Genomic DNA, 115,343 nt, shown 5'->3' with positions numbered 1-115,343 from the left:
GTCATCATGATCCAGTTCAGCATTCCCTTCGGGCCGTTCGCCAGGATGAGCTGCCATCCGTATCCGCGCACGACCACGCTGACGACGAGCGGCGCGATGACGATGAGCGTGATGATCCGCGTGACGAGAGGCCTGCTCTTCACCATCACCAGGGCGACCGGATAGGCCAGCACGGTCGCGAGCGCCGACGTGATCAGGCTGATCCGGAGCGTCGTCCAGAACACCCGCGCATAGAGGTCGACATTGACGAGCCTTGCATAGTGCGCGATCGTGAACGGACGTCCGATGATCCCCTGGCTGTTTTGGGTTTGTATGCTCGAGAACAGCAGCGCGATTGCGGGATAAAAGAAGAAATAGGCCAGGAAGAGCAGCAGCGGGAGCGCCAGGAGTCCCGCGGGCAAGTGGAGGCTCCACCGCGACCCCCGTCGGGTCTCTGGGTGGACACTCACCACCACCGCTCCGTCGCTGGTCATTACTGGCCGTCCTCGACTGCGCGATCCCAAGACCTGCCCCTCTTTAGGCGAAGGTTAATCTTCGCCTCCTGACTGGGCCATGATTGTCTTCGTTTAGGGGCATTGCAAACGGTTATGACAATGGCTGCGGCATCCTGCCCAAGGGCGGACCACCAAGCCGCCTCTTCTGGCGCCTTCCCTCAGCGCAAGCCTTCACAGAAATTGCCGATGCGCCGGCAGCCCTCCTTCAGGGTCTCCGTGTCGGTCGCGTAAGAGATCCGGAAATACGGGCTCATTCCGTAAGCTCCGCCGTGAACAGCGGCGACGTGCTGCTCCTCGAGCAGGGCCGAGATGAAGTCGGCGTCGGTCTCGAGCCGACGCCCACCCGTTGAAGTCTTGCCGATGCAGCCGGCGATGTTCGGGAACACGTAGAACGCGCCCTCCGGCTTGTGGCAGGTGATCCCGGGGATTCGATTGAGCAGCGAAACCACGAGGTCGCGCCGATCGCGATAGATGTTGGCGCGCTCCTTCAGGTAACCTTGCGGGCCGTCCAGAACCGCCACGGCGGCTGCCTGGCTCAGCGTGCAGATTCCGCCGGTCGCCTGACCATGGACGTTGGTCATAGCGGCAATCAGTTCCTTCGGACCGCCGCAATAGCCGACCCGCCAGCCCGTCATGGCGTAGGCCTTGGAAGCGCCGTTGACGGTGACGACACGCTCCTTCAATCTCGGCTCGACCTCGGCGATGGTGCAGAATTCGAAGCCGTCATAGGTGAGGTGTTCATAGATATCGTCGGTCAGGATCCAGACGTCAGGGTATTTCAGCATGACGTCCGCGATCGCGCGCATCTCGGCGCGCGAGCAGGCCGCGCCGGTCGGGTTGTTCGGGAAGTTCAGGATCAGCCACTTGGTTCTCGGCGTGATCGCTGCCTCGAGGTCTGCCGGTCGCAATTTGAACTGGTTGTTTTCCGGGCAAGGCACGGACACGGGCTTCGCCTCAGCCAAGAGAACTATGTCCGCGTAGGTGATCCAGCCGGGGGCTGGAATGACCACCTCGTCGCTGGGATTGCACGTGGCGAACAGCGCGTTGAAGATGATCTGCTTACCGCCATTGGCGATCAGGATCTCATCGAGGGCATAGTCGAGATTGTTCTCGCGCTTGAACTTACGCTGCACTGCGGTTCGGAGCGCCACCGTGCCCGGCATCGCCGGATATTTCGTGTCCCCCGCCAGTGCCGCCTTGTGGGCAGCCTCGATCGCATGCTCCGGCGTCGGAAAATCGGGCTCGCCGGACGACAGGCTGACGATCTTGACACCGGCATCGCGGAGTTCTCGCGCCTTGTCTGTCATGGCCGCCGAGGCGGACACCTTTACAGTCTTCAGGCGGTTCGCAAGTTCAGGCATTGTCAGCTCCGTCGTCAATCATTGTCAGTTGCGCGGCCTCAGACCGACGCGCAAATCGCAGGTCGCCGATGACCTGGAGCGTCGGAACGACCTCGAGTGTGGCGACATTCATGCGGATCGGCGTTCCCACCGCGAACGCGATCGCGTCCGCGATATCTTCAGGTTGGAGGGTCTCGAATGCGCCAACGAAACGGGTGTCCCCTTCACCGCCCTCGTCTGGATCGCCGAAAATGGCGGTCGCAACCCGCCCCGGCGATACCTCGGTGACGCGAACGCGGGTGCCGTAAAGATCGACGCGCAATTGCTTCGTCAGCGAATGGATGCCGGCCTTGGTCGCGTGGTAGGCGACCGAGGAATTGAACGTCGTCGCGTTCTCGCCGAACGCATAGTGGCCGGCGATGGAGGAGACGTTCACGACGTGGCCACGGTCACGCTTTGCCATTTCCGGCACGATCAAGCGCGTGAGATGGACAACCGCTCGCAGATTTACGTCCACGAGTGTATCGACGTCCTCAGCGGCGGTGTTGAGAATACTCCCGCGCCGGGACTGGCCCGCATTATTGACGAGAACGTCGAATGCAGCCGCTTTTGCGAGCTCTGTCAGCGCGCGCGTATCGTTCAGGTCGACCACACAGGCGCGGCAGCCCGTCTGCGCGGACAAGCGTGTCAGCCGTTCGGAGTTACGCCCGATCGCGTAAACCTCGAGTCCCTCGTCGCTCAGACGGCGGACCGTCGCGGCCCCGATGCCCGAGGACGCACCCGTTACCAATGCCGTTCGATAGTCTGCAAATCCCATCCGCATGGCTCTCTTGCGATCAAGCGGAGCGGCGGAACACTACGTTCACATCGGCAAGTGCGGATAGAATGGATTCGGTCTGCCCTCATAAGCATGGCCGATAGCTCTGCGGTGCGCCGAGTCTCCCATAAGCGCGACCGATAGCGGCAGAGTGAATTGCTCTTACTCGCTTCTCGGCCAGCGCCGTAAATTTGTCCGAGCCGCCTTTGGCTCACGCGCGAGAGACAAACGACCATGCTGGAGGTCAACAATCGGATCGTCATGGTCTCAGGCGCCTCGCGTGGCATCGGACGCGCCGTCGTCGATCGCCTCCTGGCATCCGGGTTCCGTGTGTCGGCGGGTGTTCGCAACCCCGGCAACCTTCAAGAGAGCGACCGGTTGATGACGCACCGCTATGACGCCGGCGATGCCGCAAGCCCCGTGTCATGGGTCAAGGCCACGCTCGCGCGATGGGGTGGCGTCGACGCCATCGTCAACGCCGCTGGCATCAACCCGAGGGTCCGCGTGTCCGATGAGGGCGAGGAAGAACTAGAAGAGATGTGGCGGATCAACGTCAAAGGTCCGCTGCGCGTCGTCCGGGCGGCGCTGCCGCATCTTGCCGTCTGTGGCCATGGGCGCGTCGTCAATCTCGGTTCATTGTCCGGCAAGCGCGTGGGCAGCAACATCGGCTATGCCATGACCAAGTTCGCCGTGGTCGCGCTGACGCACGGCATCCGCCGCGAGGGTCGCGCAGCGGGAATCCGGGCCACTGTCGTATGCCCCGGCTACGTCGCCACCGACATGACACTGAACGATGACGAAATTCCTCGTCATGAGATGAGCCAACCCGGTGATATCGCGCGGCTGGTCGAGACCGTTCTCATGCTGCCGAACAACGCCTCGGTCTCCGAATTGTTGGTTCACTGCCAATTTGAACCGATGCTGTAGGGCGCGGCGACGGCTCACTTGAACGCTGGCAGTTAGACGCTTCGCAAAGACCCTCTTGGTTGTTTGTTCACCCAAAACGCCAACATCTCTTCGTAGGTCCAAATCGGGGAGGCCCTCGTCAGGATGATCTCGGCCGCCCGAGATCGAACGCACCCGCGAAATCGGCCTACGCATAGCGATCGGCGCCCGCCGCATCGACGTCGTTGAGTTCAAGTCCGTCGCGATCTTTTGCGGCCTGGACGTGCTGCTCTCCCTTATCGCCGCAATGAGCGACGGCCCGGATCTGGCAGCCTTCTTCTGAAGGGCCACCGCTCCGCAAACTAGGAAGCGTTCGCCCGCGCGCGTTCACGCGCCTCGCGCCGGCGCTCGCGACGTTCACGCCGACGTCTTGCCCGCTCGGCCGGCTGCGGCAGCGGAGGCACTGGCGCATCGACCTTTTCCGCCGGCGCCGCCTCAATCGCCTGGTCAGCGCGCGTGCGCGCCTCCATCGTTTCCAGGACGAGGCGCCCCTTGGCGGTGATCTTCCAGCCGCCGTCTTCGCGCGTGACGAGGCCTTGCGAGAAGATGTCGAGGTCCGGCACGCGGGCAGCCAACCGCTTGGTGCGGTCGGCCCAGTCCCGACCGCTGGTCGCCAGGATCGCCATGTCGCGCTTGAGCTCGGCCATGAGGGCGAAGCCGTCGGGATAAGCCACCAGGATTTTCAGCACCGTGACCTGGAAATTCACCCCCGCCTCCTCGGCCAGTCAGCGCCACATGGTCGGCGCTTGCGAGAGAGCCTGGCGCCCGACCTGCTTGAGCTGATCAGGAGATGTGTCGCCTCTGGTCGCGGCTTCCAGGATTTTCGAAGCCACGTGGGTACGGGCGCCGGTCTCGGTCCGGGAAACGTTTTCGCAGACCTCGTCCAGGACCGCGCGCAAAAGCGCGGTGGTAGCAGGATCGAACATGGGGGACCCCCAAAAGAAAGAACTATCGTACCTCAATCGCTACGGCGTCGAATTCAAGCGTATTAGAACTTCTCGAACTCTACATCCCGGCTCGGACTTGGCAATAGTTCATGAATGCGTCATGTCGAGAACGGCCTCATGGACGGTCCGCTGCGCCGCAATGACCTGCGAAGGAACCTTCTGGACCGCCGCACAGCAGAGAAGCCGCAGCGGGCTCGTCCATCCACTTCCGGGCAGTGGCAGTCGTAGTCATGCAGCGGGGCGTCGCGAATGGTGACATACTCCCGGGCGTTGCTCGGGACACGGAACTCACGGGCAATGAGCCGCAGCAACGTCCCGACCCTCCAGGCCGTGCGTCATGTCGCAATCTCGCCGCGGGCAGACCTCGGGACTGAATTTCAGATCTTCGATGCCGACACCGCGGGCGACGCTACGGGCTGAGTATCTCGGAAGCTGCGATTGTTTTCATCGGATCGCGGTTGCCAGCGCCGCACATAGAGCTGGCGGCATCACCAAGAGTCCGAGCCACAGAAAACACCAGGCGCTGATCTCGACCTTCTCCCTGCGCAGCGCGACCAGCCAGAGAATGGTCGCGAGCGAGCCCGTCACCGACAGGTTCGGGCCGAGATCGACGCCGATCAACATCGCACCGAGCACTTGCGGGGAAAGGTGATCGCCCCCCACCACCGATCCCGCGATCAGACCGACTGGCAGATTGTTGGCGATGTTGTCGGCGAGAGCCGTGATGATACCAGCCGACCAGGCGGCCGTCGGCGCTGATCGGGCTGCCGCGGCCCGAAGCAGGTCGCTCAATTGCGCAATCGCGCCAGTGCGCGTGAGAGCCTCCACCATCACGAACAGGCCAGCCACCAGCGGCAGCACGCTCCAGGAAATGCCGTTCATCACCGGCCACGGCGCTTGCCTACTGATGAGCAAGACGACACCTGTGGTGACCACGCCGCAAACGAAGGTTGGCAGTCCGAGTGGCATATCGAGCGCGGAGGCTCCGATCAGAACAATTCCGACGGCCACGATGCCGCAGGCGGTCAACTGGCCGCCGGGGCTGAGCTTTGGTTGCGGCACGCGGTGCTCGATCGTTTCGGCCTTCAACGCGCGATGCTGGATCACACGCAGCACGAGATAAGTGACGACGATGGATGCCAGCGACGGCAAGGCGAACTGGCGCAACCATTCGCTGAGGTGCGGCATGCGTGCGCCGTTGGCGGGATTGGAGATTGGAAGCACGAAGCTCGCGGCATTGGCGATGAAGGCGCAGACAAGCAGAAAAGGCAGCGGTTTTGCGCCGGCCGCGCGGGTGGCCGCGTAGACTGCAGGCGTCAGGACGATCGCGGTGGCGTCATTGGACAAGAGAACGGTGACGAGCGTTCCAACGAGTTAGACCAAAAGGAACAGCCGCCGTGGGGAGCCTCGCGCATGTTCGACGGCAAAGGCCGCAAGAAAATCGAAGAACCCCTCCTGCCGCGCGAGCTCCGCGATCAGCATCATGCCGATCAGGAACAGGTAGACATCGAGACCCTTTCGCATGCCATCGAGCGCGGCCCCGAAAGGAAGAATGCCGAACAGTACCAGCGCTGCCGCGCCAGCGAGCGCCCAGATCGCTTCCGGCAAGCGGAAGGGTCTGACGATGACGCCTGCGGTGGCCAAAACAATGATACCTGCAGTCAGCATACGACACCTCGGACTATTCCGCGGCGACGCTCGGCATTGGCGGCGCGATCGTCTCGCGATCGCGTCGGCTCCCGCCGGTTTCGCTGCGTGTTTCGGGTAGCGCCAGGAAGCAGACCGCAGCTCCTATGCCCGCAACGGCGCCGAGCGTCAGAAATGCTGCGCTGTAGCCGACCTCGAGTACGACCAATCCCGCGAGCGTCGTCGAAAGTGCGGCCCCGAGACTCTGCGCGGTGATGATCACGCCTTGGGCCACGTTGAAGCGGCCGGTATTGCGCATGAGATCGGCGACAATCACCGGAAAGATCGCGCCGAAAAGGCCGGCGCCGACGCCGTCCAGGAGCTGCACGCCGACCAGCCAGGCCGTGTTGTCGGAGAACGTGTAAAGCGTGCCGCGGATGGGTAGGACGAGGAGCGCGGCGAGGAAGAATCGCTTGTGTCCCCAATCATCGGCTTTGGCGCCGACCAGCATCGCCATCGGCGCCATCACCACCTGCGCCGCGACGATACAGGCCGACATCAGGCTTGTGCCGAGGTGCTTGTCCTGAAGCGCGAGCTTCTGGCCGAGCAACGGCAGCATCGCCGCGTTCGAGAGGTGAAAGAGCGTGACGCAGGCCGCAAAGATCAGGAGCGGACGGCACGTCAGAAGGACGCTGAGACCTGAAGGACGATCTCGATGCAGGTGATGCGCGGTTTCGTGCAGGCCCCGCGCCACATCGTGGTCGATCGCGCTCTCCGGGATCGCCAGCAGGCTGGCGATGCTGGCGATCGACATGGCCCCCAACAGAAAGAAGACGACGGTCGGGCCGAACGCGTACGCCGCAAGGCCGGCGATCGCAGCGGCTCCGGCGTTGCCGGCGTGGTTGAAAGTCTCGTTGCGCCCAATCCGTTTCGTGAAGGCGCGCGGACCGACCACGCCGAGCGATACAGCCGCAATCGCCGGCGGGAAGATGACGCCCGCCGAATGCGCGATGCCTTGCGAGATTGCAACCGGCCAAAAGGTCGGAAACAGCGGCAGCAGGAGCGAAGCCATCGTCACAAGAGATGCCGCGGCGACCATCACATGCCGCTTGGCCCTCGTCGCGTCGACCAGCGCACCGGCAGGGGTTTGGGCGAGAATGCCGACAAGAGCCGCGATCGACATCACCAGCCCGATCTGGGCCTCATTCCATCTCCGTTCGGTCAGAAGATAGATCGCAAGATAGGGTCCGAGCCCGTCCCGGACGTCCGCAAGGAAGAAATTGGCGGCATCGATCGCACGGTTGGCACGCTGCTTCTGGTCGTCTGTTTCAGACATGACAAACCTCGGGTCGATGCCGCCTCACTCGACGGCGGCTTGCGCGGCTACGCGTGCGCCTCATTCGGGTGTTTTGGCTTCGAATGATCGTGCTTGGGCTTCGGCTTGTGGACCGGCCGGAGACTGCCAGGCTCGCTGCCGATCGCCTTCACTTCGATGGCGCGGCCGTGCCTGGTCTCGATGCCGTCGCCGGTCGCAGCGACCGTTGCGTTCGGCGCGAGTAATCCGGCGACCTCCTTCGCTTCCTTGGGGCCGATGCGCAGGATCGTGCCATCGGTTAGAAGCGCTCCGCGGAGTTCACCCTTCGGACCGAACAGCGAGAGGTGCACCCTGCCCTTCGCTTCCATCTTGCGATGGTCGGCTTTGGGGTGTTTCCGGTCGTGCTCCGGGCCGCGGTCAACGATCTGGCGAGCGTTCTCCGTTGTTACCGCTACCGCCGAGATCAAGTGCGCGCCGCGCGGTCGGACGCCACGCACTCCGACCTTGGTGCCGATTTTCACCTCGCGCGTCATTTCATCCCCCAAGTGCGGTGGCGTATGAACGAGGATCGGCATCTCGGCCTGATCCCTCATCACGAAGCCGTCGACCTCGCCATGCGTGTTGATGATGAAGCGTTCCATCGTGCCCGCGATTTCCAGCAGGCTTTCGGGGTCAATCCAGTGCATCTTGTTCTCCTATTTCCTTTGCAGAACGAGATCTTGGCCTCAGCCTCGCGGCGGGGGTGGCGGAGCGAAGCCAGGCTGAGGCGGCTGTGGAGGCGGAGGGCCGAACCGGTCGGGGCCACCCTTTGGTCCGCGCGGCGGACGCGGCCCGGCGAGTTCGGTCATCTGTTCCGACGAGCTTCCGAGCGCGCGCACGTCAATCACCCTGCCGAGCGCGCTATCGAGGACGTCGCCGCGGACCGCGATTGTCTGGCCCGGACGGAGCCAGTCGGCGAGGCGCTCGGCTTCCGGCGGCGGAAGGCGGAGCACGGTGCCGTCTTCAAGCAGCGCACCGTTGATCTCCCCGCGCTTGCCGTGCAGGGTCGAGGCGATCCTCCCGTTGAACGATTGCTCATAGCCGGCGCGGTCCGGAGGACCGTTATCGACCACGCTCTTGCCGCTTGCGACATTGGTGATGGACGAGGCATCGATCAGCGGGATGGCGCGTGCGCGCAAGCCCCGGATCGAGACCGCGTCACCGGGCCGGACCGCAAATACGATCTGGCCGGTGAGATGTGGCGGAAGCTTCACCTCGGTGCCGTCGCTCAGGATCAAGCCGTCGACGTCGCCTCGCGGAGTCAGCGTGTACTGCCTGACCGCTCCTCGCGTTTCCGGAAGCTGCGGGGAATCCCACATCGCTCCAGTCTGCGCCTGGGCCGGGCTGGTGAGGATTGCCGTCGTGGTGAGAAGCGCACAAGTCAATGCGCCTATCCATGGGATCTTCATCGGAACACTCCTTCAAATTCGCGACCAAGGTCGCTGAGACCCAAGACACAGCAACGGCCGTGCCAGGCGCGATGTCTTTGATTTCGAAGGAGTTTGTTTGGGAGCCGCAGGTCTAGTTGTCGTGTTTCCCGACGCTTGGCGTCGGCTTTTCTGACGGCTCGCTATCAGCGATCCCGTATCGCTGCATCTTGGTATAGAGGAGCTGGCGATTGATGTTGAGACGGCGAGCGGCTTCCGTCCTATTGCCGCCGCATGCCGCGAGCGCTTTCCGGATCATCGCCTCTTCAAGCTTCGCCACCGCTGACGGCAGGTCATCTTCGACTGCAGGAATGTCCGAAGAAGGCTCCGGTCCACTGCCGACGGCGATATTGTCCGCATCGATGATGCCGCCTCTCGTCAGCACGCAGGCGCGCTCGATGGCGTTGCGAAGCTCCCGAACATTCCCGGGCCAACGGTAGGCAATGAGCTTCTCGATTGCCGCCGGCGATAGCTGCTTGCCCTGCTTTTCGGGCGAAGCGGCCAGTGCAAGAAAGTGCTCGGCGAGGAGCATGATGTCCGATGGACGCTCGCGCAAAGGCGGAATTGCGATTGGCACGACATTGAGGCGGAAGAAGAGATCTTCGCGGAATTGCCCGCTTGTGACGAGCTTCGTCAGGTCGCGGTGCGTGGCCGCCACCATGCGCGCCGAGACCCGTACCGGCCTGCCGCCGACCGGCGTCACGATCCGCTCCTGCAGCGCGCGCAGGATCTTGGCCTGCATGGCAAGCGGCATGTCGCCGATCTCGTCCAGAAACAGCGTGCCATTCTCGGCCTCGCGGAAGGCGCCGGCGCGATCGCTGGTCGCTCCCGTGAACGATCCCTTCACGTGACCGAATAGTTCGCTTTCGAGTAGCTCGGCAGGAATGGCGGCACAGTTCACAGCAATGAACGGACAATCCTTGCGCCGGCTGTGAACGTGCAAGGCGCGCGCGACCAGCTCCTTGCCCGTACCGGTTTCGCCGAGAATGAGGACGGTCGCGTCGTTGTCAGCGGCTAGGCCGATCGCCTTCTGGACTCGCCGCATGCCCTCGCTCGAACCGATCAACGCATCCGGACGGCTTTGAGTGACGGCAGTTCGCGCCAGTGTCCTGGGTGGCAGCCGATCCAGCAATGCCTTCAGCTCCTCCCGTCCGATCGGCTTGGTCAAATGGTCGAAGGCGCCCAGCCGCATCGCTTCGATCGTGTTCTCCGCGCTCGCAAAGGCCGTCAGCACCACGACCGGCGGGGGATGCTGCTGCGAGCGAATGCGCCGGAGCACGTCGATGCCGTCGAGACCGCCGGGCATCCGCAGGTCCAGCAGCACTGCATCGATTTCGCCCGACAGGGCTGCAAGGCCCTCCCTGCCGGACGATGCCAAGCGAGGCGCATGGCCGAGATCGGTCAGGGTTTCGGCCAGACTCTCTCGCAATGCCGAGTCGTCGTCGACGATCAGGACGGTCGCCATGGCACCTCGATCTCGAAGCTGGCGCCCGGATTGTCCGCCGCAAGGCGAGCCTCTCCGCGATGGGCACGGGCAATTTCGCGCACGATCGCAAGCCCAAGCCCCGTCCCGTCGGGCCGTGCGGTGACGAACGGCTCGAACAGGTGGCTTCGGACTTCTTCGGTGACGCCCGGACCGGTATCGCTCACGCGCAAGAGCAAGTAGTCTCCTTCATGAAGCGCCTCGACGGTAACACATCCACCGCCCGGCGTAGCCTGAATGGCATTGAGGATCAGATTGTCGAGGGCCCGCTGCATCTGATCGCGATCGAAACGCGGCGGTGGACCGGATTTGTCGTCGGTTCCGGTATTCAGCGACAGTCCCTTTGCAACGGCGAGTTCCCGGTGGTCCTCGATGATGTTTTCAAGGAAGGGCGCGAGCTCGACGTCCGCAAGCTTAGGCTCGCCGGTCTGGGTCATGGCGAGCAAATCGCGCAGCAGCGCATCCAGCCGGCCGACCTGCTGCAGGATCGCTTCGAGCGCCTTTGACCTCCTCGTCTCGTCGGGCGTCGCCAATGCGTTCTCCGCCTTCAGCCGCATCGCGGCGATCGGGTTGCGGATCTCATGGGCAAGGCCAGCCGACAGCCGTCCGACGGCAGCGAGCCGCTCGGCGGCCGTTGCTCGCTGGCGCTCCCGCGCGAGTCGTTCTCCTGTAACCTTCAGGGCGTCCACCAGCCGGTCGAGCTCCTCCTCGCCCGTTCTGGGGAGAGTCGGAAGATCGGCGGCACCGCTTGTGCCCTTACCGAGAGCTCCCTCGATCATTGCGATCCTGCGCGACCACGACACAAGCACATGGGCGAGCCAGGCTGCCGAACCGAAGATCGTCAGTGCAAGCACTGCAAGGCCCGCCAGCAACTGGTTGTAGGCGGGCCCTTCGGCCGTAAAGGTCCTGGTCATCGTCCAGGCCGTTAGGCCCGGCAGAGGTCCGCGCAGGGGACAGGCCTGCACGGTCAGAACCTGGGACCGTCCAGCCTGCCGAATGACCGCAGGGCGGCCCGAGCGCAGCGCCTCCGCGTTGACCTCACGGATCGTGTTCTCCTCGGCTGCGGGAACGTCGGTCTTCGGTCCCGTGCCCTCATAGGACGGAAACGCATAGGCAAGCGAGCCTGAGTCGGCCTGCCAGATTCCGCCCTCGACACCAGCCGCACTGGACAGCGCCGACTGCACGACCGTGGCCAGGTCGCGTTTCAGGCGCTCGTCGATGGAGGCGCCGCCCAAACCGGTCGTGAAAAATTGGTAGCGATCAGCGATGTCGCGGCAGGCGCGCGCCACCAATTCCTCGGACCGCGCCACCCGCGCGTTCGAGGTCTGCCGGAAGGATTCGAAGAGAAGATATCCCGTGGTCGCTCCCGAGACGACCAACATCAGCCACAGCGCTAGGAGTCGGGATCGTAAGGACCGCCCACGGCGCTGCATGTTCTTGGCTGACATGGGGTTCGGAGCGGCGGTCATGATATGGTCCGTGCAGCAGACCGCCTCGACTCGATGCGATTTCCACTCCGCGGTCAAGTCCGCGGACGGGAAGGCCATTGACTTTCGGAGACGGCGAGTTGGTCTGATCTGTCGCTGCGAAAGGGGCGAGCGGCACCAATCTCGCGCCTTGTCCTCCTTCTAGCAGATCCATTCGGGACGCCGCCTGCGATGGCGGCCTCTTCGGGCGCGTGCACCGAGCTTGATTGAAGGAAGTCACTTAAGCTTACGCAGCCTGTAGCGGCGAACGAATAGCGAAGCGCAAGGGCGGCGACGCGAGGCACACTCTGAAGGAAACCCGTGACACTCCTGCGGTCCGACGGACCAGAACCCGCCTCGACCCGTCGTGTGCGACACAGACCCAATGTTGTTTGCTCTATGACAAAGATAGCAACGGCACGACAGGCGATCAGTCTGCCACGATGCAAGCCGGGAGGACGGGGTGCGGAACCTACGAGGGCTACGTTGGCGCGGCCGCAAGGCGGCCAAGTTCGACCGAAGATTTTTCGAGACCATCTTTGTAGAATTGCTGAGGGAAATGAACGCCGAAAGCGAGCAAAGCCTACGCTCATCGCAGAGGATTGCCGCTCATCGTTCGCTCAGGTCGGATGGGGCTCATACTCGCATCGATTGGTCTCAGGGCGCTGCGCTTCAAACTCGGACTCGTGACATGAGATCAGGCTGCGCCGACGAGTCAGTTCGTCACAGCCTGCACCCTACGCCCGGCCCTTAATCTCATAATGACCCGGCACGCACTTGTAGCGTTCGATTCGCCAATTCGAATGATAGAGTGGATGTTCGCCCATCCAGTGCGCAAGTGGCGCCTGAGCCCCCTTCATGCATTCCCAAAACGTAAGGTCGGGCGTCATGCTGCTGTCAGTCACGATTTCCTCGACGCAGTTGCTCCCAGCGAGGCCACTAAGATGGCAAAGGACTGCAACGACGGTCACGAACATGCACTCCGTCCTTTTCGGTTTCGCCGGGCCTGCTACGTGCACGATTGCCGCGTCCTCGCCCTTCAATAGCGGGGCCGATCTTACTGAAGACTGTCGACGCGTCATCATACTTTGGTCTTGATCGTACTTTGGTCCTGATGCCAATCCGTAGTCGCCCGGACTAGAGATCGTTGCGCTGGATCAATTCAGACTGGTCCTGCCCGGACAGAGTACCGGCTCTATCTGCATTGGAGACGCGTATGGCTGGAAATGGCTTGGTACCGATGGCGGACCGACGTGCGGATCATCGCAGTGCGCCTCACAGAATCGTCTATCTGATCGTCGACAACGTACTGGGACGACCCGGCCGCGCGCGCCGGAAGCTCGAGGTCGAACGAACCGATCTCGAAACCATCATCGCCAATCTTGTCGGCGGACACTTCAATGATCCGGTCCGCATTGTTGCCTTCGACCCCAAGGCCCGTTGGTCGAAGAACATCTCGAGAGAGCTCGCGGAGGAAATCCAGATGCGTTGCGACATCGACGCCATGCCGGTGCCGGAGCACATCCAGGACTTCGTCAGAAGCCACCGGGCCGCCCCTGCATCGATTGCTCATTGATCTGGACGAGGGAGTGCCACGACGGCGCCTCGCGCGATCCGCCTCGGGACATGCGCCCGGCATTCCCGTAAACGGATCATCCCACAAGGATTGAGCGCGATGGACATCACCTGCCACGTGGCATTGCCTTTTGTCATGGCGAACGATGGAGTCCCGCCCGGCGAGGCGGTGGAGTGCCTGAGCGACAACGCCGCCGTCATGCGCGCCGAAGCGCTATCGCGGAAGCCAGGCTGCGCGGACGCCTTCGAGGACCGGAGACTCGCATAGCGGGGACTTCGGGGATGCCAGGGTCATCCGGAAGTTTGGCGAGGTGCCGGACTGTCTGAGCGCACCGTGACCGTTACGATCGCGCACCGCGTCGGCTTCGCAAGCTCGCTCTAAATCCAACGCCGTTCGCGGCGTTGACATCAGAACGGAATTGGTCGGCTGATTCGCATTTGAAGCAGCGCCACTTCGGCGCTTGCCATTATTGTAAATGAGCGCCGAACTTTGACCCCTCTATCGGCCTCCAACCTTGTCCCCCCACGCGAGATGAACTTTCCGGTGACAATTCAAACGTCTCGGCAGTACTTGCTGGGGCTGACCTTCGGCGCAGATAAAGGGGGCAAACAGCGCGCCGAATTACAGCACGATCACCTTAGAGGCAAAGCGCTGCCCGCTACGGCGCATTTGGGGGCGCATAGGCGCGCTTTGCTCGGTTTTGGAGCTCGACCGAGTGGCCGACTGATAGCAATTTTCACAAGAATTGTCTTTTTCGCATTGTTTTTCAGGAAATATGATAGAAATTCGATCGGAGTGTGATTCTACGAACAAAATTCACGGATCGCTTTGAGATCATTTTTCAGGAACTTTACGCATGAGCGTACAATTTTCAGGTCAAGTGAGCGTTTTTCACGACCGGCGGCTACCCGAAACGGCTGTTCCGGCGGGCTACGCCGCTCTAATCCACGCCTACAAGCTGCCCGTCCCGGTTCCCCGGACTCTTTCGGCGATCGGCACCAAGCACCGTCTCATCGAACAGGACGGCTGGCGCATCTATACGCCGCGCCATGCCCCTGAGGCGTCGCTTGAGGGACACCTGACGTTTGCCTTCAAATACGAGGGCCTGGATCTCGCGCTTCTGAAGCGGCTCTTCCTCGCCGTCACGGACGCAGACATTGCAGAGCTCGTACGGCAGAAGCCGACCGGCCTCTATACGCGCCGGATCTGGTTCTTGTACGAGTGGCTGCTTGGCCGCGAGCTGGCGCTGCCCGCCGCGGATAAGGTCTCGTATGTGGATGCTGTCGACACCGACATCCAGTTCGCGGGCGCGGGGCAGAACTCGGCTCGGCATCGCGTGCGCAACAACCTTCCCGGAGTGCCGGAATTTTGTCCGCTCGTTTTCAGGACTCCTGCGCTGAACGAATTCATCGCGCAGGACTGGAAGGAGCGCGCGCGTGCCATCGTCAACCAGGTGCCCAAGGACCTGCTCGCCCGCACCGCGGCCTTCCTTCTGCTGAAGGACTCGAAGTCCAGCTATGTCATCGAGGGAGAAAGCCCGCCGCAGGACCGGGTCCAGCGATGGGGCCGCGCCATCGGCGAAGCAGGCCGCGCGCCGCTTGACGAACAGGAATTTCTTCGCCTACAGGCCATCGTGATCGGGGACGAGCGCTTCGTGAGGCTCGGCTTCCGCAAGGACGGCGGCTTCGTCGGCGAGCACGACCGCGATACGCAGCGCCCTATTCCGGACCACATCAGCGCGCGGCATGAAGACATCGCTTCGCTGATGGCGGGACTGATCGCGTTCGACCATAGCGCGGAGAATGACCTCGATCCTGTTATCGCGGCGGCGGTGCTTGCGTTCGGGTTCGTGTACATCCACCCATTCGAGGATGGCAACGGGCGCATTCATCGCTATCTGATGCATCACGTTCTCGCGCGTCGCGGCTTCAACCCGGCCGGCGTGCATTTTCCCGTGTCCTCGGCCATCCTCGATCGGATCGCCGAGTACAGAACCGTGCTGGAGAGCTATTCGAGCAGGCTACTTCCCTGCATCCAGTGGGAGGCGACGCCGAGCAGCAACGTCAAGGTTCTCAACGATACGGCCGATTTTTACCGGTTTTTCGATGCGACGCCGCACGCGGAGTTTCTATATGCCTGCGTGCGTCAGACGATCGAATGGGATCTTCCGAACGAAACCAGCTTCCTGCGCAGCTTCGACACGTTCCGCGCTGGAATCGAGAACATGGTCGACATGCCTGAGCGCACGCTCAACAACCTGCTCGGCTTCCTCAGGCAAAATCAAGGCAAGCTTTCGAAGAGAGCGAGAGAGAACGAGTTCGCTCAGTTGACGCCGGAAGAAGTTGAAAGGATTGAGGAGCTCTACAACACGGCTTTCTCGGAGCAAGCTCAATGAGCCGATGTCGTTGTTGATGGACAATGAGGATGCGCCAATTGGGTCAGGCACGTTGATGGCGGCGCAAGCGCGGCGGTTCGTTTCCGCCGGTTGGACTACGTCCTCTTCAGAAAGTGCACCCCTGAGAGTACCCGCTGCTGGAACCGCAGAAGCAGAAATCGAAAGCGTCGATCAATTGCTCCATCTCCTCGCCGACATTCGACGTCACGGCATCAGCATTTCCGTAGACAGTGCCGGCGGAGATGCGAAGATTGAGATCAAGAGCGAGCGCGACGCAAGAGGTGATTATCGGGCAGCAATCCCAGCCGCGAAAATGCTTATATCTTGGTAGGGTCATATCTGCCACCACTGCATGAGCCGATGGAACACCGTTTTACCCGCCAAGAACTCTACAATCGAATCTGGTCAACGCCGATGACGCGAGTGGCTTCGGACCTAGGCATCACAACAGGCCGGTTGGCTTCCTTGCTTCGTCGCACCGACATCCCCACGCCTCCGTCCGGCTACTGGATCAAAAAAGGAGCTTGGCAAAGTCGTCACTCAGCCGGCCCTGCCTCCGGCTCCACCAGATTGACCCGACCCTCTGGTGTTGGACACGGATGTGGAGACCACGCGCACACCACGACCCGAAACTGTAGCGCGCAAAACCGTACCAGCAACCCAAGCGCTTTCCGAACTGGAGGCAACATCCGCACCGGCCGCTCCCTCGCCCGCAGCCACACCCGCGCCTCGCCCCTCTCAGCCAACGACCCTCACGCGAAAAGAACTCTACGCTGTGCGGTGAAAAGGTCTCCGAAAAAAGCATAAGCAGGTTCGCCGTCCACTAACTGCAGATGAGCCGCGCTGGCGGATAGCGAGTGACAAGGGCTGGAAACAGGAGCTCGCGCCGACGGGCCGCCTTGTCTTCGAAATCAGGACCTATCTGCCCGCCGGGCTGAAACGCCAATGGCTCGAGACGGATAAGCTGCCGCTCGAAAATATGATCAGGGACGGAGTTCATGTTGGCTTCCGTCAAGCCGTTATTGATTAGATGGCGCGCCCGGAGCGATTCGAGTGCCCGATACTTAGATTCGTAGTCTGCGGGACTGCCATGCGGGGACCCGCAATAGCCACCCCGCGACTTTAGGTACGAAGCCTCAGATCGAGCGCTGCTTTCAGCTCATCGAGAGTGACCTCGGGAATCGATTTGTGGATCCTTGCGATCGTTGGCTTTTCCCCGTCTCTCAGGATTGCGACGATGGTTTCCACATCGGGACATCCTGGCTCTCGACAGGTCAACTCGCTCACCGAGATCGTCACGTCATCCGACAAGCCCAACAGCTTCTGGGTTTGCAGCTTTAATTGCTGAACTGCCTGAGGATAACCGGCCTTCTGGACCCGCCGCCCCATAGGTAAGGCAATCTTTTGCATGCTCTTGACGTCCGAATGGATTTGGAGGGCTGGCGCGGCCTCAGCATGGCAACGGAGTGAGTCCAGTGCCATGCTCCGACTTCAAACATGATCCTTCAGTGACTTGAGCCCAGGCACTGCTCAAAGCCTGCCTTCAAGACGTCCTCGGGCAACTCGCGCCCGATGAAGACAAGACGGCTTGTTCGGAGCTCATCGGGCTTCCAGGGGCGTTGATGGTCTCCTTCGAGCAACATGTGCACGCCCTGAATAACAAAGCGGTCGGGATCGTCTTGGAATTGGATGATTCCCTTCAGCCGTAAAATATCGGTCCCGAACTGACGAACGGTCTCCTGCATCCAGGGGAAAAATTTGTCGGGAATAAGAGGTGTCTGTGACGTCAATGACAGGCTCTTGACGTGGCTGTCATGCTCATGGTCGTGAGCTTCAGTGAGAAAGCCGGGCTCGAACTCAAGAACCCTGTTGAGATCGAACGCGTTGCGATCCAGAACTTTCTCGAGGTCGAGCGCGCAGCGCTCCGTGCGATGGATTACGGTATAAGGATTGATTGAACGAATTCTCGCCTCAACGAGCTTGAGGTCCGCCTCCGAGACCAGATCGGTCTTGTTGAGCAAGACAACATCGGCGAACGCGATCTGCTCCTGCGCCTCGCGCGCCTGGTCGATCTCTCCAAGGAGGTGTTTTGCGTCGATAACGGTGACGATGGCATCCAGTTTCGTGTTGCGACGCACATCGTCATCGACAAGAAAGGTTTGCGCCACAGGCGCCGGATCGGCAAGCCCGGTGGTCTCCACGATGATCCCGTCGAACTTGCCGCGCCGCTTCATCAGCCCTTCGAGGATCCTGATGAGATCACCTCTCACTGTGCAGCAGATGCACCCGTTGTTCATCTCGAATATTTCTTCGTCGGCATTGACGATCAGATCGTTGTCGATTCCGACCTCGCCGAACTCATTCACAATCACCGCGTAGCGCTTGCCGTGGGTCTCGGTCAGAATCCGGTTCAGCAAAGTCGTCTTCCCCGCGCCCAAATACCCGGTGAGGACGGTGACCGGTGTTTGTGAAATCACATTGTTCATGCTTGGTCCTTTTCAAGGTTTGGGGTTCGGTAGATCGTGGATCACGGCGGGGGGTTCGAACTGGGCGGTGGCGCGCTCGTGAAAAATCAGCAAGAGCCCAGTGACAAGCGCCACGCCGAGAAGGCTCAAGCCAGCGGCAGTGAGCACCAATTCCGCCTTTGCGCGCGCTGGAATGCCTGTGATCGCCGTGAACAGATTCTTGACCGTCGATTCATCGATGCCGTGCGTGATGACGACCATTCGCGTGCGACGATCGTCCGAGGGCCAGGCCGGCAGCCGGTACTGTTGGGTCGCATGCTGAACGCCGTGCACGACGAGGGGACGCTCGGGATCGTCCTCGAGTCCAACAAGGCCCTTAAGGCGGAGCAGTTGTGGGCCGGTCACGGCCTTCAGAAGATCAATAAATAGGGCAAGATTTCGTGCCGATACAGGGCGGCTTTCGAGCAACGCCAGACTTTGGATGCCAGCCGCCGCGTGGCGGCTTGAGCCTGCGGCATTGTCGTGAGCTTGCCCTTGCTGGGCCAATGCCTGCTCTAAGGCCAACCACCCCTCAACATCGCCCCCCTGTTCGGAGGGAACGTAGCGACGCGGTGCAAAGACCGCGGCGAGATCGAAGTCGTCCCCGTGACGGTCCACGACGGCTGCAGCAGCATTGATCTGCCGGATCCTCGTCAGCAGGCCGGACCGATCCGGAGCCGCGGCAGCTTCTGCGCAAACATCCGTCTTGGTGAGCACGACAATGTCCGCAAACGCCACCTGCTTCATGCATTCGAAGTGCCGCTCCATCGATTTCTCGATCGTGGTCACGTCGATGGCGCAGACGACGCCGGACAATCGAAAGCATCTTGCGACGACGTGATCCCGATATCCGACCGCCGGAAGACCGCCGGGTGTGAGCTGATTGATGATGGGAGCGGGGTCGGCCAAGCCCGTCGTCTCGACGATCACGCGCTTGAACGGCGGGACGGCCTTGCTTTCCACGGCGTCGTAAAGTTCGAACAGGGAAGACCTGATGTCACTGGCAGCCGTGCAGCAGAGGCAGCCTGTCGTTGTCACCATCAGCTCGCGCTTGTTCACGCGAACGAGGTCATGATCGATGGAGATATCGCCGAACTCGTTGATGATGACAGCGGTGTCCGCAAACGCCTCGCTCGCCAGGAGCTCGTTGAGCAGTGTGGATTTCCCGGCGCCGAGAAAGCCCGTGAGGATCGTCACCGGAATCGGTTGATCTATTTTCATTGGCGGGTTGGGCACTCAATTGGCGGTAGGACCCGGCTGGCGCTCGGACGAGGTGATGCTAAACCGCTTGACTGTAATGTTATAACATTGCATTTGTCCAGGCAACGTTTGCATAGGCCTTGGTCACGATGGATTGTCTCGCCGCACATTGGCGGGGTTCTGGTCGCAGCCGCGCACGGTCAGGCCAAAATCAGCGTGCGCTTTCGATGAAGAGCCGAGCGCTCTTTGCGATCCTGCTGTCTGTTGCCGTCACGTCGGCGCAGGCCGCACTGGCACAGGATAAGGGCACGCTGGATCCCAAACCGCTGCCGCCACTGACCAATCCCAACGATCCGCATCTCGGCGCCAAGGAACTTTTTGGACGAAAGACATTGCCGGCACCATTGGCGGTTCGCTCCATGGGCTTCTATGCCAAGGGCTGCCTTGCCGGCGCGCAGGCGTTGCCGATCAACGACAAGACATGGCAGGTGATGCGATTGTCGCGCAACCGCAACTGGGCCCATCCGGACATGATCGCGCTGTTGGAGCGACTGTCCGACAAGGTGCACGAGGTCGCGGGCTGGCCGGGATTGCTGGTTGGAGATCTCTCACAGCCGCGCGGCGGTCCGATGCTCACCGGACATGCCAGTCATCAGGTTGGGCTCGACGCCGATATCTGGCTGACGCCGATGCCGGACCGGGAGCTGTCCCGTGAAGAGCGTGAGGAGATGTCGGGGGTCATGATGGTGCGCCCGGATCGTCTCGATGTCGATCCGAAAGTCTGGACCCCGAGCCACCTCCTCGTCATCCGCGCCGCAGCGCAGGAGCCCGCCGTCGAACGCATCTTCGTCAATGCTGCGATAAAAAAGGCCTTGTGCCGTGAAGCCAAAGGCGACAGGACTTGGCTCTCAAAGGTGCGCCCGATGTACGGGCACGATTATCATTTTCATGTTCGGATCAAATGCCCGTCGGGCAGCAGCGAATGTCAGCCGCAACCGCCGCCATCGGAAAATGAGGGCTGCAGCGCAAGCGACCTCGCCTACTGGTTCAGCGAGCCGGTACTGCATCCAAAGTTACCGACAACTCCAGTGACGCCAAGCCGGGGGATCACACTTGCGGAACTCCCGGCCGCTTGCCGGCAGATATTGGTCGCGCCGTAGAGCGGACAAGCGAAGCGATCTAACGCACGGCTTCGCCGGTGCAGTTCGCGCACTCTCCCTCCAATTCGACAATCGGGTGTAAAGGCTTGAAGCCGGTCGTCTTCGCCACGCCTCGCAAGCCCCGCGCGACCAGGTCCGAGGCCGCTTCCTGAACCGCGCCGCATTGGCTGCAGACCATAAAGACCACCATCTCGCCGCTCCCATGAAGATGATCGCAAGCGAAATAGGCTGACTGAGAAGCCAGCCGGTGCACACACCCAGCTTCCTGCAGGAATTCAAGCGCGCGGTAGATCTGAACCGCCTGCACTTTGCGTGCATCGCTCAACTTCTCGGCGATCTCGTAGGCGGCCATCGGTTTTCCGGACGCCGCAAGCAACGCCAGCACGCGCTGACGCATCGCGGTGAACGGAATTCGCTTCGATGTCGCGTAGGCGCGCGCACGGCTCTGCAGGGCATCGGCATCGATGGCATGATGATTGTGCGCATCTGCATCCACGTTACTCGCCCTCTGATCCGGATCACGAACCATTCAGATCGCCTTGACGACAAGGTGTGTAATATTATAACAGGCGCCATGTGATAATATTACACCCCGGAGCGTCCATGACCAAGCCCCAAGTCGCGGAAAACCCCAGCTTCCTCGTCAATCGCGCGCCAGTAGTCGGCGAGGCTTTGACCGCGGGCGTCGTCGTTCTCGGAATCGACTTCAGGTCCAGGCGGCGCGAGCGGGTTTACGACGCAGACAAGATCTGGTCGGGGGAACACAGCATTCTGGACTACACCGAAATCTAGAGCCCTCGCGGAATCGATCCTGTAGCGCGCGCAAAGCCACTCCCCGACTGTTGCGATATCCGGAGCGTCCATGACCAAGTCCCAAATCGGGGGAGACCGTCGTCTCCCCGTCACGGTTCTGTCCGGCTTTCTCGGTGCTGGGAAGACCACGCTGCTCAATCACCTCCTCAACAACCGGGATGGCATGAAGGTCGCCGTCATCGTCAACGACATGAGCGAGGTGAACATCGATGCCGAACTGGTGAGGCAGGATGGCAGCCTTTCGCGCACCGACGAGAAGCTGGTGGAAATGTCGAACGGCTGCATCTGCTGCACACTGCGCGACGACCTCCTTAAAGAGGTGCGGCGGCTCGCCGACGACGGGCGCTTTGATTACCTCGTGATCGAATCGACCGGGATTAGCGAACCGCTGCCGGTGGCGACCACCTTCGACTTTCGGGATGAGGATGGCGGATCGCTTGCGGATGTCGCGCGGCTCGACACCATGGTCACCGTTGTCGACGCGGTGAACCTGCTGAAGGATTACTCCAGTCCAGATTTCCTGCGCGATCGCGGAGAGGTCGCGGGCGAAGGCGACGACCGCGCCCTCGTCGACCTTCTGGTCGAGCAGATCGAATTCGCCGACGTCGTCGTCCTCAATAAGGCCGGATCCGCCTCGCTCGAACAACGTGAGTTGGCGCGCAAAATCATTGCCTCGCTCAACGCTGAGGCTCGAATCATCGATGCCGACTATGGACGCGTCCCGCTCGGCGCCGTCCTCAACACCGATCTGTTCGATTTCGATCGTGTGCAGACCCACCCGCTCTGGTTCAAGGAGCTGAACGGCTTCAAGGACCATGTGCCAGAGACGGCGGAATACGGTATCCGCTCGTTTGTCTATCGGGCGCGGCGCCCCTTCGCGCCGATGGCCTTCAATGCCTTCGTGAACAAATCCTGGCCCGGCGTCGTTCGGGCCAAAGGCTTCTTCTGGCTGGCGACACGACCGAACTTCGTCGGCGAGCTCGCGCAGGCCGGCGCGCTCGTGCGCACTTCCAAGCGCGGTCTGTGGTGGTCCGCGGTGCCGCGCGAGCGCTGGCCGGACAATCCGGAATGGCACGAAAGCATGAAGCCCTATCTTGATCGCGTATGGGGTGACCGGCGCCAGGAGATCGTGTTCATCGGCCTCGCCGACCAGATGGACGAAAGGGCAATCCGTGCCGAACTCGATGCCGCGCTGACCGGTATGGTCGACGCCTTCACGCCTGACGCCTGGCGTCACCTCCCTGATCCCTTTCCCCGCTGGGACAAGCAGGCGGCGTGAGGGACGACAGCTATCGCATGCGTTGGTATCGAAAACATATCGGGCATGGTGCGTGGCTTGCGCTTGTCGCGCTGGCCATCAACTTCACGCTCGCCTTCGGTCATGTCCACGTCTCGGACGGACGCGGCGCAGAGCACCCGCTGATCCTCGCTGTTGCAATGGGCGACAGCGGTCCAGGTCAGAACCATCCTGCGGATCACCACGACGAGGATCTTTGCCCGATCTGCATGGCCGTTGCCATCATGGGCAGCACGCTAGCGTCGACACCACCGGCGACGCCGCCGGTCGAGTTGACTGAGGTGAGGATCGATCGGCCGCTCGATCAATTGCTCTCCGCACCGCAGTCGCCGCGCGCCAGCTTTCAATCGCGCGCCCCTCCGATCTCCTGACGACGTCGCTCTTCAATCCGTCTCTAGCGCCGTGCGATGAGGCGCCCCGCAGGCCAACGAGCCGAAGCTCGTTCCGGGCTGCAGGTGCCCTCGCATCATGGAAAGTGCTTTGTCAGGAATCCTCATCAGATGAACAGTCCCACTTCGCTGCGTGCCATTCGCTACTTGCTCCTGTCGGCGTCGTCGCTGACGCTCGCGGCCATTTGGAGCGCACCCGCATTGGCCCAGAACGACAACACATCGCCGCCCGGTACATCGCAGCCCACCGCCTCTCCAACAGCATCGCCTTCGCCGACACCACAGGCGACGGCGACGCCTGTCCCAGCGCAAACGCCGCAATCAACGTCCGCCGCGCAGGCGCAGCCTCCAGGTACCAACGTTCTGCCGGAAACCCGTGTGATCGCGCCGACTGAGCGCCGTCGGCCGCGCACGCCCCGGCCAAGGCAGGTCATGCGCAACCCGGCGCCGCCACCGGCCGCGCCGACGCAGGCGCAGGTTGTGACCGAGCAAAACCAAAAGCTGGATGCGGCGCGACAGAACACCATTCTGCCGCCAATCGGGGCCACCTCATACCAATTGAGCCACCAGGCGATCGAAGCCTTGCCGCAGGGCAATAACGCCTCGCTCGACAAGGTGCTATTGCAGTTCCCGGGCGTAGCCCAGGACTCGGCGGCGAGCGGCGAACTGCACGTGCGCAACGAGCACGCTAACCTGGCGATCCGCATCAACGGCGTCATGCTCCCGGACGGCATGGCCGGTGGCTTCGGGCAATTCCTCGATTCCGGCATTATCGGCAGCATGGCGCTGCTTTACGGCGCCCTGCCGGCGCAATATGGCCTGCGCACCGCCGGAGTGCTGGACATCCAGACCAAGGCGGATGCCTTCAACAATTCCGGCACGGTCAGCGTCTACGGCGGCAGTCAATCGACCATCACCCCATGGGCGGAATACGGCGGCGCGGTCGGACAAACCCAATATTACGTGTCGGGCCGCTATTTCGGCAATCAGCTCGGCATCGAGAATCCGACACCCGAGAAGCAAGCCATTCACGACCGCACGCCGCAGGAAAAGGGCTTTCTCTATCTCTCCACCGTCACTGATCCGGAGAGCCGCCTGACGCTGATCAGCGGCGTGTCAAACTCGCTGTTTCAGATCCCCAACAATCCGGGACAGCCATCCAGCTTTGCGACCCCGACCGTCTCCAGTTTTGAGTCCTCAAATCTCAACGAGCGGCAGCAGGAAATCAGCCAGTTCAATGTGCTCGCCTACCAACATTCACACGAGGATATCGATTACCAGATCTCCTATTTTAACCGCTACAACCAGCTCCACTTCATGCCCGACCCGATCGGCGATCTCGTCATCAACGGAATTGCTTCGGACGTCTACCGTCAGAGCTACGTCAACGGCTTCCAGGAGGATACCGCCTGGCGCGTGGCCGATGCGCACACGCTGAGATTTGGATTTATGGTCAGTGCCGAGCAATCTTTGGTGACCGGCATCAATACCACGTTCCTGAGCGATCCCACTGGCGTCAATCCGCAGGCGCTCGATCCGATCACGGGCAACCCGCTTCCGCCCGTCACCATTTACGACTCCAGCTCGAAGCTAGGCTGGCTGTTCGGCAGCTACTTGCAGGACGAGTGGCGGATCACCAACCAGTTGACCCTGAACGCTGGATTGCGTTTCGACCAGATGTGGCAATATGTCGACGCCAACCAGTTCAGTCCGCGCGTTAGCCTGACCTGGAAGCCCTATGACGGCACCACGTTCCACGCGGGCTACGCGCGAACCTTCACGCCGCCTCCGCAGGTCGTCGCTGCGCCTGCCAACATGGCGCTCTACCAGAACACTGTGGCTGCCCCCGCCGTAACACGGAACGATCCGGTGCTGCCGGAACGGGCTCACGTCTTCGATGTCGGCGTGGTCCAGAAGATCTACCCGATCCCGGGTCTCGAGTTCGGTCTCGACGGCTATTACAAGATCGCGACCGATCTTCTGGATGACGGTCAGTTCGGCCAGGCCTATGTGCTCGATGGGTTCAACTATGCAAAGGCAAACAATCTCGGCGTTGAGCTCAAGCTGAACTATACCAACGGCAATTTGCAGATGTACGGCAACCTCGCCTGGGCACGGCAGCTCGCCACCCAGGTCGTCTCGAATCAGTATCTCTTCGATCCGGACGAATTGGCCTATGTCGCTAGCCACTACATCTACAGTGACCACACCCAAATCCTAACCGCATCGGCCGGCGCGGCCTACTTGTGGAACGGCACGCGCTTCTCCGCCAATATGATCTATGGCAGCGGACTTCGATCGGGCTTTGCCAACACAGATCACGTGCCGTCCTACACGCAGGTCAACATGGGACTATCGCGCGATTTCTTCCTTGTCGCGCCGAACAAGCCGACCACACTGCGCTTCGATGTCGTAAACGTGTTCGACAAAATTTATGAGATCAGGGACGGCAGTGGCATCGGCGTGTTTGCACCGCAATTCGGGCCGCGGCGCGGCTTCTATTTCGGCCTTTCGCAAAAGATTTGAAATCTGGGGATCGATCGGTGGGGCCAATCACTGACCAACGAGAGAACGTGATGAAGCATATCGGCAAGAAACCGTGGTGCGGCACCTGGCGCCGGCCGATCTCCGGCGTCCTCGGCCTGTTGGCGATGACTGCGGTGTCGCCGGGCGTGGCATTGGCGCAAATTCCAAATCCGCTGTTGCCACACAATCTGTCGCCATGGGGGATGTTCCTCAACGCCGACATCGTGGTGAAGGCGGTGTTGATCGGGCTGGCCTTCGCCTCGCTCGTGACCTGGACGGTCTGGCTTGCCAAGACTATCGAGCTGCGCCTCGCGAGCAACCGCGCGCGGCGCCGGATCGGGATGCTGGAGCAAGGCGGCAGTCTGCGCGATGCGGTCCGCGAGTGCGAGGACGACCGCGACGCCATCGCGCAGTTGATCCTCTCGACGGCGCGCGAGGCGGAACTGTCCGGCGGTATCGTCGATGACGGCTTCAAGGAGCGCGTCGCGCTGCGGCTGGAGCGCGTGGAAGCGGCGATGACGCGGCAGATCTCGCGCGGCGTCGGCATCCTTGCCACCATCGGCGCCACCGCGCCCTTCGTCGGCCTGTTCGGCACGGTGTGGGGCATCATGAACTCCTTTATCGGGATCTCCGAGTCGCACACGACCAATCTTGCCGTCGTGGCGCCGGGCATCGCTGAGGCCTTGCTGGCTACCGCGCTCGGACTCGTTGCGGCCATTCCGGCCGTGGTGATCTACAATCACCTCGCCCGGGTGATCGCAGGGTATCGCGCCTTGCTCGGCGACGCCTCGGCGCAACTGCTGCTCTTAATCAGCCGCGGCCAGCGCACCCGGACCGTGCCGCTGCCGCACGCGGCGGAGTGACGGTCATGGCGATGCGTCTCGGCTCGCGCGCCAGTGGCGACGATCTCGAAATCCAACACGAGATCAACGTTACCCCCTTCATCGACGTCATCCTGGTGCTGCTGATCATCTTCATGGTGGCGGCGCCGCTTGCGACCGTCGACATCGGCGTCAATCTGCCGGCAAGTACGGCGCCGGAACAGCCGCGGCCCGACACGCCGGTTTTCGTCACCATCAAATCGGACCAGAGCCTCGCCATCGGCGACACCATTGTCGCGCGTGAGGCGCTTGCCGGAGCGCTCGATACGGCGACCAACAGTCACAAGGATGAAACCATCTTCATCCGCGCCGACAAGGCGGTGAGCTATGGCGAGCTGATGGAGGTGATGAACGCCATGCGCGATGCCGGGTATCTGAAGCTCGCCTTGGTCGGGCTGGAAACCCCTGCAACCAAGCCATGAACGCGCACACGCTGCATCTGCCGGAGCGGCCAGGCCTTGCGCGCTGGAGCATCGCCGGCGTGACGATCCTGCTCGCGCATGCGGCGCTCGTGGCGGGCATTTTGTTCTGGTACGCTCACCGGCCGGCGCCTGAACCCAACATCATCCCCGCCATCAGCGTGACGCTCGCGCCGGTCGACGCCAGCTCGCCCGAAATCCAGGACCAGGACATCGCAGTCGGGCCGGCCATCCAACAGGCCGAGGAGATGCCGAAGGAGCCGCCCAAGCAGGAGCAGCCGGTCGAACAGGTGAAACAGCCGCCACCGCCGCAGCGGCAGGCCGAGGTCACCCTGCCGCAGGAAACGCCGAAGCAGGTCGAGCAGCCGAAGCCGGAGCCTCAGCCGCCCGCGCCGGAAACCCGCGCGCCGCCGAAAACCGAACATACCGGAGAGTTCACCCAGGCCAGCGCTAACGCCTACAACGCGCTGGTGTTCGGTCACCTGCAACGATTCAAGCGCTATCCCGCCGCGGCGCATGGCGCATCCGGCACGGTCACGGTACGGTTTGAGTTGAATCGAGCCGGCGAAGTGATTGACAGCGCGGTGGCAAAGTCCTCCGGCAATGCGGTGCTCGACGGTGAGGCACTCGATCTCCTCCGGCGCGCCAGCCCCTTCCCGGCGTTTCCGGCCGCCAAGCCAGGACGCGCGACACCTACCTCGCACCGGTCAGCTTCGCCCGCTGACAATGCACCAGCTTGTCTCTCGACCGAAACAATAGCGCTCTATTGCAGCTGTATGGCGGTAGCATGCGGTTTCGACGGCCAATTTTACTGCGGTGAGAGAACAGCTCAGTCACGATCCTAATTTCGAACGATCTCCACCGGACCATGGTCATCGCAGTGATCACCGTGGGGATGGTGCAGATGCCCGGCGACGAGATAGTCGACATGATCGCCATGCGGGACCGCGTCATGGCCGCAGCCGGGTCCGTGGACGTGAGCAGCATAATGTCCGGAGCAAGTGATTGGCGCGCGTGCAACGATCGGGGCTGTTGTCGCTCACCTCGATCCGCCGCGATGGTTGTAATTCCCGGTTCAGTTGGGAAGGCGTGACTCAATAGAACCAATTTGGGATTGCCTGAGTGCCGGCCATCCTGTGGACGACCCGCGCACCGTTGCCGGCCATCTTTCAGCGTTGCCCGCAGCGGGGCCTGTAGCTCAATGGTTAGAGCCGGCCGCTCATAACGGTCTGGTTCCTGGTTCGAATCCAGGCGGGCCCACCAGCAGCAGCAGCAGCGGCAGCAGCGGCCGCCGCCTTTTCCTCCTTCTTCTTCTTCCTTCTTCTTCTTCCTCCTCCTTTTCCTCCCTCCTCTCTCTCTCTCTCTCTCTCTCTCTCTCTCTCTTCTCCCCAAAGGCTTGTCCGGTCGGTGCGGGCCCGAAGATGGTGTCTGGACATCGCGGGTCTCGGCGACGGGCGCCGCGAGCCTCTCTCGCAGCCTGTAACCCGTCACGACAAAACCCGCGCGACGCTCTTACTCTCAGTCTCTAAGTGAGAGATGCGAAATCTGGGACGCGGCGCGCCTTATGGGAATTGGCCTTGAGCTGGCTAGGGCGCGGGCAAGGCCAGGCGTGCGCCAACGGCGCATCGCCTCAATGGAAAATGGCACCCGGAGAGCGTGAGCATAGCGACCCCAAGGGGCACGCGGGTCCGAGTGCAGCGACGAGACCGGCTCAATAGCGGCACCCGGGAACAGGGCAGTGATAGCGATCGCCGCAGGCGAGCCCGAGTGCCCCCGGCGAGGAGCTCCGTAGTCTTTGCGCGAGGGATCGAAAGCCGGATGGCCGAGACGCAAGGCGGCTCGGTTCATATGTGGACGGCCCCCGACTTGCAAGGATTGGCTCTGGCAGCATGCTCGGATCGCTTGCGCTCATATGTCCGGCCTGTTTTCGGGTCTTGCGACCACCGGCCAAGATGGGCTTCGCGGACAGTGAGATCCAAACACGAGAGCGGCATTTTCTGCCGGTAAACCGAGCGGAGCATTTCACTGACCGGCTCGCGCCGAACGTACCACCTCTTCCTGTCCTGCAAGTTCCGCCCTCAGCGTCAAACCTGCCGGTCTGGCGCCAAGCTGTGCATTTCGTTCAGGTCAATGTCGGCGTCGGCATGACGCTGCTTGCAGGTCGATACCGCTCACCGCTGACCATCAGTTTCCAGGCAATCCGCGCCAGCTTGTTTGCCAACGCTATGACCACCAGCTTCGGCGGCTTGCGGGCGATGATGTCTTTCAGCCAGGGCCAGGAGCGAGTTTCCCGTCGGCGCATATCTGCGATCACAGCCGTCGCGCCAGCCACCAAAACGGTTCGCAACATGCCGTCACCCGCGCGTGCAATCACGCCGAGCCTATTCTTTCCGGCCGTCGAATGATTCTTTGGGGTCAGGCCGAGCCAGGCGGCAAAGTTTCTTGCCGACTTGAACCCGCGTGCATCGACGACCTTGATTGACAGCAGCGTCGCACCGATCGGACCGACGCCCGGGATGGCCGCCAGCCGTCGGCTCATCTCGTTACTCCGGTGGAGCTGCATGAGCTTCTTGTCGAGCTTGGCGATCTGGCCATCGACGCGCTCCAGTTCTGCTGCCAAAGCGTCCACCAACTCCTTCGCCAAGTCCGGGACTGTTACGTCGGCCTGAATGTCGATGAGCAATTGTTGAAGCCGCGAAAGCCCCTTGGGCGCGGTAAAGCCGAATTCCGCGGCATAGCCACGGATCGAATTGGCGAGCTGGGTCCGCCTGCCGATGAACTGGTTGCGCACACGCGCCAACATCTGCGCGCCCTGCTGCTCGGGACTCTTGATAGGCACAAAGTTCTTGCGCAGTTTCGGCCGACTTGCCGCCTCGCAAATTGCCTCGGCGTCCGCAGCGTCGGATTTCCCGCGCTGCACGTACGGTTTGACATATTGCGGCGGAATCATCGCAACCTCGTGACCGAGCGATTGCAGTTCGCGCGCCCAATAGTGCGATGCCCCGCAAGCCTCCAGCGCGACAAGTGCAGGCGGCAAACGACTAAAGAAATCCAAAACCTGCCCACGCCTCAACTTACGCCGTAGAATCGGCTGCTCCGTCTCGTCAACGCCATGCAGCTGAAACACACTCTTCGACGTATCCAAACCGATGCGAACAATCGTTTCCACGGACGGCTCCTTCGTTTGAGGTCAGCGACGAACTCTTCTCGCCACGCAGTGTGGCGGAAGGGGGCCGTCCACCCCAACACGAGAGCCCGATGCAGCGGAAGCCGCACGCGCGCCAAGAGGAGCCGCCAAGATCTGAGCAGGAGGACCTAGATTTCCTCGCGTATCCGTTTGCGTGTCATAGATCCTGATCTGAAGCATGGGAAGGCGCTCCAGTTCCCCTCAACCAGCCCCCGAAGCGGTCTCTGGCTGCAAATTCGGCTTGAGTGGACTGTCGTGGGCGAGAGGCGCGATGAGCGAGCGAGCGCGAAGAGCTAGGGCGCTGGTACTGCAGAGCCTTTACCAACTAGAGGCCCCGCCCTCTGGAGCAAAGGGCGGGGCCTGCTCCCTGCCGCCCCAGAGGGAGCCGCGCCGTTGCAGCCGGCGCGCTACCATGCAACGCTCGATTTTCCGCCGCCTTATGTTCCGGCGAGCCGCTTAGAAACTCACGGATGTTCCGATTTTCGGTCCTGGCCTTGCTTCATTACATTGCGCAGTACAATTTCAGAGAGCTGCACGACCAGTTGCTTGAGACACGCAATCTCCTGCTTGTAGCTTTCGATCTCGCGGCCGTCGGTCACAACAGAAACTTCATGGCGATTGTCGCTTTCTGTCATCCTACATGCAGAACCTTTTCTTCGAGAGGAACAAATGGATCTTCGTACCGCCGCCACGCGCGCTTTGTCGTGTCGCTTGCCCCCTGGATTGAACACCTATCCTTCACCGACAGCACGTATTATTATTCTACCGAATCTGCCTCTATGCACTCAGGAGAGCTAGTCCCATTTGGGATAGAGCTCGTTGCTGGTGTGTGCGCTTTTTCAACGCTTCGAGCTGATCTAGCGCGTTGTCGGGATCGAGTTCTCCGCGTTGACTTCACTCGCCTGGGCAATGTCATGCAGCGGATATTACTTGGCCCGCTTGGTAACATCGAAGCTCAGATTGATTCTTGGAAGGTTCCAGCTCGATAACTCGTTCTTCGTCGGCCAGCTCACTCAATCGGAAACGAACACTGCTCGCTCGATAATGTCGAGCTATCGGACTTTTTGATCGCAAGCTGCGCGGTCGTGGTTGGACCATTGGATCCATCGAGATAAAAGCTGATACGTGAGCTGGAGAGAGCAACCATTCGGTCTTACCCAGAGACCTCAATCTCTGAACCTGAAGGCTACAGATGAACCTCTGCTGATCACTGATGATTCTGTTCGATGACGCGCCCCTCAAAGGAAGGCTTCAGAGCGACTCTTGCGCGCGCCGGTCGGCACCGACGAGGGGCAAACGCCACCTGGCGCGCCGAGGTGCGTACGCTTTCGGGCTCGTTGTCCTACTTTGGAGCAGCAGATTTGGAGCTGGTCGGACGAGCGCTGCTGGGCAGTTCTCCGACTGCAAGTTTCCTGGCGACCGGCGCCGCGCGCAGCCGCGCAACAGGGACACGGCCAATTTTCGGCTGCAGCTCGAGCAAGTCAATGAACACGTCAGCCTGGCGGCGCAGTTCATCGGCAATCATTGGCGGCTGTGTCGCCAGCGAAGAGACCACCGTAACGCGGACACCTCGCCGCTGTACGGCTGCCACGAGCGAACGGAAATTACCATCGCGTGAAAACAGCACGACCTGATCGAGCTGCCCGGCGAGCTCCATCATATCGACGGCGAGATCGATATCCATGCTGTATTTGACTCTACGCCGTCCATTCGGATCGACGTACTCCTTGGTCGGCTTTGTGATGACCTTGAACCCATTGTAGTTAAGCCAATCGATCATCGGGCGCAGCGACGAAAATTCCTGATCCTGTTCAATTGTCCTTGTGTAATAGAAAGCCCGCAATAGCTGGCCCTGACTCTCGAACTCTCGCAGCAAGCGCTTGTGATCGATATCGAAGCCGAGCGCCCTTGAGGTTGCGGACAAATTCAGGCCGTCGATATACAGAGCAACCCTATTAACCGGATTATCTGCCATCAGCGAATCTCCAATGAGCGAACTCGATATCGCCCTCAACTGCCGAATGGCGGCGACGATCGCTCGCTGTACTATCGGTCGCGAGCAGGTGTTGGGACGACCCAGGCGACGCCCTGGGAGCTTGAAATGAACTGTCTGCCGCCTCGCTCGCAAAGATTCGCGAAACAGACGCAGCTCACGCTAGTCACATGACCCGGGTCATACTGCCTGGCGAGATCTCTTGCCTCGGCAGCCGCTCAACCCAATTCTCAAGGCACCTCCCCAAACGCGGAAATTGCCGGCTCCGGGCCTGCACCCACATCTATTTCTAACTCTGAAATGACAACGCAACAGTCCCGTTTGGGATATTCCGCTTAATTCCCAGCGGTCGTATAGCAGCTGGACGAACTCTGGTCGGATTGCAACCCGCGGAACAGGTTCTTTGATCACATGGAAGAACATCGATCTTCCTACAGACGTCGAGTTCTCAAATCGGGAGCTATTGAGTTCTCAGGTGGCAGCCTGCCTTGCCTGATCCGCAACATTTCCCAAACCGGCGCGGCTTTCGAGGTCATGAGCCCTCTCTGGTTTCCGGACACTTTCGCGCTAGTTATTCAGAGTGAACATCTTCGCCGGCTTTGCCGGATTGTCTGGCGAAAAGAGAGACGGATCGGCGTCACGTTTATTAATTCCCACCCCTCATAAAAGCGCCTGTTCCGTGTGCGACGGAGTCAAGGGAGCATCCCCAGATAACCGGCAGCGACTTCTGGCCAGTAGAAAGCCAGGGCGATCGACAGAACCAGGCCTGCTGTGCTGAATAATACAATGAGCGTCAGCGCCTCAGTGTCGACGCTCGGCTTAACCGGGCTTCCGTCGGCCTGCGCACGCTTAACCATTACGTCATTCGTGTCACTCATCGTCGTTCGGGGCGAACGCTCCTTCCCGTCAAGCAGCTTGTTCATGGCGCCCCAAGACAGTCGGCCGAAACGGCCGCTCCAAGGAGAATAATCGATTGGCGGAATAGATCGGAACAGCCATCAGCTCCGCAGATATAGATCGTGGTCTGCATGTGTGTGCTTCATATTGTGGTCTGAGAATGATGCATCTTTTATCGCAGCCGCGACAACAGCGAAACCAACTCGCCCTGGCGTCTGGTCGCGGTGCGAAGAAATATGGCCTTGAGATGATTTCTTGCTGTTCCTGGAGAGATGCTCATCTCGCGGGCGATTTCCTCCAGCGATTTTCCCTTTGCCAACAACGATGCGAGTTGTGCTTGAACGGGAGTCAAGCCGAAGACTTCCATGAGAGACGCCTGTGAAATGACGGGCATTTCATCCAGGTCCGTCAGGAGAAGAACAACGCTCACGTCACAAGGCAGGCTGCTGGATCCAGAACTTCGCAGGATAGCTTCCATCACAATCGGCCGCCGACTGGCACGATTAACTGCGAGATGTGAAATTGAGGGCACTTGCTTGTCGGAGATCAACCGGGCGCGATCCAGCAGCGCTTCCAGCTTCATTCGCGATTGACAGTCTGCCACATAGATCCGCCGACCTCGCACGGAGAACTCACTGTCAAAGACCTTTGAGGCCTTACCGCTCACAGCCAACACTGAGCCGTCTCGATCAAGCAAAATGGCAGGGTGGTTGATCAAATCGAGCGCAATGAGAACGCTCGAGTACTCCTTAGGAGTCATCGCCGACTGGTAGATAGGCACACTTCCCTGGTGAGCATCGAGCATTTAAGACCCAACGAATCAGTTGGCGCGCGCCTCTGCCAAACTTCACATGGCCGAAAGCGACACCAATGTCGGCATATTGCGTCAACTTTTAGTGAAACGTAGCGCTAGGGACAGTCCCATTTGGGATGTTCGCAAAACACTCTCTCATCCAAATGGATACCAAAGGGAGGAGCGAATCGTAGATCATGACGCGGCTCAACCACCGTCGCGAAGGCAAGCGCGATTTTTACCGCGCCGCGTGTAGTCAGCGTCTCTCATTTTGATCGCCTTCACGCCGCGCGGCATCTCTCAGTTCGAACGCGGTCAGCACCCAAAGTCCCCCGGCTCATCGATGAGCACGGCTGCATTGCCTCACACGGATCAAGCGAGAACATCCAAAGACAACCAGCGTGGAAGCAAGATCGCGCCTCACATGGGGAATAGCGGTACAGTCGATCCCATACGTCCCTTGCCAGATCTCCTTAGCGAGCGACTGTCGCTTGAATCCATTCGTAGGTTGGGAGGTTAGACGTCCCCTCAGGCCTTTGCCCGCAAACGAATCGGTCCGTGATCGCCCTCCGAGTCCGCTTGATAATATCGACCCGCAAGGTCGAAATTCGCTATTTCCGGCACATCCAGCTCAGAAATTCTGCGCAAGATGGCGACGGACGCGCAGACTTTCACGAAAGCCGACATTGAGCTTAGGTCGCGCCGCAGATCTAATAAGATCGAACCAGCAATCGGCCCGTCATATTCTCGAGCCCCGTTTACAATCTTGGTCCTCTCAGAAGGAGCTATGAATATGAATTCGATGGCGGGAGACAGATCAGCACACTATCCACGAACGTAGGCGGACGTCGCGACAGTGGGACCGCCCGTGGCTGACTTGGGCATATCGGCATGTCACGCGCTTCGGATCAATGCTGTGCATCCCAATTCGATAACGATCGGCGGCGGCAAGAGCGACGAATTTGCCGCAAACCTACATCATAAGCATGTTAGCGGATTCAGATCCGGACGGGCAGGCCAAAGACATTCGCGACCGAACGCAGCTTGCTCCTAAGGCGAAAGCCACATTGTGTGCATTGCGAGACTATCGACCCGACCTCCGTAGGAAAGAGAGCCCCCACGCAAGCGGGCAGTCCGGACCGTAGCGACCCAGCTTTCTTGTCGTCGGGACGAGCAGAATCCTCGCCCCCAAATTTGAATCGAAAGTAAGACCATGGCCAGTTACCGCATTGATTGTGTTCACAAGCCGAACCGTATGAGCCGGCATGAGCACATCTCGGATGTCGGTGGGCCCAAGCCCGAAGGAGGAAGATGGAGGGAGAAGGTGGAAGACGTTGTTCGTTTTATCGAGAACAAGCAGCACAGGTTCTACACGCAAGACGGTAACTCGACCGCTTGGGTTGCCGTGCGAAAAAGCCCGTCGGGACGCAAATTCATTCAGACCCATGCAGACGGCGTCTGGAATGACAATTTGCTTGCCCTCGACGAGTGCTCAACCTAGCTCGAGCGCGGCGCGTCCACGAGCGGTTTCTCGCCGATGAGCGCGGGGGCGAAGCAATCCTCAAGCACCGAATCCGCCAAGATGATCCGGCGCAGGCGGCCGAGAGCCGGCGCGATCAACATCGATGCTGGATACAGAGCCAGGCGTGCGCCAAGGGCGCATCGCCTCAACGCAAAATGGCACCCGGAGAGCGTGAGCATAGCGACCCGAAGGGGCACGCGGGTCCGAATGTAGCGACGAGACCGGTTCAATAGCGGCACCCGGGAACGGGGCAGTGATAGCGATCGCCGCAGGCGAGCCCCTTTTCCGAGTGCACCCAAACCACGCTAGAGCCAAGTCGGTGCGGTGATCGGCCATCGCACATGGCGGACTGATGTTCGCAGTTGAGCCCATCAAGGATGGGCATTTGCATCGTCCGAACAGGCGGACGGGCTTCCGCTAGCGCGAATGCATGCACGATAGAGCCACGGCTCAACGTAACTGCCCTTCCAGAGACCCTGGCCGGCGCGCTCAGCCTCGCGCTGAGCCTCGTGATATCTGCCCTTCGAGTATTGGGGCCAATCCAACGCGAGACCGTTGCGCACAAGCCATTCCCCGAGATCCCTGCCTGCGACCGAACAGGTCGGGACCGTGCGGCCATACCGGTCGAGGCCGAGCGGGACACAGTTGACGGGGCGCCGGGCAATGAAAGCGTCGAGATCGTTCGCGGCCTTCGAACCACAACGGTACTGCGAACTGTCCTCACCGCGACACAGCTGAGTGCTTTCCGGAGCATCCACACCCCAAAGACGGATCCGCGTTCCATGAATTTCCAACGTGTCGCCATCAATGACGCTGGCCTGACCGACAAAGCTGTCGGCAACAGCCGCGCGCGATAGCAGCAGGAGCATCAATATAAGGACCGGGCGTTTGCTCATGGCGTTGGATACCAGATTAGCGCGCAGATTGCGGGGATTGGATTTCGGCCAGTTCTCGAGCGGCTTCAGCACCGGCAGGTTCGCCGGCCGCTCGGGATAATGAAACTCCGTGCCACGCAGCCAGCGTCCCTCGAAACGCGCCCAGAACAGAATTGCATCCACTGCCAGGTAAACTCGTAGACCTTCCAAACGCCGTCGCTCTTTATGACTTCACCAGTTGCGTTGAAGGACAGGCTGTTGAGCTTGCAGAGCGCGTGGATCTCATCCCAGCCCGATCGATTTCCCCCGCAGTGAGGCATGGTTGCTTGCCAAGAGCCCTGCCATCCGTGTCATTCCCAGCGCAACGAACTTGGGGCAGTTGAAAACCAATGTTCGTGCCGCAGATCTCGTTCTCACGAGCCGCGAAATTGTCGATCTCGACCTGATCGGCGAGATGGAAGGGATGTCGCAGCAGTAGCCCGTCCCGTTGAAGAACGCACATATTAGGCTTGCAGCCTTCACGATCCTATCGCTGGATATGCGACATCGACGCGCGCGCCAGTACCACCGTCCTTCCTGATCACTGCTCCTCCGCTGGCGACCCATCGCACATTCGCAGCCACCAGGTCTGGCGTAATCGATATCGCACTGAACTCTGTGAATGACACTTTGGGATAAGGCGCATTGGGTCCCGTGCCGTATGCTTCCAAGGTCAAGACGCACTGGACCATAGGCGGAAGGTTCTCGGACGTCAGTTGCGTTGCGGGATAGCCGTCGAATTCAGCTGTGCAACTGAACAGGCCATTGTTCTGAGCCTCAAGCGTCAAGCGGCCCACAACGACCGTGCCAGGGGCAACCTCTGTCCAATGCGTCGTGAACATCAAGTCGTCTGGACCTCCTACCCAGAAGCTCGCAAGTCCCCAGGCGTTGGTGCTGCCGCGGGCCGGGGACGGCCCCCACTGAAGCACAGGCTGGACGATATGATGGCCCGTGGCATCCAGCAGCCCGTTGAACAGGTAAATGGTTTGGCCATTCGTCTTGGCCGGGGGCACCGGGACCGTCCACTCCGAGACGAATGAGACGATCGGATTTTGAGTTTGGTTTGTCCAATTGGACCAGGATTGCCATCCACCTGCTTCCGCCTCTGCGCCCACATCCGGCTCGTGGTCGATCGATGTCCAGGCGTCGGTCCCAAGCGTCCGGATTTCCCAACCTCGTTCTGTCTGCCTTGCGCGCGTACCGCCGGCAACCTGCCGGATCTGCGATCCTCTGCGTGGCCCCAGCGAAGTGAAGAACATGTCATTCATCGATCGATCTCGATCGCTACATTCATTTCAAAGGGCGAACACCGGACAATTGGGTTGTAAGTTGGTTGATATTGATCTGCTCGATGAGCCGATCCGCCTTGGCCCGACCGGACACACGGAAGGGAGTTCCCGCCTTGTCGCCGCGCGCGAAAGCGAAGGTCAGTTTGTCGGTATTGACCTCCGAGAACGATCCGAGATTGCTTCCAGGACCGGTGAAACTGGTGAGCGTCCAGGTTGGACCGCCATTCACACTCTTCGTGACGACGAAATTGACGTAGCCACCAAACACGCCGCCGTCATCGGAAAGCTTCTTGTCCCACGCAATGTTCTGCCCGGTCAGCGCGAGTTCGACGGTTCTCCTGAGCCCCAATTCGCCGGCAAGATTTGTATCCGTAGGCCAGCATTCCGCCAGATTACCCCCAAGCTTCCGCACCTCCGCGGCCTCCTTCTGCAAAGCCCGGGTCGAGTAATAGTATTTTTGCGTGAAATTCTGCTCTCGAGATTGACTGAGCGTCCCGCCCAACCCGAACGCAAAGGGCGCGTTGGCGTAAGACAACGAGGGGCTGAGTCCCCCAGTATCGTTGACAGTCAAGTTCAGCTGGACGGCAACATCCATGTCGTCGCCGAGCAAGATCGCCGAGACCGCGTCACCCCGCTCGATCAACTGCACCAGTTCGCAGCTCACGCGCCGCGAGATTGAGTGGATAGTGGGCCCATCTTGATCGGAAGGTATATCGAAATTGGGCACGACCGACGCACATCCTGAAAGAATAGCGGATGATAACAAGATCCAGAGCGAGAGCGTCCGATGATGCATGGCCGGGCTCATTTCGAGCCCCCCGACACGCTCTTGCAGAAGCCAACATCATGCGGGCTCGTGTTCACGTCAGGCCTGAGCTGGCCCATGGCTTCGCATGTTGATGTTCTTCTCGTCTTGCACTGGATGATGGTGGAGCCGGCCTTCACCAGGCAGTCACAAAATGGATCGTTGGCGGCGATCGTTGCTTCGCTCTCTATTTTTTCGAAAGCCGCATCAATCTCGGCGGATGTCGGTGGCGTCCGGCCGAAATAATACATCATCGAATAGAAGCGTCGCTGAATGCCCTGCCACATCGTGCCCCCCACGGAAATGAACTTTGCCCAAAGTGAAATAATGCATACATCCTGAGCGAGAAACAATAGCCAAGAGCGCGCCTTAGTCGATTATCCCACGGTGCCCGTTCGGTGCCGCGCCGCCTGCACTGCAAGGCCACGCTGCGTGGCCACCGCACCAAGCGTTCGCCGACCACGGCTTGTCCAGGCGCAACTCTGGCAAACCACGTACAAGCTGCGCGACAAGATAAAAGGCCGCCCGCAACAAGCTGATCGCGCACGCCGATCGCAATGCGATCCGCAAGGGCGTACCGCTTGGCTATGCCACCTGGCCGGAATGGGACGAGTTCCGGTCTGCCCTGACGACATCGTGCGCGTGAACGAAAACGTGCTTGAGATGCCGTTCGAGATCGACATTGCCGGGGTTCCGGGCGACGCTGAAATGCTTTTGAAGGCGCTTCGGCAAAGCGGCCATTTCGAGGCGCTGCTTGCGAGCAGGTCAAAGCCGTTCAGGAGGCTTCACTGGCACTTGCGATGCCGCCAGCTTCTATTGAGCGAGGGATTTGAAGCAGGCTTGCATGTCGTCCTCGGCCTTGCGGATCTGATTGGCTATTGCCTTGGCGCGAATACCGACCGGATGCCTGTCGATATTGTAATCATAGGCAGATAAGCTCTCGCTTGAGGCGACCCGCATGGCCGGCACTTGGATTACGACTGAGCTTAAGCTGTTACATTGCTGGACGAACTTATCCAGGACCGCTTTGCCCATTGTTCTATCCGCTTCGGGAAGCTCAGACATCTTGTTCTGTAGCGTCTTGAGGTAGGATTGCCAGGGCCTGACCGTCTGTGACGGTACGCCCTTGTCGTACCAGTCAGTCTGAATTTTCAATTCCAAGACGTCCAACTCCGATAGAAGGGTCGCCTTGCTGACCAGTATCTTTTCCCGAACGAGCGAGAACGTCGTGCCGACGAGCTGGGAACCGAGTTCCTGTACTTGCTTGGCGTAACCTTGTTGCGCGATCTGGAGCTCGGCAATCAGCCGTTCCAGCCTGGCTTTCTGTTCGGTCAAGCTGCTCAAGCTCACCTGACTTTCCGCAATGGAGCGCTGCAGGTCCTTTTCGGTCTGCTCCAGGCTCACGATACGTATATTGCGCAATGCCAACTCCGATTGGAGGTAGCTCACGAATGCCTGCGAGGTCTTCGAAAAGAAGAACCCGTAAATGGCCAGATGGCCAGCGCCAAGGCGCAGAGCGCAGATACGATCTGCGAAATGTTTCCCCATTCCGGGCGCCGTGTCTCTTGACCCAAGCCTCACCTCCGCCAGGTCTGCCCGAGTTCGTCGTCGAACCACATCTCAGCGTCGTAGTCCGCTCCCATCCGGGAGCGGAAATTCAAGTAGTGCGAATAATGGTTGCCGGAGAGCCACTTTTTGAACGCAGAGAAGCTCGGATGCTTACGGTCCCCTTCGGCAAGCGTGTCATACCACGTCCTTGCCAAAGCTCGAATCGCGCGTTCTGATTCGGCCTTTGCCATCACCTAACTTAGCAAAATGGATGCCGGTTGATCGAACCTAAATGCCCGGTGTCACACCGGCAATTTACGGCGCACTCAGATGCCGCGTGGCTTGCGCAGCTGCATCGTAGATCTCGACCTGCAGCATGGGAAATCGGCGCTTCAAATCCTTCGCCCCAACTTCTACCCCCTCTCTGGTCGCGAACTCGGTTTTCACGTGACCATCAACGATGATTGCATATCCGTTCGCAGGCAAATTAGGGCCACTCTTCGACATTCTTCAGATCGCCGCGAAGTTGTACCGTGTTTCGTGCTTAGAGTGAGTCTCCCAGCCGGGGCAAGCCGCTCTCCGCCTGCACCGTAGATTTTTCGCGATCCTGCCCGATACCAAAGAGAGCCCCCGCTTCTGTCCACGCGGAGCGGCTCGGCATTACACTTACCGGACCGCGGCGGCGTTTTGCCAATCCTTCGAGACGACGGCAGTCAGTCGAGCGCCGGCAAGCGCTGGGGCAAGCTGCCGACGGTGGCAGACTACTGGCGCCCTATGCCGATGTCATCTATGTCGATAAGCGAACCTATGAGGCGTTTCGCACAGCCAGCGGCAAGCTACCGATCCTGGCGCAGTTGGTCCGCTGCATGGAAACAGCTGGCCGCTACGCAGATATCATCGGTCATCTCGGGCGTTCCTCCGGCCAAGCCCAGGACTAGGAACCTGTGTCCACCATCGGTTGGCGCCTTCTAGTGGTCACACCTGACGAGCGCGCGATCATCGCACTTCCAGAGATTTCCCATTCGCTTTAGCGCGGGCGGGTTGTCGGCAGTTCTTCCGCGTCATCGGTTGCGATCGTCGGATCCGCCAAATCGTAACCGAAGCCTTCGTAAACGAACGCGCTGCGGATCAATTCGCAGTCCCGCTCGCTGACGCCCACCTGTCGGCAGACGCGATACCAGGACTCCCCAATGGTCGCTTTCATGCCGTCGACGATTGCCGTTGCCTCATCTTTGGACAGGAGAAAGCGTTCACACTGCGACAGCAAATTGAACCGGTTGGCGTATCGTCCCCAGTTGCCAAATGCCATCGCCAGGTCCCGGCGCTCCAAGGCAATCATCGGGTTCGGTGTGAGGTCGTATGCCGGCGAGAGCGACCAGGCCTGATCCTTTGCCAAAATGGCATGGTTGCGTGGATGATCGTCGGTGTTGGAGATGAGAGCATTGAAGCACACCCGCCGAAACAGCTCTGGCAGATCCTTCGACTGACTTCCGGATGCGGCTCGTCGGATTTCGTCAGCCAGCAGAAGATACGACCATTTTTGACGCTTATCGACGGTGTCGGGCGTGTCATCGGCATCGAGCAGCGTCAAGGCGCTCACCATCCTGCTGCGAAGGTAGCCCTTCTCGGCCTTATTCCGATCAAACCGCTTGATCAAGACGACGTCCTTGTCGCCGATCGTGGTCATCTGGCTCTCCGCGCACGAGATCCCGCACTCGCGAGCAAGGGTCAGCATGGCATGTTCGACCCGCGGGTTATTCCATCGATCATCGCGATGCGGGAATTTCGCGAGCCAAAGCGCATCCTCATCTTCGATGGTAGCCTTCGGCCGCGCGCCTCCCATCGAGGTGCCCGCGCGCATCAACGCCTCGGCCTGTTCGGCGTCAGCTCCAGCTGGTGCTGGTGCAGACGGATCCTTTTCGGCGGCGACGATCTGGTCGGCCACCTCGATCAACCGCGCCAAATCCAGCGTTTTGTTGAACGCACGAACAGGTGCCGGTGGTTGCACGTTGAGACCGAAGCCTAAAGCGCCGGCGCGATCATCGGGTGAATTGAGCAGGTATTGAATCTCGCTCGGCGATGGATTACCCAAACGAGTTTCGATCAGCTTGCGGCCCCATGCGTCCGGAGAGCTGTCCCGCAACGCTCCAAAATTGCCGCGCAGCTTCGTTGTCCGGAACGGAGGGACTTGAATCTTGAGCTCGACCGGATCGAACTCGACGCGATCCTTTCGCTCAAGATAGCTGCGGCCATAGACGAATTGTCCGACAGCAGCACCTTGGCGTGTCGTGTCGAGCTGGTACCGCCCCGCCGTAACCGGTTCTGTCTGGCTTGGCAGCGTGATGTAGACGAAACACTCCTCAGAAGGCATTGCTTGGTCCCCTCCCTTGTCGCGCACGTTCACGCTCATCGAGGCCGCTTAGAGCAAGTCCCTCCTCATCGTTCTTCGGGTTGGCAACGTCGGCAAGCGACGCGAGCAGGTTCATCGCCCACAGCATGCCAACATACACGCCGGCACTCGTGCTCAATTTGCCGTTCTCCGCGTCAGCGATGACGTGACGATCTACCCCCAACTTGGCTGCCAGCTCCGCATGGCTCAGGTTGCGGCGCAGGCGTGCGGTCCGAAGGTTGTTTCCTAGGCGCTTGATCGCCTCCTGAACGGCCGAAGGAGGCGCACTGATAAGTTGGCTCCGAGGAGGCATGGCGTCTTAAGGCTCCATTAAACGACTTTTTGGCGTCTTATGGCTCCAACAATATAATTGCGTTATTCGGTTTGTCAATCATTTGGCACCTTAAGCTACCGTAAACTCGGATATTGGCGCCTAAAGGTGCCACAATCGCGAATGTGCTAGGGAATTCAATGACTTGATCATCAGCGCGATGATCGCGTTCATCTCGCGACGTCAACCGCAATCAAGAACTCACACCCGAGGATCATCGCCGTCGGCGCGGCAATCGACGCACATACTTGCTTGCACCAAGGCCGCCGTTGGCGCTTGGTGCCAAATTCCAGCCGCACTGGGAACGAGGTCGCTGACAATGCGGATGAGCGGCCAGCTGCGCTGAACAATACAATGAGCGTCAGCGACGCGGCATCGAAATTTGACTTTGTCGGACGGGAGCCAGCCCACGCAAGGTTAGCCACCACGCCCTTCGTGTGACTCGTCGTCCCTCGGGCAGGCTTCTCCCGATCAATCGACTTGTTCATGGCCCCAAAGATGGTCAGAAGAAACGCCCGCAGCAAAGAAATTGATAAATTGGTGCATGGATCGGAACAGCCATCGGCGCCGCGCAGACATAATCGGTAGGTCAGCAATGCCTATCGTGGCCTGATTCAGAGCCATCATTTATCGCAGCCGAGATAACAGCGAGACCAACTCGCCCTGGCGCCTGGTCGCGGTCCGTAGAAACACAGCCTTAAGGTGGTTCCTGGCTGTTCCTGGAGAGATGTTCATCTCGCGAGCGATTTCCTCCAGCGACCTTCCCTTTGCCAACAACGATGCCAGTTGCGCTTGAACAGGAGTCAAGCCGAAGACTTCCATGAGCGACCCTTGTGAAATGACCGGCATTTCATCCAAGTCCGTCAGGAGAAGAACAACGCTCACGTCACAAGCAGGCTGCTGGATCCAGAACTTCGCAGGATAGCTTCCATCACGATCGGTCGACGACTGGCACGATTGACTGCGAGATGTGAAACTGAGGGCACTTGCTTCTCCGAGACCAGCCGGGCGCGATCCAGCAGCGCGTCCAGTTTCATTCGCGATTGACAGTCTGCCACATAGATCCGGCGCCCACGCACGGAGAACTCACTGTCAAAGACCTTTGAGGCCTTACCGCTCACAGCCAACACTGAGCCGTCTCGATCGAGCAAAATTGCGGGGTGATTTATCAAATCGAGCGCAATGAGGACGCTCGAGTACTCCTTAGGAGTCATCGCCGGCTGGTAGATAGGGACGCTTCCCTGGCGCGCATCGAGCATTTGAGACCCAACAAATCAGTTGGCGCGCGTCTCCGCCAAGCTTCACATGGCTGAAAGCGACACCAATGTCGGCATATTGTGTCAACTCTTAGTGAAACGCAGCGCTGGGGACAGTCCCATTTGGGATGTTCGCGGAATACTCTCTCATCCAGATAGAAGACGGATAGACGACGGATCGTATGATCATGGCGCGGTTGGGCCACGGCCACGCAGGAAGCAAGCACTTCTGCTCCGCAGAAAGTCAGCGACACTCAATTTGAGGATCGCCGTTATATAGATCGGCATCTATCAGCCTCAAACGCCGCTCAGCGCCCAAGGTCTCGCTCGACCGTTTCGTCGAGGGTCCCCGGAAACTTCGAGCATCTCGATCATGTTCGGCCCGGGTGCATTGCCTCAAAGAAATCAAGCGAGATCGTCTAAGACACCAACGCGCGTCATGCGAAAGCAAGATCGCACCTCACATGGGAATGCGGCACGATCGACCAGCTCCGTCAACTGTCGGATCTCTCTTTCGCGATCGGTTGCCACGGTTAAGGCAAATTCTTGAGTGCAGAGGCCGCTCCGCCTCGTCCTCAAGTCTCTTCCCCCACAGAGTCGACCCGCAGCTTTCGTTTCCCTCCGTCCCGGGCGATATTATCGCCCCTCAAAGTCGAAGTTCGCCGATTTCTGGGCCTACATTTCAGAAATTCTGCGTGCGATGGAGGCAATGCGCAGTCTTTTCGCGCTACCGAGCATCAACCTTGGCCGGCAAGGCACGAGATGCGCTCTGAGCTTCCCAACAAGCGCGCTGGACAATACAGCATACAGCATGGCGTTTCAGGCTTGAGCTTTGCCTGGATTCTTGCGGTTGCCTACTGCCCTCCAAAACCTGCTTTCGCGCCTCGCGCTCTATTGGCCTCACATTCCAGAACCATATTTAAACAATTGCGCGGCTGGAAATCCAAGAAGGTTGGGAGCCATATCAAGGGCCACCGCCGGCGCAATCCGAGCGGCCAGCCTATGACGTACTGGTGCAGGTGAAGGCTCTTAAATCCTTCCACCGCGCTGGATGCGGCGGCAAACTCTCGCACGATGTCGCGCAGTCGCCCGCGGCTGGGCTTGTAGCTGCAAGTTTCCGCCTGCATCCATAGCGGCCTTAACCACGAACTCGCCTCTTTGCCCAACCCGGACATTTCGCGCCGGTTATTATCTCGCTCGGTGGACCTGCTCGGCGAACAACTAAAGGATGCTCTGCTTCAGGGAGGGATTGACTCCGCGCCTCGCCAACTTCTACGGTGACAACCGACGGTTCCCCTCACGGGGATCAAAAGGGAATGCGGTGCGGGGATTTCCCTCATGCCGCGGCTGCCCCCGCAACTGTAAGCGGCGAATCTTTCGTCATAGGCCACTGGGAAACTCGGTCCTGGGAAGGCGACGGAAGGTTAGGACCCGCGAGCCAGGAGACCTGCCGTCAGCCGTGGTCACACGCGAAAATGTCGGTCGGGGAGTACAGACATTGCTTTCACCTTGCGTAGATCCGACTACGTCCAGGTGAGACCTCGTTCGCTGTGACGTGCCACCGACGTCATGCCGAGGTCTATTCGTGTTTCCCATTATGCCGAGGCGGCTGCGCGCCGACCTGCTTGCTTTCACCTTCCTTCTTACAGCTCTGCCGTTCGGGACTTGCACTGCTAAGGCACAGCAAGTTCACCCGATTCAAAACCTGCCGCCGGTCGTGGTCCGTCCGCCCCAAGAACGTGCGGCAAGGCCGGGCCGCCCGGACGGCAAACGTTCCGCCACGGCGTCGCGGTCGCAGTCAAAGCCGGCGGCAACGCCTCGCGCAGTACCGACGGTCGCAGGCTCCGACGGCTCGCCGTCGACGCTCAAGTTAACTGAGCAGAATACGAGCGCGAGCCGCCTCAGCCTCACGCCGCTGCAAACACCTGCCAGCGTCGAGACAATTACGTCGCAGACCATCGAGGATCGTGGCCAGCATAGCGTCACCGATGCCGTGGCCCAGAATGCAGCGGGCTTCACTGCAAGCCCCGCCCCCGGCAACGGCGGTCTCTCCTTCAGCACTCGCGGTTTCGCCGGCAGCAATTCGGTGATGACACTGTACGACGGCACACGCCTCTACGTCGGGGCTGGAACCGTGACCTTTCCGTTCGACACCTGGTCGGCGGAGCGCATCGAGGTCATGCGCGGGCCGACCTCTGTGCTCTACGGCGAGGGCGCCATCGGTGGCATCATCAACGTGATCCCGAAGAAGCCGATTACAACGACCTACAACGATGCCGAAGCGTCACTCGACAGCAACATGGCGCGACGCCTTGCCGTGGATAGCGGTGGTGCGATCGATCCCAACATATCCTATCGCCTCACAGCTACCGGCAACATGTCGGACGGCTGGGTCGATCGTGACAAGACGTCCAATCTGGCGATCTCTGCAGCGGTGCGGGTGCAGGCCGCCGACAATCTCGCGTTCACTCTGTCAGAGGACTACGGCAACCGAAGCCCGTCGCGCTACTTCGGGACCCCCCTGATCAATAGCGCTATCGACGACAGGCTGCGATTCAAGAATTACAACGTGCTCGACAGCGCGATCCACTATGAGGACAACTGGACGCAGTTCAAGACCGAATGGGACGTCGCGGACGGCATTACGGTCCATGACACACTTTACTACCTGACCAGCCATCGGCACTGGCGTGACGTTGAGAGCTATGCGTGGAATCCCGCTACCCAACTCATCACGCGGACCAACTATATCGAGATTTTTCACGACCAAGCGCAGGCCGGCAACCGGATGGACGCGACGTTTCGCGGCCATGTGCTCGGCCTTGCGAACGAGTTCGTCGCCGGTTTCGATATCAACAGGATCGACTTCACTCACACCAACAATTCGCCCTATGGCGGGACATCCTCGGTCAGCCTCGATGCCGTCGACCTGGGTTATTTTTCGACCACGACGACGCCGACCACTCCTGGCTACAAGGCAATCGTCAATCAATACGCGCTGTTCGCCGAGGACCGATTGTCGCTGACCGACAAGCTGTCCCTCGTGAGTGGCGTGCGGTTCGACCAGCCGGAGGTCGGCCGCAGCGACTACAAAACACCGGCGAATAGTTTCGATACCGCGCTGTCGGGCACGAGCTGGCGCACCGGCGCGGTGTACACGCCGATTCCAAACCTGGCGTTCTACGGGCAGTATGCGACGGCCGTCGATCCCGTCACAAACCTGATTTCGCTACCGGCGACGCAAAAGACCTTCCAGCTCGCCGCCGGCAAACAAATCGAAGTCGGGGTCAAGCAATCGTTTTGGGGCGGTCGCGGCGAATGGACACTGGCAGGCTACCAGATCGTCAAGAACAATCTTCTGGTCCCCGACCCAAGCAATCCTGCCGGTGTCGCATTGCAGGTCGGCCAGCAATCATCGCGCGGGGTCGAGGCCTCGATTGGTCTTGCCCCGAATGACGGCTGGCGGATAGACGCCAATCTGGCGCTGCTGCAGGCGAGATACGACAATTTCAGCCAGATGGTGAGCGGCAAGATCGTGAGCTACGCAGGCAATATTCCGAGGAATGTGCCGGAGCAGGTATCGAACGTCTGGGTCACGTGGGACTTCGCCTCCAACTGGTCCGTCTATGGCGGCGTTCAGATCGTGGGCCGAACTTTTTCGGACGATGCCAATACCCTTCGGCGTCCCGGCTATGCAGTCGTCAATGGCGGGATCCGCTGGAAGCCGGATGCGCGCACCACCGTCGCCTTCCGACTCTATAACCTGTTCGACACTGTCTATGCGACCTCGGCGCCTTACGCCGGGCAATGGTTGCTGGGCATGCCGCGCACGGCCGAGTTGTCTATCAATGTGAAGTTCTGATCATGCAGCGGACATTGATCGGCCGAGGACGGCGATGGCTCTACATCACCCATCGCTGGATCGGCATTGCGACTTGCCTGTTGTTTGCGATGTGGTTCGCCTCGGGAATCGTCATGATGTACGTGGCGTTCCCGCAGCTCACCGACCGCGAGCGATGGGCGGCACTGCCGGAGATCGCCTGGAACCAGGTGCGCGTGGCGCCCGATCAGGCCATGGCGATCGTCGGTATCGCACACTATCCACGTGATTTTCGTCTCGTCATGCTCGACGACGCCCCGGTCTATCGGCTGCTCGCTTGGGACGGCACGCGCAAAACGATATCGGCCACGGACGGTCGCCAGATCGATGGTATCGCACCCGAACAGGCGCTGGCGATCGCCAGCCATCATCCGAATGCGACGCATCCGCAGATGATCGGCACGACCGAACGCGATCAGTGGAGTGTCACCGCGCGTTACGATCCCCTGCGGCCGTTTTTTCTGGTGTCGCTCGGGGACAAGGATGGAACCGAGCTCTACGTCTCAACGCGGACCGGGGAATTGGTGCTGGATACCACACGACGCGAGCGGATCTGGAATTGGCTCGGCGCGATCCCGCACTGGATCTATCCCACGGTTCTCCGGCAGGACGGGGCGACGTGGCGGCAGGTGGTGCTCTGGATCTCCGGCATTTGCCTGGTCGTCGCGGTGACCGGTTTCTGGATCGGCATTCTGAGGCTGCGGTTACGCCCCCGCTATGCCCGGGGCACTGTCACCCCCTATCGTGGCTGGATGGCCTGGCATCACATTACCGGACTGATTGGTGGCCTATTCATCCTGACCTGGATGTTCAGCGGGTGGTTGTCGCTCAATCCGGGCGAGTATTTTTCGGCCCGAGGTCCGACCCGGGACATGGCCGTCCGCTATGCCGGGCACGACCTGCCGCAGATCGCCGCGAGGCTTCCATCGATGCCGCCGGGGGCGGTCGAAACACGCTTTGTCTGGATCGGTGGCCATCCGCTCATGGTCCTCACCGATCGCAATGGCCGCGCGACCACGGCCGATCCGGCAAGCGGCGCTGCGATGGCGCTTTCCGATGAGGAGATTTTCGCCGCCGCCGGCCGTCTGTTGCCAAACGCTCTGCTGACCGCGCGTCTTCGCCTCGCGCAGTTCGATGCCTATTGGTATCCCCACCACAGCGAACGCGCCCTGCCGGTGTTGCGTGTGGGCTTCGACGACGCGGCCGAGAGCTGGTTCTACATCGATCCGCATAATGGCGACATTCTCGCCCGCATTGACAAAAGTCGGCGCGCGTATCGCTGGCTATTCAATGCCCCGCATAGCCTCGATTTTTCACCGCTGCTGCGCTTTCGCCCGGTCTGGGATATCGTGACCGTGCTGTTATCGCTGATCGGGACGATCGTCTCGACGAGCGGCATTGTCATCGCTTGGCGACGACTGCGCCGGCGATTCCGCTGGAGCGACACGAGAAACTCACCTGGTCAGTCGGCCTGTTCTGTTCCGCGGAAATGTGCCAAGGCGTGACTCAATCGGACCTTCTTTCAATGGCATTGCCGGAATGCCGGCCACCCTGTAAACGAGGCCCGCACCGTTGCCGGCCGTCTTTCAGCGGCCGCCTGCAGCGGGCCTGTAGCTCAATGGTTAGAGCCGGCCGCTCATAACGGTCTGGTTGCAGGTTCGAATCCTGCCGGGCCCACCAGTAATTTCAGGGGGGGAGGGGGCGGGGCTCGACAGATTCGGACTGCGCCGCGATCCAGCGCGACTTGGCGGATATGCGCCGCATTCCGTTGGCGAATGTGAGATAAGAGCAGCGAACGTTACCTCAAGTTGCACCAAATTACATGATCTTTAAGCGAATCTTTTGGGGCTTCAATATGAAGAGACTTCTGGGACTTCTGCTCATCGTCCAATGCTTGTTGTTTTCCGCCGAGGCCATGGCGCAGGGGCTTCCCGCTCCTTCATACTGGAAAAATGAGCGAGGTTCAGAACTGTAAGGGCGCCGATATATTCACGCGCGTATGGTAGTTTTCAATCTTCTCGCAACGCAGCGACTCAGATCTGAAAATCGCTCTCGCGAGGTTTGCATTCCAAATGGTGCGTCTTGCTGAGCCGCACGGGCGCCCGAATATCGGCCTATTCTCCGCCCTCATAGAAGAGCTGGAGCGGCAGGCCGACCAGCGCCTTACCGATCCAGTCCCGAGCAATAACTTTCGGCGCTTCCGTAGCGACAGTTTGCAGACACTTGGCTAATGCTTCGGTTCGAAGCGCGCTACTCTGCGCGGGCCATCCCAGAGCTCTACAGGGTCGTCCTCGAGGAGATCCTCAGCGCGTGCCTTGGCGTCGGCCTCGGTCGGACTTACCAACTCTTCCCCGTCTTCACACCCTTTCTGTTCAGAGCCTGTGGCTTTGCAGCGACAAACGAGGCGCATCGGGCTGCCGAGGCATCACCGTCGATGCAGCACAGCAAAGACGAAGCGGTGCGTGAGCCGCGGATCTCACGAGACCATCAAGCTGCATTGAGAGTCGTGGTAGTACGTGAACAAGAGTGCTAGATCGCGCGCCCCTATCTCCCTAGGCCTTCTTGAGATCATTTCATGTCACCTATTCAGGCGATCAAAGATTGGTATGTGTCCCTGGACAACGAACTTCAATCGGACATCGCGTACATGTTCGTATCTCTGACTCTCGGTGATCGCCAGTTTGCTCCCGCTGCCGCTGTTCGGAGGCTGCTGCAATGGTTTGACGTGCGTAGTGCAGGCACGGAACACGAGGATGCTTTAGCTGCCGTCACGTTTCGGGCCTCATTCGAATACCTGTTTGCCGACCGCTTCACGGGCGCGCCGGGTGGATCTTTCCCGAGCAAATGTTCAAGGACGCGATCCGCGAGGCTGCTGAAGGTAAAGAGGCAAGCAAGATTGCAACGAGCGCATTCCGGCTACTGCGGGACCTTCCGGACCGGAAAACGAAATGGAAAGAGGCAGGTAACAACTGGAATGCCCTAGTCAACTCGACACTCAACGATGATGCGCTGAGGCAGTGGACACAAGATCAGTTCCTGGCGAACGACTTCGGGCCGAGGCAAGACTGAAAAAGCTCCTGCCCCATCGGCTCCGTGCAGGACCATCATCGTCGCCTTGCGATCTCGGTACAGCAGGGCAACTACAAAAAACCTGGCCTCTACTCACAGCGTTGAGGCCGCTGCCACGATTTCGCCTCTGGGCGATCGGCTAATTCATAAGTGTCATGCAGCGATTCGTGTGAGGCATCAGGATGCCCGACTTGACGCTCTGGAACAAGCTGACTCGCAGAGAGCAGAGAATTGTCATTAGTAACCGGCGTGACGCCCCCACCTAGCCATCGCTCGGCTTGCGCGCGATACAGCCTGGCATGAGCGGTACGTTGGAGGTGGAACGATGGCAAATGCCATGCTTGATGCCAGGCAGGAAGGCGATTTCTATCGTCGCGTCGAGGTAATCACCGGGGAGCGCCGGCGGCGACGATGGACGGGCGAGGAGAAGGCCCGGATCGCGGCGGAGAGCTTTGAGGAAGGTGCGAACATCTCCGAGGTGGCGCGACGCAATGGCGTTTCCCGCGGGCTGCTCACGGTGTGGCGACGCCAGGTTGCGGCGGTGGTCGCCGGCAAGGCGTCGAGCTTCGTGCCGATCCAAATTGGTACCGAGAGCGACGGCGAGACGGCCGGCGAGTCCGAGCGCAGTTCGCCAGCACAGACGAGACCTTTGGAGATCGCCGCGCCGCCGGCGAAGGCCTGCGGGGTGATCGAGATCGAGCTGAGTGGGGCGCGCATCCGGGTTGAGCCGGGAGTGGAGCTGGCGACACTTTCAACGGTGCTGTCGGCGCTTCGGGGCATCCGGTGATTGCACTACGCTCCGACCTCAAGGTGGTACTTGCGGCGCAGCCGGTCGACTTTCGCAAGTCGGTCCACACGCTGTCGGCGCTGGTGAGCGAAGCACTGCGCGCGAACCCGTATTGCGGCGACGTCTTCGTGTTCCGCAGCAAGCGCATGGACAGAGTGAAGCTTCTGGCGTGGGACGGCAGCGGCATGGTGCAGGTAACGAAGTGGCTGCACGAGGGAGGCTTCACCTGGCCGCCGATCCGCGACGGTGTGGTGCATCTGAGCGCGACGCAGCTTGCGATGCTGCTTGACGGGCTTGAGTGGACGCGTATCTCACCCAAGCCTGTGAAGCAGCCGGCCGTTGTTGGCTGAGGAGTGAGGATTTCGCTGGAGCATGGGTCGCACGGATGTATCGTCTGATCATGGCGATTCGACCCGATGCTCTCCCGACCGATCCGGCTGCTCTGACCGAGATGGTGCTCGCGCTTGACGTCGAGAACGAGAAGCTGCGCGTGGCGATGCAGACGCTCAAGGAGATGATCTTCGGGAAGCGCTCGGAGCGGCTTGCCACGCTCGTGGCCGAGCAACTCGCGCTTGAGCTTGACGACCTTGAGACCGGCGCCACCCCGCCTGCGGCTGCCAACGACGATGCGCCTGCGGCGAAGCCGTCTGATAAGCCACGCAAGAAGGCGCGCCGCAACATCGGCGCGCTGCCCAAGCACCTGCCGCGCTGTGAGCAGGTGCTGGAGCCGGAGGCGACCGCCTGCCCGTGCTGCCAGGGCCAGCTCCACAAGATCGCGAGGACGTCAGCGAGGTGCTGGACGTGATCCCGGCGATCCTGCGGGTGCTGCGGACGATCTATCCCAAATACGGCTGCCGCGGCTGCACCGATGGCGTGGTCCAGGTGAAGGCGTTGCCGCGCCTGATCGAGAGCGGCATGGCCTCGACCGCGCTCGTGACTCACGTGGTGGTCTCGAAGTTCGCCTGGTATTTGCCGCTGTACCGGCAGGTGCAGATTTTGGCCGGCCAGGGCGTCCATCTTGACCGGTCGACGCTTGCCGGCTGGGTGAAGCGTGCGGCCTGGTGGCTCAAGAGCCTCTATGAGCTCCAGCTGCGCACAATCCAGGCCTCGCCGCGCGTGTTCTGCGACGAGACCCCGATGCCGGTGCTCGATCCCGGACGACATCGCACTCGCATCTGCCAGTTCTGGGCGCATGCCATGGATGACCGGCCATGGGGTGGCCCTTCGCCGCCGGCGGTCGCCTACGTGTTCGCCGACGGCCGCGGCACCGAGGAGATCGCCGGACAATTAACGGGTTTTTCCGGCATTCTGCAGGTGGACGGTTATGCCGCCTACAAGGCGCTCGCCCGCGATCTTGGTGGCGCAATCCAGCTCGCCTTTTGTCTTGCCCATGCCCGACGCAAATTCGTCGAGGTGTTCAAAACGACGCAGTCGCCGTTCGCGCGCGAGGTGATCGAACGTCTGCAGGCGGTCTATGCGATCGAAGCGGAGATCCGCGGCAACAGTGCGGAGCAGCGGCTGGCCACCCGCCGCACCAGGAGCGCAGCGTTGATGGCGGCGCTCAAGGCGCGACTGACCGAGATGGTGGGCCAGCTCTTCTCCCAGTCGAAGCTGGCAGAGGCGATCAACTATACGCTCAATCACTGGGACGGGCTGACGCTGTTTCTCCGCGACGGCCGCGTCGAGGTCGATTCCAACACGGTCGAGCGTTCCATGCGCCCGATTGCCATGGGAAGACGCAACTCATTGTTCAGCGGCAGCGAGGGCGGCGCCGAGAGCTGGGCGATCCTGGCATCGCTCGTGAACACGGCAAAGCTCCATGACCTCGATCCTCAGGCCTATCTGACCGACGTGCTGGAGCGCATCGTGTCCGGGCGAACCAAGAGCCATCAGTTGTACGAGCTGCTCGCCTGGAACTGGAAGGCGGCGCGCCAGCGCACCGCACAGGCCGTGGCATGAGCTCGCGCCGCCATAAGGCCGCGCCGTCGATGGCGGCCGCCGCGATGCCGCTTGCGGAACTCGAGCGGTGGCTGCAGGCTCGCGTCGATCGGCATCCTGCCGCCACCAGCATTCCCATGCTCGACGGCTACGTCGCCGCGATCGTGGCTGGACCGGTGTCGATGAGCCCACTCGACTGGATCTGCCCGCTGCTCGCCATCGATGCCGATGCTTTCAACCACGGCGGCACCCCGGAGTTCGCGGCGATTTCCGCCGTCGCGCTGCGTCATAACGAGATCAGCCAGACCCTTTCGACCACGCCTCGCCAGTTCGCGCCGATGCACCGGCGTGAAGTCAATGGCGATATCGATCCGCGTCCCTGGTGCCAGGGCTTCTATGCCGCGATGCGGCTCAGGCTGTCGGTGTGGGCGCCGTTGCTGGACGCCAGCAACGTCAATCACGGCCTGCTGCTGCCCATCCTGCTGCACTGTCGCGACGATCAGGGCCGTCCGCGGCTCGGACCGCCGGGAAGCGGCCGCGAGACCGAGGACTTTCTCCGCAATGCCCACCTCGACATTCCAGCGACCGTCGAGGCGCTGCGCCAATACTGGATGCCGATCCGCTACCCACGCGCCCGCTGATCACTGCGGACGTGGGAGCTCATACCGGTTACTGTCATTAAGCTGTTCGGCGGAGGTTCCACGCATGGCGACAGCCTGATCGAGACGGTCAACCTCATGCGGCTGGGTCTCGTCACTGAGACCGGTTTAACCTCGGCCGGCCTTGAGGTCTTCGTCGCTGCTTTCAAAGCGCAACGTGACGCGCGTCAGCGGGAGTTGCTGGCGTAAATCGCGCGGCGCTACCAGAACTGCAAGCCGGCTGCGAGATGCTATGTTCGGTTAGACGAGTCGGGTGCGCCGGATCCGATGCCAAGCTAAAAGTGCTTGGCGGCTAGCAAGCCCAGAAGCACGGTGCCTGACACGGCAAATATCGCGCTCATGTTGAGCAAGTTTTCGCACGGCGAGGAAAACTGTCATGGCATTGCCCGGTGACCAAGTCTGATTAGACTTCTTTTGCTTCGGCCTCTGCCGCTTTACCATTGCCGAGATTGCTCAAGATGGAGGAGCTCGGAGCAGCAAAACCCTCCAATGTGTCATTCGGCCTGCATTGAACGCCGATTGACAGATTCTACCATCTGCCATTCGCCGGCTATTGCATTCTAGCTCCGCTGTATACCGCATCGTCGTTTCAAACGCTCGTGCATGGAAGGCTTCCGGGTTTAAGCCGGGGAACAGTGCGTTCGCGTCCGTTTGGGCCCGCCGATATCTTGGCCTGAGCATTCGCTAAAGCGTAAGCGCTGTTCCGAACACACGGGTTCGAGACGTTAGCTGATCTCTATGTGTTTCGTTTGTGGAGGGCTGCCAGCCGTTCCGCCTCAGCTAGTGCCGCAGTCTTGGTTTTAAAAGGACCAACGTCGTGTTCTTGCGTGTCGGGCAGCCAAGCAGGCAAGAACCACCAACCGCCCGGGCGGTAACTCGTGCTGTTCCTAATCGACCCGATGTGATCGGCTGTAAACCAACCGGGATCTACCCCGTCCTGTTGCCACAATATGTTCTTGTCGCTCACTGGCGCGCCTCAAGAATGTTGGCTCGTCGCTTTTCTTCGCTCAGGCCAGATTCTAGGCGCTTCCGTAGGCCCATGGCAACAAACTGTCGAGTTGGCGGTTCGGGTGACCGTTAACGATCCTGGTGAGCACATCGGTGATGTAGGCCAGCGGATCAATATGATTCAGCTTACAGGTTTCGATCAAGGAGGCGATGATGGCCCAGTGTTGGGCACCGCCGTCAGAACCTGCGAACAATGCGTTTTTCCGATTGAGCGTGATCGGGCGGATCGAGCGCTCGACGGTGTGGTTGTCGAGCTCGATATGGCCATCTTCGATGAAGCGCGTCAGGCCCTCCCATCGTGAGAGCGCATAACGGATGGCATCGGCCAGCTTGCCCTTTTGGCTGATCAAGCCGAGTTTCGTTCGCAGCCATCTTTGGAATGCGTCGGCGAGCGGCCGGCATTTCTGTTGTCGATCGAGACGTCGCTCCTCGGCGCTGCGACCACGTCCTTCTCGACGGCATAAAACTCAGCAATATGCTTGAGCGCCTCGCTTGCAATAGGCGCGGGACCGGGGGCGGCGAGTTCGTAGAAGTTGCGCCGCATGTGCGCCTTATGTCGAGCTCGACATAATAGAGAGCGTTTTTAGATTGGCGGCGCGTGGTTCGGTACCCAACGCGAGCACTCGCGAGGGGCGCCGGTAATCTAAAAACGTGTTGGACGAAGCCGCGGGCACGCCGCTGCAGCTATGGGTGTTGAATCACTGCGCCGTTATTTGTGGACGTCGTGATCTGGACTGGAGACAAGTCCAAAGCGGACATTATCACGAAAGTACTGGGTGGAAGGGACATCTGGGAAGCGAAGTAGCCGAAAAATGCGACGCGCCCGAGGTTTGACGTCGGAAGAACGACAAGAGGGCATCTATCGGCTGCCACGGCGGCCGAAAGACTTGCGAAATGGAAGGTGGCGGTTCTTGGTTGATCGACGTGTCGCATCAAGAAGTATCCGGTGAACGAGCGGCGCTGAACGAACCTGGCTGCAAGACCTCGACGCACACCATGTGGCCTTGATGACAGGATGGACATTGACGCAAGGAAGCGGCATTGCAGTGCTCAGCATTCTCGGGGCAATCGGATGGCTCTTCCGGCTCCGAATGAGCATCGGCGGATATCATTCCGAGCAGTTCACGGCAGCGAGCGAGCTTTTGCTTGCGGTAGCGGTTACCCAGAAAACCATAGTAGCGAATACGTTTGAAGCCTTCGGGCAGGACATGGATGAGGAAACGCCGAATGAACTCCCCGGCGTCCAGCGTCATTACTTTCTGCTGGCTTCCGTGGCGGTAATCCTTCCATCGAAAGCGTACTTTGCCGTCTTCGATATCGATGACACGGCTGTTGCTGATCGCTACCCGATGCGTATAGCGGCCGACATAGTGCACAACCTGTTCGGCGCTGCCAAATGGCGGCTTGGCGTAGATAACCCAATTGATTCTGCGGACAACGTTCAGATAACGCTGAAACCCAGCTGGATCACGCAACGGTTGCAGCGACGAGAAAAATTGTAGCTCGCCGGTATCGAACGACTTTTGCAGGGCGCTGAGAAATAGGCGCCGGAACAGACGGGAAAGCACGGCCACGGGAAGAAAGAAGCCGGGCCGGCACGCGATCCAGCGGCTGCCATCCGGGGACAGTCCTCCTCCAGGAACTACGCAATGGAGGTGGGGATGGTGAAGGAGGTTCTGGCCCCAAGTATGAAGGACAGAAAAGAACCCGATCTCGGCACCGAGGTGCTTGGGGTCGGCAGCGATAGTCCGCAAAGTCTCTGCAGCTGTGCGGAACATAATATCGTACACGGTGCCGGCATTCTGGAATGCGATCGCTGCGATTTGGTCGGGTATGGTGAAAACAACGTGAAAATACTGCGTATCGAGAAGCTCCGCTTGTCGCGCCTCGATCCATTCTGCCCGCGCGAGCGATTGGCACTTGGGGCAGTTGCGCGAGCGGCAGCTATTGTAGGAAATCCGCCGCTCTCCGCAGTGATCGCACTGCTCGACATGACCACCGAGCGCAGCCGTTCGGCAGCGCTCGATCGCCGTCATTGCTGCACGTCGTTCGGTCGATAGAGACCTCCAGTGCTGCTCGCGCCAGGCAGCACCGTAGCGGCGGAAGATATCCGCCACTTCCGGACCTGAGCGTCCCATGGGGCCGCCGTCAGAAATGTTCAGGCGGCGGCGGTGGTGCCTTAGGGATTGGGCGCGGCAGCAGCTCCAGCGGGCTGGTCGCCGCGCAGACTTTGTTCGTGGCTATCCGGAGATATTGCGCGGTTGTGGACAGGCTGCGATGGCCAAGCAAGAGCTGGATGGTGCGAAGATCGGTGCCGGCCTCGAGTAGATGGACGGCGAAGGCATGCCGCAGCGAATGCGGCGTCACGGGCTTGGCAAGGCCCGTTAACCGATGCGCCTTGCTGCAGGCGTCCTGCACCGCGTTGGTCGATATCGGCTCGTTGGGGATACCGCCGGGAAACATCCACGTCGTCGGCCGGGCGGCGCGCCAATAGTCGGTCAGTGTCTCCAGCAACCGTGCCGAGAGCATGACGTAACGGTCCTTCTTCCCCTTGCCTTGATCGACGCGCAGCACCATCCGCTGTCGGTCGATGGCTTCCGGCTTCAGGCGTACCGCTTCGGAAATGCGCAGACCGGCGGCGTAGCATGTCGTCAGGATCACTTGATGCTTGAGGCTCTCCACGCAGCCGAGGAAGTGCAGCACCTCTTCGGGACTGAGGATGACGGCGAGCGTCTTGGGCACCTTTGGACACGGAATGATGAGGTCGAAATCCCATTCGAAGCCGAGCGTGACACGGTACAAGAAACGGAGCGCTGAGACGGTCACGTGGATCGACTTCGGCGCCAGCTTCTTCTCGTTCGTTAGATAGACTTGGTAGGTGCGGACATCTTCCGGCCCGAGCAAAGCCGGCGACTTCGCAAAATGGCGGGCGAACTGCGAAATCTGCAGCAGATAGCAATCCTGCGTATGCGGTGACAGATTGCGGATCTGCATGTCGTTTATCATGCGTAACCGAAGCGGGGTCATTGAAGGCTCCTTGGCAAAAACAACGAAAACTGCCCGAGGGCAGCAACGCCATTTTGCTCGAAGCCAAGTCTATGAACGCTGCAAATTACCTCTCACCATGGCACGCCAAAGCAGTTACAGTTGGTTCAGCCGCATTCCTCTTCCGACGATGGGCGCCACTCTTGCCGAGTGTTCTGCCGCGGAGCGGCTTCGTCCAAGAGTCATTATCTGGAGCGTAGTTTTATCTGGTGTACCCGACCGCAAGCACTGATCTGCTGCGGCAATTCTCCCGCTGTAGCTCCGCATAAATCCACGTCGATCAGAGCGACTGCAAGAACGCGAGCAGATCCGCTTTGGGCTTCCACGGCCTGGTTCGAGCGGGCTCGATGCCTGCGTGTTTCCAGAACGTCTGCAGCGCATCGCGCTTCATCTGCAGGTTCGTCGTAATGTACCGCCCGGTCGTGGCCACGCTGGTATGACCGAGATAGTCGCGGATAATGGTCACGTCGGTGCCCGACTGCAGCAGCGCCACCGCGCAGCTATGGCGCAGCACGTGGGGCGTTATCCGCTTGCGTACAAGCGTTGGGCGATCCTGCGCCGCGGCCGCCGATGCGTGCTTGCTGAGGATGTAGGCAATGCCGTCGCGCGTCAGTGGGTGGCCGTGGCGATTGACGAAGACATGCTGCTGATAGGGTCCCTTCGCCGTGCTGCGCAGCCGATGCAACGCATCGGCCGTCTCGCGCCACAATGGCAACAGTCGCTCCTTTTTGCCCTTGCCGCGCAGACGCACCTGCCGCGGTGGCGTCAGCTGAAGGTCATCCCATCTCACGTCCGCCGCCTCGCTCACGCGGGCGCCGCAGTTGTAGAGGAACAGCAGGAGCGTGTAGTCGCGCCAGCCGTCAGGGGTGCGCCGGTCCGGCTTGGCAACGATCGCGCGCACGTCGTCGACTTCGAGGTAGGTTGCCGTTCGCTGCCGGGCCTTCTTCGACGGGATCGCCAGCACCCGCGTATACTGCATCGAGCGGGCTAAATCGTTGCGCACCAGATGCTTGAAGAAGCTGCGGATTGCGGCGCGGCGGCAGTTGCGGGTGGCGGCCGAGTTTTCGCGCTTGGATTCGATGTGATCGAGGAAGCACGCGACTGCGTCGGCATCCAGGTTGCCCAACTCCAGCGCGGCAACGCCGCGCCGCTGACGCTGCGCGACGAACTCGAACAGAAGCTTCAGCGTATCCCGGTAGGCGCGCACCGTGTGCACACTTGCGCCGCGTTGGCGCGGCAAATACTCGACGAAGAACGACTCGACGAGCGGGAACAGTGCTCGCGGCGCGGCCGTGCTCATCGCGGCCGGCGCGAGCGCCGCAGATGCTGTTCGAACCGACCACTGGCCAGCTCCAGCAACTCTGGGGTCGCCTTAAGGTAGACCTCGGTGCCGAGGACATTCTGGTGACCGAGATACGCCGACAGCCACGGCAGCCTGGCATGGACATCCACGCCCGCACTCGCCCAAGCCGTGAGCCGATGAACGGCGAAGGCATGTCGGAACTCGTAAGGGCGTGCCCCGATCCGGCCGCTCGGCGGCTTCATGCCGAGCTCTCGCAGCAGCCGTCGGATCGCGTTCGACGCCGACTGGACAGTGAGCGCCGACCCATCCAATCGCAGGAAGAACATCTCTGGATTGGCTTGCCGATGGGCGTACACCAGCCGTTGCCGCTCGGCAGTATAGCGAGAGAGCTCGGCGACCAGGTCAGCGCGGATAGGTACGATGCGCGAGCGACCTTTGCTGTGTCGGATCAGCAGGCTGCCGCGGTCGAGATCGACATCGGCCATGCGCAATCGCACTGCTTCTCCCAATCTCAGCCCGGTGCAGTACAGCACCAGGAACAGCGCACGCAGCATCGGCGCCCCAATGAAGCGCCCCCGGTGGGAAGTGGCGGCAGCCAGGAGCCGGCGAACCTCGTCGTGGCTGAAGATGTAGGGGAGGAAGACCGATTCCTTGACCGGCGCCAGGGCGTGCTCCGGCACATAGCTCGATGGATCACGGCGACGGCGGTACAGGCACAGCTGTCGAATGACACCGAACTCGTTGCCCAGCGTGACGGCCTTGCGGCCGGGAATGCGCGCACACCAACGGCTGATCGCGTCCTCGAGCGCCACTTCGCCATAATCACCCCAGTGCTGTGCGACAAAGTCCACGAAGCCATCCAGGTCGAACTCGGCGCGCCGGTAGACGATACCCATCGCGCGCTTGAAGCGCAGGAACGCCTGGGCATCGCGCCTCAGCTCGGCGGCAGTCACAATCGTGGTCATGTCGGCACCGGAAGCGAGACGTGGCGCAGCGATTGGATGGCGATCCTGACGTAGGCAGAGATCGATTCCGGATCGCGATGACCGAGCAGATCCGAGAGCACCCGCGGACGTGTGCCGAGATCGAGTTGGCGCGCGGCGTTCGAATGACGCAGCACGTGGCTGCCGAGGTACGGCGCATCCAGCCCGGCCGCCTTGGCGTGTTTGGTAAGAATATGGCGAACCGCGGACGAAGCGCTCAGCGGTCCGAACGGCATCATCATGCGCACGAACACGTGCCTGGTCGGCGTGTTCGGCGGCCGGCCCTTGCGAAGATAGCGCGCCAGCACTTTGGCCACAGCCGGCAACAGGGGCAGCGTGAAGGCGACCCCAGTCTTCGGCCGCATGACCTTGAGCGTACCGGCGCTCCAGTCGATGTCCTGCAGCCGCAGCCGGATGACCTCGCCAGCGCCGAACCCGTAGGTACTCATCATCAGCAGAAGTGCGTAGTCGCGCAGGCCCCGCGCTGTGGAGATGTCCACGGCTCGTAACAGACGCTGCACGTCTTCCCATGGCAAGGCGCGGCGCGGGCGCGCGTGCCGAGGCTGTACCGGCGCAATTACCGAATCAGCCAAGTCGATCGAGATGCGTCCGGTGGCGAGCAGGAAGCGGGCAAAGGAGCGGATGCTGCCGGCCATGTCGGCCACGGTCGAGCGCGCATAACGGTGCGCGCACACGATCAAGAACTCGTCGATATCCGTCAGCGTCATCGTGCGCCAAGTCTTGCCGCGTCTGGCCAGATGTTCCGACAACTTCCCAATATGACGCAGCTTGCCGCGCACGGTCACTTCCGGATTGCCGCGGCGCCGCGCGAGATGATCGGCATACGCCCGCAGCAGCGCCGTTGCAGGAGGCCGCGCACGCCGCGGATCCTGCCATGCCGGCAGGCTCAGACCCATCACGCGGTACACGCGGCTGAGCGCGTAGAGCGCGGTGCGAGCGCCGCCAAGCCGTTGCGGCTTGAGGTCGCGATGCCGTGCATACCACGCAATGAACCGATGCGCTCCAGCCAGGGTCAACTCGGCGCGTTCATCCAAGTTGCGTTGTGTGCAGTAGGCGCGGAAGCGCCTGATCCACTGAAGGTAGACGCCAGCGCTGCTGTCTTGGACGCAGTGGTCCGCGCCCCAGACGCGAAGCATGTCTTCCGTGGTGGGTGCGGCGGTCGCGGGGATTGAATCGAGCGGCTCGTGTCGCATGGCGCATGGACCACTTCAGCCGTCGTACCGTAGAGAGCGGCGAGTCCTCCGTCAGGCCCCATGTCGTGTTGGAGGCCCGCACGAAATGAAAGTCGGAAGCCCAACGGCGCCGGCAGGCTGTTCAGGAACTTTGGCGACAGCGAGCGACGAAGCCCAAGCAGCACGTGCTGGCCAAGATCAATCCGAGCCACCGAATCCCACATGACGATGCTGTTTGGTCGCTCCAGAACCAGTCGTGACACAGCATCGGCCACCGCTTTAACCGCGCGGACGCGGCGATGTAGCCAGCGAAGTGCACTGGGCAAGCTCACATCGAACCCCCGCAGTGCGTCAGCGGCGGCCTCCAGGCTCTTGGCCGAAAACGCCGCGGCGACAGTGTCTTCGATCGATTCGAGCGAACCCGGCAGCTTGGCGGCCAGAAAGTCCGGCAATAGGCTGAATGTTCGGTGTCCTTCCGGGCAATACCACCGAGCGATACGCACCCCTGGCGGATTCAGCCGCGCATAGTTGCCGTGACGCGCAAAGGAGCAGCCACCCGACGGATGCAAGGGACAACGTGGCAAGCGGGCATCACGCCATTCCTGGTTGGCAATGTACGCCTCGATGCTGGACAGCGTTCGCAGCGGGATCTGCAATGTCGGCCCCTGGCGCGTCGGTGACCGACGCGACGCCGGGGATTATGTGGAGTCCGGAGGTCAGCATCATCCAATTCCAGCACCGAAAATCCGCTTCTCCACAGCTACTCCACATAAAACTGCACTCCAGATAATGCGACCAGCAGAATGCGAGCTGAACGTCGCCACGCTCGGCGAGCTTGCCATAGCCGGCATAGCCGTCGACCTGCAGGATCCCCTTGAAGCCTGCCAGATGGGCGATCGGTCGATCGGCCTTGCGATCGGGGGCATAGACATATGCGACGCCCGGTGGATCGGCACCGCCCCACGGCCGGTCATCCGCCGCATAGGCCCAGAGCTGACCGGTCTTGGTACACCCGCGGCCGGGATCGAGCACCGGCATCGTCGTCTCGTCTGCGAACAGCTTTGGCCGTTGCCTGAGCTTGTCGAGGAGGCGCTCATGCAATGGGCGCAGGTGGAAGGCTGCTTGCCCCACCCAGTCCGCCAGTGTCGAACGATCGAGCTCAATGCCCTGGCGGGCGTAAATCTGCGCCTGCCGGTAGAGCGGCAGGTGATCGGCATATTTGGACACCAGAACCTGGGCGACGGTTGCTTCGGTCGGCAGTCCGCCCTCGATCAGCCTGGCCGGAGCTGGCGCCTGCATGACACCATCCTCGCAAGCACGGCAGGCGTATTTGGGACGCCGGGTCACGAGGATCCGGAACTGCGCCGGGACCAGGTCGAGCCGCTCGCTTCTATCCTCGCCGATCCGGTGTAACTCTCCCTGGCAGCAGGGACAGGTCTTGTCCTCGATGTCGACGACGACCTCGACCCGCGGCAGGTGCGCCGGCAAGGCGCCGCGGTTGCCGCGGCGCCTACGGGCTCGCACGGCACGGCCTTCAGGCGCGCTGACGTCCCGCGTCGCCTCGCTGTACGCTGCCACCTGCTCGACGTCTTCCAGGCCCAGCAGCATCTGATCTTCAGGTAGCGTCTCTGCCCGCCGGCCAAACCGGTGTCGCTGCAATTCCTTGATGATCTGACGCAGCCGTTCGCTCTCGCATCGCTCGGCAAGCAGCATCGCTTTCAGCGTCTCGGGATCGTCAGGCAGGGCGTCGCTCACACCCAATTCAGAGCATATTCGCCGCCATCTGGCGACGCGTCCGACGCTCCTGATTCACTTCGCCGCAGCGCCGCCAACAAACTATCCCGGTTGCGTTGGCGTCGGCGTCTCACGCGCCTCATGCACACGCCGCCAGTCGAGCCCTTCCAGCAGCGCCGACAATTGCGCCGCCGACAGACGCATCAAACCATCCTCGATCTTCGGCCAGCGGAAGATCCCATCCTCAAGCCGCTTGACGAACAGACACAGGCCCGTTCCGTCCCAGAACACCAGCTTAATCCGATCGGCCCGCTTGGCCCGGAACACATAGACAGCTCCCGAGAATGGATCTGCCCCCATGCTCTCGCGCACTAGAGTAGCAAGCCCCTCCATTCCCTTGCGGAAGTCTACCGGTTTGGTCGCTACCATCACCCGGACCGCACCCGACGGACCGATCACCGGCTCGCCTTCAGCGCCTGGACAATCGACGCAATCATCATCGGGTCCGCACAACGGCCGGCCCGGATCATGATCCCGTCGACTTCGATCTCGATGATCCCGTCATTCGTCTTGGCCTTGCAGCGCACCGCTTTGCGCTCACGCCCAAGAGCGGGCGCCGGCACTACGGCATCCACCACCGCCGGCACAAACTGTACCTCTTCTGCTTCGGAAGAATCGCCCGCTGCTTCTCGCAACTGACGGCGCCAGCCGAACAACTGCTGCGGCGACAATCCATGCCGTCGCGCTACGGAGCAGACGGAGTCGCCACTCGTAGCTATCTCCGCAACAATCCGAGCCTTGTCCTCGTCGCTCCACTTCCGCCGACACCGGCTCCGGTGAAGACCTCGGGCCGCCGCACCGGCTCCGTGATAGCAGTATGCACTGTGTCCATTCTAAGCCTAGCGGTCCAAACCGAACCGCAGACTCGCAGATCACCCCGTCATCCGGTAGGTGGCCCCTGAACAGCGCTTACGCTAAAGCCGCGGCCATTTCCCTTGTTATGGTGGACGGCATGCTGCGCAGTGCAGGTCCTCCGACTTCTGCTGATCGCGTCCCGCGAGCGACTAAACCGGTTAAAAGAGTACCCGACAGGAAGGGCAGTGATAGTGATAGCGGCATGGCCACATGACAGCGGACTCTCGTGCGAGTGCAGCGTGAGCAAAGTGCGCGGCCAGATCGCCAAAGGTGCCGGACTTCCGAGCCTGCAAACGCGGGTAAAGAACAAGCACCCTTTGAGGGCCACCGGCCGGCGACGTGACAGTCTAACACAATCTAGGGCGGCTACTGTTCAAACGCCGTTTCGACCACGAATTGCGCCGGCTTGCCGTGACTGCCTTCAACAAGGCCCCTCCCCACCAACAGCTCGCGGGTATCGCGCACCAGCGCAGGGCTGCCGCAAATCATGACGCGGTCATGCTGCGGCTCGACTTCCGGCAGTTCGAGGTCCGAAAACAACTTGCCTGACGCGATCAGGTCGGTGATCCTGCCGCGGTTGCGGAACGGATCGCGGGTGACGGTCGGATAATAGATCAGCTGATAGCGCACGAAATCCCCGAGCAGCTCGTCGCTCGGTAGCTTCTCGGTGATCATTTCGCCATAGGCAAGCTCGGCGACGCGGCGGCAGCCGTGCAGCAGCACGACATTTCCGAATCGCAGATAGGTTTCAGGATCCTTGATCACGCTCAGAAACGGAGCAAGTCCAGCGCCGGTGCCAATCAGGTAGAGATTGCGCCCATCCTCGAGATTATCGATGACCAGCGTCCCGGTCGCCTTGCGGCTCACGGTGATCTTGTCACCCTCCTTCAAATGCTGCAGACGGGAGGTTAAGGGATCGTTCGGCTCCCTGGTCGAGACGAATTCCAGCCGATCCTCGTAACGGGCGCTGGCGAGGCCGTAGGCACGCAGCAGCGGCTTTTCGTCGACCTTGAGCCCGATCATAGTGAATTCGCCGCTGCGGAAGCTGAACGATGGACTCCGCGTGGTGGTGAAGCTGAAGAGATTGTCGGTCCAGTGATGGACGCTCAGCACGCTTTCGTGGCTGAAATTGCTCATCTCACCGCTCCCGCGAGGTTAGAGTGTGATCCAGGCACCTGTTTTCCGAAAAGATCATGGTACAAGGCGCGAAACGCAACGAGCGCGTTCGCTTTAAGTGAACGCAAAGGCAAGCAGGCTCGAGCAGAGCACCACCAGACCGACCGCGGTCAGTGTCAGGAAGCTGTCGGAGACAAGGTCACGATTGCGCATGAAACACCCACGATTGTCCCGTAGGAGCGAGGGCAGTAGTCCCGCCTTGGCTCGACGAAAACAGCCGGCCACCGCCTCAGTCTCGGGAATGGGACACCGGTTAGAGGGATGCGGAGATCGTCGTGCCCACACATCACCTCTATTGGCCTTGGCGAGAGTAGAGTTGCCCTTGCGTTCGTATCGTGCGTTTCTTGGCGTGAATCCGCAGCATTGCTTCGTTCTATCGGATATGGCGCGGGAAAGCGGCGAAATGTCGGGCGACCACGATCGGCTGCGTTACCGATCTCATCGATAGAGAAAGTCGTCGGCGCAGGCGGCCGTAACTTACGATGCGTTCGCGCATCTCACCTTCGTAGAGCACTGAACCTCCTCCGAATGAGTGGACACCTGTAGTAGGCTCTGAGAGCCAAGAGGTGTCGGATGCAAGAGCGTCAACGTCGGTCGTTTACCGAGGAGTACAAGCGGCAGGCCGCGGAGCTCGTGGTCTCCAGCGGCCGGTCGATCACGTCGGTCGGCAAGGAACTCGGTCTTCGCGATACGGTATTGCGGCGCTGGGTGGATAAGCTCCGGAAGGAGCCGGCATCGGCGACGCGGCGCCCCATGACGCAGGCGGCGCCGATGCCGGCGGACCAGGCTGCCGAGATCGCCCGGCTGCGCGAGGAGAACGAACGGCTGCGCATGGAACGGGACATTTTAAAAAACGGTCCAGCACCGTGGCGCGCCTGTGCGGCGTAGAAACAGCCTTGTGCTATCCTCGGCGCTGGGAGGGTAGCGGCCGCTCGATTATTGGAGGCACAATCCCCGTTAAAAAACATGGTCCATGGGTGCATGCGAACTTGAGAGTGGTGACGTCGCCGGGCGACGATCCCGATTAGGAAGATGACGATTGGCATAGCCCAGACCCTCCTGCTCATCATTGAACGGAGGATTGCCATGCTCAAGAGGACGACCGGCGACCGACCGGAACTGAAGCTGGTCAACGTCGGGGCCGCCGCCATCGACATTGGATCAAAGATGCACATGGCCGCGGTGGACCCAGCTTGCACCGACGTGCCGGTGCGCTCTTTCGGTACATTCACGCAAGACCTGCATGAGCTGGCGGACTGGTTCAGAGCCTGCGGCGTGACGAGTGTCGCGATGGAATCCACTGGGGTCTATTGGATCCCGGTTTACGAGATCCTGGAGCAGCGCGGGTTTGAGGTGATCCTGGTCAATGCGCGGTACGCCAAGAACGTGCCCGGGCGCAAGACCGATGTCAGCGATGCCGCGTGGTTGCGCCAGCTTCATTCCTATGGCCTGTTACGCGGCAGCTTCCGACCTGATGCCGAGATTGCAACCCTGCGCGCGTATCTGCGCCAACGGGAGCGGCTGGTGGAATATGCCGCCGCCCATATCCAGCATATGCAGAAGGCCCTGATGGAGATGAATCTGCAGCTCCATCATGTGGTCTCTGATATCACCGGCGCGACCGGCATGCGGATTATCCGAGCCATTGTTGCAGGCGAGCGGAATCCTGACGTCTTGGCAACCTATCGGGACGTGCGATGCCGTTCATCCATCGCGACGATCCGTGCGGCACTGGTGGGCAACGACCGGCACGAACATGTCTTCGCGCTGAGCCAGTCGCTGGAACTCTACGACGTCTACCAGGCCAAGATGCTGGACTGCGACCGCAAGCTCGAGGTCCTGATCGCGGCACTGAACAATAAAGGCGCAAAGCCGGTCGGAAAGCTATCCAAGCCACGCATCAAGACCAAACAGGTCAACGCGCCTACCTTCGACGTCAGGACCGCGCTGTACGGCGTGCTCGGCCTCGATCTGACTGAGATCCACGGGTTGGGTCCATCACTGGCGTTGAAGCTTGTCGGGGAGTGTGGCACCGATCTGAGGGCTTGGCCGAGCGCCAAGCACTTCACCTCCTGGCTGTGCCTTGCGCCAGGCAACAAAATCTCTGGTGGCAAGGTGCTTTCTTCACGTACCCGGAGGTCTTCGAGTCGGGCAGCCGCACTGTTGCGGTTGGCAGCCACGACCGTTGGCAGAAGCGATACAGCGCTCGGCGCATTCTATCGTCGGCTAGCCTCCCGAGCGGGCAAGTCGAAAGCCGTGACGGCGACCGCCCGCAAGATTGCGGTTTTGTTCTACAACACACTCCGGCATGGCATGAGCTACAAAGATCCGGGTGCCGCCCATTATGAGCAACAATATCGCAGCCGCGTCCTGGCCAACCTACAACGCAGAGCCAAATCGCTGGGCTTCGTCTTACAGGGCATTCGGGAGGACGCCAATCCGGCTGTTTCTTAGGAAGTCGATCGCGATCTTTGCCGGAACACGGACATGAGCTTCCGCTTCATCGAGGACCATCGCGATACCTATGCGGTGCGGCTGATGTGCGCCGTGCTCGGGGTCTCGGCGGCCGGCTATTACGCTTGGCGGGAGCGGCCGGCGAGCACGCGGACGACCACCAATGCTGCGCTCCTGGCTTCGATCCGACAGGTTCACCAGGACAGCGGCGGACGCTATGGCAGCCCGAGAATCCATGCCGCGATGCAGGCGCAGGGACGTGGCATTAGTCGCGGCCGGATCGAACGCTTGATGCATCGGCACGGCATCCGCGCCATCATGGCACCACTGCGCCGTGTTCGGACCACCGACAGCCGCCATGGCCTGCCGATCGCGCCAAATCTCATCGAACGTCACTTTGCAGCTGCGGCTCCGAACCGGATCTGGCTTGCCGATATCACCTACAGTGCGCCTCGCCCCACAGTTGGGGAAGCGTATGACTGGAATGCAAAAGAGAAAGGAGGACTGAGAAAAAAAAATATGACTTGTTCCCTGCTGTGAGGGGACATGAGCCCAAGCGGCGGTGACCTGTCGTCAACTGGCAGGGTGACGTAGCCCGCAGGTAAAGGGGATTGAGGCGAAGCCGTTAAGCCGAGATGGTCCCCGAGGCTGAAGTATTGGAAGGTTGAGGAACACGAACCGGTTCACCCGCATCTGAGGGCTGAAATGTCGCCTCCGTCTACACGGCTTAACAGGTGGAATGCTGATGATGTCGCCGGACAGTTATGACGGCGTGCATCCGAACGCGAGCCCAGATGTAAGACGCTCGCGAGGGGTCATGGGGAGAACGCAGCCAGACCATGGCATCGGCATCGACTTGCGGAAAGCAAGGGAAAAGACTGCGACCGGCAGCCTCACCAATACGATGACGTCCAGCATATGAACGAGGGAAGGCATGATGGAATGCCCACGATGCTTTGCGTCGCAAGGGAGTTGACCCTGATGTCCATCATGCTGGCGGAGTTCTCGTAGTAGTCCGCGGCAGGGAAAACCTGCCACATGGCGAAGGGGAACAGTTCAAACTGCTTGGAGTGCAAACTACCTGACCGAATGAGGTGAAGACCTTTGATAATCAGTGAAATGCAGCACAAGCTCGCGACATGGGCCGAGAGCGATCCGAACCGAAGGTTCGATCGCCTCCTTCGGCTGATTGCCAACCGGGAATGGCTTGCCGAGGCCGCTCGGATTGTTCTGGCGTCAAGTGGCGCACGAACATCGGGCATCGACGGAATAGATAAGCAACGACTGCAGGTCAGATTGGATCAGCATCTGGATGACCTGCGGAAAAGCCTGCTGGACGAGAGTTATCGCCCCCAGCCGGTGAAGCGGATCTATATCCCGAAAACCAACGGCAAGCTACGCCCACTGGGTATTCCGACTCTGACGGATCGCATCGTCCAACGAGCCATGCTCATGGCCATAGAGCCACTCTGGGAAAGCGACTTCCATCGCCTATCCTATGGCTTCCGGCCTGAACGGAGCGTGCACCATGCCGTCCGCACCGTGAAGATACAGCTTCAGGATGGAGCCGACACGACGAGGGGCCGTTGGATCATCGAAGGTGATCTGGCAAGCTACTTCGACACGGTCCATCACCGGCTGCTTATCAGATGCGTGCGGCGACGAGTGCAGGATGGGCGGTTTGTTGATCTTCTCTGGCGGTTCCTGAAGGCAGGTCACATTGACCGTGACCTGTTTACAGCCTCCAGCGAGGGTGTTCCGCAAGGTGGCGTGCTGTCACCGCTCTTGTCCAACATCATGCTCCATGAGTTCGATGCGTGGCTGGAGGCGAAATACCTGAGCGACAAGGCCCGCAAGGACCGCTGGGCATGGAACTTTGGCATCAAGCTGGGCCGCCCTATTACGGTTCGAGAGAACCGGCAATGGAAGCCGGCGGTTGCTTATTGCCGATACGCTGACGACTTTGTCGTGATCGTAAAAGGGACCAAAGCTCAAGCAGAGGAAATCCGCGAGGAATGCCGCGCCTTTCTGGAAGGCAAGCTGAAATTGATGCTGAATATGGAGAAAACCCATATCACCCACGTCAATGACGGCTTCGTCTTTCTGGGGCACAGGATCATTCGCAAGCGAGGGTCGCACGGACGCATGTCCGTTGTCACAACGATACCCAAGGAAAAGGCGAAGGGGTTTGTTCGCAGGCTCACTGAAACCCTTTCCGGCAATCATAGTGTCAGCACGGTCGACATGATCGCAGGCCTGAACCGCCAACTGGCGGGATGGGCAGCGTTCTACAAGTTCACCGACTTCACCGCGTACGTATTCCGGCACATCGACCATGTCGTATTCTGGAAAATGGCACATTGGCTGGGGCACAAATACCGATCTCGCATCAAACCTTTGATGCGGAAATGGTACCGAACCCCGGAACCGGGCAAGGCGAAAACCTGGCTCGTGTTTGGTCGGAATGAACGCGGCGGGACCAACGGAAAAGCACTTTACCGGCTTGTCTCAAGCCCGAAGGCGCAGTTCCGGTGGCGCAATCCGGAGGAAAATCCATACATCCTCCGAAAGGAAGCCCGCAGCACTGTCACCTCGCACTATCATGATGTTGCTATGGCCATGGGCCAAGCTTGAACAGAGAGCCGTATGCGCTGAAAGGTGCACGTACGGTTCGGGGAGGAGAAGCGCGCTCGCGCTTCTTACTCCACTTCCGACGGCAGAGGGCTGGCTCTACCTAGCAGCCGTCATGGACCTCTTCAGCCGCAAAATCGTCGGCTGGGCGATGCGCGATCACATGCAGGTCGAGCTCGTCTCATCCGCCCTGACCATGGCGATCCGCCAGCAGCGGCCGGAGCCTGGATTGATTCATCACTCCGATCGCGGCGTGCAGTACGCTTCACAGGACTATCGGGCAGTCCTGTCGGCCGCCGGCATCACCGCATCAATGAGCCGCAAGGCGGACTGCTACGACAATGCCCCGATGGAAAGCTTCTTCCATACCCTGAAGACAGAGCTCGTTCACCATCGCGACTACAAGACCCGCGCCGAGGCCCAGCGCGATGTCTTCGCTTACATCGAGGGCTTCTACAACCGAGTCCGGCTCCATTCCGCCATCGGATATATTGCCCCGATCCAGATGGAGCTAAAAGCAGCTTAACCCTGTCTACTTTTTCGGGGGAAGATCACACTGTCGATCTCATACCGGCCAACCGCAGGTTAGCGCACGAGCTGCCATCATGGCCGATCAGCTGAATTCGGCGATCGATTAAAGGCATAGGTCAGTACGCAACGTACAGAACTGTGCCCCCGCGTTTGCGGTGACAGAGGACAAGGGGGTCGCCCAGCTCTCGGCCCCGCCTTAGCCACGCTAAATAATGAGTTCGGCCACCCCATGTCGCGCCGGACGTGGCGAACTTCAAGAATTTATCTTTTCTCAAGTGTTTGCCGCGACCTTCCAGTACTGGCGGCAACGTTAGAGCCAGTCCTGCGGGGGTCCCAGATGAGGACATATCTGAGCTCGTATCTCTCAAAGCTATTCGCGGGGGACCTGGCGGCTTTCGGCGGCCCTGCGACAGATGAAGCGGTCGCAGGGCACATTCGTGCGGAGCAGATCTCCCTTGTGCTCGGTTATTCCCTGGGCATCATGCTGGCCAACGCTTGCAATGCGATGGTGCTTGCAATTGCCCTCTGGCACTCTCCCAACAGAAACTATGCCCTGATCTGGGCAGCTGCCGTGGTTTGCGGCGCGTTATCGATAGGCTTGAAGGCACGTTTATCCCGACGGATTACGAAGCCGCAGTTCGTCTCCCGACAGGCCATGCATCGGCTGGTGCGAAATGCGCTCGTTCTTGGAACCGCCTGGGCGGTCGTTCCGGTAGCTTTCTTCGCCGACGCCTCGAATGGCGGCCAACTCGTGATCACATGTCTTTGCTCCGGGATGCTCGCGGGCGGAGCATTCGCCTTCGCTACGATTCCGGTGGCGGCCGTTGCATTCACGGCTCCGATTTTCGTGGGTACGGCAATCTGCCTCGGCAGAAACGGCGATTTCGTCTATCTGCTCGTCGCTATCCTCGTTGTGGCCTATGGCTTCGTGCTTCTGCGCGGCGTCTTCGCCCATTCTTTCGAATTCACGAAACGCACCATTGCTCAATTGGAAGCCGAACGGAGGGTTCGGCGGGATCCCCTGACCCAGTTGCCGAACCGTTTCGCCTTCAACGAAAGCCTCGAAGCTGCCCTCAACCGGTTGGCTCGATCGGGCGAGGAATTCGCGGTTTTTCTTCTTGATCTCGATCGCTTTAAAGAAGTGAACGACAAATTTGGCCACCCCGCAGGAGATGAGTTTCTCATTCAGGCCGCGGCGAGACTGCAGCGATGCGCGCGTGAGACCGATAGTGTCGCGCGGATCGGCGGGGACGAATTTGCGCTGATCATGGCCAATCTGGCCAAAGTAGAAGACGCGTTGGAAATTGCCGAGCGCTTCGTCGGCGCTTTCGGCGAGCCATTCCTGATCGAAAGATGCGAGGTCGCAGGCACGACGAGCGTCGGAATCGTGTTGGCCCCGCGCGACGGCAATACGCCTCATGAGCTCCTGAAAAATGCCGACCTTGCGCTCTATCGCGCAAAAAAAGCGGGGCCCGGAACGGTTCGCTTCTTTGAGGTCAGCGACGACAAATCAGCGCGCGATCGAAGGGCGCTGCAAAGGGATCTGGAGGAGGCGATCGGGAGAGACGAGCTTTTTCTCGTCTACCAACCGTTCTTTGATATTCGCGAAAACCGAGTAACCGGCTTTGAGGCCTTGCTGCGCTGGCAACACCCTGTCCGGGGAGTCATTTCGCCGGCTGAGTTCATTCCAATTGCCGAGGAAACCGGCTTGATCCACCCGATCGGTGAGTGGGTGGTCCGACGCGCCTGCTCAACGCTGTCGAACTGGCCCTCTGATCTCAGGGTCGCCGTGAACTTCTCTGCAGCTCAATTCCATAACACCAGCATCCTGCAAACAATCGTGCAGGCCCTGACGCAGGCCAGAGTCGCCCCTAGCCGGCTTGAAATCGAAATAACGGAGTCGATGCTGATCTCAAAGTACGGGCCGGCATCATCGATCCTGAGTTCACTCCTGCAACTGGGGGTGACGGTGGCGCTCGACGATTTCGGAACGGGATTTTCGTCGCTGACCTATTTGCTAAAATTGCCCTACACCCGCATCAAAATCGATCAGTCCTTTATACGCGACATGCTGACACGGCCGGATAGCGCGGCGATCGTAAAATCAATAATCGCGCTAGCGCAGGATCTGCACATTGGCGTGGTCGCGGAAGGGGTCGAGACCACCGAGCAGCTCGAGTGCTTGCGCCAAACCAGCTGCGATGAAGTCCAAGGATATCTGATCGGTCGGCCGGTATCAGCCGACCGCATCTTCGCCCTGCTCGATCAAAATAAGCGATGGTCGACGCCTGCCGCTTGAAACGCCTTGTGCAAACCGACCGACCATCATGCCGCGCGACGCCGCTTGTGGCGCTGGCATTGCTAGGGGAATCAATCCCAAGATAGGTATGTGACCAACTTGCGATATCACCCTACGGCATCCAGGTTCGTCATATCGTCTTGTTGTTCAGCGCCAAGGGCAAGGCCGATATCGATCAAATAGGTCGAAGGTCTATCGCTAGGTACATCGGAACCGCGAAGCCGCCACCCTGCCGCAGCAGGGCATTCCGCAAATAGCGAACCACTTCCACGATGATAATTTGCGCGTTACTTTGGGTACGAATAGCAGCATCAACGTCGTCAACCAGCTTCAACCGCTGGCGTTGCGCGACTTCTGAACCGTTAGACTAAGCCACACGTGGACTCGCTGCCCGAGCCGCAGCGCACCGAGATCGCTGCCTCCCATCGAGCCCCTGGAGGACGAGATCGGGACAGGCAATCTCATCGCAGCGGGGATCAGACCATGATTATGAAGGTGGTGGGAACTCTGCCGTCTTAGAAGCCTATCTCGACCTTAGCTTCCGCTGTCCCACGTCGATCCAGCGCCACAGCCGAAGCGACACCCATGACACCGATGACACCCGGCTGACATCTCCGGCGAGACCCAACAAGCTCCGCGGAAAATGAACGGAGCCCGCTCAATGAGGACCTAACATTAGGAGAGCGATGCGTGCGACTGTCAAAATGGCCATCTGAACCAGACGCCGGAAGGGCCGGCGGCGTCCTACTGGCTGACCTTCAGGTTCGGCAAATAAACCCTGCCGCGACAATTCGTTTCGTGCTCCATAAGCGCCTACCGCGACTGTTCGCCGAGCTCGCGTGGCGCGCGGCGACGGTCGCCATCAACGCCTATTGTACGATCTCGACCGCATCGAGCTTCTGCTCCTCGACCACCGCGGTCTTGAGCCGATCGACGCTGGCGCCCCTTGCGCGGCAGTTCGGGTCCATTAATGGTTTTCCGTTCACGCACAGCTGACAGCACAACGCCGCAGCGAGCCGACTGCTTCAAATGAGCTTCTAGATCTGGATCGTTGACATCAATTGCCCACCACGTTCCGTCCAAGCATATCAAGGGTGAAGAGACGAGAGTTTTACCTCCCTTGCCAGAACGCACGTCGTTAAGCTCAACTTTCACGATTTCCGCTCCCACCCAATTCAGATTTCAGTGTCGGCAACCTATCCCGAATGGCTCCAGATTTAGTTGGAAGAAAATGAACACTTTTAGACATTTCCTCGGCAATTGCCTGGGGCACGGGCTAGGCAAGGGGTGTTTGGCTCGGCTGTTCGGCAATCGGACGCCGCCATGTTTCGCGAAAATTAACCAAGAATTGTTTCTGTTACCCATAACACTTCCTTAAGACTTAAAGCTAAGCGAGACCGACTTTTGCTAGTGGCTCGCGAGTCGCGCGGCAAACGCTGACGCTATCTTTCCAATTTCATGGAACGCATGATGAGCGATCTTACGGACGCCGCCCGCTATCCGCAGAACCCAATTGCCATTCCCGGCTTACGGAAGGATGACGTTGTTCGCGGAATATACTGCATGATCGCCGCGAGCGTGATGTTCGCACTATCGAGCGCACTATCGAAATGGCAAGCCGCTCTCTATCCAGTTGGCGAGGTTATGTTCTTTCGCTCCGTTTCTGCGTTTGTTCTCTGCGCCGCATTGATCCTCCCGGCAACGGGCATGTCAGTCTTTAAGACTCGGCGGCCCCGCGCCCATCTTGCACGCGGGCTGTCGCAGTCGATCTCGCAGACGTTCACTGTCATCGCCGTTAGTCTGATGCCGCTTGCAGGAGCGATCGCAATCAATTTTTCTGCATCGTTGTGGGCAGCCTTGCTGTCGTTTATCTGGCTTAAAGAGCGTGCCGGAATCGCGCGTTGGAGTGCGCTGGTAACGGGATTCGTCGGGGTTCTCGTTGTGGTAAATCCAGGTGCAGATTCGTTGCAGATTGGCGCATTGTTTGCGCTGGCAAACGCGGTTATGTATGGCAGCGTCACGGTTGCCGTTCGCGGAATGACCGCAACTGAGTCTGCAAAGACGCTGTTGATGTGGCAGATGCTTACGGTAACCTTCTTTCACTCCTTCTTGCTGCTGTTTGGATTCCGGATGCCCGCCCCGGCTGACGCAATCATGTTGACCCTGAGCGGTCTTACAAACGCCGCGGCACAATATTTTTGGACGCAAGCGCTTCACCTAGCCCCGGCCGCCGCCGTCTCGCCATTCTATTACCTGACGCTCGTCTGGGCACTTGCGATCGGATTTTTCGTTTGGGGCGACGTACCGACGCTTTGGCTTCTGATCGGGTCCGGCATTGTTGTTGCATCGGGCCTGTTCCTGCTCGTGCACGAGGCTCGGCGACCAACCAAGAAGCCGATCTCCGGTGAACAAACTGGAGAGTACGCTCTTGAGAAAGTCGCTGGCTAAACGAGCGGGTCCCAAACTCTACGCGACAAATTTGCGCCCGGGCGACCATTTGGCAATCATTTCAGGAACTTTTGCTATTGGAACAGGTGGACTGAACAGATAGCCTTGCCCTTCGTCGCAATCGAGCGCCGCGAGAAAATCGTACTGTCCGACGTTTTCGATGCCTTCTGCCAACGTCGTCATTCCCAGAGCGCGAGCAATACTCACCACGGCTTGCACAATCACAACGTGCTCGGTGCCTTCGGCAAGGTCAGAAACAAACGACCTATCTATCTTGATTTTGTCGAATGGGAAGCTGCGCAGATAACTGAGAGAGGAATACCCGGTACCGAAATCGTCCAGCGAAATACGGACGCCGAGTTGCTTCAACTGACGCAGGGTAGATAGGGTGGATTCATTATTGGTCATGAATACTCCTTCGGTAATTTCAAGCTCAAGGCGATGCGGCTGAAGTCCGGTTTCCGCCAGGGCGTGTCTCACGACCTCGGAGAGATTGGAAGCTGCAAACTGAATCGGAGAAAGATTGACCGCTATCTTAAGATTGTTCGGCCAGTGCGCGGCGCAGCGGCACGCCTCTCTCAGAGCCCATTCGCCAAGAGGTTGAATGAGTCCAGTATCCTCCGCTACCGCAATGAATGTTGCCGGCGATATCATGCCATTGACCGGATGGCGCCATCGCGCCAGGGCTTCGAATCCGGTTATGATGTTGCTCCGCAAATTGAGGATGGGCTGATAGTATAATTCCATCTCATTTTGCTCGATCGCCTCGCGCAGATCGATCTCAAGCTGCCGTCGTTCCCTAAGCTCCCTGTTCATTGCAGCATGATAGAATCTATAGCTGCCCCGACCTTGGGCTTTGACCGCGTATAGTGCCAGATCGGCGGCAATCAGAAGGTCGTCGCAATTTACTCCGTCGCACGGTCCAATGGCGATACCGATACTGATTCCAGAACGGATTCGGTGGCCCCCAATCTCAAAAGGCTCCTGTGCTGCCTCGATCATACTATTTGCTAGGGCCTCGAGCGCTGGTCGGCACTCAACCGCCGGCACAACAACTGCGAACTCATCGCCGCCGAGGCGTGCCAGCACTTCGTTTGCACCGAGCGTACCCTTTAAGCGCCGGGCCATCTCCTGCAAGAGCAAGTCACCGGTCTGATGGCCAAGCGTATCGTTGATAGCTTTAAAACGATCAAGATCAAGAAATAGGACGGCGAATTCCACCGCTGCCTGCCCGTTGTCTACTGCCGATGGTTGCCGGCGGCTCATCCGGTCGAGCATGGAGCGAAACATCCGCCGGTTTGGGAGACCGGTGAGTGAATCCTCGGAACTAAGGCGGACTGCATCTGCTTCAGCGCGCGATCTTTTCGTGACGTCGGTGAAGGTTTGGACGAACCCACCATCGGGGAGACTTTCCCTGCGAATCTCGATGATTGATCCATCCGGCATCGTTCGTTCGCTAACGCCGAGTTCTCCTGCGACAAGATCTGCAAAGATCCGAACAGACGCCGCGGTCAATCTGCCCGTCGGTGTCTCGTATTCGGCGAGTTGATCGACCCTTGGTGGGTTCTGTATGAACTCTACGGGCAAATCGAGCAACTCGCCGCAGCGACGATTGATAATCGGAATCTGCTGGTCATAGGTAACCAGCATAATTCCTTGGTTCATATACTCGAGCGTAAGGTCAAGCTGATTCGCTTTTTGTCTTGCCTTCGCGTCTATCCGTAGAAGCTGCTCAAGAGCAATGAGAACCAGCAAAGTAAGTACAGTGCCCACCAACGAATTCAACTTGAGGGCGTTCCGAGAGCTTTCCAAGATCTGGTTTTTACTCAAGCTAACGCTGACCCACAACGGATAGCCCTTGACCTTGCGGACAGTAATGAAACGCGCCTCGTTGTTGGCAGGATCAACGCTCTCAAATGTAGTTTCGACCCCGGCTCGCATTTGGTCGAGCAATTCTGTTCCGCTAAGATCGTCTCCAAGTGCGTAACCGACCGCGCTCCCACCACTCGAACGAACCACGCCATCACTTCCGATCAGGGCGATCGCCGCCGCCGATCCAAAATTGATATTGTTGTAGAATTTCGTCAAATGGTCCGGATTGAGCGAGGCCACGACGACGCCGCCGAACGTCTGGTCACTGTTCACGAAGCGCCGCGTGAATTGCACGGACCATTTTCCGCTCGCACGGCCAACCACCGGCTTGCTGATAAAAAGCTGATCCGCGATGTTGTTCACATGAAACTTAAAGTGCTCCCGATCACTCAGATCCAGGGCAGGCGCGGGTTGAGGACCGCTGTTCGACGCGCGCATAATTCCCTTGTCATCAATAATGGCGACTTGGACGATGATGTCGCTCAGCACGTCGGTCGTGTTGGCAATAGCGCTAAAACTAACCGTATTTTTCCGGGTCTCAATGCTCCGTCGCAAGTATAGGAGCGCCTTATCAATTTCTCCGATTGATCGAAGAACATTCTCTTCGAATACCAGCGCAAAGTTATGAGCGTCCCGATACGCCTCTCTTTGGTCCCCCCGAAGATCGCCGAAGTATTTTACAGCAACTCCTGCCCACATCATGGTGATGATCACCAGGCCGAAAATTGCCGAGCTTCGACGCTCAGCAATCAGCTTTGGCAGCTCTAGGATTTGTAAATTCATGCCGAGAACAGGCCCCCTATCGGCAGGGCTTACTCGCCGGATATTTCGGGCGACTTAACTTCATTGATCGGCCACCGGAGCGTGGAAGGTTAACCTTAATAGATGGGTCACCACTCTTCCGAGTTGACGTTGAGAAAAATAACCGATTATTAACTCGCGATAAAAAGATCTTCTTTCGGAGTTCATATGTCGGGTTGCGATACGGTTGGTTCGAAAGAAGACCCATTAACCAACACTGAAATAACGGCCTGTCCGAAACCGTTTGGCAACAAAGCTGTTGACGGAGGATTTGAAGGACCAATCGAAATTGCGGTGCCTGTCACTCCTCGAGCCAAGGAGATCGCGCCAGAAAAGGTCCTGCAAGCCTTTAATACCTGGGCTTTTAAGCGCGAGCAGCCTGATAGCGCTGTTGCAATGTTGCAGAGCATTTCCAAATCAATTGCGCTCAGAAATCCCGTTCCATTTGTGCTCTATTGGGGCAAAGGTCCGCGGTCCAACATCGACAAGCCGGACTTCGAATGCCTGAACTATTTGGCTGCCTTCACCCACCGAATCAGTAAAACATACGCGCCCGGGGCAGCACTAAGATTGATTTTCACCGACACCCATGCGGAATTAAACGGACATTCGTCACAGAACATACGCCAATATTTTGATGAGATTGCGGATGGCGCCCGCGAACGCGGTTTCGAGAGCTGTTGGTTGGGCGACCTCACAAAGGCCGCGGAAGCGGATAACACAAGTCCTTTAATCGATGAGATCGTACCGGAGCCGACGTTCCAGCGGCTGCTTGCTAGCGCGATGAAATGGTATCGCGGAAATGGAAGTTGTGAAGAGGGCGCATTAGAATATTACCGGATGAACATGGTCGAAAAACGTGCGGTCGAACGCGCATTTCCTGACTCAATTTTCATCACCTTCAATGGAAGCGAATTTCGAGGGCTTTTTCCCCAAAGCCTTCCAATCTTCTACATGTATTCGCTTCGCAAAGGGATCAGCATCAAACCCTGGTTTCTCTTCCCAGATACGGCCGCCTGCGAACAGCGAGCAAGTTAGTCTCGCGTATTGGAAATACCGCGCTAGTGGTCGAAATGTATTCTTCCGAGGACGGCCGCCTTGCGGATATTGCCCGGGTCTAGCCGCCTGTCCCTATAGATATCCTTACTGACGCTCCTCTCGACACTCAGCTTGAAGACACGACTTGACGGCGTTCGCCGCATACGCCGAACTGGAAGGCCGGCTCGTAATTCGGCGGGTCGCTCAAAGACTCTCGGGCATTCCGATTTTCGGCCCGGCCGCTCACAGCCTTCCCCCGTGCACGCCAACATCCCTGACTTACAACTCTGAACTGATGGGACTCTTACCGCAGCCTTTCGACGAAGGCGGTAGGACGGCCTGTTCAAATGCTTGTGCTAGGGACTATGGAGGGGGAGCGGTCAGATATCATCGATAGATTCAAAAAAGGCCATCAAATCGTCAGCCGAGGTCGTCAACGGATTCGACGTCACGGGGAGACGCGGACTTCCTCCTATACGTTACCGCCACTAGCATGGAAGAATACGAAGAGTTCACTCGGCGATACCTCTATGTGAGCCCGGACATTAAGGGCTTCGAGACGATGGTCGTATTGGATCGCGTAAAGGTGTCCCCGTTGAGACTCCACAGCGCGGATCGGCGCGTTGCCGCCTTTTTTCGTCGCTTATCCATCATAAAACGCAAAAAAAAGTCCCCGCCCTCCTCTAATGTGCCGCCAGTGTCGCGTTCATTCCAAGCTGGTCCGGAATTGGTATTGGCATCCACGTCGAGGTTCGTCTACTCATGCGCATGATCCGCTTTCCGCTCACAAATTGAGAGGATCAAATAAAGAGCATGATAGCTACCGCGCTTTCAGACCCTCGAGAAATCCTTGCAGAGGACGTCAAAGAAGCCCTCTTGAGATACTATTCTGGGCGGCGGAAGGTCGCGATTGCCATCAGCAAGCCCGCGAGCGACTGCCAGCTGTTATCTCTCTTGCTGGAGGACGGGCAAAGGCTTCACCTGACGGTGACGACGGCGCGGTCGTGATGTTTATGACGCCTTTTGTACGAAACGCACCGCCGAGATGACGGACTCAGGCGAGAAACGAAATTGTTCGCTCGTTACGTACTGTATCTGTCGTAGCACGGTCCGCGGGACCAAGGTATTTGTCGCTGGAGTCCGACCCCAGTGTCGTATGGTGAAGTCATCCCTTGCTGTTCGGAAGGTGACGCCGGTCCGATGGTCCTACATCAATCATGAAAGACAGCAATAGCAGCCAGCCTGAAACATCGGAGATGACAGAGGACCAGCGCGAATTGAGGCGCTGCAAGGAAGAGATTGCGCGTCTCAAACGGTTGGTTGTGGAGCTTTCCGAAATTGTCTTGCGCAACGTCGTAAAGAGCGACGAGGGCGACAATCGGAACGCCCGCTGAGTCTGAGCGACGCCGAAGTAGTGCGCTGTTTCCCAGCAGCGTGGCTTCCCGCCTTGGGGAGCACGGGGAGCGGCCTTGCCCTTGTGCTCCATGAGGCGGGGCTCTTAATTTCTAGTTGGAAGCGTAGGATACATTGATGACGGGCTGGACTGATTAGCGCGCGTCTTGTTGTAGCTGCGTGACGGTGAATTCGGGACTCAACTTGCGGCCTATCTCTCCGTCCTGATTGTCGCGTTGTCTGCGCTGTACAGCGTTGGTCACCTTCTAACGGGAGACAATCTTGAGCTGTCTCATAACCTCGGATTCCTTTTTTGGATGAAGCGCGCGCGGAGTAGGCGAATGAGTGGTGGGAGCGGTCAAACGCCAATGTCACCATTCGACAAAATCGCGCTCTTTATCGACGGCGCCAACTTTCACGCAACCTGCAAGGCGCTTGGCTTCGACATTGACTACAGGCGCTTGCTCGGGGAGTTTCAGAGCCGCGGCACGATGCTGCGCGCGTTCTATTACACGACGATTATTGAGGAACAGGAATGTTCGTCGATCAGGCCGCTCATCGATTGGCTCGACTATAACGGCTACACGGTTGTCACCAAGCTAACCAAGGAATTCATTGACGCGAGCGGCCGCCGCAAGGTCAGGGGCAACATGGATATCGAGCTGGCGGTCGACGGCATGGAGCTTGCCGAGCATATCGACCAGATGGTCCTATTCTCGGGCGACGGCGATTTCCGCCCCCTGGTCGAGGCCGTCCAGCGGCGCGGCGTACGGGTGACTGTCGTGTCCACGATCGCGAGCCAGACGCCAATGATAGCCGACGAACTTCGACGGCAGGCGGACGAATTTATCGATCTGGCACAGCTGAAGCTGGGGCGCGATCCGTCCGATCGGTTAGACCCACGTCAGGATGAGCGCCGAGCCTCGAAAATCGGAGTGCCAGAAAGTCTCTGAACGCCCCACTAACAAGCCGCGCGGAAAACGAAGTTGCATAGTAGCGCGCTGTTGCGGCAGCGTGGCTCCCCGCCCTTGGGGGGCAGGCGGAGCGGCCCTGCCCTTGTCTCCATGGAGTCTCAATGCGGGGGTATTTGTTGGACGGTCAGCCAAGGTGGATGCATTTGCACAATGAGCGAATACAGTCCCCTCCAATCCGATTGGTCCGCCGCGTGAAGAAAAGAGCCGAGAGCCGGACGAGCGATACGGAGCAATCTCACCCGGGTGAGAGTGATAATGAGCAATCTTATCCTGTGCTGTTGGCTTTCATGGCCATAGGAGCACACTCAGTAGGTGTCATGGGCTTCTTGCTGGCCGGACGAGTGGCGCTTGCTTTGGCGGTCTTCGTTTCCGCTGCATCGGGTATCTTTTTTGGATGGATCGCACGCGTAGCGGGGCGCGGATTGCGGCCCGCTGTTGACTTTGTAAGCTCATTCCGACGACAACTCCCACGCCGAGAACATATATCGATCCCTCGTGAAAATCGCAGAGATGCGAATTGAAGAGGAAGCTGGTGATATTCTGGATCACTAGAAGAAGCCCCGCCCAGCTCGCCAATCCGTCTTCGGATCGACGTCGTTAAGCCGCTTATGCCGTGTCATTCGGCGTGCAATTTTGGGACGCCAATTGATACTCCAATAGAAGTGGTGCTCCGGGCGCACCGCACAGTGCAGATTTGAGCTTGACCGGCGGCCGGCATTCAGCAACCATACGTAGATTGACTGAGGAATCACCGCCTAGTGGCGTCGAGGTGGTGCTGTTGAAAGACAAGCTCGGCGTCATCATGATGATACAAAGCATAGTGTGACATTTCATAGACTCGCGTCGTGGACCACGCGAAACAGACGTATAGGATAATAGCATGCGGCTTCTTATTGTCGGTACCTTGAAGGGCCAGCTCACGACAGCCACCAAGATCGCCATCGACAACGGCGCGACTGTTACCCAGACCGAGGATCATGAACTGGCGATGCGGATTTTGCGCGGCGGCAAGGGCGCCGACCTGCTCTTGGTCGATGTCGGGCTCGACATCCGCGACCTCGTAATGCGGCTGGAAACCGAGCACATTTACGTGCCGATCGTCGCCTGCGGCATCACCAACAACGCCCGCGCCGCGGCCGCGGCGATCCATGCCGGCGCCAAGGAATATATCCCGCTGCCGCCGGAACCGGAACTGATCGCAGCAATTTTCCTAGCGGTAGCGGACGAGGCCCGCGACTTTGCCTACCGGGACGACGAGATGGCGCGGGGGATCATGCTCGCCCAGCAGGTCGCCACCTCCAGTGATGCGAGTGAAACTATCCTATCCTAACGCTTAGGGTGAATATGCAGTAGCGGCGGCATTCGCCATGTGACCTTAAAGCTAGTCTCGTAGCAACGGCTCTGCCGCCCCGCGCTGAGCAAAAAGAAATGTCCGCAACTGGCTGCACACTCATGGCGTCACCGGAGCCATCCATCGCATGAAGTGCCTCTCCACCGTCTCGAGGACAGCATTGAACACAAGCCCGATGACCGTGATGCCCATGCCGAAATACATCTGTGGGATCAGGAAGCTGTACTGGCTGTTGATGATGAGATAGCCGAGACCGGCCTTGGCACCTACCATCTCGGAGGCGACCAGCACGAGTATGGCGGAGGCACTAGCAAGGCGAATACCGACGAATATGGTCGGAAGCGCCGAGCAGCGATAGCATCTCCCGGCTAGACATGAGCAACCAGACCTCATGTGTCATTCGGCCTGCAAAATTTGCAAACGATGACGTAATTGCGGTTGGCGCTCGGGAGGAAGCTCCTCTCGCTATTGTCAAGCTCTCGCAATCAAACGATTCGGAGCAGGTATGATGAAGCAATACGTTGGGCTGGACGTCTCGCAGAGGGAAACGGCGATATGCGTAGTCGGCGAGATGGGGCAAGTAATCTTCGAAGGAAAGGTCAAATCTGATCCGGGCGCGTTGACCAGCCTGCTTCGCAAACATGCGCCTCTTGCGGAGCGCATCGGATTCGAGACTGGCGCGATGGCGAGTTGGCTGTGGCATGAACTCCGAAGGGTTGATCTTCCCGTGGTTTGTATCGACGCTCGGCACGCGCACGCGGCCTTGTCGGTTCGCATGAACAAGAGCGATCAGAACGACGCGCGAGGCCTTGCCGAGCTGGTGCGCGTCGGCTGGTATCGGGAGGTGAAGGTCAAAAGCGAAGAAAGCCAGAAGATTCGTGCGATACTCGTTGCGCGATTTCGTCTCGTGACCATTCGCCGGGATATCGAGAACCAGGTTCGCAGCCTGATCAAGGAGTATGGATTATTGTTCCCTCGCGCAATCGGCCTGCAGTTCCGCCGTCAGGTCCACGAGCTCTTGGGCGATGATCATCAGCTCCTGAGCGTGATAGCGCCGCTCTTGTCGATCCATGAGAACGTCTGTCAACAACAGAGCAAGTTCGATGACGAAGTCCGCCGTTTGGCAAAACAGGACGAGACGACGCGTCGTCTGATGACGGTCCCGGGTGTCGGCGTCGCTACTGCCCTAACGTTCCGCCACACGATCGATGACCCTTCGCGCTTCCGATCGGCTTCGAAGGTCGGCGCCTACCTGGGCCTTACGCCGCGACGTAATCAATCTGGCGAAACGGACACCAACGGCAAGATATCTCGATGGGGCGACCGACTTCTACGAACTTACCTGTTCGAGGCCGCAACCGTTCTGCTGTACCGAACAAAGAAATGGTCTTGCCTCAAGGCCTGGGGCATGAAGCTCGCAAAGCGGATTGGCGTAAGGAAGGCAAAGGTAGCCATTGCCCGGAAGATCGCCGTAATCCTGCACTGCATTTGGGTCGACGGCACATCGTTCGACTGGGGGCAGGTGAAGGAGGCCTAATCCTATTTTGCAAGTTCCTGGTCCGGTTCGCCGGACTGGCGATGTCCCGCTGGGACGGTGGTCGTGGCGACCTCGGTCAATCGGCTGGTGGCGGTCTGTCCGCACTCCGCTGCAAACGTTGAGGCGCCCGATCCGGACATCATCATGAGGCGCTCGCGACCTCGGAAAGGACCATGACCCCAGCCGCGACATCAACCCAATCACGCTGAAGCCGCCAACGACGTCGATAATCCAATCCCCCTAGGCGATCGTCTTGCCATCCGCGATCGCTCCGTCTCCGCAACCCCGACCAGCTCCGACGGAGCAATCGCTACCGGCGTGTCACTGGAGAGAAAGAATGGCAGCTTGACAACAACCCGCAATTAAAGGGCCGATTGACAGTCATTTCGCGCTACGCAGTAAGCGCCTCGCTTAAGCGCGAGACGTACATGGATCGACTGCCAATATAGGTTCTGGAGTGAGAGCCATACCATTGGCGGCGTTGCCCACAGCTAAGGCGCCCTCCTACAGTTATCGGAAGGTCACGCAGATCACTGTCGAGCTAAGTGCGCTTAGCTCGACAGGGCAGTTGCTTTGAGCGGGCATTCGAGCATAGTGCCGCAACATTGCAAACTGGACATCGAGCGCCAGAAGCGGTCGACCGCTGCGCGTCGTTTGAACTCGAGTTCGATCGGGCATCCGAGGCACTGGCACTCCCGTCGGAGGAGCGGTTTTCCGGTCCGGTGCTTGCGACCGCAAAGGCAGGAACTCCGACCGTTCCGCAAGCGTCCGGTCGCCTTGTTGATCCTGGAAAGGCCCGCCGCGATCGGGCCGATATCGAACTCAACGGCGTCGCGATAGGCGGCACTGGCGCCGGTTTCGGCCGCGGCTTGCTCGGCGAGGAGCTCGATATCGCCCGCATCGCCATGGGATAGCTGGGCGCTGGAAGGCCAAAGTCTGGCCTCCGCAGCGGTCTCTTGGCAAAGCAGGAACGCGTGAAGCTTCGTCCACCAGGTCGCCGCGGTCGCCGAGTTGATCCCCTGGCCGGCCCGAAGACCGAGGCAGAACGAACCGTCAGCGTTGATGTGGCGCTCAGGACAAAACGTAGGCAGAGTTTTGCCTCTGACCCGTTCGTACACCGTCACCTCGTCGGCGAGATGCAGGACTTCCAGCTCGAACAACCGGGTGAAAGCTCCGCTGCTTCGCACGAGGACGGCGTCCACTTCGGCTGCGCGAGTGCCGATCCAGCGGAATTCGGCCCAAGGCGGAACAGTGTCGGCAATCGCGTCGAGGGCCACCGGCACCAACCGATCGATCAGCGCTTCGGACGCGCAGCGTGCGACCGAGCGGCCGGCTCGCTGCGCATGATCTGGACGGCCGGAGACTGAGAGGCGCCGAGAAAATCCGAAGCGGTGTCGAACGACATTAATCGTCCCGTCGCGATGATCCGTCGGACCGCGGCGTCGGCAACCTGCTGGGCGACGACGCCCAGCCGGATTCCGCTACCCTCGATGCTCTGTTGCGTCCGCTCGGCATTGATGGTGGCCCGGCTGGCTGCGCACCGGACGCTGTCGTCGCCGCGATATCCCAGCCGGGTCATCGGCGTCGGACCATATTCCACGCCGATAGCCAGGCCGATCGCAGCATCGGAGTCCACCGCGTCGAGGCAAAGGTCGAACGAGGATTGCATGCCGTTGGCGCACATCACAGCCTGTCGCACGGAGCCGGGACCGTCGTCGGTCCGCTCGCCTTCTGCCACGCAGCCCTGGATGCAGTCACCCACGAACCTCACGCGCTTGCCGTCGAAGTCGTCGTTCAGGACCGAGTTGAGCTCCTCGCGGATGACATGGATCGTTCTCACGGCCTTTGTGATTTCGACCGCGCCGCCCTCGATGGCCTGGTCGACGAAGTCGGTGAAGCCGTCGATATCGGCGAAGATCGACGCCATGCCCATGCGCACAGAGTTCGCCGGCGAGAGATCCGCGAATTTGACGCTGGCGAGCGGCAGTTCCGGTCGCTTGAAGCGAAAGATCGGCTCGACGGCGTCCTGAGCGACCTCATCGACCCTGCGTTCGAGGCTGTCGAACGCGAAGCTCCGCACCGCCTCGCGAATGTAGGTCTCGTCGAGCACCGTCCGGCCTGCCGACTTGTGCACGGCGCCCGGCCGCGCCCGCTGCTGCGCAGTCTCGGTCAGGAAGATGCCCGCCTCGTCCTCCGCGGCGGCGAGCTTTGCCGCGTGATTGGCGGGACGACCGAGGAAGAGCGTGTCCTTCTCGTGCGAGCGGCCGGTCGTCATGGCCAGGCACCTGCCATGATCGATCCCGAAGCGGATGCGGGACGGAAAGCCATGCGCTTGGCCGAGCCGTTCGGCGGCCTCCGTGAGCTTGCCCGCGAGAGCGACAGCTCGGGTGATCTGCGCCGCAGCGTCTCCAGCCGGCGACGTGATGACGGCGTGGAGCCTGGCGCCGTGGTAGTCGACCCGGTCGCCGTCATCGTTATCCACGACGGCGTCCCAGACACGATAATGCATGTTGAGGAATCGCAAGAGCCTGCGATGCGAGCCTTCGGTTTCGGAGCCGCCTTCGGCGACAAGACCGTCGAAGTCCAGCAACTGGCCGTAGAGATGGACGCCCTCCACCAGGAAGGCCTGCCGGATCGGGAGACGACCGATCAAACCGCTCTTGCGGACCGTCCTCTGGGCTCGCGCGGAATCGAGCGTGATGTTGCTGTCGACGTCCGGCACGGTCTTCAGATGCTCCCGGATTCTCGTCTTAGCCCGGTCCGCATTCCACGACATAGGATAGCCTCCTCAGAACGAATAGACGTCGAGCTCGACGCCATGCTTCACGTTCGCTTTCACAGGTCCCCGGAACGTTTCAGGGGAGATGCCCGCTTCGACGGCAAGTTCCCGAAGGACCGGGCTCACGCGGACCTGACCTAGATCAGGTGACTTCGCCTGTTCGTATCTGGCCGCCGTGTTGACGGTCGCGCCGAGCACGGTCACGGCGATCCTCTGCTCGGCCCCAAAGTCGCCGAACGCGACGTCCCCGGCGTGCAAGCCGATGCGGATTCCGATATCGAGGCCATTGTCCGTGACGTAGCGCCCGATCTCTTCGGCGATCGTCGTCGCGCATCGGATGACGGCGGCGGGCTCGACGCGCTCGCGTTCGGCGGTGTCGATGAACCAATAGGCCATCACTCCGTCGCCCATGAGCTTGTCGATCTGCCCGCCAGCCTTTCGGATCAGATCGATCTGGAGGGAACAGAGGCGATGAAGGTGAGATGCAACTTCACCGGAATCCTTGCCGGTTGACCAGACGCTGAAGTTGGCGATGTCGCTGAAGAACACGATCGCCTTTCGGGGCTGGATCGGTGGAGTCTGTCCAGCCGCAGCGACCTTAACGAGGCCGAGCGCGTCATCGTCGGAGAACCGACGCAGAAGATGTTCCTGTTCGGCGACCGAGATGCGCAGTTCCGAACGTCCCTGGGTCGCCTGCGCTAACTTCATGTTGACGACGTCGGCGAGCATCAGAACCCAGATGGTTTTCTCGGGGTCAGTCAGTCGCTCCTGAAAGGCGGCATCGATAAAGAACACCCGGACCGGGCCGATCGCCTTGACGTCGGCAGTCCGGGCGCCGTTCTTTCCAGCAAGGACATGCAACAGACCCTGCTCGCCGAACATCTCGCCTTCGCCACGAAAGGTGACGCTCTGATCGTCGGCCCGGACTTCGACCCGACCACTGAGAACCAGCCAGCAGCCGCTCACTCGATCCCCGCGGCGGCAGATCAGGTGGTCGGGGTTATAGTCATCCACCCGGCAGATTGGTTCGCGCAAGATCGCCGCCCGGATCAGGTCCGGTTTCGGACAATGCTGCTCGAGAAACCGCTCGAGCACCCGGTCGATATTAGTGGCAAAGACCATATTCAATTTACCATTCCCGGCGCGCAGACGAGCCCGTCTGCTGATTCGCTTCCGCACCATGTAAAATACTGCTACTCCGAACATAGGAACCTGTTGCCGCGAGTCAAGGACGGGATATGCTGCTACACCGAACAGCTAAGGGCGAATTGCGTGGCTGAAAGCATCCGCGATCGCATTAAGACGCTGAGAAAAAAAGCGAAATTGACCTTGGACCAGCTCGCCGATCGGGCCGGCCTGAGCAAATCCTATTTATGGGAACTCGAGAACAGGGAGCTGCCCCGCCCGTCCGGGGAGAAATTGGCCGGGTTGGCAAGGGCCCTTGACGTGACCGTCGACTACTTGCTGGGCAGCGAAAATCTCGAATCGGCGGAGGACAAGGCCTTCTTCCGCGAGTACCAGGCGATGTCGCCGGAAGCGCGCGCCCGGCTCCGCAAGTTGGCCAAGGCCCTGGACGAATAGGCCGCTCATGGACTTCGAGGGTTGGGGACCTCGGCGCTGGGCGAGCCATTTCAACCAGATGCTGAATCTGGCGAACCCGCCTGATCGACACCGTTTCGACATCGGTGCGCTCGCCATGGAGACGTCGCGCTCCCTCTTCCCGGAAGATCCCATCACCAAGGTCGGTAAAGAAGAGCTCGATGGATTCGCAGGCGCGTTAGTGCCGTCCGCGTCGAGGACTAAGTGGGGGATCGTGTACGGCGCCGGCCAGTCAAGGGGCCGTCGCAGGTTCACTATCGCGCACGAATTCGGCCACTACCTCCTGCACCGGAAGAAGTACCCCGACGGGATCCACTCCAGCGAAGCCGGGATCGACGGACGGACCAGGCTGCAAATCGAAAGAGAAGCCAACGAGTTTGCCTCCTGGCTTCTGATGCCTCTCGATGATTTCAGGCGCCAGGTGCCGCCGACGGGCAAGCCGGACTTTGACGTGTTGGGCGATTGCGCCGAGCGGTATGATGTGTCGCTGGTCGCTGCCATCCTTCAATGGCTACGCTATACGGAACGAAGGGCTCTGCTCGTCGTCTCCGTAGACGGTTTCGTCAAGTGGTCGTGGTCGAGCGAGCGCGCGTTGACGACCGGGGCCTTCATCCGCACCAGCCGTGGCCCAGTGGAGTTACCGCCGGCATCGGCGGCCGGTCGGGAACTGTTCACGCCGGAGGCCCGGACCGGTGTCGATCACCCGACCGGCGTCTGGTTTGAAGAGCCGGCGCGCGAACTCTCGTTCAGAAGCGAGCGCTACGACGCGGCGTACACCCTTCTCCACTTGGGAGACGATCCCGGCTGGAGCGGCGTTGCGCGTCGGCACTTGCTCTGAACAGAAGCTCAACATGCACTGCGGTCGAAGCGGTGGATCCAGGACAATGTCTTGTTCGAGCTCGGGCTGTTGATGGGAAAAGCTGACCAGGCATCGGTCGATCCTGGTCCATCCCAAGGTGAAGTAGATCCCGTCCGATATTCAGGGACTCACCGTGATCCAATTCGAAAAGGGAGACCAGATCGTCAAGATGCGGGGCGCAAGGACGTTTACTTTTTGAATAGAATTCGCAGGCGGGAAAGCAATCCCGGTGTTTTCCGTTCGAGCAAGACCACGACACGCTCCGGAGGTAGACCGGCCCGGAACAACGTCGCCGACATCTTCAATGATCTGCGAAAAAACAACCGCACAATGATGAGGACGGCGAAGTTCGCGCCTACTTCTGGATCTTCGACGATCTGGTACATCGCCTGGATATCGTTTCGGCTGGGCACGGGCTCGAACGTCGGATGCGAATGCCACTCTCCGATATAGTTGAAGCGATGATAGTTGCCGCCCGTTCTAGCAAAGAAATCCGATAAGAAAGCTTTGCTCTGCTCCGGATCCCGGACGAAATGCATCGTCGTACCGCCCGACCTCTGCACCGAAAGTTCGACTATCCGGAAAGTCTCGTCGCCCACGTGCTCGGCGACCATCACGCCGCCGATCTCGTTGCGTCGCCCCCGCAGCTCGCGGCGCAGAAGGTCAGTTATCTTGCGCGGTAGGATCAGCTCCACCGATCTTGTCCTTCAGCAACTCGAGCAACGTGGCGATCTCCGTGACCTTTTCCTGGTCCGACAGCTCGACGACTTCAGGCTCCGGCGGTGGCGGACCGACATCGATCGGATAGGTGTCGAACGGCTGAGAAAACACCGAATCCGCGCCAAGGCCGATCGCATAGACCGAGTTGGGAAATAGAGACGGGCTACGATCGACCAACAGATCGATGGCGAGCCGGGCAGCGTGGGCCGCGATCACGGAAACGTCCGCGTCGTCGGCGGTCATGGGTACGTCAATGCCGGCGCCAATCGCTTCGTACGGCCGATGCGATCTTCTCGGCAACGATCCCTTTTCGCCGAACCAGTTCTCGATGGCGCGCCGCATGAATGGTGGCGGTGGCTCGATCCCCGGTCGATACCTGGCGATCAGGCCGCCGAACCCGCCGCCGAATACTTCCGCCCAGATTACGGGCTTCTTCGCGGACGCGGCCACTGCCGAGAGCAGATTCAGCACATTGGGATCGGCCGTCGCATCCAGCACGAGGTCGCATTCAGATATTCGTTTCAACGTGGCATCGGCACTCTCGTTGGCCTCCTGCCCGCCAAGAGGCACACGCCATTGCAAGACATCGACCGACGGATTCACGAACTGCAGACGTCGAGCGAGCGCCGGCACCTTGTGCACTCCGGCGTCCCGCCAATCGAGGTCGTTCCGGACCAGGTTATCGGGAAGCAGAATGTCGTCATCGACGAGCACGAAACCGCCGACACCGGATCTCGCGAGCATGGTCGCCGCCTTGCTGCCGAGCGACCCGCACCCGACGATCGCGACCTTCTTTGCCGCGAGCACCGAATGAGCGGCGTCGAGACGCGTCGCTTCCGGCGGAGGCGATATGACGGCGACGTCCACGACCGAGCTCTTTTTTCTGTCGAGGAAATAGACCGACAGCTCGGAGCCGTGCACGACCAAACCATACCTTGCTTCGAGCGTGTTTCCGACGGCAGCAAACCCGCTGTCGAACTCGTCCAGGCTTTCCGTCGAAGGTGGCGTATCGGTCTCATCCCATCGGCATATCGGCACGCGGCGTTCGGTGTATTCGGGCCCCAACTGCGACGGGACGGTGGGATCCGTCCATTGCGTGCCGTCGGCCAGCGTCACCTTGTCGACCACATGGACGACGGATTCCTTGTGATAGAGGGACACGAGGTTGGCTTCGAGCGGAACGCGCAAGGGAAGCTCGCCAAGCAGGACGCGAAAGGCGCGTGTCAGAAGATATCGGCTATATCGGATGCGGAGGCTTTGTCCGAGGCTTACGACGTGGCGCGAGGGCGCGTCGCCTAACTCGTCGCCTCCCGGATTCTCGGTCACGAGCAGCTTATGACAGCTCTCTATCAGATCTCTGCCGGTGTTGTTGGCGGTCCATGTGTCCGGACCATATTCAAGGCAGAGCTCGCCACCAGTACCGAACTGGTGTGCCGACCATCTGACGGCATCCCCGCGCGGAAACACCGACGGCGGGGTATGTGGAAACATGTCGGGATACTGGAGGTAAATCGGATAGGCCCGACCCCCGGCTGCGATTTCGGCGTCCAGCACTAAACGAAGGCGATCGTCCAGCCGCCAGGCAGTTACGGCGAACCACTCCGCTTCTTGAGCCAGGAGCTCGATGCCTTGGCGCTCTGCACGAAATCGTACAACGTCCGTTATGTACCAGCTCACGCAAAGCCGCCCGGCTTCGTGGGACCTGCCGGTCGGTCGGGGAAGCTCAGCGGTGCGGCGGGCGACGATTGCGGCTTCAGAAGGCTCGCTCCTGCTGCCGATTTGATCGCACGCGCGACCGCGTCGCCCTTTCCGGCCATCGCGTCAAGCGCCGTCGCATAATCCAGATCCCCACGGATCCGCATGTCCCCGAAGAGCGCATGCACACCATGACTGGATTTCGAATAGGCGTTCGCCCCGATCGCGGTTTGGTTGCCCTTGCAGCGGCCCTGCTCCTGCTCGGAGTTCAGAATCCCGCGACTGACCGCACAACGGACGAGACCACCCTTCATGCCCAGGCGTGTCACGGTGATCGGTCCGTACTCGAAGCCAATCTGGAGCCCAAGGCTGGAGGCATCGGTCCCCTTTTCCTTCAATCGCCTCAGTGCGATCTGGAAGCTGCTCCGCATCGCCGCCGCGCAAAGAGTCATGCTGCTGATGGTCTCGACCGCATCGGTCGTCTGCGCGGTCCCTTCGGCTAGCACGCCGTGGATGCAGTCGCCGATGAATCTGATCTTCCGGCCCTGGAAATCCTCGTGCAGTACGGCATCCAGCTCCGACCGCAGGACGTGCAGCGCGCGCACGACGTGCTTCGCGCCCGCGTCCGTCCCCATGTTGGTTCCGACATAGGCGGTGAAGCCATCGAGGTCGCCATAGATCGAGGCGGCATCCTGTCGTCGCGAATTCTTCACCGACAGGGTCTCGATATCCAGGGTCGAAAACGGAGGCGTATGACCTGAAAACACGAAATCACCGATCGGGTTGTTCTTGAGATCCTCTGCCCAATCCTTGACGACACCGTCGACCGTAACGTCCAGCTTGGCCGCCTGCTGGCTCTTTGCGATTTCCTCGGCGCTGAGCGGCGTCTTGTCGACATCCTGCGCTTCGGCAAGGCCGATTGCCTTGCGCGCTTCGTTGGTCAGGAAGATACCCTGCGCGGAGCCGCCGCCCGCGCGCTTGGCAGCATGGTTGGCCGGCCGTCCAAGAAAGAGCGGTTCCCGGTGACCCCGCCTGCCGTTGTTAACCGCGAGCGCCTTGCCGGTGTCGATCCCGACCCGGACCTTGGCCGCCGGATGATCGGCATCCTCGCCGGTGCGCGCCAGGACGTCGATGATCAACTGCGCGGTCGCAACCGCGCGATGAATGCGTTTCGCCTCGTCGTCGTATGGCTTGGTGAAGACGGTGTGAAGCCGCTGATTGTGGAAGTCGACGAAGATCGATTCGACGGCGGCGATGATACGATGCGCGGCACGGTAGTGCATATTAAGGAAGCGGAGCGTGCGCTTATGGCAGGTCTCGCCCTCGACCGTGGTGACGTTCAGAATGTCCTTCAGGTTCAAGATATCGGCATACAGATGGACGCCATCGACCCGGTACGCGGTGCTGCCCGACAGGCCCGCGAGATCGGTTTCGCGGACGTACTCCTTGATCTCGATATCCTTGAGAGGCAACGAATCGATCTTAGCGTCGATCCGTTTGGTCGCGCGACCACTATTCCAAGTACCCATGGCTATTCGGTATCCCCTGAAATATCACCCGCACCCGAATCCGGTGCGGAACTGTCAATTGCGCTCATCTAGGTATCGCTCGGCAAATTGCCAAGGACACCGCGAAAGGCAAGATGTGCTGTTGTCGCCTCGGCTGTGGCCTCATGTGCCAGGCTTGATGCCGCCCATTCGCTTGATCTGCGCGGATCGGAGTGACGAGATTATCCCCCGTTCGTCCGATTCGTACGCCACGGTACCCAAGAGCCACACCTGCGCTCTAGATTTCTTTTTTGCTGGAGAGACTTGCGATCCTATTGCCCAAGACCGATCGTGGTTCGGTGCGAAGGCATGGGCGGCAAGGACGAAAGGACTCGGATCGAGGCGTTGGGGTCGCCAGATCGTGCGGAAACGCTGCCTGTGATGAAGCGCCATCGCAAAAACCGTGGCATGCCGCCGCCCGCGACGTTCGATATCGATACGCTGCCGGGCAGCTCTAATTTGACGGCATTGGAAGCGGCCGCCGTCATCCGGCGCACGCCCGGCGCGCTGGAGCAGTGGCGGCGCGATCCGAACCACCCGCTGAAATGGCGCTATGTCGATGGCCGCCCGCTCTATCGTGTCGATGCGGTGCGGGACTATCTGGCCAGATGCGATAAGACCGCTAAGCCGCCCTAGCTGCATAATGCTCACGGAGACGGGAGAGCAGCTCCGCCTTGATGGGGTCGAGCGGATTGGTCCGCTGCAGGCGCACGACCTTGCCGACGCGTATCGCACCGACCAAGTCCGCGATGGAGTCATGAACCGCTTCGAACGCCATCTTGCGGATGATCCTCTGGTTATCATGATTGTAGAATTGATCGATTCCGCCTGGCTTGTGCCCGACACACAACCGCTGGATCTCGTTGTCGTAGCCGCGGCGCGACATGATGGTGCGAAAGCTGCGCCCTAAGTCATGCATCGTGAACTTGTCGACACCCGCTTCTTTGACCAGGCGGTTGAGCATCTTGGTGAAGCCCGGCATCTGGCCACCGGTCTTCGGCGACGGGAAGATGTGGTCGGACGGCGCCCGCTGGAAATGTTTCGCGGCCGTGAGCACCTCGTCAACGAGGTGAGTACGCGATACGTCATGGTGTAGATCCGAGCGATCGTGGAGACCTCGCGCACTGACGCCGTCGCTTATGCGGCACCAATGCGATCTGGCGGGTTTCGGACAGGGGGCGTCTGGACCACGCCTGTGGGCAGCGACCGGGCGACCTGACGACGACGGCTGCCGGCCCGCGTTCGAGCAGTTTTGGAGACTGCGGGCGGTCGGATAGCTGGTCCACGGGGTTCAGAATGGTTCCTAGCGGGCGCTTTAGTTTGATATATTTTAATTATCTAATAACAAATTTGACAATAATAATTATCAGTACTTGCAAAGCGGCCCAATCCGATATATGAAACTTATCAAATCTTCTGGATGATTAGGATCTTGTATCGTGTCGTACCAAAGCGAAGAGCTCATCAAGGCCGTGCACGCCCAACGTGCCAAGGCAGACATGAGCCAACGCGCGCTGGCGGTCCGCGCGGGATTGACCCAGGCGCATATCTCGCAAATCGAGACCGGCCGCCTCGAACCGGGTCTGTCCAGTTTCATCCAGATGGCGCGGGCACTGGACCTCGAAGTCGTACTGGTGCCCAAGAAGCTTCTTCCTGCGGTGGAAGGCGTACTGCGCTCGAACGCCGCCACCGAATTCTCCTCCGCGAAGGGATCGTCGGACCTCTTCGCCAGGGCCGAACGAATCGTTTCCAGACAAAGGAAACGCTACGGCAGCTCCGCCGCGCTCGATCGCATCGCCGAATACTTCCGTTTCCTGAAGCAGGTCCATCTTTCGAAAACCGACCTGGCTCTCGTCGCGGACATCGTCGAGACCCTGCGCAGTGATCCAGCCGAACCGATACCTAAGGCCGTGCTGGAAAATTCCGCGGGCGTGTTGCAGGGTCTGCGCAATAGGATCGCACATCCCGTAGAAGCCCCCCGCCCTGCCTACGCTCTCGACGACGAGGACGACGATGCCTGACGTATCGGTTCTAGACGTACGCCTGCACGACACCCCGATTGCGACCCTCACGCTCGTGCAGGGTGACCGTTCGCTGCTCGCCTTCAACCAGGACTACATCGACGACCCCGACCGCTCCACCTTGAGCCTGTCCTTCAAGGACTCGTTCGGAAACCTGCTCACCTCGTTCAAGCCGTACCAACAAGTCCTCCCGCCTTTCTTCTCCAACCTTCTGCCGGAAGGCCCCCTGCGTCGCTACCTCGCGGAACGCGCAGGCGTGAAGGAAAGGCGCGAGTTCTTCCTCCTATGGATGCTGGGGCGGGACCTTCCGGGCGCCCTGTCGGTCCATCCGGCGGACGGAGAAGCATTGCCGCCCCAGGTTGAGGAGGATCTCACGCCGGACGAGCGGCAGAACATGCTGCGCTTCTCGCTCGCGGGCGTGCAGCTGAAGTTCTCAGCGCTCAAGAACGATCCCAAGAAAGGCGGCCTAACTATTCCCGTCGAAGGTGTCGGCGGTTCATGGATCGTCAAGCTGCCGTCACATCAGTATCCCGGCGTGCCTGAAAACGAATACTCCATGATGTCCCTGGCGAAGGCGATGGGTATGGACGTTCCTGAACTGCAACTGATCGACGTCGACGCGATCAAAGGTCTGCCGGAGGGGATCGGCGAACTGAAGGGGCGGGCGCTCGCCGTGAAGCGATTCGACCGCACCGCCGACGGCGCGGTCCATATGGAAGATTTCGCGCAGGTATTCGGCGTCTTTCCGGATGAGAAGTACGACAAGGCCAACTACCGAAGCATCGCGCGCGTTCTCGGCATCGAAACCGGAGACGCCGGCATCGCCGAATTCATCCGGCGACTCGTATTCAGCACGCTGATCGGCAACGCCGACATGCACCTGAAGAACTGGTCATTGATCTACCCCGACCGACGTACGCCCGTTCTTTCGCCCGCCTACGACCTGCTGTCGACCATACCGTACATTGCGGACGACAAGATGGCGCTGAACTATTCGCGCACGAAGAAGATGGCCGAATTCTCCAAAGACGAACTGATGCATCTAGCCGCTAAGGCGAAGATTTCGGAGAAGCTGGCCGTTGATACCGCCGCGGAAACTGTCCAGCGCTTCAAGGAGGTTTGGGCGAGGCAAAAGGCGGACCTTCCCCTAGAGAAGAAGGTCGTCGAAGTCGTCGATGCGCACGCCGCGACGATCCCGATCTACAATGAGCTCTGAGCGTGCCATACGACTTCGGAAGCCTCTCGCCCGCGGACTTCGAGGATCAACATCTACAAGCAATTGAATGCCTAGAACTTCGATTCGGCGATGGCGGGGCCGGTTTCTCAAAGCTCGACTGAGCGCCGCCATCGCAAATCAAGCTGATGAAAAGGTCCGCGAGCACGCTTCGCCATGCCAAACAGGAATTTGAGCGTCCGGAAAAGCCTATGACTCTCCGCGATGCAACCTCGCTAATTCACCGTTTGCTGCGCAAGGGTCTTCAGCAGCCGGGGTTGGCTGAGCGACAGGCGAGAACCCCTTAGGCATAGCCGGAGCAGGCCGTAAATGTGAAACGGGCCGCCGGCAACGTTGCAAGCGAGAATGTGGTGACTTACGTTCGCGGTATCAGCGGTCGCCTTTTGTGGCACGGCATAGCCTATGAGGTTCGCGGCCGAAGTTCGGTCGCGTTATGAAGACGCGTCAGACGGTCTCGACCTCTGGGGCTAGACCGGTCCATGGTTATTGCGTTGCGTGCACGGAAGAAGCTGCGGTTTCCTTAGCTTCCGTTCGGTAACTTCGTGATCTTTTCGATCTCACGAATGGCCTGATCTGCCATCCGTTCAAACTTCATGGCCTGTCGAACAACTTGCTTGGAGCCGAAAGCATCGGCCGCATGCCGCGCGTACTTGGAGAAGTTACGGGCTCCGACCGGAGCAAAACGCCGGCGCAGCCTCTTGGTGAAAATCTTGACCGCGCGACCTTCCGCGATCGCCTTTTCGCCAATTTTCGTCGTGGTTGCGATGGCGCGTTTGGCTTTGCGCCACTGCCGCGCCATCGACGAAGGTCGGATCGAAGCCCCGTCCTTCGACATGTTGAATCCTAGATACTGAAAGTTCTTATCGCTCCCGGCTCCGAACTCTGCCCGTTCGGTTTTCTCGTCCTTGATCTCAAGCTTGTGGTCGTCAATAACCGCTTTCAGCGTTTTCGCGATCTCGGCTTCCTCATGGACCGGACAAATCACGAGAATGTCGTCCGAGTACCGCTGATACAGGCCGCCGATCTTCGCGCAGGCACTAGCCATCGCGGCATCCACATCCATCATGTAAAGATTCGAAAACGCGCTACTGATTGGCGTTCCTTGCGGAATACCAAACCTGTCGGGATTGGTGACGATCGCGACGCCCGCTTTATGAAGCTCTGCGATCGTCGCAATCGGCTCGCGACCGCCCTGCTTTATCCTCTCGGTGAACACCGGATGGGCTTCCAGCGCCTTGCGCTCAACCTTGCTGAATTTCGTGACATGCCGGAAAACAGCATACCAATCCGGGGAGATCTCCTTGACGCCTAGCAGACGCTTCAGCCGGTTCTTAAGGATGGCATGGTCAAGATTGTCGAAGAATCCGGTGATGTCGAAGCAAAGCACGACACAAGGCTGATGATCTTGGACGAAACGGTAAGCCTTCGCTGAAAAATGGTAGTTGGCCTGCCCAAGCTTGCGATAGGCGATAACGTGATCGTCTAGCTTTGCTTGCTTATAATGCAGATCAAGCAGCTTACCGATTTCATAGGCGTATTTGGTAAGAATGCAGGCGTCGCGGTGCGACGCGAACATGATGTCACGATCCTTATAGACCGTCTTCCCGTCCTTTGGCTTGTAGCGTTTGACACGCTTAACGTAGTGAATCAGCGGAAGCCACGAATGCTTGGCGACATGTGCCGGATCGCAAGCCGAAGCGGCGAAGGAAAGACCAACCGACACGTCAAAGTGGCGATAGCCCCGTTTCTTAAACCATTCATGCCCCAAGCATTCCCCCAATTTCGCAGTGATCGGGAGGCTAGCTCGAACCCTGAACCTCGGCTTGCGCCGAACGCCCCCCAATCGCACGCATCAATCCGTCAGCTTCTTTCCCGTTGTCTCAAACAGGCTTTCCCCCAACGCGGGTTTCAAAAACGCGATGCAGTATAGTCTAGTCGTCGAGGTGCGAACGATGTTCACAGTCTCATGGCGCGACTTCGCCGGACCGACGATGTCAATCGTCGTAGCCTGCGCAGCACTCATGCTACCAGTTGACATTCCAAACGACCGTGCCAGCTGGCCAATTCCAGAGGCGACGTAGAACATGGGAGCGTCCATATTTTTCCGCAAGGGCGCTCGAATTCTTTTCCGTAATTGACTCGCGTCTCGTTGCGTGCCTCTGCAAATCGCCTCGGCCTATTCGTGATGATTCGGTCCTACGCCGGCTCCGGCTCTTCGACGATAGCCGTTTGGGCGAACTTCGCGGCCAGTCCCGCCAAGGTCACTTTCCAGCATCGCATCGTGCTGAATGAGCACACAGCACCAAGGCTTGTCGCCATAGGTCTAGCGTGATCGTCCGCGTGCCCCACCCATGTATGCAGCCGCCGCTATAGAGCGGGAAGCAAACTCTGGAACGGTCGTGCCATGTATGAGGCTCGCAAGGTGTGTATCGATACGCTGCCGGGGAGCTCTAATTTGAGGGCGTTAGAGGCGGCCGCGGTCATCCGGCGCACGCCCGGCGCGCTGGAGTTGTGGCGGCGCGATCCAAACCGCCCGAAATGGCGCTATGTCGACGGCCGGCCACTCTATCGTGTCGATGCGGTACGTGACTATCTGGCCCAGCGCGACAAAACCACTAAGACGCCTCAGCCGCATAATGCTCACGGAGGCGCCCGAGGAGCTCGGCCTTGATCGGGTCAAGCGGATTTGTCCGCTGCAGGCGCACGATTTTGCCGACCCGCTTCGCGCCGACCAACTCCGCAATGTAGTCGTGAGCCGCTTCGAACGCCATCTTGCGGATGATCCACTGTTCGTCGTGATTGTAGACCTGATCGATTCCGCTTGGCTTTTGTCCAACACACAGGCGCTGGATTTCGTTGTCGTAGCCACAGCGTGACATGATGGTGCGCAAGCTGCGCCTTAAGTCATGCATGGTGAACTTGGCGACGCTCGCTTCCTTGACCAAGCGGTTAACCATCTTGGTGAAGCCGGACATCTGGCCGCCGGTTTTTGGTGACGGAAAGACATAGTCGGAGGTTGCCCGCTGGAAATGCTTCGCGGCCATGAGCACCTCGTCAACCAGGTGAGTGCGCGGCACATCGTGGTGCAGGCCCATCTTGGTCCATGCCGCATCGAAGGTAATCCTGTCGTCCATGATGTGCTTTCGCCACTCGATCATGGTCGGCTCGCTGCGGCGCGGGCCGCCGAGCAGGCACATGCGTGCCAGGAGACCGAAAGTCCCGAGCTTGCCAGACGCATCCCAGACCTTGATGATTTCCTCATCGGTCAGCGCGCGACCCTTCGTTCGACGTCCGACCCTTTGCGCGCGGGTTTCCTTGGGCGCGCGATAGCCGGCGAGCACGTTGTGCTCGACATAGCCCTCGCCGACGCACCATTCGAGCAAGGTATGCACATGCTTACGCAAGTCCTTTGCTGCACCGCGCTTGCCGGTCTTGGCAATCTTGTCGACCGCAGCCATGATCTGCCGTCGCGTCAGGTCCCCCACGCCGCTCTCGGCGTGATCCTTGAGCCCGCGCCGCAGCGCCGACATTGCTGGCTTCCAGTTGACGACTTGACGTTCGGTCAAGGACGTCTGGTAGGGACCATCTTCAACAATCAGGGTCGCGAGCGTGGTACACTGCTTCTCGGCTGCCTGTTGCCGCCTCGCCTCGCGCTTCGCGTCGTTCGGGTCCAAGCCCTTGACGACCTCGCCTGCGGCGATGGTAGCGGCCTTGCGCGCGGCCTTCTCATTATACTTGGGCCACGCGCCGAGGGTCTTGCGCTGGGTCCCCCTCACCCCCGGCTTGGTGAAGAGGTAGACCCAGGTCCGGCCGCCGGTGGCGCGCATGCGCAACGCGAGGCCGGGCAGCTTGTCGTCGTGGAGATAATGCTGCGCCTTACCCGGCGGCAGCGTTGCGTTGCGGATCACCGCATCGGTGAGTGTCAGCTGGTTGGTCGGCTCCGGCATAGTCCCTGCGCTCCTTGTCTCGGTGTGCCCGCAGTCGCCCGGATCATCCAAGCGAGGGGAAAGTGATGGTTGACTTTCCTTCGCTTTTTCGCCTCGGGGCACACCAGCGAGGAAGGACGGCCCGTCCAAGAACAGAGTGGGCACAGACCTTCCCCGATTTGTGTGCCCCAAGGGAAAATCTGGGGCGGGCACAACAGGGGCACACAAAATGCAGTATGGCCGCCTATGGCTCACTGAGGCCAAAACGGCCATAAACCACTGCAATAAAACGAATTATTTCGACAGAACTGTGGCCGCGCGTGGCCAGCCAGGGTCTACTAATTGTGGTTCACACGGGAGAGGTCCAAGGTTCGATCCCTTGTGCGCCCACCATTCTTTTCACGAAAACAATCGGTTATCGAAGCGTCAATTGACACCGCTTTCCAGGGAAGCCTCGGGGAAGCGAAAGACAATTACGCCACGGCGGGGATCAGCCCCGCCTCGAAAAGATTGCAGCGGCGGGCGTGCCTACAAATGGCATCGGCGATGGCACGTTGGCGGTCCAACTCAGCGCGCAGCCGGCTGCGCCTCGCGAAGTGCGGCGTCGGCTCGTGCAATCGAATTGCAGTCCAGCTGGTTTCGTCTAGCCCAAAAACTATCCCGCGAGAAACTAGAGCGTTAGCCGATCAGATTGCAAATAGCCGGCGGCGGCGAAGTAGTTCCTAGACTCTGCGGGCGTGTAGGTGTCGACGATGCGCCCGATCGCATCCCAAAGGCCGCCGATGGTCCGTTCGGCGGCCTTTCGCAAGTGTGCTTTGAGCTTGGCGAAGGCGTTCTCAATCGGATTGAGGTCGGGGCTGTAGGGCGGGAGATAGAGGAGCGTGGCGCCGGCCGCCTCGATCATCTTGCGTATGCGTGGTCCTTTGTGGCTGGACAGGTTGTCCATGATGACGATGGCGTGTTCCGGCAGCTCGGGGACGAGCACTTTTTCGACATAGGTCTCAAAGGCGTCGCGGTTGATGGGGCCATCGAGCACCCATGGAGCGATGATGCCGTTCGTGGTGAGGGCGGCTACGCAGGTTGTCGTTTTCCAGTGACCGTGAGGAATGCTGGCCCGCAGGCGTTCACCGCGCCGGCAGCGGCCGTGTGTTCGCGCCATGTTGGTCGATGCCCAAGTCTCATCAATGAAGACGAGGCGATCCCGGTCGAGCTTGTCCTGGCTCTCGCGCCAAGCCTCGCGGTCCTTCAAAACGTCCGGACGGTTCTGCTCTGCGGCATGGGCAGTCTTTTTTTGCGCGTGATCTTGTGACGTTCGAAGAAGCGGCGGATCGTGCCATAGCCAAAGGATAGGCCTTGTTTGCTCAAGCTGTGCCGCAATTCCTCAATGGTGATATCGGGCGACGCCTCGAGCAAAGCTATGATCGCCGCCTGGTGAGCATCGATCCGGTGCGATTTGCGATCACCGCCTTGAGCCTTTGGCAGAGCATCGCCTTGCTCCCGCTCGCGCGTTCGCCAACGGCTTACGCTGGCCGGGCTCACTCCAAATCGCTCAGCAGCCTGCCGGCCTGAAACGCCGCTCTCAATACAGCTAAGAACACGTTCGCGAAGATCCATCGACAACGGTTTCGCCATGCTCGCCGGCCTCCGGTCCCGGCCAACAGCTTGAATCAGGAAACCGCTGATTTGGGAATCCCCAACGATTCAGTAAGATGGGCTACCGCTCTAGAACGCGCTAAAATGCCACGATGGACCTGCGGCTCATCCGTCAGCATTTGGCCGAAGCAGAGCGTCATCTTGCTCTGAGCGACAGGTGTATTGCTCGTCAGATCGAAATCATCGATGAACTGGACCGCGACGGCCATGCCACCGAGTTGGCGCATGAACTGCTGGCGACCTATCGCGCGGTTCATGCCAAGTATCTCGTTCACGTGCAGACCATCCGGAAGGAGCTAGAGCAGTAGGCGGGTCCATGAGGCGCCCCTACTTTTTGCGTGGTTCCGGATGACAGACCTTCGGTACCTCGGATGCTAAAAGTTCTCGGGACTTGGCAATCTGCTCGAAAGACCGCCGTACAAGCTGCTGCGTGAGATCGGCGGAGATGCGCGCGCGTTTCAGCTGCGCCGCTATTTCTTCAATCAATGCTGCTTGGATGGGAGGAACGGCAGAGCAGTTGAGACATTCCCAATGACCGTTGCCACTGACGGGCAGCTTGAGCGTCATCGGTGTTTTGCAAAGAGGACAAAGCCGGCGCCTTGATGGGCTGGGCATGGCTCACCTCGCCGAACGCCTCTAGACTAGGGCCCGTCAGTTTTTTTGGAAACCGCGGGGGGACTGTTCAGGCTCCTTAAGGTCTTGGAGGCTAAAGAACCTCAGGGTCTTCGGGTAAAACGTAGCTCGGAAATACATCCGGTGCGCCCGAGCCTTCGAGTCTTCCTGCCACGCCCGATTGGCCTCGATCAATTGCCGCGACTCCGCAATGGCGGATTCGCACGTGCAAAAAGCTTGTCCAGCTCGTCCAGCACTTCTGCCATGCGCTGAAAACTCAAGACGGTTGAATTAGGTTCCCAAGCGGTCCGCTCAAATCAGGGAGCAATGAACCTCTACACCAATCCAGCATCGATTTCCTCGATGGTTCGGATGATGATGTTTCGATGCTCTTTTATCTCTTCGAGAGTGCGCTGGAAGTTGTTAAGTGTTAGCTCCGCTAGAGCCGTATCATGTCCCCCTTTGCGGAGCCGCTCTACCTCCATCATCTGACGACCAATGGCTTGTTCTGCGTGGCCGATGCGACCATCGGCCTCTGCGAGCCGCTGAAGCTCAATGTTGCGATCCAAGGGCATGATGCCGCTCTCCCAATTTTGGAGGAAAGCGGAGCGAGGGTGGGAAGTTCCTCAGTTTGCGCGGCGGCGCGGGCGCGCGTCTCTTCGTCGGCACTTCAGGGACGAATGGTTGCCGAACCGAGCGATCGACTACTTCCGCGGACGAGACAGCGAGGCGTTCATATCGAGAAGATCGACGCGCTGTTCCTCTACACGCTCAAGGCCACTGGCTCGGAGTTCGGTGCCGGGATCAAGTTTGCGGCTGGAGCTGCACAACAGCGGGACCTTTGTCCGGCTTCCAGCGACAGAGGCCGCAAGCTGAGTTGGCCTTACCCCAGCGTCGTATCAGCGCCCATTTTGGGTGTAGTGTTCCATCATCATCGTCCGGCCCGCGGCATCTATTGGTGATGAGGACGCAGGTTGCGCTCCCGACCGACTTCAAACTGGAACAAGCAACCCATTCAGACGATGGGGTTGATAAGTTCACTTTTGAACTGAACCGGTCTTTAGGCTTGAGCCACAATGCCGAGAGTATTGCGGGGAAGCCATGGGCATCGAGCGTATGCACTCACCGAAGTATTGGCGGATGCGGGCGGAGGAGTTCCGGACCAAGGCCGACAATGCGGAGCATCGCCAAACCGAAGCGAGCTTGCGCAACGCAGCGCGGGAATATGACGAATTGGCCCGCCGTGCCGAGAAAGTCCTCACACTCGAAGACCTACAAAGTAAGGCCGACCATAACAGCCTCTTCCACAGCCATCATCCACCATCGGAACGTTCCTAATGACCGACCGTTGACCTCTCATCACCGGCCAAGGCTCTGCAGTAGGCGTCGGTGGCTGAGACCGAGCGTGCTCCCGCCGGCAAAGGATGAAGGGAGCGGCGAGCCCTCCATGCCGCGGTATTATTTTGACATCGAGAATGGTCAGCCGTACCGGGACGAGATCGGCGAGGACCTACGCGATGACCGAGCCGCTTGGAGCGCTGCTCTGAGGCTGTCACGCGACATCGAGGGAAGACTCGCTCCGGGCGGCTCATGGCGTCTTCAAGTCAGCAACCAGCATCAGACCCCGCTCTTCAGGATCGAGATCAGAAGCGAATGGCTCGATGCCCGCTAATTCGCGATTCGTGAAGAACAGCAGTCATCCAGCGATGGAGCGCGAGCTATGACCGCCGCCCCATAGGACGCACTGCGCTCCAATTACAACAAGTGGAGAGCGAAATGGTTGAAAGACTCGATATCGACGTCACCGGCAAATCGCAGTTCGAAGTTGCCCACGAGATGGCGAGATTCATTCTCATCAATATGGAATCTCGTCAGGTCAAGACAATAAAGCGGCACGAGTTCCTGCATTTGGTAGCCGACTGCATCGAGACCTTGCGCGGCATCAGGGTCAAAGAGATTGTCAGCTAGTAAGTGAGCCCTTCGGCAAGCTCGTCGGCTGGGACCGCCAGAAGTTCTGGATCAGGGTCAAGAACCGCAACCTTCCGGCGATGGAGCGCTGTTGCGAATGCTCCCATGCGATCGCCTAGTTCGCAGAACTGCGTTGCGCTCGAGGCCACCCAAGATTCACATAAGCGAATGCACGCCACCGGATTGATCCAGCTAAGGTTGCCAATTGAGGCAGGTAATCAGGGGGAACCAATTCTTGAGCGACAATGCATCTTCAGATGTCCGATTTTTGATCCGGAAGGGAGGCAAGGGTTGGATGGTTTACGATCGAGAACGTAAGGGACCGGCACAAATCGGAACCGATCTGGCGGCCAATCTGACGATGGAGCAAGCCGAACACGTGATGCGAAGCTTGAGTGGTCCGCACAAGACAAGTGGTCATTCTGACTAGAGCGCTCCGGTGGCAGATTGTATAATCGTCCGCGCTATGGCCGGCATTTGGACCAACCGCGTGATGAGGCATCCCGCCGTTCACGAGGCGCCACAAGGTCGATTGGTGGATCGAGAGGGAGTGGCATCCTCGCAAAATATCCCGTCATCTCTAAATGTTGATGCTCCCGACTTTGGGCGGGCCGCAAGAAACCGAATAAATATGTTTATATGATATAACAATGTTCGCTCTGACCTAATCGAGCGATTACGGTCCTCGTCCCATTTTTAGTAATGAGTTCGGGGCATCCAATGACCGGTTTCCAAGCCAAGCTGGAACGTTTTGAAAGCCTTGCTACCGAATGCGAGCTGATCGCCAAGCGAGCGGATGGAGGCAATCGCGAGCTATACCTGCGGATGGGCGAGCATTATCGCGGTCTGGCAAATGATATGCGCGCCCTCATTGCGTCGTTCGACGTCGCCGCGTAATCGCTCGCTGCAGCCAGCGGCGGCGCCCCGTCACCCGATCCGCAGACTTTCCGCGGACATTTTGCCGGAGCGCCCAGCCCTCAGCTCGTAGCTGATCCGCGCGCCCTCGGCCAAGCCCGCATAGCCGGCTTTCTCGACGGCACTGATGTGGACGAAGACATCTGGGCCGCCGTCATCAGGCTGAATGAAGCCATAGCCTTTGGTTGTGTTGAACCACTTCACTTTGCCCATTGCCAATGTCGCATTCTCCGAATCATGTCTCCCAAAGCAAAGGCTAGCCTAACCACGGACGTCTGACTGTTCGATTCCTGACATAGGAGCGGCACCGGCCGTTTGCCGTTGCCACCCCCGAACCTCGACATCTTTGGCCAATGACGAATTGTGCGCGAACTCGGCGAATTGCGCATCACCGAATCAACCGCTGATTTGCCACCGAAATCATCCCCGACCGTCCGCTCTGGCATAGGAACGTTTTGGTCCGCCGCGAGTCACTACAGACGCAATCGATCCTGATTTGCTTGGGGGTCGACCAATGGACAGAGCGGCCACTTACGCCATCTCGGCTCTCCTCATGGGAGGCGGTATCTGGATCTTTGTCGCCGGCCTGTCCTCCACCTCACCCACCCTGTGGACTGTCGTTGCGCTAGACCACATCTTGATCGGTCTCATAAGCGCCGTCGACCCTCAAGTGCGATAAGACTAGGATAAATCGTCATCGGGCTTTAGGTTGTTGTTTGGGCCTGATCTCCGCGCAAACGCGTTCCGCGTTTGTCGCGAGGGAAAACCGCTCCACACTTTGCGCTAACGCGGCCCTTCTAGTCCGGATCATGCTCGGGCCAGCAATTTCAGTGAGGCCTTAGGATGCTCGACAAAGCGATGCAGCTTCAGCTTCCTCATTGGCTGATGATCGCCGGCATGCTTCTGGTGATAATTGGGACTCTCGGTATGCTCTTTCCGCGGCGAAGGGAGCCCTCCTCGGAGCAGTCAGCCAATGACCGATAGCTAGGCCACACCGGCGCCCGGTTGTGCTCGCCCTCGCGACCTGGGGAAAATCTGCGCTAGGTCAGCGTGTCTGCATTTTCCGAATCGGCAGCCCGTGCTCGCTCTCTCCTCGCGGTTTCAAATTGTGGGGTGCGCAGCGTGAGCCATTTCGTCTCCATGCTTCTGCTTGCCATAGCCCTCACCCTGACCTTGTGCTTCGGGGTGGCAGCTTGGCGCCTTTCGACCAGCAGAGATGCCGATATCACGGCAACGATTCCACATCAGGAATACGGCTGGAGGTCGTGGCCGAGCAACTGAACACCCTTGCGCATGCCTCGAATGTGCGGGATTAGACCCTCTCGAGCGACGTGCCGTTGCGCTGCCGCCAGAATGGCGCGTCGGCAAAGCGACGTTCGGAGGCGTAAATTGCGCGTTGCGTGACAAGATAGGACGCAATCCCCTCCAAGAACTGTCGTTCATATTGCCGGCCTGCAGTGTAATCCTGCGCCAAGAGGCCCCTCGCACTCTCAGCAGCCTGGATGCCGCTCCATAGCGCGGTGGCAAGACCGTTCGCGCCCAACGGATCGAGGGCGGTCGCGGCATCACCGGCCCGGACGATGCGATGATCGATTATCACCGCTTCGGTCCGCTTGGACGACGACCCGCGCCCCGATCCGACGAGATATTCTCATCTGGCGCACGATGAGCGCGCCACTACGTGATCGACAGAATCTCGATCTCCTGATTGCCCGCACCGACGACGTCCCCGACCGCCCTCCCGATCAAGGACCTCGCAACCGGAGATACGAACGAGATCGACCCGGCCTTCGGATCGGCTTCATCCTCCCCGACGATGCGATAGGTCTGCACGCGACCATCGGTCCGGCTGAACGTCACCGTGCTGCCAAAGGCGACCGTATCGGTCGACGCCGGATTGCGGATCAGTTGGGCCGTGCGCAGCCTTTCGACGAGGTAGCGGACGTCGCGCAAGGGCACGGCCGACTGCCGGCGCTTTTCGTTGACATCGTCGATCTGCTGCGCGGCCTCATAGGCCTCGCGCGCCCGCCGAAGCTGCAACTCCAAAGCCTGCAATCCCGATTGTGTCACCAGGTTGGGATGCGGCGAAATCGGGCGATCCGGCAACAGCGTCTCGGACGCGGTTTCGGCACTCTCTTCTTTGGTAAAGGCAACGCTCAATCCAGGACCTCGTCGATATTGAGAGGCGGCGCAATGTGGTCACGTCGGGCCGCCCGTGAACATGCGCTACTTCTTATCGAACGGAATGTATCGCTGATACTCCTTCGGCACCGAGCTGCGGTAGCGCGAGGGAACCGTGCCGGTGTCGATCGAATGTTCGATCTCCTGCCGCCGCGTCATCTGCTTCTTCTTGGCCGGCTTCTTCTCGGTGATCTTCTTCGTATCCGTTGATGGGGTCGTGGTTGCGGCTGGCGCTGGAGCCGTGGCTTGAGACGTGGTTGCCGCAGGAGGTTGGGCAGTGCCGTCGGTGCCCTGAGCGAGCGCGATCGGCGTCGGCAACATGAGCGCGAATGCGGCACTCGCAGCGAGCAAATATGACCTTTGCATCAGAACCTCCAAAGTTCCTGATCCCAATGATAAAAGCTAATCCCGCGCGATGGGCGTGCGCAAGTCAGCGACCATAGGCCGAAAGGCGGGCGCGACTGTGGCCGAGGTCACATGACGGCACGCCGAGTGCGCGGTGAGATCGGCTTGATTGTTGCCACGAAGGAGGTGCGCTCCCTCCCCGCTTGCAGGGCGCGAGCGGGAGAGGTTGAGCGAACTCGCGGCCCAATCGATTCAACCTAAAGCCATTCCGCTCTCTAAAGCGTGATGAGATTAAGTACGATCAGTCGCATGGGGACACCTCTCCCCAGCGGGAAGAGGTCGGATTGCGAAGCAATCCGGGCCGCAGCACTTACTGAGACTGTAACCCCTCACCCGGGAGAGGTGAATCCTCGGCATCGCACCGATTCAACCAAAACTTATCCCGCTCTAGGGCGGCGCATCCAAGCTCGTCTCCTTCAGCCGTTCCGTGAACCAGGCGGTCTGCGTCGGGTCGAGCACGCCGCCGGCATAGACTTCCACCGTCGCGACGCTCGTTCTGGCAAGCACGAGCAGGACGCCGATCCCGTAAGCGAACCAGATATTGGGATCGGTGAGCGCCTTCAGCTTCTGCCGATCGTGCTCGATCGCGGTGTGATTGCTCGCATTGCGGATTTCGACGGCCAGCAGGTTGTTCGGGATCTCGCGCTGATGCACCACCACATCAGGATAGATCGATTTTCCCAAATGATCGTCGGTTGAGATGATCGTGCCGCGCGGCAGGTGCAGCGTGCGCTCGCCAAGCCGGTCGTAGTTGCAATCGACCGCCCAGCCGGAAAATTGCTTCTCCAGCCAGACGGCGAAGCGGTGGGTGAGCGCGCGCTCGCCGACATCCTTCTCGAACAGGAATTGTTCGTGGGCGTAAAATTCGCGGAGCGCCGCGATCACCTTGTTCAGCTCGGTCTGCATCGTGCCCCTCGACGCTCTCACCTTGTATCACCCGACCCTCTTGGCGAGGAGCGCGAAACGCGTCTCGAACCATGAAGGCCCGACTCTCTCCCGCGGCCATCCTTCGAGACGCCCGCTTCTCGCGGGCTCCTCAGGATGAGGAGGGGAATACGTGTGACGCAGTAGAAGCCAATCGGAGTTTGCCTCACATCACGACTTCGATCAGCCGCGGCCCCGGCTCGGCGACAGCTTCCGCAAGCGCCTTGTTGAGCTCGTCGGCGTTGGTGACAGCGCGGCCCGGCACGCCCATGCCCTTCGCCAGCGCCACGAAGTCGAGGGTCGGGCGATCGAGCCTGAGCATGTCGGTCGCGCGCTGACCGGGCTCGCCGGCGCCGACGCCGTCGAATTCACCGCGCAGGATCTGGTAGATGCGGTTGGCGAACACGATGGTGACGATGTCGAGGCCTTCGCGCGCCTGCGTCCACAGCGACTGGATCGTGTACATCGCGCTGCCGTCGCCCACCATGCACATGACTTTACGATCAGGACAGGCGATCGCAGCACCGATCGAGAGCGGCGTCGAAAAGCCGATCGAGCCGCCCATGTTCTGGATCCAGTCGTGCGGTGCCGCAGCCGCGGTCGGCGGGAAGAAGCCACGCCCGGTGGTGAGCGATTCATCGATGAGGATCGCATTCTCGGGGATCGCATAGGCAATCGCCTGCGCGATGGTCGTGAAATTGAGCGCGCCGGTCGGCTTGAGCAGTTCCTGGAGCTTTTGCGGCTTGACGTCGTGCGAGGTCGCATGCAGCGCGCCGGCGAGCGCTTCGAGCGCCGCGACCGAGTTCTCGCCCCAGTCGGTCATGCGATGAACCTCGCAGCCCTCGGGCTTCAAAAGGCTCGGCTTGTTCGGATAGGCGAAGAACGCGACGGGATCGTTGGCCTCGACCAGGATGATGTGACGGAAATCCTTCAGCAGCGGCAGCGCCTGGTCGATCACATAGGGAATGCGGTCGATCGAGAAGCGGCCGCGGCCGCGCGCCATGCGCGGGCGGAAAGTCGGGCCCATCACCTGGCATCCGGTCTTGCCGGCGATGCGCTGCGCCAGCGCGAGGCCCTGCTCGCTCAGCGCACTGCCGACCATCAACAGCAGCGTGCGGCTGCCGTCATTGCGCAGGATCTTGGCAGCATGCTCGACCGCCTGCGGCGAATAGGACGGGCGCTGCTTCTCGGCCGGCACCTCGGCGAGGCCGTCGGCCTCGTTCCAGGCGGTGTCGGCCGGCAGGATCAGGGTCGCGATCTGCGCCGGCGAGCTCTTGGCGGCCGCGATTGCGGCGGCGCCATCGGCGGCGACCGACCTGGCATCCGGCGACGTCCGCACCCAGGACGACATCGGCCGCGCCAGGCCCTCGATGTCGGAGGTGAGCGGCGCATTGTAGCCGATGTGGTAGCCGGCGTGCTGGCCGACGATGTTGACGATGCCGGAATGCGCCTTCTTGGCGTTGTGCAAGTTCGCAAGACCGTTGGCGAGGCCGGGGCCGAGGTGCAGCAGCGTCGAGGCGGGCGTGCCCTTCATGCGGTAATAGCCGTCGGCCGCGCCCGTCACCACGCCCTCGAACAGGCCGAGCACGCAGCGCATGCCGGGAACGCGGTCGAGCGCCGCAACAAAGTGCATCTCGGACGTCCCGGGATTGGTGAAGCAGATGTCGACCCCGCCCTTGACCAGCGTCCGCACCAGACTTTCCGCACCGTTCATCGTTCTCTCCCGCGGCCTCTTTGCTTCGGATCCCCATCGATCAACCATTGTTCGCCGCTTTCGTCAAAGCAATAGCAGACATTGCTGCCCTGCCGGACGCGACGACGACGAGGCTTCCTGGCTCATACGGCCTTGCGATCCTGCGCGCTTTCCGCATTTGGCAATCGTTAAGGATTGCGCCTGCTCACGCTGCCGTGGCTTGCGAAACGCCGTCAAATATGGCCTGTGGTCGTCCATTGAATCGATTTTTTTGCGGGGGGAAAGAAAGAATGAACCGGTTTTTTGCCGCACCGATTGCCGCAATCGCGATCCTGACCATCGGCGCAGGCGGCGCGTCCGCGGCGGGGATGTTCGACTTCACCGGCACCAGCTCCACCGGCTATCTCGGCGGCGGGGCGAGCCCGATCCCCCGCAGCACCGTCATGTATCCCACCAATTACGCCCCCGGAACGATCGTGATAAACACGGGCGAGCGGCGGCTTTACCTGGTGCTGGGAGGCGGCCAGGCGCTGCGCTACGGCATCGGGGTTGGTCGCGACGGTTTTCGCTGGGGCGGCGTGCATCGCATCAGCGCCAAGAAGGAGTGGCCGGACTGGACGCCGCCTTCGCAGATGCTGGCCCGCCGGCCGGACCTGCCGCGCCACATGCGCGGCGGTATCGAGAACCCGCTCGGCGCCCGCGCCATGTATCTGGGCTCGACGCTCTACCGCATTCACGGCTCCAATGAGCCGGAGACGATCGGACAGGCGGTCTCCTCCGGCTGCTTCCGCATGACCAATGACGACGTGACCGACCTCTATGGCCGCGTTTCGGTCGGCACCACCGTCGTCGTCCTGAACAACTAGCGCATGCGCGGCCGAGGGAACCCGACGGGCTCCCTCCAAGATGGTCTTGTGCGCAAGGACGGATTGCGGCAGCGTCGGCTGACAATGATCGCATCGCGCCCGCTTTCGCATCTCTCGCGCGCCATCCTGCTTGCCTTGCTCGGCTGCGCCGTCGACGTCGGCGCGAACGCAGGCGCAGGGGGCGAGCTGCCGGCGATCGTCTCGCGCCAGCGCAGCGAGAAGAAGATATTCACCGACAGCGAGATCGTCGACGGTTTCCTCAAGACCTCGTTCGGCGCCGAATATCACCTCGCCGGCCGCGTCGACCGCATCCGCAAATTCGATGCGCCGGTGCGCGTCTTCGCCGAGAGCGATGGCCGCGCCGACCGCAAGGCGCAGCTCGCCAAGGTCGTCGCCGATATTGCCAGGCGCGTGCAGCATCTCGACATCGCCATGACCGACGATGCGGAAGCCGCCAATGTCCGCGTCAAGCTGGTGCGCGACCGCGACCTCTATCGCACCATCTCGACCTTCTATGGCGCGGAGAAGGCGCGCGACATCCGCTCCTCGCTCGATCCGCAATGTCTCTCCGGCTTCCGCAAGAACGAGAAGTTCGAAATCGAGCATTCCGACGTCATCCTGACGGTCGACAATGGCGACTTCGTCTTTCTGGACTGCGCCTATGAGGAACTCTTGCAATCACTCGGGCCCATCAACGACACCGCGAGCGTGCCATGGACCATGTTCAACGACAATGTGTCGATGGGGTTTTTCGACGTCTATGATCAGTACATCCTCAATCTGCTCTATGATCCGCGCATCAAGGCAGGCATGACGGTACTGGAGGTCCGCAGCGTGCTGCCCGAGGTGCTCGCCGACGTGCGGGCCTGGGTGAAGCAGGTGAATAATCTGGCGGAGTGACCGGCGCAGGGAGGTCGCTGCTCCCTCTCCCCTTGCGAGCCAAGGCGTGCACACAAGGGGAGAAGGCATCGCATCTGCAATCGTGGCCGCAAGCTGCCGGTGGCCGAGATCTCAAACCTTCTGCGCCTTCGTCATCAGAAACTGCTGCCGCATGCTGTTGTTGCTCGGGTCAAAATACTCCCCGATCAATCCTTCGAACTCGCTGCGGAAACTGCTCAGCTTGTCGGGGGCGTCCTTGTATTGCTGAACGAGTCGGGTCACCGGGCCGGCGGTTGCCTCCATCAGGCGGCGGAAATGCTGCGGGCTCAGCCCAGACGGCGTCATCATGTCCATCTCGAAGGCGAGACCCCCGTGACCTTGCCGGCGAGGCGCTCGGCGACGACCTTGGGATCGCCCCACAGCACCGGCGAGGCCACGCCCTTCGGCGGCGGCACATGACGCGCGACGAGCGCGAACATCCGTCCGGTGTAGAGATGCGGCGGCCAGGTCGAGAAGGCGATCGTTCCGCCGGGTCTCAGAACGCGCAGCATCTCGCCGACCGCAATGTCGGGACGCGGCGCGAACATGTATAGTCTAGCGGCACAAACCCGAGCGCGGAACCTGAGGCAGATCAACGTAACGACGTTCGCCTACACGGCCCCACGTGGCTATAAAGGCAGCGATAGCTTTGCCATCTATGGTGCGGGAGAAGGTCCGTATGGCTCAGGAAGGTCCGTCACCACGGTGAACGCGACGATCCAGTAGGCACGACATTGGGCGGCCCGAAATTTGGAAAGAATCGCGACGTGCGCATGCTTCATTTGCTGATCCTGACGGGCGCTACGATGCTGGCGATTGCCCCAGCCGCGGCGCAACGCTACGACCCGCGCTACCCGGTGTGCCTGCAGTCATGGCATGCGCGCGGCCTCACCGTCATCGATTGCAGCTATGTTTCGATAGCGCAGTGCCGGGCGACGGCCTCGGGACTTGCGGCCATGTGCCAGGAGAACCCGTATTGGCAGGGATCGCCAGGACGCAGTTCGCGGCAGCAAGGTCGCGACTATTAGGCCGCAAGGATCGGCCTGAGCGATGGCTCCCGCGAAGCTACCCTGTCCTTGCGCGCTACCGTGCTCCGCCCTCGCCAACGCGATGAGTCCCACGGCGGCCCCCTTCATTTACGCGGCGAAGCTGATCAGTGAACGGCGATAGAATTGTGTCGGGAGTTTCTTGCACGCAGGGCGATAGCGACGCTGTTAGACCTTCCCGCCGCCGCAAATACCCTTCAGCGCCACCCACTCCTCCGCGGTCAGCAGCGGCTCGCCGCTGGCGGGGCGGTCCTCTTTGCTCATGCGGGCGAGGCGATCTTCGGTCAGCGGATGACTGGCGAGGATCGTAAAGCCGCTGCCGCCTTCCTTGCCCGTGATGCGGAACATCAATTTGGCCGCGGGTTTTGGCGAGCGGCCAAGCGCGTGCATCACGTCGATCGCGAAGCTGTCGGCCGCCGTCTCGGCCTCGCGCGAATAGGAGGCTTCGACCACGCTGCGCGAGGCGAAGATCACGGCGCTCGAGCCGGTGACGTCGCCGAACAGCAGCCCGATCAGGAACGAGGTGCCGCCGTTGTAGATGAGGCCGCGCATGTTGTCGTGATGCTTGAGGTGACCGAGCTCGTGCGCGAGCACGCCGGCGATCTCGTCGACATTGTCGGCCTTGTTGAGCAGTCCGCTGAGCAGATAGACCTTTCCGCCGGGCAGTGCGAAGGCATTGGGCACCGCGGTCGGCAGCACCGCCGACTTCACGGCGTCATCGAGGCCGGCTGCGTCGCGCAGGCGCTTCATGAGTTTTGTGAACGCCACCTGCCCCGCCGGC

Annotated in this window: 103 protein-coding genes, 2 tRNA genes, 9 pseudogenes and 1 riboswitch (2 of these 115 only partly in view); of the genes and pseudogenes, 51 read left to right on the top strand and 63 right to left on the bottom strand. The window is 60.1% G+C overall.

Features of this window, described 5'->3' with window-relative positions; all coding sequences use genetic code 11:
* The 3 genes from QA640_RS06810 to QA640_RS06800 form a co-directional block, all read right to left on the bottom strand.
* Positions 1-401, bottom strand: the 5' portion of a protein-coding gene (locus tag QA640_RS06810; protein WP_283039961.1) for an ABC transporter permease. The gene continues 448 nt to the left of window position 1, outside the view; 401 of the gene's 849 nt are visible here — the first part of the coding sequence; its start codon is at positions 399-401; the stop codon falls past the left edge of the window.
* 251 nt (positions 402-652) lie between these two features.
* Complete coding sequence (locus tag QA640_RS06805) at positions 653-1,855, bottom strand: pyridoxal phosphate-dependent aminotransferase (protein WP_283039960.1); 1,203 nt, start codon at positions 1,853-1,855, stop codon at positions 653-655.
* Complete coding sequence (locus QA640_RS06800) at positions 1,848-2,651, bottom strand: SDR family oxidoreductase (RefSeq protein WP_283039959.1); 804 nt, start codon at positions 2,649-2,651, stop codon at positions 1,848-1,850. The genes QA640_RS06805 and QA640_RS06800 overlap by 8 nt, the downstream gene beginning before the upstream one ends.
* Positions 2,652-2,885: 234 nt before the next feature.
* Between QA640_RS06800 and QA640_RS06795 the strand changes: the two genes are divergently transcribed.
* Positions 2,886-3,578, top strand: coding sequence for an SDR family NAD(P)-dependent oxidoreductase (locus QA640_RS06795; protein ID WP_283039958.1), 693 nt, complete (start codon positions 2,886-2,888; stop codon positions 3,576-3,578).
* Positions 3,579-3,898: 320 nt separating this feature from the next.
* Here QA640_RS06795 and QA640_RS06790 read toward each other — a convergent pair whose 3' ends face one another.
* On the bottom strand, positions 3,899-4,303 hold the full coding sequence (locus tag QA640_RS06790) for a hypothetical protein (protein WP_283039957.1): 405 nt from the start codon (positions 4,301-4,303) through the stop codon (positions 3,899-3,901).
* A gap of 18 nt (positions 4,304-4,321) precedes the next feature.
* Positions 4,322-4,522, bottom strand: a complete 201-nt coding sequence (locus QA640_RS06785; RefSeq protein ID WP_283039956.1) for a hypothetical protein — start codon at positions 4,520-4,522, stop codon at positions 4,322-4,324.
* A 318-nt stretch (positions 4,523-4,840) separates the two neighbouring features.
* Between QA640_RS06785 and QA640_RS06780 the strand changes: the two genes are divergently transcribed.
* A complete protein-coding gene (locus QA640_RS06780; RefSeq protein ID WP_283039955.1) occupies positions 4,841-4,963 on the top strand; it encodes a hypothetical protein in 123 nt (40 codons plus the stop codon).
* A 24-nt stretch (positions 4,964-4,987) separates the two neighbouring features.
* Here QA640_RS06780 and QA640_RS06775 read toward each other — a convergent pair.
* The 6 genes and pseudogenes from QA640_RS06775 to QA640_RS06750 form a co-directional block, all read right to left on the bottom strand.
* Positions 4,988-6,211 (bottom strand): annotated as a pseudogene (locus QA640_RS06775) (arsenic transporter).
* 13 nt (positions 6,212-6,224) lie between these two features.
* The gene (locus tag QA640_RS06770) at positions 6,225-7,505 is read right to left on the bottom strand and encodes an MFS transporter (RefSeq protein ID WP_283039954.1); all 1,281 of its coding nucleotides are present in this window, start codon (positions 7,503-7,505) and stop codon (positions 6,225-6,227) included.
* 47 nt (positions 7,506-7,552) lie between these two features.
* Complete coding sequence (locus QA640_RS06765; RefSeq protein ID WP_283039953.1) at positions 7,553-8,170, bottom strand: hypothetical protein; 618 nt, start codon at positions 8,168-8,170, stop codon at positions 7,553-7,555.
* 39 nt (positions 8,171-8,209) lie between these two features.
* Positions 8,210-8,932 carry a hypothetical protein gene (locus QA640_RS06760; RefSeq protein WP_283039952.1) on the bottom strand — a complete coding sequence of 241 codons (723 nt, stop codon included), beginning with the start codon at positions 8,930-8,932 and terminating at the stop codon, positions 8,210-8,212.
* A gap of 112 nt (positions 8,933-9,044) precedes the next feature.
* A complete protein-coding gene (locus QA640_RS06755; RefSeq protein WP_283039951.1) occupies positions 9,045-10,415 on the bottom strand; it encodes a sigma-54 dependent transcriptional regulator in 1,371 nt (456 codons plus the stop codon).
* Positions 10,400-11,902 (bottom strand): HAMP domain-containing sensor histidine kinase, encoded by a 1,503-nt coding sequence (locus QA640_RS06750; RefSeq protein WP_283039950.1) that lies wholly within the window; start codon positions 11,900-11,902, stop codon positions 10,400-10,402. Before QA640_RS06750 ends, QA640_RS06755 begins: the two co-directional genes overlap by 16 nt.
* 1,144 nt (positions 11,903-13,046) lie before the next feature.
* On the opposite strand from QA640_RS06750, the gene QA640_RS06745 reads away from it, so the two are divergent.
* The 3 genes and pseudogenes from QA640_RS06745 to QA640_RS06735 all read left to right on the top strand — a co-directional run bounded on the left by QA640_RS06745 (position 13,047) and on the right by QA640_RS06735 (position 15,870).
* Positions 13,047-13,475, top strand: a complete 429-nt coding sequence (locus tag QA640_RS06745) for a hypothetical protein (protein WP_283039949.1) — start codon at positions 13,047-13,049, stop codon at positions 13,473-13,475.
* 99 nt (positions 13,476-13,574) lie between these two features.
* Positions 13,575-13,812 (top strand): annotated as a pseudogene (locus QA640_RS06740) (hypothetical protein).
* A 519-nt stretch (positions 13,813-14,331) separates the two neighbouring features.
* Positions 14,332-15,870 (top strand): Fic family protein, encoded by a 1,539-nt coding sequence (locus QA640_RS06735; protein WP_283039948.1) that lies wholly within the window; start codon positions 14,332-14,334, stop codon positions 15,868-15,870.
* Positions 15,871-16,992: 1,122 nt separating this feature from the next.
* Here the strand turns inward: QA640_RS06735 and QA640_RS06730 are convergent.
* From QA640_RS06730 to QA640_RS06720, 3 genes are all read right to left on the bottom strand, one after another.
* Positions 16,993-17,280: a nitrate reductase gene (locus tag QA640_RS06730; protein ID WP_283039947.1), complete on the bottom strand. Its 288-nt coding sequence runs from the start codon at positions 17,278-17,280 to the stop codon at positions 16,993-16,995.
* 95 nt (positions 17,281-17,375) lie between these two features.
* Positions 17,376-18,356: a GTP-binding protein gene (locus QA640_RS06725; protein ID WP_283039946.1), complete on the bottom strand. Its 981-nt coding sequence runs from the start codon at positions 18,354-18,356 to the stop codon at positions 17,376-17,378.
* Positions 18,357-18,368: 12 nt separating this feature from the next.
* The gene (locus QA640_RS06720) at positions 18,369-19,595 is read right to left on the bottom strand and encodes a GTP-binding protein (protein ID WP_283039945.1); all 1,227 of its coding nucleotides are present in this window, start codon (positions 19,593-19,595) and stop codon (positions 18,369-18,371) included.
* A gap of 206 nt (positions 19,596-19,801) precedes the next feature.
* Between QA640_RS06720 and mepA the strand changes: the two genes are divergently transcribed.
* On the top strand, positions 19,802-20,734 hold the full coding sequence (gene mepA, locus QA640_RS06715; protein WP_283039944.1) for a penicillin-insensitive murein endopeptidase: 933 nt from the start codon (positions 19,802-19,804) through the stop codon (positions 20,732-20,734).
* A gap of 19 nt (positions 20,735-20,753) precedes the next feature.
* Here mepA and QA640_RS06710 read toward each other — a convergent pair whose 3' ends face one another.
* A complete protein-coding gene (locus QA640_RS06710; protein ID WP_283039943.1) occupies positions 20,754-21,263 on the bottom strand; it encodes a transcriptional repressor in 510 nt (169 codons plus the stop codon).
* Between the two features lie 74 nt (positions 21,264-21,337).
* Here QA640_RS06710 and QA640_RS06705 point away from each other — a divergent pair, with 74 nt between their 5' ends.
* From QA640_RS06705 to QA640_RS06670, 8 genes are all read left to right on the top strand, one after another.
* Positions 21,338-21,526 carry a hypothetical protein gene (locus QA640_RS06705; protein WP_283039942.1) on the top strand — a complete coding sequence of 63 codons (189 nt, stop codon included), beginning with the start codon at positions 21,338-21,340 and terminating at the stop codon, positions 21,524-21,526.
* A gap of 70 nt (positions 21,527-21,596) precedes the next feature.
* Positions 21,597-22,826 carry a GTP-binding protein gene (locus QA640_RS06700; protein ID WP_283039941.1) on the top strand — a complete coding sequence of 410 codons (1,230 nt, stop codon included), beginning with the start codon at positions 21,597-21,599 and terminating at the stop codon, positions 22,824-22,826.
* Between the two features lie 17 nt (positions 22,827-22,843).
* The gene (locus QA640_RS06695) at positions 22,844-23,215 is read left to right on the top strand and encodes a DUF2946 family protein (protein ID WP_283039940.1); all 372 of its coding nucleotides are present in this window, start codon (positions 22,844-22,846) and stop codon (positions 23,213-23,215) included.
* A 129-nt stretch (positions 23,216-23,344) separates the two neighbouring features.
* Entirely contained in the window at positions 23,345-25,759 is a 2,415-nt protein-coding gene (locus QA640_RS06690) for a TonB-dependent receptor (RefSeq protein ID WP_283039939.1), read from the top strand.
* 125 nt (positions 25,760-25,884) lie between these two features.
* A complete protein-coding gene (gene exbB / locus QA640_RS06685; protein WP_283042740.1) occupies positions 25,885-26,622 on the top strand; it encodes a tonB-system energizer ExbB in 738 nt (245 codons plus the stop codon).
* A gap of 5 nt (positions 26,623-26,627) precedes the next feature.
* Positions 26,628-27,062, top strand: a complete 435-nt coding sequence (exbD, locus tag QA640_RS06680; protein ID WP_283039938.1) for a TonB system transport protein ExbD — start codon at positions 26,628-26,630, stop codon at positions 27,060-27,062.
* 59 nt (positions 27,063-27,121) lie between these two features.
* Entirely contained in the window at positions 27,122-27,904 is a 783-nt protein-coding gene (locus QA640_RS06675) for an energy transducer TonB (RefSeq protein WP_283039937.1), read from the top strand.
* Positions 27,905-28,246: 342 nt separating this feature from the next.
* Positions 28,247-28,322: transfer RNA gene (locus QA640_RS06670), tRNA-Ile, on the top strand.
* Positions 28,323-29,181: 859 nt separating this feature from the next.
* Here the strand turns inward: QA640_RS06670 and QA640_RS06665 are convergent.
* The 3 genes from QA640_RS06665 to QA640_RS06655 form a co-directional block, all read right to left on the bottom strand.
* Entirely contained in the window at positions 29,182-30,228 is a 1,047-nt protein-coding gene (locus QA640_RS06665) for an IS110 family transposase (RefSeq protein WP_283039936.1), read from the bottom strand.
* A gap of 482 nt (positions 30,229-30,710) precedes the next feature.
* Positions 30,711-30,881 (bottom strand): hypothetical protein, encoded by a 171-nt coding sequence (locus QA640_RS06660; RefSeq protein WP_283039935.1) that lies wholly within the window; start codon positions 30,879-30,881, stop codon positions 30,711-30,713.
* 707 nt (positions 30,882-31,588) lie between these two features.
* Positions 31,589-32,221 (bottom strand): NYN domain-containing protein, encoded by a 633-nt coding sequence (locus QA640_RS06655; protein ID WP_283039934.1) that lies wholly within the window; start codon positions 32,219-32,221, stop codon positions 31,589-31,591.
* Positions 32,222-32,650: 429 nt separating this feature from the next.
* Here QA640_RS06655 and QA640_RS06650 point away from each other — a divergent pair, with 429 nt between their 5' ends.
* The gene (locus tag QA640_RS06650; RefSeq protein WP_283039933.1) at positions 32,651-32,905 is read left to right on the top strand and encodes a PilZ domain-containing protein; all 255 of its coding nucleotides are present in this window, start codon (positions 32,651-32,653) and stop codon (positions 32,903-32,905) included.
* A gap of 26 nt (positions 32,906-32,931) precedes the next feature.
* On the opposite strand, the gene QA640_RS06645 is transcribed toward QA640_RS06650, so the two are convergent.
* Together QA640_RS06645 and QA640_RS06640 are read right to left on the bottom strand one after the other, a co-directional pair.
* Positions 32,932-33,162, bottom strand: a complete 231-nt coding sequence (locus QA640_RS06645; protein ID WP_283039932.1) for a hypothetical protein — start codon at positions 33,160-33,162, stop codon at positions 32,932-32,934.
* Between the two features lie 146 nt (positions 33,163-33,308).
* Positions 33,309-33,941, bottom strand: a complete 633-nt coding sequence (locus QA640_RS06640; protein WP_283039931.1) for a helix-turn-helix transcriptional regulator — start codon at positions 33,939-33,941, stop codon at positions 33,309-33,311.
* Positions 33,942-35,142: 1,201 nt separating this feature from the next.
* On the opposite strand from QA640_RS06640, the gene QA640_RS06635 reads away from it, so the two are divergent.
* Positions 35,143-35,430 carry a DUF3892 domain-containing protein gene (locus QA640_RS06635; RefSeq protein ID WP_349253697.1) on the top strand — a complete coding sequence of 96 codons (288 nt, stop codon included), beginning with the start codon at positions 35,143-35,145 and terminating at the stop codon, positions 35,428-35,430.
* A gap of 392 nt (positions 35,431-35,822) precedes the next feature.
* Here QA640_RS06635 and QA640_RS06630 read toward each other — a convergent pair whose 3' ends face one another.
* Positions 35,823-36,509, bottom strand: a complete 687-nt coding sequence (locus tag QA640_RS06630) for a thermonuclease family protein (RefSeq protein ID WP_349253696.1) — start codon at positions 36,507-36,509, stop codon at positions 35,823-35,825.
* Between the two features lie 139 nt (positions 36,510-36,648).
* Here QA640_RS06630 and QA640_RS06625 point away from each other — a divergent pair, with 139 nt between their 5' ends.
* Positions 36,649-36,804, top strand: coding sequence for a hypothetical protein (locus QA640_RS06625; protein WP_283039930.1), 156 nt, complete (start codon positions 36,649-36,651; stop codon positions 36,802-36,804).
* A 40-nt stretch (positions 36,805-36,844) separates the two neighbouring features.
* Here QA640_RS06625 and QA640_RS06620 read toward each other — a convergent pair whose 3' ends face one another.
* The 9 genes from QA640_RS06620 to QA640_RS06580 form a co-directional block, all read right to left on the bottom strand.
* Positions 36,845-37,633 (bottom strand): hypothetical protein, encoded by a 789-nt coding sequence (locus tag QA640_RS06620; protein WP_283039929.1) that lies wholly within the window; start codon positions 37,631-37,633, stop codon positions 36,845-36,847.
* A 22-nt stretch (positions 37,634-37,655) separates the two neighbouring features.
* Positions 37,656-38,462, bottom strand: coding sequence for a hypothetical protein (locus QA640_RS06615; RefSeq protein ID WP_283039928.1), 807 nt, complete (start codon positions 38,460-38,462; stop codon positions 37,656-37,658).
* Positions 38,459-38,746, bottom strand: coding sequence for a hypothetical protein (locus QA640_RS06610; RefSeq protein WP_283039927.1), 288 nt, complete (start codon positions 38,744-38,746; stop codon positions 38,459-38,461). The genes QA640_RS06615 and QA640_RS06610 overlap by 4 nt, the downstream gene beginning before the upstream one ends.
* Before the next feature lie 526 nt (positions 38,747-39,272).
* On the bottom strand, positions 39,273-40,007 hold the full coding sequence (locus QA640_RS06605) for a hypothetical protein (protein WP_283039926.1): 735 nt from the start codon (positions 40,005-40,007) through the stop codon (positions 39,273-39,275).
* A gap of 29 nt (positions 40,008-40,036) precedes the next feature.
* Positions 40,037-40,258, bottom strand: a complete 222-nt coding sequence (locus QA640_RS06600; protein WP_283039925.1) for a hypothetical protein — start codon at positions 40,256-40,258, stop codon at positions 40,037-40,039.
* 776 nt (positions 40,259-41,034) lie between these two features.
* Positions 41,035-42,378, bottom strand: a complete 1,344-nt coding sequence (locus QA640_RS06595) for a HipA domain-containing protein (RefSeq protein WP_349253742.1) — start codon at positions 42,376-42,378, stop codon at positions 41,035-41,037.
* A gap of 519 nt (positions 42,379-42,897) precedes the next feature.
* Positions 42,898-43,323, bottom strand: a complete 426-nt coding sequence (locus tag QA640_RS06590; protein ID WP_283039923.1) for a hypothetical protein — start codon at positions 43,321-43,323, stop codon at positions 42,898-42,900.
* Positions 43,324-43,354: 31 nt separating this feature from the next.
* Complete coding sequence (locus tag QA640_RS06585; RefSeq protein ID WP_283042737.1) at positions 43,355-43,549, bottom strand: LuxR C-terminal-related transcriptional regulator; 195 nt, start codon at positions 43,547-43,549, stop codon at positions 43,355-43,357.
* A 59-nt stretch (positions 43,550-43,608) separates the two neighbouring features.
* Positions 43,609-43,986 carry a hypothetical protein gene (locus tag QA640_RS06580; protein WP_283039922.1) on the bottom strand — a complete coding sequence of 126 codons (378 nt, stop codon included), beginning with the start codon at positions 43,984-43,986 and terminating at the stop codon, positions 43,609-43,611.
* A gap of 1,268 nt (positions 43,987-45,254) precedes the next feature.
* A riboswitch (cobalamin riboswitch) is annotated at positions 45,255-45,453 on the top strand.
* A gap of 115 nt (positions 45,454-45,568) precedes the next feature.
* Between QA640_RS06580 and QA640_RS06575 the strand changes: the two genes are divergently transcribed.
* The 8 genes and pseudogenes from QA640_RS06575 (at position 45,569) to QA640_RS06540 (ending at position 54,298) form a co-directional block, all read left to right on the top strand.
* On the top strand, positions 45,569-47,845 hold the full coding sequence (locus tag QA640_RS06575) for a TonB-dependent receptor (RefSeq protein WP_349253695.1): 2,277 nt from the start codon (positions 45,569-45,571) through the stop codon (positions 47,843-47,845).
* A 2-nt stretch (positions 47,846-47,847) separates the two neighbouring features.
* Positions 47,848-49,368: a PepSY domain-containing protein gene (locus tag QA640_RS06570; protein WP_283039921.1), complete on the top strand. Its 1,521-nt coding sequence runs from the start codon at positions 47,848-47,850 to the stop codon at positions 49,366-49,368.
* 99 nt (positions 49,369-49,467) lie between these two features.
* Positions 49,468-49,543 (top strand) — tRNA-Ile (locus QA640_RS06565).
* Between the two features lie 1,164 nt (positions 49,544-50,707).
* Entirely contained in the window at positions 50,708-50,932 is a 225-nt protein-coding gene (locus QA640_RS06560; protein WP_283039920.1) for a hypothetical protein, read from the top strand.
* Positions 50,933-51,269: 337 nt separating this feature from the next.
* Positions 51,270-51,719 (top strand): transposase, encoded by a 450-nt coding sequence (locus tag QA640_RS06555; protein ID WP_283039919.1) that lies wholly within the window; start codon positions 51,270-51,272, stop codon positions 51,717-51,719.
* Positions 51,716-52,069: an IS66 family insertion sequence element accessory protein TnpB gene (gene tnpB, locus QA640_RS06550; RefSeq protein WP_283039918.1), complete on the top strand. Its 354-nt coding sequence runs from the start codon at positions 51,716-51,718 to the stop codon at positions 52,067-52,069. The genes QA640_RS06555 and tnpB (QA640_RS06550) overlap by 4 nt, the downstream gene beginning before the upstream one ends.
* A 50-nt stretch (positions 52,070-52,119) precedes the next feature.
* Positions 52,120-53,678: pseudogene (locus tag QA640_RS06545) on the top strand (IS66 family transposase).
* Positions 53,675-54,298: a UPF0149 family protein gene (locus tag QA640_RS06540; protein WP_283039917.1), complete on the top strand. Its 624-nt coding sequence runs from the start codon at positions 53,675-53,677 to the stop codon at positions 54,296-54,298. The pseudogene QA640_RS06545 and the gene QA640_RS06540 overlap by 4 nt, the downstream one beginning before the upstream one ends.
* 1,037 nt (positions 54,299-55,335) lie before the next feature.
* Here QA640_RS06540 and QA640_RS06535 read toward each other — a convergent pair.
* From QA640_RS06535 to QA640_RS06490, 10 genes and pseudogenes are all read right to left on the bottom strand, one after another.
* Positions 55,336-55,874: pseudogene (locus QA640_RS06535) on the bottom strand (transposase); the annotation flags it as partial.
* Between the two features lie 382 nt (positions 55,875-56,256).
* The gene (locus QA640_RS06530) at positions 56,257-57,462 is read right to left on the bottom strand and encodes an IS91 family transposase (protein WP_283039916.1); all 1,206 of its coding nucleotides are present in this window, start codon (positions 57,460-57,462) and stop codon (positions 56,257-56,259) included.
* A 10-nt stretch (positions 57,463-57,472) separates the two neighbouring features.
* Positions 57,473-58,351, bottom strand: a complete 879-nt coding sequence (locus QA640_RS06525) for a site-specific integrase (RefSeq protein WP_283039915.1) — start codon at positions 58,349-58,351, stop codon at positions 57,473-57,475.
* A 298-nt stretch (positions 58,352-58,649) separates the two neighbouring features.
* A complete protein-coding gene (locus QA640_RS06520) occupies positions 58,650-59,669 on the bottom strand; it encodes a site-specific integrase (RefSeq protein WP_283039914.1) in 1,020 nt (339 codons plus the stop codon).
* Positions 59,666-60,637: a tyrosine-type recombinase/integrase gene (locus tag QA640_RS06515; RefSeq protein ID WP_283039913.1), complete on the bottom strand. Its 972-nt coding sequence runs from the start codon at positions 60,635-60,637 to the stop codon at positions 59,666-59,668. Before QA640_RS06515 ends, QA640_RS06520 begins: the two co-directional genes overlap by 4 nt.
* Positions 60,634-61,869, bottom strand: coding sequence for a site-specific integrase (locus QA640_RS06510; RefSeq protein WP_283039912.1), 1,236 nt, complete (start codon positions 61,867-61,869; stop codon positions 60,634-60,636). The genes QA640_RS06515 and QA640_RS06510 overlap by 4 nt, the downstream gene beginning before the upstream one ends.
* A gap of 768 nt (positions 61,870-62,637) precedes the next feature.
* A pseudogene (locus tag QA640_RS06505) lies at positions 62,638-63,561 on the bottom strand (IS66 family transposase); the annotation flags it as partial.
* Positions 63,562-63,684: 123 nt separating this feature from the next.
* Complete coding sequence (gene tnpB / locus QA640_RS06500; protein ID WP_283039911.1) at positions 63,685-64,041, bottom strand: IS66 family insertion sequence element accessory protein TnpB; 357 nt, start codon at positions 64,039-64,041, stop codon at positions 63,685-63,687.
* A complete protein-coding gene (locus QA640_RS06495) occupies positions 64,038-64,361 on the bottom strand; it encodes a transposase (protein ID WP_283042735.1) in 324 nt (107 codons plus the stop codon). Before QA640_RS06495 ends, tnpB (QA640_RS06500) begins: the two co-directional genes overlap by 4 nt.
* A 502-nt stretch (positions 64,362-64,863) precedes the next feature.
* Positions 64,864-65,634 carry a ferredoxin--NADP reductase gene (locus QA640_RS06490; protein ID WP_283039910.1) on the bottom strand — a complete coding sequence of 257 codons (771 nt, stop codon included), beginning with the start codon at positions 65,632-65,634 and terminating at the stop codon, positions 64,864-64,866.
* A 612-nt stretch (positions 65,635-66,246) separates the two neighbouring features.
* On the opposite strand from QA640_RS06490, the gene QA640_RS06485 reads away from it, so the two are divergent.
* The 7 genes and pseudogenes from QA640_RS06485 to QA640_RS06455 all read left to right on the top strand — a co-directional run bounded on the left by QA640_RS06485 (position 66,247) and on the right by QA640_RS06455 (position 76,036).
* Positions 66,247-66,561, top strand: coding sequence for a transposase (locus QA640_RS06485; RefSeq protein ID WP_283039909.1), 315 nt, complete (start codon positions 66,247-66,249; stop codon positions 66,559-66,561).
* A gap of 198 nt (positions 66,562-66,759) precedes the next feature.
* The gene (locus QA640_RS06480; protein WP_283042734.1) at positions 66,760-68,127 is read left to right on the top strand and encodes an IS110 family transposase; all 1,368 of its coding nucleotides are present in this window, start codon (positions 66,760-66,762) and stop codon (positions 68,125-68,127) included.
* Positions 68,128-68,160: 33 nt separating this feature from the next.
* Entirely contained in the window at positions 68,161-68,667 is a 507-nt protein-coding gene (locus QA640_RS06475; protein WP_283039908.1) for an IS3 family transposase, read from the top strand.
* A 564-nt stretch (positions 68,668-69,231) separates the two neighbouring features.
* Complete coding sequence (ltrA, locus tag QA640_RS06470) at positions 69,232-70,761, top strand: group II intron reverse transcriptase/maturase (RefSeq protein WP_283037743.1); 1,530 nt, start codon at positions 69,232-69,234, stop codon at positions 70,759-70,761.
* Positions 70,762-70,816: 55 nt separating this feature from the next.
* Positions 70,817-71,284, top strand: a pseudogene (locus QA640_RS06465) (IS3 family transposase); the annotation flags it as partial.
* A gap of 342 nt (positions 71,285-71,626) precedes the next feature.
* A complete protein-coding gene (locus tag QA640_RS06460) occupies positions 71,627-73,588 on the top strand; it encodes an EAL domain-containing protein (protein WP_283039907.1) in 1,962 nt (653 codons plus the stop codon).
* A 1,470-nt stretch (positions 73,589-75,058) separates the two neighbouring features.
* Positions 75,059-76,036, top strand: a complete 978-nt coding sequence (locus QA640_RS06455) for a DMT family transporter (RefSeq protein WP_283039906.1) — start codon at positions 75,059-75,061, stop codon at positions 76,034-76,036.
* Positions 76,037-76,054: 18 nt separating this feature from the next.
* On the opposite strand, the gene QA640_RS06450 is transcribed toward QA640_RS06455, so the two are convergent.
* Positions 76,055-78,691 (bottom strand): EAL domain-containing protein, encoded by a 2,637-nt coding sequence (locus tag QA640_RS06450; RefSeq protein ID WP_283039905.1) that lies wholly within the window; start codon positions 78,689-78,691, stop codon positions 76,055-76,057.
* Between the two features lie 186 nt (positions 78,692-78,877).
* On the opposite strand from QA640_RS06450, the gene QA640_RS06445 reads away from it, so the two are divergent.
* The 5 genes and pseudogenes from QA640_RS06445 to QA640_RS06420 all read left to right on the top strand — a co-directional run.
* Entirely contained in the window at positions 78,878-79,747 is an 870-nt protein-coding gene (locus QA640_RS06445) for a hypothetical protein (protein ID WP_283039904.1), read from the top strand.
* A gap of 314 nt (positions 79,748-80,061) precedes the next feature.
* Positions 80,062-80,519: pseudogene (locus QA640_RS06440) on the top strand (Lrp/AsnC family transcriptional regulator); the annotation flags it as partial.
* A gap of 445 nt (positions 80,520-80,964) precedes the next feature.
* A complete protein-coding gene (locus QA640_RS06435) occupies positions 80,965-81,141 on the top strand; it encodes a hypothetical protein (RefSeq protein ID WP_283039903.1) in 177 nt (58 codons plus the stop codon).
* A gap of 366 nt (positions 81,142-81,507) precedes the next feature.
* Positions 81,508-82,092 carry an NYN domain-containing protein gene (locus tag QA640_RS06430; RefSeq protein WP_283039902.1) on the top strand — a complete coding sequence of 195 codons (585 nt, stop codon included), beginning with the start codon at positions 81,508-81,510 and terminating at the stop codon, positions 82,090-82,092.
* Positions 82,093-82,993: 901 nt separating this feature from the next.
* Positions 82,994-83,425: pseudogene (locus QA640_RS06420) on the top strand (sigma-54-dependent Fis family transcriptional regulator); the annotation flags it as partial.
* A gap of 138 nt (positions 83,426-83,563) precedes the next feature.
* Here QA640_RS06420 and QA640_RS06415 read toward each other — a convergent pair.
* Complete coding sequence (locus tag QA640_RS06415) at positions 83,564-83,755, bottom strand: hypothetical protein (RefSeq protein ID WP_283039901.1); 192 nt, start codon at positions 83,753-83,755, stop codon at positions 83,564-83,566.
* A 217-nt stretch (positions 83,756-83,972) separates the two neighbouring features.
* Here QA640_RS06415 and QA640_RS06410 point away from each other — a divergent pair, with 217 nt between their 5' ends.
* The gene (locus tag QA640_RS06410) at positions 83,973-85,001 is read left to right on the top strand and encodes an IS110 family transposase (RefSeq protein ID WP_283039900.1); all 1,029 of its coding nucleotides are present in this window, start codon (positions 83,973-83,975) and stop codon (positions 84,999-85,001) included.
* Positions 85,002-85,552: 551 nt separating this feature from the next.
* Here QA640_RS06410 and QA640_RS06405 read toward each other — a convergent pair.
* The 3 genes from QA640_RS06405 to QA640_RS06395 are packed head-to-tail and all read right to left on the bottom strand — an operon-like array spanning position 85,553 to position 88,746.
* Positions 85,553-86,278, bottom strand: coding sequence for an E2 domain-containing protein (locus QA640_RS06405; RefSeq protein WP_283039899.1), 726 nt, complete (start codon positions 86,276-86,278; stop codon positions 85,553-85,555).
* A 17-nt stretch (positions 86,279-86,295) separates the two neighbouring features.
* The gene (locus QA640_RS06400; RefSeq protein WP_283039898.1) at positions 86,296-87,777 is read right to left on the bottom strand and encodes an adenylate/guanylate cyclase domain-containing protein; all 1,482 of its coding nucleotides are present in this window, start codon (positions 87,775-87,777) and stop codon (positions 86,296-86,298) included.
* A gap of 12 nt (positions 87,778-87,789) precedes the next feature.
* Entirely contained in the window at positions 87,790-88,746 is a 957-nt protein-coding gene (locus tag QA640_RS06395; protein WP_349253694.1) for an adenylate/guanylate cyclase domain-containing protein, read from the bottom strand.
* Here QA640_RS06395 and QA640_RS48255 point away from each other — a divergent pair.
* Entirely contained in the window at positions 88,636-89,361 is a 726-nt protein-coding gene (locus QA640_RS48255; RefSeq protein WP_349253693.1) for a helix-turn-helix transcriptional regulator, read from the top strand. The two genes, QA640_RS06395 and QA640_RS48255, sit on opposite strands and share 111 nt — an antisense overlap.
* A gap of 7 nt (positions 89,362-89,368) precedes the next feature.
* Positions 89,369-90,217: an ImmA/IrrE family metallo-endopeptidase gene (locus tag QA640_RS06385; protein ID WP_283039896.1), complete on the top strand. Its 849-nt coding sequence runs from the start codon at positions 89,369-89,371 to the stop codon at positions 90,215-90,217.
* 209 nt (positions 90,218-90,426) lie between these two features.
* Here the strand turns inward: QA640_RS06385 and QA640_RS06380 are convergent, their stop codons facing one another.
* Genes QA640_RS06380 through QA640_RS06370 form a run of 3 tightly spaced genes read right to left on the bottom strand, consistent with a single transcriptional unit; the run spans position 90,427 to position 94,182 of the window.
* Positions 90,427-90,933, bottom strand: coding sequence for a Mov34/MPN/PAD-1 family protein (locus tag QA640_RS06380; RefSeq protein WP_283039895.1), 507 nt, complete (start codon positions 90,931-90,933; stop codon positions 90,427-90,429).
* Complete coding sequence (locus QA640_RS06375) at positions 90,902-92,635, bottom strand: ThiF family adenylyltransferase (protein ID WP_283039894.1); 1,734 nt, start codon at positions 92,633-92,635, stop codon at positions 90,902-90,904. Before QA640_RS06375 ends, QA640_RS06380 begins: the two co-directional genes overlap by 32 nt.
* Positions 92,632-94,182, bottom strand: coding sequence for an adenylate/guanylate cyclase domain-containing protein (locus QA640_RS06370; RefSeq protein ID WP_283039893.1), 1,551 nt, complete (start codon positions 94,180-94,182; stop codon positions 92,632-92,634). Before QA640_RS06370 ends, QA640_RS06375 begins: the two co-directional genes overlap by 4 nt.
* Before the next feature lie 327 nt (positions 94,183-94,509).
* Here QA640_RS06370 and QA640_RS06365 point away from each other — a divergent pair, with 327 nt between their 5' ends.
* A complete protein-coding gene (locus QA640_RS06365; RefSeq protein ID WP_283039892.1) occupies positions 94,510-94,836 on the top strand; it encodes a hypothetical protein in 327 nt (108 codons plus the stop codon).
* Here the strand turns inward: QA640_RS06365 and QA640_RS06360 are convergent.
* Positions 94,823-95,296: pseudogene (locus tag QA640_RS06360) on the bottom strand (tyrosine-type recombinase/integrase); the annotation flags it as partial. The gene QA640_RS06365 and the pseudogene QA640_RS06360 overlap by 14 nt on opposite strands.
* 403 nt (positions 95,297-95,699) lie before the next feature.
* Between QA640_RS06360 and QA640_RS06355 the strand changes: the two are divergent.
* Both QA640_RS06355 and QA640_RS06350 read left to right on the top strand, forming a co-directional pair.
* Positions 95,700-96,221 (top strand): helix-turn-helix transcriptional regulator, encoded by a 522-nt coding sequence (locus tag QA640_RS06355; RefSeq protein WP_283039891.1) that lies wholly within the window; start codon positions 95,700-95,702, stop codon positions 96,219-96,221.
* Positions 96,214-97,437 (top strand): HipA domain-containing protein, encoded by a 1,224-nt coding sequence (locus QA640_RS06350; protein ID WP_283039890.1) that lies wholly within the window; start codon positions 96,214-96,216, stop codon positions 97,435-97,437. The genes QA640_RS06355 and QA640_RS06350 overlap by 8 nt, the downstream gene beginning before the upstream one ends.
* 538 nt (positions 97,438-97,975) lie before the next feature.
* On the opposite strand, the gene QA640_RS06345 is transcribed toward QA640_RS06350, so the two are convergent.
* The 4 genes from QA640_RS06345 to QA640_RS06330 form a co-directional block, all read right to left on the bottom strand.
* Entirely contained in the window at positions 97,976-99,223 is a 1,248-nt protein-coding gene (locus QA640_RS06345; protein WP_283039889.1) for a reverse transcriptase/maturase family protein, read from the bottom strand.
* Positions 99,224-99,307: 84 nt separating this feature from the next.
* Complete coding sequence (locus QA640_RS06340) at positions 99,308-99,541, bottom strand: hypothetical protein (RefSeq protein ID WP_283039888.1); 234 nt, start codon at positions 99,539-99,541, stop codon at positions 99,308-99,310.
* A 529-nt stretch (positions 99,542-100,070) separates the two neighbouring features.
* On the bottom strand, positions 100,071-101,402 hold the full coding sequence (locus QA640_RS06335) for an integrase arm-type DNA-binding domain-containing protein (protein ID WP_283039887.1): 1,332 nt from the start codon (positions 101,400-101,402) through the stop codon (positions 100,071-100,073).
* A 649-nt stretch (positions 101,403-102,051) separates the two neighbouring features.
* Positions 102,052-103,013 (bottom strand): IS630 family transposase gene (locus QA640_RS06330; protein WP_283037252.1). Its coding sequence is split into 2 segments (ribosomal slippage): positions 102,052-102,677 and positions 102,677-103,013, totalling 963 coding nucleotides; the frame shifts between segments, so codons are not numbered across the junction.
* A gap of 113 nt (positions 103,014-103,126) precedes the next feature.
* Here QA640_RS06330 and QA640_RS06325 point away from each other — a divergent pair.
* Entirely contained in the window at positions 103,127-103,342 is a 216-nt protein-coding gene (locus QA640_RS06325) for a hypothetical protein (RefSeq protein ID WP_283039886.1), read from the top strand.
* A 19-nt stretch (positions 103,343-103,361) separates the two neighbouring features.
* Here the strand turns inward: QA640_RS06325 and QA640_RS06320 are convergent, their stop codons facing one another.
* Positions 103,362-103,601: a hypothetical protein gene (locus tag QA640_RS06320; RefSeq protein WP_283039885.1), complete on the bottom strand. Its 240-nt coding sequence runs from the start codon at positions 103,599-103,601 to the stop codon at positions 103,362-103,364.
* 497 nt (positions 103,602-104,098) lie between these two features.
* Here QA640_RS06320 and QA640_RS06315 point away from each other — a divergent pair, with 497 nt between their 5' ends.
* The 4 genes from QA640_RS06315 (at position 104,099) to QA640_RS06300 (ending at position 106,511) form a co-directional block, all read left to right on the top strand.
* Positions 104,099-104,608 (top strand): hypothetical protein, encoded by a 510-nt coding sequence (locus QA640_RS06315; RefSeq protein WP_283039884.1) that lies wholly within the window; start codon positions 104,099-104,101, stop codon positions 104,606-104,608.
* 139 nt (positions 104,609-104,747) lie between these two features.
* Positions 104,748-104,984, top strand: a complete 237-nt coding sequence (locus QA640_RS06310; protein WP_283039883.1) for a hypothetical protein — start codon at positions 104,748-104,750, stop codon at positions 104,982-104,984.
* A 438-nt stretch (positions 104,985-105,422) separates the two neighbouring features.
* Positions 105,423-105,614, top strand: a complete 192-nt coding sequence (locus QA640_RS06305) for a hypothetical protein (RefSeq protein ID WP_283039882.1) — start codon at positions 105,423-105,425, stop codon at positions 105,612-105,614.
* A gap of 720 nt (positions 105,615-106,334) precedes the next feature.
* Positions 106,335-106,511 carry a hypothetical protein gene (locus QA640_RS06300; protein ID WP_283039881.1) on the top strand — a complete coding sequence of 59 codons (177 nt, stop codon included), beginning with the start codon at positions 106,335-106,337 and terminating at the stop codon, positions 106,509-106,511.
* Between the two features lie 30 nt (positions 106,512-106,541).
* Here QA640_RS06300 and QA640_RS06295 read toward each other — a convergent pair whose 3' ends face one another.
* From QA640_RS06295 to QA640_RS06270, 6 genes are all read right to left on the bottom strand, one after another.
* Complete coding sequence (locus QA640_RS06295; protein WP_283039880.1) at positions 106,542-106,748, bottom strand: cold-shock protein; 207 nt, start codon at positions 106,746-106,748, stop codon at positions 106,542-106,544.
* Between the two features lie 1,093 nt (positions 106,749-107,841).
* Positions 107,842-108,129 carry a hypothetical protein gene (locus tag QA640_RS06290; RefSeq protein WP_283039879.1) on the bottom strand — a complete coding sequence of 96 codons (288 nt, stop codon included), beginning with the start codon at positions 108,127-108,129 and terminating at the stop codon, positions 107,842-107,844.
* 77 nt (positions 108,130-108,206) lie between these two features.
* Positions 108,207-108,689 carry a transcription elongation factor GreA gene (gene greA, locus QA640_RS06285; protein WP_283039878.1) on the bottom strand — a complete coding sequence of 161 codons (483 nt, stop codon included), beginning with the start codon at positions 108,687-108,689 and terminating at the stop codon, positions 108,207-108,209.
* Positions 108,690-108,755: 66 nt separating this feature from the next.
* Positions 108,756-109,076, bottom strand: coding sequence for a hypothetical protein (locus QA640_RS06280; RefSeq protein ID WP_283039877.1), 321 nt, complete (start codon positions 109,074-109,076; stop codon positions 108,756-108,758).
* Between the two features lie 426 nt (positions 109,077-109,502).
* Positions 109,503-110,021: a hypothetical protein gene (locus QA640_RS06275; protein WP_283039876.1), complete on the bottom strand. Its 519-nt coding sequence runs from the start codon at positions 110,019-110,021 to the stop codon at positions 109,503-109,505.
* Positions 110,022-110,205: 184 nt separating this feature from the next.
* Complete coding sequence (locus QA640_RS06270) at positions 110,206-111,753, bottom strand: acetolactate synthase large subunit (RefSeq protein WP_283039875.1); 1,548 nt, start codon at positions 111,751-111,753, stop codon at positions 110,206-110,208.
* A gap of 269 nt (positions 111,754-112,022) precedes the next feature.
* Here QA640_RS06270 and QA640_RS06265 point away from each other — a divergent pair, with 269 nt between their 5' ends.
* Together QA640_RS06265 and QA640_RS06260 are read left to right on the top strand one after the other, a co-directional pair.
* Positions 112,023-112,598 (top strand): L,D-transpeptidase, encoded by a 576-nt coding sequence (locus QA640_RS06265; RefSeq protein WP_283039874.1) that lies wholly within the window; start codon positions 112,023-112,025, stop codon positions 112,596-112,598.
* Between the two features lie 84 nt (positions 112,599-112,682).
* Positions 112,683-113,498: a DUF2927 domain-containing protein gene (locus QA640_RS06260; RefSeq protein ID WP_283039873.1), complete on the top strand. Its 816-nt coding sequence runs from the start codon at positions 112,683-112,685 to the stop codon at positions 113,496-113,498.
* A 111-nt stretch (positions 113,499-113,609) separates the two neighbouring features.
* Here the strand turns inward: QA640_RS06260 and QA640_RS06255 are convergent, their stop codons facing one another.
* Complete coding sequence (locus tag QA640_RS06255; RefSeq protein ID WP_283039872.1) at positions 113,610-113,825, bottom strand: hypothetical protein; 216 nt, start codon at positions 113,823-113,825, stop codon at positions 113,610-113,612.
* Positions 113,822-114,064 (bottom strand): hypothetical protein, encoded by a 243-nt coding sequence (locus tag QA640_RS06250; RefSeq protein WP_283039871.1) that lies wholly within the window; start codon positions 114,062-114,064, stop codon positions 113,822-113,824. Before QA640_RS06250 ends, QA640_RS06255 begins: the two co-directional genes overlap by 4 nt.
* Before the next feature lie 225 nt (positions 114,065-114,289).
* On the opposite strand from QA640_RS06250, the gene QA640_RS06245 reads away from it, so the two are divergent.
* A complete protein-coding gene (locus QA640_RS06245; protein ID WP_283039870.1) occupies positions 114,290-114,544 on the top strand; it encodes a DUF3551 domain-containing protein in 255 nt (84 codons plus the stop codon).
* Between the two features lie 186 nt (positions 114,545-114,730).
* On the opposite strand, the gene QA640_RS06240 is transcribed toward QA640_RS06245, so the two are convergent.
* Positions 114,731-115,343, bottom strand: partial view of a M48 family metallopeptidase gene (locus QA640_RS06240; RefSeq protein ID WP_283039869.1) — the 3' portion only. The gene runs 500 nt beyond the window's last position; the window shows 613 of its 1,113 coding nt (coding positions 501-1,113); its start codon lies beyond the right edge, outside the window; it ends in the stop codon at positions 114,731-114,733.

It is taken from the genome of Bradyrhizobium sp. CB82, assembly GCF_029714405.1.
In the GTDB taxonomy this organism is placed as follows: Bacteria; Pseudomonadota; Alphaproteobacteria; order Rhizobiales; family Xanthobacteraceae; genus Bradyrhizobium.
The sequence above is the reverse complement of the archived record's forward strand: the minus strand, read 5'-3'. Positions and strand labels throughout refer to the sequence as shown.

Coding starts and splice junctions, on each gene's coding strand:
- QA640_RS06785 (WP_283039956.1), bottom strand. CDS start 4,522: ATGTTCGATCCTGCTACCACCGCGCTTTTGCGCGCGGTCCTGGACGAG.
- QA640_RS06515 (WP_283039913.1), bottom strand. CDS start 60,637: ATGACCACGATTGTGACTGCCGCCGAGCTGAGGCGCGATGCCCAGGCG.
- QA640_RS06325 (WP_283039886.1), top strand. CDS start 103,127: ATGGACCTGCGGCTCATCCGTCAGCATTTGGCCGAAGCAGAGCGTCAT.
- QA640_RS06485 (WP_283039909.1), top strand. CDS start 66,247: ATGCAAGAGCGTCAACGTCGGTCGTTTACCGAGGAGTACAAGCGGCAG.
- QA640_RS06640 (WP_283039931.1), bottom strand. CDS start 33,941: ATGCTCGATGCTCACCAGGGAAGTGTGCCTATCTACCAGTCGGCGATG.
- QA640_RS06305 (WP_283039882.1), top strand. CDS start 105,423: ATGGTTGAAAGACTCGATATCGACGTCACCGGCAAATCGCAGTTCGAA.
- QA640_RS06275 (WP_283039876.1), bottom strand. CDS start 110,021: ATGCAGACCGAGCTGAACAAGGTGATCGCGGCGCTCCGCGAATTTTAC.
- QA640_RS06760 (WP_283039952.1), bottom strand. CDS start 8,932: ATGAAGATCCCATGGATAGGCGCATTGACTTGTGCGCTTCTCACCACG.
- QA640_RS06540 (WP_283039917.1), top strand. CDS start 53,675: ATGAGCTCGCGCCGCCATAAGGCCGCGCCGTCGATGGCGGCCGCCGCG.
- QA640_RS06795 (WP_283039958.1), top strand. CDS start 2,886: ATGCTGGAGGTCAACAATCGGATCGTCATGGTCTCAGGCGCCTCGCGT.
- QA640_RS06705 (WP_283039942.1), top strand. CDS start 21,338: ATGACCAAGCCCCAAGTCGCGGAAAACCCCAGCTTCCTCGTCAATCGC.
- QA640_RS06800 (WP_283039959.1), bottom strand. CDS start 2,651: ATGGGATTTGCAGACTATCGAACGGCATTGGTAACGGGTGCGTCCTCG.
- QA640_RS06615 (WP_283039928.1), bottom strand. CDS start 38,462: ATGAGCCCGGCCATGCATCATCGGACGCTCTCGCTCTGGATCTTGTTA.
- QA640_RS06655 (WP_283039934.1), bottom strand. CDS start 32,221: ATGGCAGATAATCCGGTTAATAGGGTTGCTCTGTATATCGACGGCCTG.
- QA640_RS06265 (WP_283039874.1), top strand. CDS start 112,023: ATGAACCGGTTTTTTGCCGCACCGATTGCCGCAATCGCGATCCTGACC.
- QA640_RS06730 (WP_283039947.1), bottom strand. CDS start 17,280: ATGCAAAAGATTGCCTTACCTATGGGGCGGCGGGTCCAGAAGGCCGGT.
- QA640_RS06725 (WP_283039946.1), bottom strand. CDS start 18,356: ATGAACAATGTGATTTCACAAACACCGGTCACCGTCCTCACCGGGTAT.
- QA640_RS06560 (WP_283039920.1), top strand. CDS start 50,708: ATGTTCAAGGACGCGATCCGCGAGGCTGCTGAAGGTAAAGAGGCAAGC.
- QA640_RS06335 (WP_283039887.1), bottom strand. CDS start 101,402: ATGCCGGAGCCGACCAACCAGCTGACACTCACCGATGCGGTGATCCGC.
- QA640_RS06315 (WP_283039884.1), top strand. CDS start 104,099: ATGTCCCCCTTTGCGGAGCCGCTCTACCTCCATCATCTGACGACCAAT.
- QA640_RS06610 (WP_283039927.1), bottom strand. CDS start 38,746: ATGTGGCAGGGCATTCAGCGACGCTTCTATTCGATGATGTATTATTTC.
- QA640_RS06355 (WP_283039891.1), top strand. CDS start 95,700: ATGAGCCAACGCGCGCTGGCGGTCCGCGCGGGATTGACCCAGGCGCAT.
- QA640_RS06310 (WP_283039883.1), top strand. CDS start 104,748: ATGGGCATCGAGCGTATGCACTCACCGAAGTATTGGCGGATGCGGGCG.
- QA640_RS06365 (WP_283039892.1), top strand. CDS start 94,510: ATGGGCGGCAAGGACGAAAGGACTCGGATCGAGGCGTTGGGGTCGCCA.
- QA640_RS06270 (WP_283039875.1), bottom strand. CDS start 111,753: ATGAACGGTGCGGAAAGTCTGGTGCGGACGCTGGTCAAGGGCGGGGTC.
- QA640_RS06280 (WP_283039877.1), bottom strand. CDS start 109,076: ATGCAAAGGTCATATTTGCTCGCTGCGAGTGCCGCATTCGCGCTCATG.
- QA640_RS06770 (WP_283039954.1), bottom strand. CDS start 7,505: ATGTCTGAAACAGACGACCAGAAGCAGCGTGCCAACCGTGCGATCGAT.
- QA640_RS06750 (WP_283039950.1), bottom strand. CDS start 11,902: ATGACCGCCGCTCCGAACCCCATGTCAGCCAAGAACATGCAGCGCCGT.
- QA640_RS06660 (WP_283039935.1), bottom strand. CDS start 30,881: ATGACAGAAAGCGACAATCGCCATGAAGTTTCTGTTGTGACCGACGGC.
- QA640_RS06805 (WP_283039960.1), bottom strand. CDS start 1,855: ATGCCTGAACTTGCGAACCGCCTGAAGACTGTAAAGGTGTCCGCCTCG.
- QA640_RS06260 (WP_283039873.1), top strand. CDS start 112,683: ATGATCGCATCGCGCCCGCTTTCGCATCTCTCGCGCGCCATCCTGCTT.
- QA640_RS06570 (WP_283039921.1), top strand. CDS start 47,848: ATGCAGCGGACATTGATCGGCCGAGGACGGCGATGGCTCTACATCACC.
- QA640_RS06530 (WP_283039916.1), bottom strand. CDS start 57,462: ATGGGACGCTCAGGTCCGGAAGTGGCGGATATCTTCCGCCGCTACGGT.
- exbB (WP_283042740.1), top strand. CDS start 25,885: ATGACTGCGGTGTCGCCGGGCGTGGCATTGGCGCAAATTCCAAATCCG.
- QA640_RS06645 (WP_283039932.1), bottom strand. CDS start 33,162: ATGAACAAGCTGCTTGACGGGAAGGAGCGTTCGCCCCGAACGACGATG.
- QA640_RS06410 (WP_283039900.1), top strand. CDS start 83,973: ATGAAGCAATACGTTGGGCTGGACGTCTCGCAGAGGGAAACGGCGATA.
- QA640_RS06690 (WP_283039939.1), top strand. CDS start 23,345: ATGAACAGTCCCACTTCGCTGCGTGCCATTCGCTACTTGCTCCTGTCG.
- QA640_RS06700 (WP_283039941.1), top strand. CDS start 21,597: ATGACCAAGTCCCAAATCGGGGGAGACCGTCGTCTCCCCGTCACGGTT.
- QA640_RS06765 (WP_283039953.1), bottom strand. CDS start 8,170: ATGCACTGGATTGACCCCGAAAGCCTGCTGGAAATCGCGGGCACGATG.
- QA640_RS06580 (WP_283039922.1), bottom strand. CDS start 43,986: ATGCTCGATGCGCGCCAGGGAAGCGTCCCTATCTACCAGCCGGCGATG.
- QA640_RS06475 (WP_283039908.1), top strand. CDS start 68,161: ATGAGCTTCCGCTTCATCGAGGACCATCGCGATACCTATGCGGTGCGG.
- QA640_RS06370 (WP_283039893.1), bottom strand. CDS start 94,182: ATGGGTACTTGGAATAGTGGTCGCGCGACCAAACGGATCGACGCTAAG.
- QA640_RS06620 (WP_283039929.1), bottom strand. CDS start 37,633: ATGAATGACATGTTCTTCACTTCGCTGGGGCCACGCAGAGGATCGCAG.
- QA640_RS06695 (WP_283039940.1), top strand. CDS start 22,844: ATGCGTTGGTATCGAAAACATATCGGGCATGGTGCGTGGCTTGCGCTT.
- QA640_RS06635 (WP_349253697.1), top strand. CDS start 35,143: ATGGCCAGTTACCGCATTGATTGTGTTCACAAGCCGAACCGTATGAGC.
- QA640_RS06340 (WP_283039888.1), bottom strand. CDS start 99,541: ATGTTCTACGTCGCCTCTGGAATTGGCCAGCTGGCACGGTCGTTTGGA.
- QA640_RS06480 (WP_283042734.1), top strand. CDS start 66,760: ATGCTCAAGAGGACGACCGGCGACCGACCGGAACTGAAGCTGGTCAAC.
- QA640_RS06735 (WP_283039948.1), top strand. CDS start 14,332: ATGAGCGTACAATTTTCAGGTCAAGTGAGCGTTTTTCACGACCGGCGG.
- QA640_RS06490 (WP_283039910.1), bottom strand. CDS start 65,634: ATGAGCAATTTCAGCCACGAAAGCGTGCTGAGCGTCCATCACTGGACC.
- QA640_RS06455 (WP_283039906.1), top strand. CDS start 75,059: ATGAGCGATCTTACGGACGCCGCCCGCTATCCGCAGAACCCAATTGCC.
- QA640_RS06255 (WP_283039872.1), bottom strand. CDS start 113,825: ATGATGACGCCGTCTGGGCTGAGCCCGCAGCATTTCCGCCGCCTGATG.
- QA640_RS06430 (WP_283039902.1), top strand. CDS start 81,508: ATGTCACCATTCGACAAAATCGCGCTCTTTATCGACGGCGCCAACTTT.
- QA640_RS06605 (WP_283039926.1), bottom strand. CDS start 40,007: ATGGGGAAACATTTCGCAGATCGTATCTGCGCTCTGCGCCTTGGCGCT.
- QA640_RS06720 (WP_283039945.1), bottom strand. CDS start 19,595: ATGAAAATAGATCAACCGATTCCGGTGACGATCCTCACGGGCTTTCTC.
- QA640_RS06320 (WP_283039885.1), bottom strand. CDS start 103,601: ATGACGCTCAAGCTGCCCGTCAGTGGCAACGGTCATTGGGAATGTCTC.
- exbD (WP_283039938.1), top strand. CDS start 26,628: ATGGCGATGCGTCTCGGCTCGCGCGCCAGTGGCGACGATCTCGAAATC.
- QA640_RS48255 (WP_349253693.1), top strand. CDS start 88,636: ATGCAACAGACCCTGCTCGCCGAACATCTCGCCTTCGCCACGAAAGGT.
- QA640_RS06460 (WP_283039907.1), top strand. CDS start 71,627: ATGAGGACATATCTGAGCTCGTATCTCTCAAAGCTATTCGCGGGGGAC.
- QA640_RS06710 (WP_283039943.1), bottom strand. CDS start 21,263: ATGGTTCGTGATCCGGATCAGAGGGCGAGTAACGTGGATGCAGATGCG.
- QA640_RS06780 (WP_283039955.1), top strand. CDS start 4,841: ATGAGCCGCAGCAACGTCCCGACCCTCCAGGCCGTGCGTCATGTCGCA.
- QA640_RS06400 (WP_283039898.1), bottom strand. CDS start 87,777: ATGTCGTGGAATGCGGACCGGGCTAAGACGAGAATCCGGGAGCATCTG.
- QA640_RS06445 (WP_283039904.1), top strand. CDS start 78,878: ATGTCGGGTTGCGATACGGTTGGTTCGAAAGAAGACCCATTAACCAAC.
- QA640_RS06525 (WP_283039915.1), bottom strand. CDS start 58,351: ATGACCCCGCTTCGGTTACGCATGATAAACGACATGCAGATCCGCAAT.
- QA640_RS06510 (WP_283039912.1), bottom strand. CDS start 61,869: ATGCGACACGAGCCGCTCGATTCAATCCCCGCGACCGCCGCACCCACC.
- QA640_RS06385 (WP_283039896.1), top strand. CDS start 89,369: ATGGACTTCGAGGGTTGGGGACCTCGGCGCTGGGCGAGCCATTTCAAC.
- QA640_RS06600 (WP_283039925.1), bottom strand. CDS start 40,258: ATGGCAAAGGCCGAATCAGAACGCGCGATTCGAGCTTTGGCAAGGACG.
- QA640_RS06450 (WP_283039905.1), bottom strand. CDS start 78,691: ATGAATTTACAAATCCTAGAGCTGCCAAAGCTGATTGCTGAGCGTCGA.
- QA640_RS06250 (WP_283039871.1), bottom strand. CDS start 114,064: ATGTTCGCGCCGCGTCCCGACATTGCGGTCGGCGAGATGCTGCGCGTT.
- QA640_RS06755 (WP_283039951.1), bottom strand. CDS start 10,415: ATGGCGACCGTCCTGATCGTCGACGACGACTCGGCATTGCGAGAGAGT.
- QA640_RS06595 (WP_349253742.1), bottom strand. CDS start 42,378: ATGCCTTCTGAGGAGTGTTTCGTCTACATCACGCTGCCAAGCCAGACA.
- QA640_RS06555 (WP_283039919.1), top strand. CDS start 51,270: ATGCTTGATGCCAGGCAGGAAGGCGATTTCTATCGTCGCGTCGAGGTA.
- QA640_RS06435 (WP_283039903.1), top strand. CDS start 80,965: ATGAAAGACAGCAATAGCAGCCAGCCTGAAACATCGGAGATGACAGAG.
- QA640_RS06300 (WP_283039881.1), top strand. CDS start 106,335: ATGACCGGTTTCCAAGCCAAGCTGGAACGTTTTGAAAGCCTTGCTACC.
- QA640_RS06245 (WP_283039870.1), top strand. CDS start 114,290: ATGCTTCATTTGCTGATCCTGACGGGCGCTACGATGCTGGCGATTGCC.
- QA640_RS06520 (WP_283039914.1), bottom strand. CDS start 59,669: ATGAGCACGGCCGCGCCGCGAGCACTGTTCCCGCTCGTCGAGTCGTTC.
- QA640_RS06585 (WP_283042737.1), bottom strand. CDS start 43,549: ATGGAAGTCTTCGGCTTGACTCCTGTTCAAGCGCAACTGGCATCGTTG.
- QA640_RS06650 (WP_283039933.1), top strand. CDS start 32,651: ATGGAAGAACATCGATCTTCCTACAGACGTCGAGTTCTCAAATCGGGA.
- QA640_RS06350 (WP_283039890.1), top strand. CDS start 96,214: ATGCCTGACGTATCGGTTCTAGACGTACGCCTGCACGACACCCCGATT.
- mepA (WP_283039944.1), top strand. CDS start 19,802: ATGAAGAGCCGAGCGCTCTTTGCGATCCTGCTGTCTGTTGCCGTCACG.